The 115343-nt window shown below is 61.9% G+C and carries 81 protein-coding genes, 1 tRNA gene, 1 rRNA gene and 4 pseudogenes (1 of these 87 running past the window's edge); 61 read left to right on the forward strand and 26 right to left on the reverse strand.

Features of this window, described 5'->3' with window-relative positions; translation table 11 throughout:
• Positions 1–187: 187 nt before the first annotated feature.
• Positions 188–303, forward strand: a 5S ribosomal RNA gene (gene rrf / locus DXT77_RS17130).
• Positions 304–373: 70 nt separating this feature from the next.
• On the opposite strand, the gene DXT77_RS17135 is transcribed toward rrf, so the two are convergent.
• The 4 genes from DXT77_RS17135 to DXT77_RS17150 all read right to left on the reverse strand — a co-directional run bounded on the left by DXT77_RS17135 (position 374) and on the right by DXT77_RS17150 (position 5730).
• Entirely contained in the window at positions 374–1552 is a 1179-nt protein-coding gene (locus tag DXT77_RS17135; protein ID WP_119428517.1) for a PepSY domain-containing protein, read from the reverse strand.
• A gap of 75 nt (positions 1553–1627) precedes the next feature.
• Positions 1628–4129, reverse strand: coding sequence for a TonB-dependent siderophore receptor (locus tag DXT77_RS17140; RefSeq protein ID WP_119428518.1), 2502 nt, complete (start codon positions 4127–4129; stop codon positions 1628–1630).
• 87 nt (positions 4130–4216) lie between these two features.
• Complete coding sequence (locus DXT77_RS17145; protein ID WP_119428519.1) at positions 4217–5230, reverse strand: FecR domain-containing protein; 1014 nt, start codon at positions 5228–5230, stop codon at positions 4217–4219.
• Positions 5230–5730 (reverse strand): sigma-70 family RNA polymerase sigma factor, encoded by a 501-nt coding sequence (locus DXT77_RS17150; protein WP_119428520.1) that lies wholly within the window; start codon positions 5728–5730, stop codon positions 5230–5232. Before DXT77_RS17150 ends, DXT77_RS17145 begins: the two co-directional genes overlap by 1 nt.
• Before the next feature lie 311 nt (positions 5731–6041).
• Here DXT77_RS17150 and DXT77_RS17155 point away from each other — a divergent pair, with 311 nt between their 5' ends.
• The gene (locus tag DXT77_RS17155) at positions 6042–7922 is read left to right on the forward strand and encodes a methyl-accepting chemotaxis protein (RefSeq protein WP_085712595.1); all 1881 of its coding nucleotides are present in this window, start codon (positions 6042–6044) and stop codon (positions 7920–7922) included.
• 58 nt (positions 7923–7980) lie between these two features.
• On the opposite strand, the gene DXT77_RS17160 is transcribed toward DXT77_RS17155, so the two are convergent.
• From DXT77_RS17160 to DXT77_RS17180, 5 genes are all read right to left on the reverse strand, one after another.
• Positions 7981–8448 (reverse strand): SRPBCC family protein, encoded by a 468-nt coding sequence (locus tag DXT77_RS17160; protein ID WP_119428521.1) that lies wholly within the window; start codon positions 8446–8448, stop codon positions 7981–7983.
• A 23-nt stretch (positions 8449–8471) separates the two neighbouring features.
• Positions 8472–11861, reverse strand: a complete 3390-nt coding sequence (locus DXT77_RS17165) for a non-ribosomal peptide synthetase (protein WP_119428522.1) — start codon at positions 11859–11861, stop codon at positions 8472–8474.
• Positions 11862–11874: 13 nt separating this feature from the next.
• Entirely contained in the window at positions 11875–12804 is a 930-nt protein-coding gene (locus DXT77_RS17170) for a diiron oxygenase (protein ID WP_119428523.1), read from the reverse strand.
• The gene (locus DXT77_RS17175; protein WP_119428524.1) at positions 12801–13574 is read right to left on the reverse strand and encodes a DUF3050 domain-containing protein; all 774 of its coding nucleotides are present in this window, start codon (positions 13572–13574) and stop codon (positions 12801–12803) included. The genes DXT77_RS17170 and DXT77_RS17175 overlap by 4 nt, the downstream gene beginning before the upstream one ends.
• Before the next feature lie 757 nt (positions 13575–14331).
• Positions 14332–15042 (reverse strand): GntR family transcriptional regulator, encoded by a 711-nt coding sequence (locus DXT77_RS17180; protein WP_119428525.1) that lies wholly within the window; start codon positions 15040–15042, stop codon positions 14332–14334.
• Positions 15043–15237: 195 nt separating this feature from the next.
• Here DXT77_RS17180 and lapG point away from each other — a divergent pair, with 195 nt between their 5' ends.
• Positions 15238–15930 (forward strand): cysteine protease LapG, encoded by a 693-nt coding sequence (gene lapG, locus DXT77_RS17185; protein WP_119428526.1) that lies wholly within the window; start codon positions 15238–15240, stop codon positions 15928–15930.
• A 14-nt stretch (positions 15931–15944) separates the two neighbouring features.
• Entirely contained in the window at positions 15945–17888 is a 1944-nt protein-coding gene (lapD, locus tag DXT77_RS17190) for a cyclic di-GMP receptor LapD (RefSeq protein WP_119428527.1), read from the forward strand.
• Between the two features lie 50 nt (positions 17889–17938).
• Here lapD and DXT77_RS17195 read toward each other — a convergent pair whose 3' ends face one another.
• Together DXT77_RS17195 and DXT77_RS17200 are read right to left on the reverse strand one after the other, a co-directional pair.
• Positions 17939–18277 carry a tryptophan synthase subunit beta gene (locus DXT77_RS17195; RefSeq protein WP_085712603.1) on the reverse strand — a complete coding sequence of 113 codons (339 nt, stop codon included), beginning with the start codon at positions 18275–18277 and terminating at the stop codon, positions 17939–17941.
• Positions 18278–18425: 148 nt separating this feature from the next.
• Positions 18426–34658, reverse strand: a complete 16233-nt coding sequence (locus tag DXT77_RS17200) for a LapA family giant adhesin (protein WP_119428528.1) — start codon at positions 34656–34658, stop codon at positions 18426–18428.
• A 360-nt stretch (positions 34659–35018) separates the two neighbouring features.
• On the opposite strand from DXT77_RS17200, the gene DXT77_RS17205 reads away from it, so the two are divergent.
• The 15 genes and pseudogenes from DXT77_RS17205 (at position 35019) to DXT77_RS17275 (ending at position 54103) form a co-directional block, all read left to right on the forward strand.
• Positions 35019–36371: a TolC family outer membrane protein gene (locus tag DXT77_RS17205; RefSeq protein WP_119428529.1), complete on the forward strand. Its 1353-nt coding sequence runs from the start codon at positions 35019–35021 to the stop codon at positions 36369–36371.
• A 34-nt stretch (positions 36372–36405) separates the two neighbouring features.
• The gene (locus DXT77_RS17210; protein ID WP_114880934.1) at positions 36406–38562 is read left to right on the forward strand and encodes a type I secretion system permease/ATPase; all 2157 of its coding nucleotides are present in this window, start codon (positions 36406–36408) and stop codon (positions 38560–38562) included.
• Positions 38552–39919: an HlyD family type I secretion periplasmic adaptor subunit gene (locus DXT77_RS17215; protein ID WP_085712607.1), complete on the forward strand. Its 1368-nt coding sequence runs from the start codon at positions 38552–38554 to the stop codon at positions 39917–39919. Before DXT77_RS17210 ends, DXT77_RS17215 begins: the two co-directional genes overlap by 11 nt.
• Before the next feature lie 372 nt (positions 39920–40291).
• A complete protein-coding gene (locus DXT77_RS17220; RefSeq protein ID WP_119428530.1) occupies positions 40292–41188 on the forward strand; it encodes a TauD/TfdA family dioxygenase in 897 nt (298 codons plus the stop codon).
• Positions 41189–41206: 18 nt separating this feature from the next.
• Positions 41207–42232: an ABC transporter substrate-binding protein gene (locus DXT77_RS17225; RefSeq protein WP_096823034.1), complete on the forward strand. Its 1026-nt coding sequence runs from the start codon at positions 41207–41209 to the stop codon at positions 42230–42232.
• Between the two features lie 5 nt (positions 42233–42237).
• Positions 42238–43098, forward strand: a complete 861-nt coding sequence (locus DXT77_RS17230; RefSeq protein WP_007957720.1) for an ABC transporter ATP-binding protein — start codon at positions 42238–42240, stop codon at positions 43096–43098.
• 20 nt (positions 43099–43118) lie between these two features.
• Positions 43119–43984: pseudogene (locus DXT77_RS17235) on the forward strand (ABC transporter permease).
• A gap of 58 nt (positions 43985–44042) precedes the next feature.
• A complete protein-coding gene (locus tag DXT77_RS17240) occupies positions 44043–44960 on the forward strand; it encodes a LysR family transcriptional regulator (RefSeq protein ID WP_011331856.1) in 918 nt (305 codons plus the stop codon).
• Between the two features lie 102 nt (positions 44961–45062).
• Positions 45063–46598: an MFS transporter gene (locus DXT77_RS17245; RefSeq protein ID WP_119428531.1), complete on the forward strand. Its 1536-nt coding sequence runs from the start codon at positions 45063–45065 to the stop codon at positions 46596–46598.
• A 19-nt stretch (positions 46599–46617) separates the two neighbouring features.
• Positions 46618–47688, forward strand: a complete 1071-nt coding sequence (locus tag DXT77_RS17250; protein ID WP_085733425.1) for an HlyD family secretion protein — start codon at positions 46618–46620, stop codon at positions 47686–47688.
• Positions 47685–49136 (forward strand): efflux transporter outer membrane subunit, encoded by a 1452-nt coding sequence (locus DXT77_RS17255; RefSeq protein WP_119428532.1) that lies wholly within the window; start codon positions 47685–47687, stop codon positions 49134–49136. The genes DXT77_RS17250 and DXT77_RS17255 overlap by 4 nt, the downstream gene beginning before the upstream one ends.
• Positions 49137–49407: 271 nt before the next feature.
• On the forward strand, positions 49408–50187 hold the full coding sequence (locus DXT77_RS17260; protein ID WP_119428533.1) for an efflux RND transporter periplasmic adaptor subunit: 780 nt from the start codon (positions 49408–49410) through the stop codon (positions 50185–50187).
• Positions 50184–51503 (forward strand): efflux RND transporter periplasmic adaptor subunit, encoded by a 1320-nt coding sequence (locus tag DXT77_RS17265; protein ID WP_119428534.1) that lies wholly within the window; start codon positions 50184–50186, stop codon positions 51501–51503. The genes DXT77_RS17260 and DXT77_RS17265 overlap by 4 nt, the downstream gene beginning before the upstream one ends.
• Positions 51504–53600, forward strand: coding sequence for a biotin/lipoyl-binding protein (locus DXT77_RS17270; protein ID WP_119428535.1), 2097 nt, complete (start codon positions 51504–51506; stop codon positions 53598–53600). It abuts the gene before it with no gap.
• A gap of 11 nt (positions 53601–53611) precedes the next feature.
• Positions 53612–54103: a GNAT family N-acetyltransferase gene (locus DXT77_RS17275; RefSeq protein WP_178083473.1), complete on the forward strand. Its 492-nt coding sequence runs from the start codon at positions 53612–53614 to the stop codon at positions 54101–54103.
• A gap of 1 nt (position 54104) precedes the next feature.
• On the opposite strand, the pseudogene DXT77_RS17280 reads toward DXT77_RS17275, so the two are convergent.
• Positions 54105–55650 (reverse strand): annotated as a pseudogene (locus tag DXT77_RS17280) (lipase family protein).
• A 204-nt stretch (positions 55651–55854) separates the two neighbouring features.
• Here DXT77_RS17280 and DXT77_RS30125 point away from each other — a divergent pair.
• A complete protein-coding gene (locus DXT77_RS30125; RefSeq protein WP_256662978.1) occupies positions 55855–56022 on the forward strand; it encodes a hypothetical protein in 168 nt (55 codons plus the stop codon).
• A 282-nt stretch (positions 56023–56304) separates the two neighbouring features.
• On the opposite strand, the gene DXT77_RS17285 is transcribed toward DXT77_RS30125, so the two are convergent.
• The 6 genes from DXT77_RS17285 to DXT77_RS17310 all read right to left on the reverse strand — a co-directional run bounded on the left by DXT77_RS17285 (position 56305) and on the right by DXT77_RS17310 (position 61952).
• Positions 56305–57129 (reverse strand): hypothetical protein, encoded by an 825-nt coding sequence (locus tag DXT77_RS17285; RefSeq protein ID WP_119428537.1) that lies wholly within the window; start codon positions 57127–57129, stop codon positions 56305–56307.
• 12 nt (positions 57130–57141) lie between these two features.
• The gene (locus DXT77_RS17290) at positions 57142–57915 is read right to left on the reverse strand and encodes a hypothetical protein (protein ID WP_119428538.1); all 774 of its coding nucleotides are present in this window, start codon (positions 57913–57915) and stop codon (positions 57142–57144) included.
• Positions 57912–58760: a DUF4123 domain-containing protein gene (locus DXT77_RS17295; protein WP_119428539.1), complete on the reverse strand. Its 849-nt coding sequence runs from the start codon at positions 58758–58760 to the stop codon at positions 57912–57914. The genes DXT77_RS17290 and DXT77_RS17295 overlap by 4 nt, the downstream gene beginning before the upstream one ends.
• The gene (locus DXT77_RS17300; protein ID WP_119428540.1) at positions 58757–60826 is read right to left on the reverse strand and encodes a type VI secretion system tip protein VgrG; all 2070 of its coding nucleotides are present in this window, start codon (positions 60824–60826) and stop codon (positions 58757–58759) included. Before DXT77_RS17300 ends, DXT77_RS17295 begins: the two co-directional genes overlap by 4 nt.
• A gap of 168 nt (positions 60827–60994) precedes the next feature.
• The gene (locus tag DXT77_RS17305; RefSeq protein ID WP_085733414.1) at positions 60995–61306 is read right to left on the reverse strand and encodes a hypothetical protein; all 312 of its coding nucleotides are present in this window, start codon (positions 61304–61306) and stop codon (positions 60995–60997) included.
• Between the two features lie 58 nt (positions 61307–61364).
• Positions 61365–61952: a phage tail protein gene (locus DXT77_RS17310; RefSeq protein WP_119428541.1), complete on the reverse strand. Its 588-nt coding sequence runs from the start codon at positions 61950–61952 to the stop codon at positions 61365–61367.
• 241 nt (positions 61953–62193) lie between these two features.
• Here DXT77_RS17310 and DXT77_RS17315 point away from each other — a divergent pair, with 241 nt between their 5' ends.
• The 7 genes from DXT77_RS17315 to DXT77_RS17345 all read left to right on the forward strand — a co-directional run bounded on the left by DXT77_RS17315 (position 62194) and on the right by DXT77_RS17345 (position 75105).
• A complete protein-coding gene (locus tag DXT77_RS17315) occupies positions 62194–63789 on the forward strand; it encodes a glycosyltransferase family 39 protein (protein ID WP_119428542.1) in 1596 nt (531 codons plus the stop codon).
• A gap of 138 nt (positions 63790–63927) precedes the next feature.
• Positions 63928–64773: a sulfotransferase gene (locus DXT77_RS17320; protein ID WP_085712623.1), complete on the forward strand. Its 846-nt coding sequence runs from the start codon at positions 63928–63930 to the stop codon at positions 64771–64773.
• A 53-nt stretch (positions 64774–64826) separates the two neighbouring features.
• Positions 64827–71210, forward strand: coding sequence for an Ig-like domain-containing protein (locus DXT77_RS17325; RefSeq protein WP_119428543.1), 6384 nt, complete (start codon positions 64827–64829; stop codon positions 71208–71210).
• 47 nt (positions 71211–71257) lie between these two features.
• A complete protein-coding gene (locus tag DXT77_RS17330; RefSeq protein ID WP_119428544.1) occupies positions 71258–72772 on the forward strand; it encodes a TolC family protein in 1515 nt (504 codons plus the stop codon).
• Positions 72756–73361 (forward strand): adenylyl-sulfate kinase, encoded by a 606-nt coding sequence (cysC, locus tag DXT77_RS17335; RefSeq protein ID WP_119428545.1) that lies wholly within the window; start codon positions 72756–72758, stop codon positions 73359–73361. The genes DXT77_RS17330 and cysC overlap by 17 nt, the downstream gene beginning before the upstream one ends.
• Positions 73358–74143: an aspartyl/asparaginyl beta-hydroxylase domain-containing protein gene (locus DXT77_RS17340; protein ID WP_119428546.1), complete on the forward strand. Its 786-nt coding sequence runs from the start codon at positions 73358–73360 to the stop codon at positions 74141–74143. Before cysC ends, DXT77_RS17340 begins: the two co-directional genes overlap by 4 nt.
• Positions 74131–75105, forward strand: coding sequence for a sulfotransferase family protein (locus tag DXT77_RS17345; RefSeq protein ID WP_119428547.1), 975 nt, complete (start codon positions 74131–74133; stop codon positions 75103–75105). Before DXT77_RS17340 ends, DXT77_RS17345 begins: the two co-directional genes overlap by 13 nt.
• On the opposite strand, the gene DXT77_RS17350 is transcribed toward DXT77_RS17345, so the two are convergent.
• Both DXT77_RS17350 and DXT77_RS17355 read right to left on the reverse strand, forming a co-directional pair.
• Complete coding sequence (locus DXT77_RS17350; RefSeq protein ID WP_114880952.1) at positions 75071–75829, reverse strand: slipin family protein; 759 nt, start codon at positions 75827–75829, stop codon at positions 75071–75073. The genes DXT77_RS17345 and DXT77_RS17350 overlap by 35 nt on opposite strands.
• A 2-nt stretch (positions 75830–75831) precedes the next feature.
• Positions 75832–76382: pseudogene (locus DXT77_RS17355) on the reverse strand (NfeD family protein).
• Between the two features lie 174 nt (positions 76383–76556).
• Between DXT77_RS17355 and DXT77_RS17360 the strand changes: the two are divergent.
• The 20 genes and pseudogenes from DXT77_RS17360 (at position 76557) to DXT77_RS17455 (ending at position 96172) form a co-directional block, all read left to right on the forward strand.
• Positions 76557–77018: an aminoacyl-tRNA deacylase gene (locus DXT77_RS17360; RefSeq protein ID WP_085712631.1), complete on the forward strand. Its 462-nt coding sequence runs from the start codon at positions 76557–76559 to the stop codon at positions 77016–77018.
• A gap of 129 nt (positions 77019–77147) precedes the next feature.
• The gene (locus DXT77_RS17365; RefSeq protein ID WP_119428548.1) at positions 77148–77393 is read left to right on the forward strand and encodes a DUF2789 domain-containing protein; all 246 of its coding nucleotides are present in this window, start codon (positions 77148–77150) and stop codon (positions 77391–77393) included.
• A gap of 95 nt (positions 77394–77488) precedes the next feature.
• Positions 77489–77734, forward strand: coding sequence for a type II toxin-antitoxin system Phd/YefM family antitoxin (locus DXT77_RS17370; protein WP_119428549.1), 246 nt, complete (start codon positions 77489–77491; stop codon positions 77732–77734).
• Positions 77724–78003, forward strand: a pseudogene (locus tag DXT77_RS17375) (type II toxin-antitoxin system RelE/ParE family toxin). The gene DXT77_RS17370 and the pseudogene DXT77_RS17375 overlap by 11 nt, the downstream one beginning before the upstream one ends.
• A gap of 124 nt (positions 78004–78127) precedes the next feature.
• Complete coding sequence (locus DXT77_RS17380; RefSeq protein ID WP_085733406.1) at positions 78128–78556, forward strand: MarR family winged helix-turn-helix transcriptional regulator; 429 nt, start codon at positions 78128–78130, stop codon at positions 78554–78556.
• Positions 78553–80616 carry an FUSC family protein gene (locus tag DXT77_RS17385; RefSeq protein WP_119428550.1) on the forward strand — a complete coding sequence of 688 codons (2064 nt, stop codon included), beginning with the start codon at positions 78553–78555 and terminating at the stop codon, positions 80614–80616. The genes DXT77_RS17380 and DXT77_RS17385 overlap by 4 nt, the downstream gene beginning before the upstream one ends.
• Entirely contained in the window at positions 80613–80822 is a 210-nt protein-coding gene (locus tag DXT77_RS17390) for a DUF1656 domain-containing protein (protein ID WP_007957657.1), read from the forward strand. Before DXT77_RS17385 ends, DXT77_RS17390 begins: the two co-directional genes overlap by 4 nt.
• Positions 80819–81703 (forward strand): HlyD family secretion protein, encoded by an 885-nt coding sequence (locus DXT77_RS17395; protein ID WP_085712635.1) that lies wholly within the window; start codon positions 80819–80821, stop codon positions 81701–81703. Before DXT77_RS17390 ends, DXT77_RS17395 begins: the two co-directional genes overlap by 4 nt.
• The gene (locus DXT77_RS17400; RefSeq protein WP_119428551.1) at positions 81700–83142 is read left to right on the forward strand and encodes an efflux transporter outer membrane subunit; all 1443 of its coding nucleotides are present in this window, start codon (positions 81700–81702) and stop codon (positions 83140–83142) included. Before DXT77_RS17395 ends, DXT77_RS17400 begins: the two co-directional genes overlap by 4 nt.
• A 93-nt stretch (positions 83143–83235) precedes the next feature.
• Complete coding sequence (locus DXT77_RS17405; protein ID WP_085733402.1) at positions 83236–83871, forward strand: NADH:ubiquinone oxidoreductase subunit N; 636 nt, start codon at positions 83236–83238, stop codon at positions 83869–83871.
• A gap of 199 nt (positions 83872–84070) precedes the next feature.
• Positions 84071–85582, forward strand: a complete 1512-nt coding sequence (locus DXT77_RS17410; RefSeq protein WP_119428552.1) for a YdgA family protein — start codon at positions 84071–84073, stop codon at positions 85580–85582.
• A 259-nt stretch (positions 85583–85841) separates the two neighbouring features.
• Positions 85842–88325: a poly-beta-1,6 N-acetyl-D-glucosamine export porin PgaA gene (gene pgaA, locus DXT77_RS17415; RefSeq protein WP_119428553.1), complete on the forward strand. Its 2484-nt coding sequence runs from the start codon at positions 85842–85844 to the stop codon at positions 88323–88325.
• A 12-nt stretch (positions 88326–88337) separates the two neighbouring features.
• Entirely contained in the window at positions 88338–90335 is a 1998-nt protein-coding gene (gene pgaB / locus DXT77_RS17420; protein WP_119428554.1) for a poly-beta-1,6-N-acetyl-D-glucosamine N-deacetylase PgaB, read from the forward strand.
• A gap of 1 nt (position 90336) precedes the next feature.
• Positions 90337–91692 carry a poly-beta-1,6-N-acetyl-D-glucosamine synthase gene (gene pgaC / locus DXT77_RS17425; RefSeq protein WP_119428555.1) on the forward strand — a complete coding sequence of 452 codons (1356 nt, stop codon included), beginning with the start codon at positions 90337–90339 and terminating at the stop codon, positions 91690–91692.
• Positions 91689–92219, forward strand: a complete 531-nt coding sequence (gene pgaD, locus DXT77_RS17430) for a poly-beta-1,6-N-acetyl-D-glucosamine biosynthesis protein PgaD (RefSeq protein WP_119428556.1) — start codon at positions 91689–91691, stop codon at positions 92217–92219. The genes pgaC and pgaD overlap by 4 nt, the downstream gene beginning before the upstream one ends.
• Before the next feature lie 103 nt (positions 92220–92322).
• Positions 92323–92883, forward strand: a complete 561-nt coding sequence (locus DXT77_RS17435) for a YbhB/YbcL family Raf kinase inhibitor-like protein (RefSeq protein ID WP_085712643.1) — start codon at positions 92323–92325, stop codon at positions 92881–92883.
• A gap of 88 nt (positions 92884–92971) precedes the next feature.
• Positions 92972–94663 carry a VWA domain-containing protein gene (locus DXT77_RS17440; protein WP_119428557.1) on the forward strand — a complete coding sequence of 564 codons (1692 nt, stop codon included), beginning with the start codon at positions 92972–92974 and terminating at the stop codon, positions 94661–94663.
• A 29-nt stretch (positions 94664–94692) separates the two neighbouring features.
• A complete protein-coding gene (locus DXT77_RS17445; protein ID WP_256662976.1) occupies positions 94693–95274 on the forward strand; it encodes an RNA polymerase sigma factor in 582 nt (193 codons plus the stop codon).
• Positions 95271–95882, forward strand: coding sequence for a hypothetical protein (locus DXT77_RS17450; RefSeq protein ID WP_119428559.1), 612 nt, complete (start codon positions 95271–95273; stop codon positions 95880–95882). The genes DXT77_RS17445 and DXT77_RS17450 overlap by 4 nt, the downstream gene beginning before the upstream one ends.
• A gap of 20 nt (positions 95883–95902) precedes the next feature.
• Positions 95903–96172, forward strand: a complete 270-nt coding sequence (locus DXT77_RS17455) for a hypothetical protein (RefSeq protein WP_256662972.1) — start codon at positions 95903–95905, stop codon at positions 96170–96172.
• A gap of 66 nt (positions 96173–96238) precedes the next feature.
• Here DXT77_RS17455 and DXT77_RS17460 read toward each other — a convergent pair.
• Positions 96239–96315, reverse strand: a tRNA-Arg gene (locus DXT77_RS17460).
• Positions 96316–96758: 443 nt separating this feature from the next.
• Here DXT77_RS17460 and gabD point away from each other — a divergent pair.
• From gabD to DXT77_RS17475, 3 genes are all read left to right on the forward strand, one after another.
• Positions 96759–98201, forward strand: a complete 1443-nt coding sequence (gene gabD, locus DXT77_RS17465; RefSeq protein WP_085712649.1) for an NADP-dependent succinate-semialdehyde dehydrogenase — start codon at positions 96759–96761, stop codon at positions 98199–98201.
• 186 nt (positions 98202–98387) lie between these two features.
• Positions 98388–99665: a 4-aminobutyrate--2-oxoglutarate transaminase gene (gabT, locus tag DXT77_RS17470; RefSeq protein ID WP_119428561.1), complete on the forward strand. Its 1278-nt coding sequence runs from the start codon at positions 98388–98390 to the stop codon at positions 99663–99665.
• Positions 99666–99806: 141 nt separating this feature from the next.
• Complete coding sequence (locus tag DXT77_RS17475) at positions 99807–101018, forward strand: response regulator (protein WP_114880967.1); 1212 nt, start codon at positions 99807–99809, stop codon at positions 101016–101018.
• A 25-nt stretch (positions 101019–101043) separates the two neighbouring features.
• On the opposite strand, the gene DXT77_RS17480 is transcribed toward DXT77_RS17475, so the two are convergent.
• Positions 101044–102033 carry a sensor domain-containing diguanylate cyclase gene (locus tag DXT77_RS17480; RefSeq protein WP_119428562.1) on the reverse strand — a complete coding sequence of 330 codons (990 nt, stop codon included), beginning with the start codon at positions 102031–102033 and terminating at the stop codon, positions 101044–101046.
• A 144-nt stretch (positions 102034–102177) separates the two neighbouring features.
• On the reverse strand, positions 102178–103362 hold the full coding sequence (gene desA, locus DXT77_RS17485; RefSeq protein WP_119428563.1) for a delta-9 fatty acid desaturase DesA: 1185 nt from the start codon (positions 103360–103362) through the stop codon (positions 102178–102180).
• Positions 103363–103508: 146 nt separating this feature from the next.
• On the opposite strand from desA, the gene dibA reads away from it, so the two are divergent.
• The 6 genes from dibA (at position 103509) to DXT77_RS17515 (ending at position 109800) form a co-directional block, all read left to right on the forward strand.
• A complete protein-coding gene (gene dibA, locus DXT77_RS17490; RefSeq protein WP_119428564.1) occupies positions 103509–105428 on the forward strand; it encodes a phosphodiesterase DibA in 1920 nt (639 codons plus the stop codon).
• 190 nt (positions 105429–105618) lie between these two features.
• Positions 105619–105801 carry a sulfur starvation response protein OscA gene (oscA, locus tag DXT77_RS17495; RefSeq protein WP_085733386.1) on the forward strand — a complete coding sequence of 61 codons (183 nt, stop codon included), beginning with the start codon at positions 105619–105621 and terminating at the stop codon, positions 105799–105801.
• Positions 105802–105933: 132 nt separating this feature from the next.
• Positions 105934–106947 (forward strand): sulfate ABC transporter substrate-binding protein, encoded by a 1014-nt coding sequence (locus DXT77_RS17500; protein WP_065257482.1) that lies wholly within the window; start codon positions 105934–105936, stop codon positions 106945–106947.
• A gap of 155 nt (positions 106948–107102) precedes the next feature.
• Positions 107103–107921: a sulfate ABC transporter permease subunit CysT gene (gene cysT, locus DXT77_RS17505; RefSeq protein WP_007952818.1), complete on the forward strand. Its 819-nt coding sequence runs from the start codon at positions 107103–107105 to the stop codon at positions 107919–107921.
• Between the two features lie 13 nt (positions 107922–107934).
• Positions 107935–108807 carry a sulfate ABC transporter permease subunit CysW gene (cysW, locus tag DXT77_RS17510; RefSeq protein WP_011331905.1) on the forward strand — a complete coding sequence of 291 codons (873 nt, stop codon included), beginning with the start codon at positions 107935–107937 and terminating at the stop codon, positions 108805–108807.
• A gap of 3 nt (positions 108808–108810) precedes the next feature.
• Complete coding sequence (locus tag DXT77_RS17515; RefSeq protein ID WP_119428565.1) at positions 108811–109800, forward strand: sulfate/molybdate ABC transporter ATP-binding protein; 990 nt, start codon at positions 108811–108813, stop codon at positions 109798–109800.
• Between the two features lie 84 nt (positions 109801–109884).
• On the opposite strand, the gene DXT77_RS17520 is transcribed toward DXT77_RS17515, so the two are convergent.
• Positions 109885–110409 carry a DUF962 domain-containing protein gene (locus DXT77_RS17520; RefSeq protein WP_119428566.1) on the reverse strand — a complete coding sequence of 175 codons (525 nt, stop codon included), beginning with the start codon at positions 110407–110409 and terminating at the stop codon, positions 109885–109887.
• A gap of 85 nt (positions 110410–110494) precedes the next feature.
• On the opposite strand from DXT77_RS17520, the gene DXT77_RS17525 reads away from it, so the two are divergent.
• A complete protein-coding gene (locus DXT77_RS17525; protein ID WP_119428567.1) occupies positions 110495–111178 on the forward strand; it encodes a Crp/Fnr family transcriptional regulator in 684 nt (227 codons plus the stop codon).
• A gap of 124 nt (positions 111179–111302) precedes the next feature.
• On the opposite strand, the gene uraH is transcribed toward DXT77_RS17525, so the two are convergent.
• On the reverse strand, positions 111303–111713 hold the full coding sequence (gene uraH / locus DXT77_RS17530; protein WP_119428568.1) for a hydroxyisourate hydrolase: 411 nt from the start codon (positions 111711–111713) through the stop codon (positions 111303–111305).
• A 16-nt stretch (positions 111714–111729) separates the two neighbouring features.
• Positions 111730–112212: a heme-binding protein gene (locus DXT77_RS17535; protein ID WP_119428569.1), complete on the reverse strand. Its 483-nt coding sequence runs from the start codon at positions 112210–112212 to the stop codon at positions 111730–111732.
• 136 nt (positions 112213–112348) lie between these two features.
• On the opposite strand from DXT77_RS17535, the gene DXT77_RS17540 reads away from it, so the two are divergent.
• The 4 genes from DXT77_RS17540 to DXT77_RS17555 all read left to right on the forward strand — a co-directional run.
• Positions 112349–113029, forward strand: coding sequence for a heavy metal response regulator transcription factor (locus DXT77_RS17540; protein WP_119428570.1), 681 nt, complete (start codon positions 112349–112351; stop codon positions 113027–113029).
• Complete coding sequence (locus tag DXT77_RS17545) at positions 113019–114407, forward strand: heavy metal sensor histidine kinase (protein WP_119428571.1); 1389 nt, start codon at positions 113019–113021, stop codon at positions 114405–114407. The genes DXT77_RS17540 and DXT77_RS17545 overlap by 11 nt, the downstream gene beginning before the upstream one ends.
• Before the next feature lie 114 nt (positions 114408–114521).
• Positions 114522–114770, forward strand: a complete 249-nt coding sequence (locus DXT77_RS17550) for a helix-turn-helix domain-containing protein (protein ID WP_119428572.1) — start codon at positions 114522–114524, stop codon at positions 114768–114770.
• Positions 114763–115343: the start of a type II toxin-antitoxin system HipA family toxin gene (locus DXT77_RS17555; protein ID WP_119428573.1), read on the forward strand. Its footprint extends 643 nt past the window's final position; 581 of the gene's 1224 nt are visible here — the first part of the coding sequence; the start codon lies at positions 114763–114765; the stop codon falls past the right edge of the window. Before DXT77_RS17550 ends, DXT77_RS17555 begins: the two co-directional genes overlap by 8 nt.

Here is a 115343-nt window from a genome sequence, read left to right on the forward strand (position 1 = left end):
CATCCCGAACTCAGAAGTGAAACGATGCATCGCCGATGGTAGTGTGGGGTTTCCCCATGTGAGAGTAGGTCATCGTCAAGATTAAATTCCGAAACCCCAATTGCGAAAGCAGTTGGGGTTTTGTTTTAGTAGAAGTCACCAGTTTTTGCCGGTACGTTACTGCGGTAACGGGCTGGTCACAGAATTTCTTGACGACCATAGAGCGTTGGAACCACCTGATCCCATCCCGAACTCAGAAGTGAAACGATGCATCGCCGATGGTAGTGTGGGGTTTCCCCATGTGAGAGTAGGTCATCGTCAAGATTAAATTCCGAAACCCCAACTGCGAAAGCAGTTGGGGTTTTGTCGTTTCAGAGCCTGCAAAAGCCCATCTTCAAACCGCTCTGCGTGCCTTACTGCTTCGACGAGCCTGCCATTTACGCCACCAGATATAGACGCCAGTCCCGGACAACCCCGCAATCAGAACACCCAATACCGCGATCATCACTTGCCCGGTAAAGCCAATGATCCGTCCCCCGTGTATCGGCAGCTGCAACCGATACAACCGCTCTCCCAACGTCCCTTCTCCTGCAATCTCCTGCCCCAGTAATCGTCCGTCGGTACCGTGGAAAAACAACCAGGATTTGCCGTGGGCGTCGGTGTCATGCTGTCCAAACCCTGCTCCGTAGAAGTTGTACTCAAAGCTGTAATAAAACTCACCGATCGCCGCAGTCAGTCCCAGCCTTTTTCCCTCCTGCTGGGCCCTTTCGTAGGCCTGTTGATAACTCAAGCGAGTGATCCCTAACTCATCGACAGGCATTCGATCTCGGGCCTCGTATACGCTCGGTTCAATCGGAGAAAACAGCGACACCGCCGGTTTGAAGACCTGGCTCGGCAAGTTCATGGCCACGCTGCTGACGGCAATCGGCAGCAATAACAACCATAGCCACAAGCCCCCCGCCCGATGCAGATCGAAGTTGAGCCGATAGGCATGCCCACCCTTGATCTTCCAGGCGCTCGACCACTTCCTCCAAAAGGGTTTGCCTCGCGGTAACGTCAACCAGAGAGCGATGAAGCAATCGATCACCCAGGCGATGGCCACCAATCCCATCAACAGCAAACCCCAGTTCCCGGGCAGCGTCAGGTTGTAGTGGAACTCAAGAATGAAAGGAATGAAGTTCTCTCGCTGAAAACAGCACTCGCCCCAATAGCGCTGGCCCTTTTGTTCGCCACTGACCGGATCGAGGTAGAACACCTGATTACGCTCATCGAACGGTTTGCCCGTCGCCGGATCATTACGTGGAACCGCCGCCAACAAGGCTGTGTGGCCTGCCTCATTCGGATACTCCATGTACCAGACCTGCAGCTTCGGATGTGCAGATTGCACCGCATCGACCAGATAACCCGGTGGTAGGCGTTGCCCCTTGGCCGAAGTCGCATAAAACTCCGGGTTCAGCCACTCATCCAACTCATGGTTGAACGCGAGAATGCTCCCCGTGATTCCCGCCAGCAGCAGAAACACAGCCGTGGCCAACCCGATATACCGGTGCAGTAAAACCAGAAACGAACGCATGAAAATTTCCCCACGAATACGACAAAGCCAGTCCCTGAAATCAGGGACTGGCTTTTTTATGCCCAAGACAAAGGCTTAGAACTGGTAGCTGACCGTGGCGGCGACGTTGCGCTCTTCGCCCATGTAGCAGAAATTCAGACTGGCACAGGAAGCCACGTAGGATTCGTTGGTCAGGTTGTTCGCATTCAAGCGTACATCGACGCCCTTCAAACCAACCTTGCCCAGGTCATAACCGATCGACGCGTCGAACAATGTGTAGGACGGCACCTTCATGGTGTTCTCAGCATCCGCCCAGCTATAGCCGACGTAACGCACGCCGCCGCCCACTCGTACGCCATCAAGCGCCGCACTGTCGAACTTGTAGTCCGCCCATAGCGAAGCCATGTGTCGCGGTGCCTGGGTTGGCGAGTTGCCTTTGTTCTCGATCACGTTGGTCGGGGTGCTCAGGGTGCTGACCATCGACTTCGAGTACTCGATGTCAGTGAAGGTGTGGCTCCCGAGCACTTTCAGGTTGTCGGTGAGCTGCATATGCGCTTCCAGTTCCAGACCCTGGGAGCGAACAGCGCCTACAGCGCGATAGAAGTTTTCCTGCGGCAGCTTGGTCGCCAGGTTTTCCTGATCGATGCGAAACAGCGAGGCCGTGAACAGATTGTCGGTGCCAGGTGGCTGATACTTCAGACCCGCTTCCCACTGCGTGCCATCCGTTGGGGCCAGCGGATTACCGGCGCTGTCGGCATAGGAGTTCGGGTTGAACGACTCCGAGTAGCTGATGTACGGCGCCAGGCCGTTATCGAACAGGTACAGCGCGCCAACACGGCCAGTCAGTTTGGTGCGCTTGTCGCTGATCTCGGTGCCGACCGGGCGGCCCGCTTCGGCAATCCGGTTCTCCTCGGACGTCTCTACCCAGTCCTGACGCAAACCGAGGGAGAAACGCCATTTGTCCATTTCAATCAGGTCTTGCAGGTAAACCCCGGTCTGCTCCAGACGACGCAGGTAACTGGTTTCACCATACCTATCGATGGCGGAATTGCCGTACACCGGATTGAACGCATTGATCGGCGCCAGACCACCGCTGGTCCAGTCGACCACGGTTTTGCGCCGCTGATAGTCCGCCCCCATCAGCACCGTGTGCTTGGTCGCACCGGTGAAGAATTCGGCCTGGAGCATGTTGTCGACGATGAACGCGTGCAGGCGTTCGTCACCGCCGGTGTAGTAGCGATTCAGCTCATTGCTGGTCGGCGACGTCCAGCCATAGGCGTACACCTGATCCATGTTCACTTTGGAGTCGAGGTAACGGAAGTTTTGCCGCGCGGTGAAGACGTCGTTGAAGCGATGCTCGAACTGATAGCCGAACGACTGCTGATCGCGGGAATAGCCATCGACCCCCGGTTCGCCTTCGAAGAAATGCGGCGAGATGCGATTGCCGTTGCGCTGATGAATCGTGCCGTCGGCCGGCACGCCACCGTGATAGCCGCCATCCGGGTCATGCTGCAGATATGCCTGCAGGGTCAGCGAAGTGTCTTCGTTGAAATCGATGCTGACCGTCGGCGCGAGAGCGAAGCGTTTTTCCTTGTTGTGGTCGAATTGCGTGTCGGACTGATCCGTCAAACCGATCAGACGATAGGCGATGCGCTTGTCGTCATCGACCGGGCCGCTGAAGTCAAAACCGACACCACGCTGGCCCTGAGTGCCAACGGTGGCCTGAACCTGGTGATAGGCCTCGTACAACGGTTTCTTGCTGGTCAGTGCCACCAGACCGCCCGGGGAGCTACGGCCGTAGAGCACCGACGACGGGCCCTTCAGAATATCGACACGCTCGAGGAAATACGGATCGACCTGCATAGTACTGTAGGTGCCGCTGTCGCCCATGGACTTGAGGCCGTCGAGGTAGATGTTATCCACCGAGCCATCGTTGAAGCCGCGCATCGCCACGTAGTCGTAACGGTGCGTGGCGCCATAGGGGTTGGTCAGCACGCCGGGGGTGTAGCGCATGGCCTGGGACACGGTTTGCGAGCCCTGATCGTCCATTTGCTCGCGGGTGACCACGGACACGCTTTGCGATGTTTCCAGCAGCGCGGTACTGGTTTTGGTGGCGATCTGACTGTGCGTCGCGTTGTAGCCGTCCATGCTGCCCAGTGCGTTGCCGAGGGCGAAGCCTTTGATGTCAGTGGTTGGCAGGGCCAGCGCTTCGGTTTCAGCAACGGAGCGCAAGACGTAGCTGCTGCCGTCCTGGCTAACGGCTTCCAGACCCGAGCCGCCGAGCAGATGACTCAACGCCTGATCGGTCGAATACTCGCCCTGCACGCCGGGTGATTGTCGGCCTTGAGTCTGCTGCGGGGTCATCGACAAGGTGATGCCGGCCTGGCGCGCGAACTGATTCAGCGCCTCACCCAATGGGCCAGCGGCGATGTTGTAGCGGTGGCTGCTGACCTCACTGCCGCCCGCCGCGACACTCAAGTTTGGCAGCAGGCCGACGCCCAGTGCCGTGGAGAATAGCGCGGCCCGAACGGCGTGGCGCAGAAGGCTCGATTCGGTAGTGAAATTCAGAGGGTTCTTACAGGTAACGCGCGCAGTCATTGTTGGTTTCCGTTGCTAGTCGCGAAGGCTGAATTGAAGTGCTTACTGACTAAGCCGGACTTGCCACGAAAACCCGCCAAAAAAATTTCAGACGGCTCGTTCCAGCGTTACCCACCAGCGGGTGCGATAGCGCAACTGCACCGGCAGGGTCTGCGGCAGGATCGCCAGCAGCTTGTCGGTGTCATCGAGGCGGAACACGCCGGATAAACGCAGATCCGCGACTTGTGCAGTACAACTCAAGAAGCCTGGACGATATCGACCAACCTCTTTGAGGAAGTCGCCCAGGCGCATGTTACGGGTCACGATGAGCCCGTCGATCCAGGCGCCGGCATCCATGTCCAGCGGCGGAGCAGGGCGCGCCTGATGGTGGTCGATCAAGTAACTCTGACCGGCAAGCACCTCGGTGGAAGCGCCAGCACTCGTCCGCGGCGAAAGAATCGCGACCCGGCCACTGGTGACGCTCAGGCGCGTGCAATCGGCTTCCTGACGCAGGATGAACCGCGCGTTGAACGGCTCATAAATGCCATGGCGGCTTTGTACCCGCAGCGGTCGATCATTTGACGAACCTTCATCGACCCCGCCGCAGGTCACGATGATCTCGCCCCGAGTCAGTTTGATCAGCCGCTGTTGCGCCGTGTAATCGAGGTCCGCGGCGCTGGCCGTGTTCAGTTCGATCCGCGTGCCGTCAGGCAACTGGAATCCACGGCGTTCGCCGGTGGCGGTGGCGTAATCGGCGCTCCATTGCTGCCAGGCCGACGTATCTCTGGCCAGCCATGCGGCGGAGCCCATCAACAACGCACCGGACAGCAGCTTCAACGCCTGGCGGCGACCGAGGCCCTGCGCACTGTTTTCCAATGTATTGAATGCCACTTGTGCGCCTGGCACGGCACGCAGGTTGTGGGTCAATTCGTTTTGCAGCGACTGCACCCGTTGCCAGGCCAGTTCGTGATCGTGGTGCTCGGCGCGCCATTGTTCACATTGGTGGTTCAGCCACGGATTGCCGTGGTTATTGCGCAGGCGCAGCAGCCAGTGGATCGCCTGTTTGACCACTTTCTGCTGTGGCTCGGGGTTTCGGGCGACTGACAGGTTATCCACCGGCATCAGCCTTCGTACCGCAACACGTAGCAGTGATACAGCGCATCGGCGACGTAGCGCTCCACCGAGCGCAAGGACAGGCCCATCTGCTCGGCGATCTGCTTGTGGGTCAAACCTTCGCACTGCGCCAGCAGAAACGCCTGACGCACTTTGGGCTTCAGTCCCTCGAGCATGCGGGCAACGCTTTCCAGCAGTTCGATCACCAGTGCGCGGGCTTCGGCGCCGGGTGTCTCGGCTTCGGGCAAATGGGCGATGGTTTCCAGATACGCGCGTTCGATTTCTTCGCGACGCCAATGGTCGATGACCAGACCGCGAGCGATGGTGCGCAGAAACGCGCGGGGCGCCTTGAGTTCGAGACGTTCGGTGCGTTGCAGCAGGCGAACGAAGGTGTCCTGCGCCAGATCCGCCGCATCGGCCGCATTGCCCAGTCGTGTGCGCAACCAGCCGTTGAGCCAACCGTGATGACGACTGTAAAGCGCCTGTACCGCAAACTCAGATGAGGACATGAACGCGACAGCCCGAACGTCACAAATGATAATTAGTCGCATTGTCATCAAGGGTTACAGAATTTGCAACCGGTGCTGCAAAACAGTCATCAAAAAATGACAGGCGAACGCTCTGGCACGCCGTTCGGCGGGAAGCTGGCAGAAATGCCGTCCATTTCCTACAAAACGCTAAGTTTTCTCCGAATCGTGCCGACAGACTGGTGAGACATGCGTGCACCAAAGTAGAGCAGCCATCAGAACGCTGCCTGCGTTGTACATGGAATGTTGCATCCGGAACGCATCCCCACTTTTGGCATAAGAAGTCCCATGAAATGAATCTCAAGTTCAGCCATAAAATCCTGTTGGCCGCCTCGGGCGTCGTGGTCCTGGCGTTCGCGCTGTTCACGTTGTACAACGACTATCTGCAGCGAAACACCATTCGCCAGAACCTGCAGTCCTCCGTCCAGCAGGCCGGCGACCTGACCGCCAGCAGTGTGCAGAACTGGATGAGCGGGCGGATTCTGGTGCTGGAAAACCTCGCACAGAACGTCGCTCATCAGGGCAAGAACGCCGACTTCCCGGGGCTGGTCGATCAACCGGCCTTCACCTCGAACTTCCAGTTCACCTACGTCGGCCAGGCCAACGGTGTGTTCACCCAGCGCCCTGACGCGAAGATGCCGGACGGCTACGACCCGCGTCAGCGTCCTTGGTACAAGCAGGCCGTGGCCGCTGACCAGACCATGCTGACCCCGCCATACATGGCTGCCGTTGGCGGTCTGGTGGTGACCATCGCCATGCCGGTGAAAAAGAACGGCGAGCTGCTCGGTGTGGTGGGCGGTGACCTGAGTCTGGAAACCCTGGTGAAGATCATCAACTCGGTGGATTTCGGTGGCCTGGGCCACGCATTCCTGGTCAGCGGTGACGGTCAGGTGATCGTCAGCCCGGATAAAGACCAAGTGATGAAGAACCTCAAGGACATCTATCCGAACGCCGATGTGCGCATCCAGAAGGGCAACCAGAACGTGGTGCTCAACGGCCAGGAACGCATCCTGTCGTTCACCCCGGTCACCGGTCTGCCGAATGCCGAGTGGTACATCGGTCTGTCGATCGATCGCGACAAGGCCTACGCAGCACTCAGCCAGTTCCGTACTTCGGCACTGATCGCGATGTTCGTCGCAGTGGGTGCGATTGCGGTGTTCCTGAGCCTGTTGATCACTGTGCTGATGCGTCCGCTGATCACCATGGGCCGCGCGATGCAGGACATCGCCCAGGGCGAAGGTGACCTGACCCGTCGTCTGGTCGTGGAAAGCAAAGACGAGTTCGGCGAGCTGGGCAGTTCGTTCAACCAGTTCGTGGAGCGGATTCACGCCTCCATTTCCGAGGTGTCCTCCGCGACTCGCCACGTACACGACCTGTCGCAACGGGTGATGGCATCGTCCAACGCCTCGATCATCGGCTCCGATGAGCAAAGCGCACGCACCAACAGCGTGGCTGCCGCGATCAATCAGTTGGGCGCCGCCACCCAGGAAATCGCCCGCAACGCCGCCGATGCTTCGCAACACGCCAGCGGCGCGAGCGAGCAGGCCGATGACGGTCGTCAGGTGGTCGAGCAGACGATTCAGGCGATGACCGAGCTGTCGCAGAAGATCAGCCTGTCGTGCACCCAGATCGAAACCCTGAATGCGAGCACCGACAACATCGGCCATATTCTCGACGTGATCAAAGGCATCTCCCAGCAGACCAACCTGCTGGCGCTCAACGCGGCCATCGAAGCGGCCCGTGCCGGTGAAGCCGGACGCGGTTTTGCGGTGGTGGCAGACGAGGTGCGCAACCTCGCTCACCGTACCCAGGAATCGGCGGAAGAAATCCACAAGATGATCACCTCGCTGCAGGTCGGTTCCCGTGAAGCGGTGACCACCATGAACGCCAGTCAGGCGTCCAGCGAAGAGAGCGTTGAAGTGGCGAACCAGGCCGGTCTGCGTCTGGTCAGCGTGACCCAGCGCATCGGCGAAATCGACGGCATGAACCAGTCGGTGGCAGCGGCGACCGAAGAGCAGACCGCCGTGGTGGAAACCCTCAACGTCGACGTCAACCAGATCAACCTGCTGAACCAGCAGAGCGTGGCCAACCTCAATGAAACGTTGAAGGATTGCGATGCGTTGTCGCAGCAGGCCAACCGTTTGAAACAACTGGTCGACAGCTTCAAGATCTGATCGCTTGCGGTCAAAAAAAGCCCGCTGCGGAGTGATCTGCAGCGGGCTTTTTCATGCCTTACACAAACAGCTTCAGCACATTGCCCATCGCGTCATCGGCGAACCCCTGGACGAAATCCTTGAACCCCGGCAGCGCCTCGGGCCCACCGCTGGCCGGTTCGGCGATGATCGTCCAGGTCGCCCGCGACTTGCCCGCGCCCAGCGATTCCACATTCATCGCCGCCCACAGATTGGCCACGCCCAGGGTGTTGTAGATCGTGGTCCAGGTCATGCTCAGCACCTGGTCGTCCCGGGAGTTGAGTTGCTCGACCACCACGTTGCCGTCCTTGAAGAACTTCTTGCGCAGCGAAGACACGCCTTCGCCGGTCATCTCGATGTGCGACAGTGCCGGAATGAAGCGATCAAAGCCGTCGAATTTTCCGACCACCGCCCACGCCTGTCTGGCGTCCACCGGCACTTCCACCGAAGACACGACGTGGCAGCCGTGAGGGTTTTTGATCAGGGTGTCGGGTTGCAGATTGCTCATGGTGTTGCTCCTTGGTGGTTGATTCAGATGAAGTTGATTTCTTTCAGGTAGTCGCAGCCGCGGCGCAGCAGCGCCGGGGATTTTTTCGGGTAATGCGCGCCCATCTGCTGCACGCCGGCCTGGGCGTTGGCGTGGCCGATCAGGGAGATGTCGCCGATGTCTTCCTCGAAGCCGTTGAGGTAGAAACCGAGCACGCCGAACAGCGCGTTGTCGGCATCGACCCGGCCCAGTTGCTGTTGCCAGTCGGCGACGCTGACCAGCGCAAACTCGCTGCCGGTTTCGCGGAACGACGCGACGTAGGCATCCCAGCTCAGGGGCTCCGGGTTGTGCAGGTTGAACACCGCACGTTCGGCCGAGTAACGGCTGGCGTGGAAGGCGATGAAGCGGGCGAGAAAGTCCACCGGCATCAGGTCGAAATTTAGCGCGAAGGCCGGCACCTGACCGAGCTGTATCGAGCCCTTGAGCATCAGCATCAAACGGTTCTTGTGCGGCTGGCAGACGCCGCTGAGGCTGTTGAAACTGATGTTGCCGGGTCGATATAGATTGACCCGCACCCCGCGTTCCCGCGCCCGTTCGAGGATGCGTTCGCCGACCCATTTCGACAGGTTGTAGCCGTTGCGGATGTAGATCGGCGGCGTCGGTGCAGCGGGCAGTTCCAGCACCCGGCCTGCGTCGTCCACGGTGCTGGAGGCCGACAGCGTCGAGACGAAGTTGAACACCTTCTTGCTGCGCCCTTCGCAAAGCCGCAGCAGTTCGAAAACCGGCTCGACGTTGTCCGCCGCCAGCGACTCGTAATCGAGGACGTGATTGACGTTCGCCGCGTTGTGCACCAGCGCGCCGAACTCCCGATCCAGTCGCTCGAAATCGCTATCGGACAGGCCCAGTTGCGGCCGGGTGATGTCCGCCGAATAGACCCGCACCCGACTCAGGTCCAGATGCTCCAGCCGGTTCTCTCGCAACGATTGGGCAAAGCGTTGCGCCGCCGTTTGCCCGCCGCCGTCGCGCACCAGGCACGCCACCTCGCTGGCGCCCCAACCCAACAACGCCTCGATGATGTGCACGCCGACAAAACTGTTGGCGCCGGTGACGACCACCTTGTGCACATCGCCCATGCGGCTGATCGGCAACGGCTCGATGTCCAGCGGGCGCTCGGCGTCGGCCATGGCCTGGGCGCTGAGCACCGCGCTGTCATCGGTGCCGCGCACCAGCGTGGCGAGCTTGGTGATGGTCGGCAGTTCGATGAAGCGGTTGATCGAAATGCTGCGACCGAACTCCTCCCGCAGACGCAGGAGCATGCGCGACAGCAGAATCGAGTGACCGCCGAGATTGAAGAAGCTTTCATCGGTGGAAATGTCGCTGGTCGGCAGCTCCAGCAGTTCGCCCCAGATCTCCAGCAGCAACGCTTCATCGGCGTTGGCCGGCAGGCATTTCGGGCCGCTGTCCTGCACGCTGACAGGCAGCTCCAGCAAGGCCTTGCGATCGACTTTGCCGTTGGCGGCGAACGGCATGTTCGGCAGTTCTGTCCATGCCACCGGTTGCATGTAGTCGGGTAAAAACTGCTGAGCATGTGCCTTCAGCGCATCGCGGGCGGCGTCCGATTGCGGCTGGGCGAGGAACGCCAGAATCCGCCGCTGACTGTCGATCACCACGGCGATCTGCCGATACAGCTGGCTCTCGCGCAGGCACCGTTCGATCTCTTCCGGCTCGACCCGGAAGCCGCGGATCTTCACCTGATTGTCGCGGCGTCCGCACAGCTCGATGCCGTCCGCGCCCCACTTGGCCATGTCGCCGCTGCGGTAGGCGCGCAGACGCTGGCCGTCCGGCAACGCCAGGTCCAGATAGCGCTCGGCGGTCTGCTGCAGATTGTTCAGGTAACCCAGGCACACACCGGGGCCGATGATGAACAGTTCGCCGACGGTTTGCTCCGGCACCGGTTGCAAATCGTCGTCGAGGATCAGCACCTGACTGTTGGCAATCGGTCCGCCAAGGGTGCGATTGCTGTCGCCCGGTTGCAGCTGCCGCGCGGTGATCAACACCGTGGCTTCGGTGGGACCGTAGAGGTTGTGCAGCTTGCCCTGGCGCGTCAGTTGCTCGATCACGAACGGCTCGCAGACATCGCCGCCGGTCATGATCTGCCCGACGCTTTGCAGTTGCTCCAGCGGCAGGATGCTCAACAGCGCCGGCGGCAGGAACGCGTGGGTCAGTTGTCGGCGACGGATCAAGGCCACCAGTTGCAGCGGATCGCGGCGCTGGTTGTCGTCGGGCACCACCAGTTCTGCGCCTTCGAGCAGGGTCGGGAAGATGTCGATCAGCGACGAATCAAAACTCAGCGACGAGAACTGCAGCACCCGGCTCTCGGCGTGCAACTGCACGTAATCGGCGTACCACGCGGTGAAGTGCGCCAGGTTCGCCTGACTCAGCAGCACACCCTTCGGATGCCCGGTGGTGCCCGAGGTATAGAGCGCCATGCACGGTGCATCGAGCTCGGGCCGGCGAAGCATCAGTGGTAGCGTCAGATCGACTTCAGTGCGGTCGATGCGGCAGACATCCAGCCCCGGCATCGAATCGCTCAGCGGATGTTCGCCATCGTGCAGCAACAACACTGCACCGGCGTTTTCCAGAATGTACTGCTGGCGCTGAAGCGGATGGCTTGGCTCCAGCGGCAGGAACACCGCGCCGCTGCCGAGAACCGCCAGAATCGAAGCGAACAGCGCATCGCATTTCGGCAGGCAAATCCCCACCACCCACGGTTGCGGTTGTGTCTCCAGCATCGTCAGCAACCGCTGCTGGATCGCACGGCTGTGATCGTGCAACTGGCGATAGCTGATCGACCGCTCGGCGAAGTGCAGCGCCGGGCGCTCGGCGTGCTCGATCAGACTCTGTTGCAGGCGCTCGATGACCGGAATCTGCGCCTGTTGCAGCAACGCCGGATTGGCCGTGGCATTGAAGCGATGCACATAGGCCAGATGATCAAGGAACACCAGGTTTTCCACCTGCTCGAAGTCCGTTGCACGGGCCGTCGTCGCGTGCTGGAAATATTCGGCATCGCGGGAGAATCGGCTGACCAGCAGTGCCACTTCGTCCACCACCAGCGCGAGTGTTCGCTGGCGCAGGGCCTGACCGTTGCCGGAGGGTTCGTCGGCGATGGGCACTCGGCTCAGCAATGTCGAGTTGCGGAGGCACAGCAGATCGAGCACCGGCAAACCACCGACGCCCGTTGCACCGATGCCCAGACGCAAAGTCAGGTGCGGTGTCGTGCCGTAGTTCTGCGGCGCAAGACTGCCGTCGTCGATCACCAGATCCATCGACGGAGCCGCTTCCGGCAGCAATGAATGACCGTGTTGTTCGAGCTCCAGCGCCAGGTCGGTCAAGGCCTGGCTGCGACCCTTCAGCAAAATGTCGAGACGTCTCATGTCAGCCTCCGTGTCAAACCAGGTAGTCGCGCAGGGCGTGCTGTACGCACGGTGTGTCGAGCAGTGAGCTGTTGTGGAAAAAGCGCACGATGTTGCCCACCAGCGGGTGGTGGCGATTGATCGGGAAGGCCAGCCCGGCCATCTCGTTCTTCAGTGCGAGGCGGGTCGCATCGTTGACCGGCAAGGCATCGATCAGGCGCAGGTCGAAAGATTTCTGGATGTCGTTGGTCAGGTAGTGGCCGATGAACACCGGCAGGATCTGCGCGATGCATTCGCGATCCGTATCGCTCGCGGTGTGCCAGTAGATGCGCACCATCCGCGCCCAGAAACTCGAGTGTCGACCCTCGTCGAGCAAGTGATCGGCCATCAGGCCCTTGATCGACGGCTTGACCGTGTCGTCCCGGGCGAACGCCGCGACATCGCCGGTCACGGTGTTCTCGGCGATGGCCACGCAGATCAGCTCCACGGCGCTGCGCAGGTGCTCCGGGGCCAATTCGACGGCGGCCGGAATCGCCCGGCTCAGTTCGATTTCATTCGGCAACTCGATGGGCTCGATGCCGGTCATGGCCACGGTCTGCTGCATGAAATCCATCGCCACCAGCGCGTGGTAATCCTCGTCCACCACCACGGTCATGGCGTCGTAGCGACAGGCGAACGGGAACGCCACGGCGAAGCGGTTCTTGGCGATGCTGCGGGCGGTCTTGTCGACGATCTCGGTCTCGAAAATCACCACGTCGTTGATGAACTTGTACAGCGTCTGCACCAGGGCAAAATCACGCTGATCCGGGCATTCGCGCAGGAAGGTTTCGCTGAGCACCAACGGCTGGCGGCTGAGCGGATAGATCAGCCGCGCGTCGTCCTCCAGTACACGGCGCGGCCGGGTGCGGATGGTGGCGCGGCTTTCCCAGGCGTCGGCGAAAGATTGGTAGTCGGCGGCGTTCATTCGGCCACCTCCGCCAGCGGCTCGCGCATGCTCAGGCGCAGGCCGTCCCACAGGGCGATGCGGCTTTCCACGGCGGCGATGGCGCTGGCATAGACCTCGGCTTCGCGCTGCGGATCGCCATCGACCAGGCGCTCCAGCAGTTGCTCGGCGGCCGGGCCGTGGTCTTCGGAGTCGACTTCGATGTGTCGCTCCAGGTAGTAACGGAAGGTTGGCGCCTGCTCCACGCCGATGCCCCAGGCGTCGAGCATGCGCTGGAACATCGTCGGGATCACGCTCTCGCGGCCATGCAGGAAGGCGGCAGCGACACTGTGCCCCGGCGCATGCAGCGCGGTGTGCAGGGTGTCGCGGACGAACTGCGCGGCGGCCGGGTCGACCTCGACACTTTGCAGCGCGACGTCATAGCTCACGCCCTCCTGTTGCAGCGCGACAAAGCGCTCCACCGCCGAGGTACTCGCACCGACTTCGCGCATCGCATCCAGGTACAACTCGAAATGACTGTAATGCCCGTGGGACAGCCGATCGTCCGACTCTTCGCCCAGCACGATTTCATTGATCAGTCGTGCGGCATGGGGATCGCGCGGCGGCAGCCATGGCAAGCGGGTGCAGGTCAGTTCCTGCTGCAGGCGTTTGGTCAGCGACATGAAATCCCATACGGCAAAGACATGGGATTCCATGAAGCGTCGCAACACCGACAGCGAATCGATTTCGGAGAAGATCGGATGAACGCTGAGTTCGGCTTTCTTTTGGGCGAGTTGTTCTTTAGTTGGCATTATTGCGAGCCTCTGGCTTATAGGGATATAGGGACTGCTCAATCAATGGCTAACAACGTTGGATATGGTTTCCAGGCGAGCGATAGCCTCATTCGTTTCGATGAAAGTTGAAGTTGTATGGAGAGGCCTGGTACATCGGAACGCCAGTAAAGACTGACGTGCAGCGGGCCATATTGTTGGAGCTTGCCGGTTTTCTGGTTGGGCGCAAAACCCGGCGAAGAAAAACTAATACATCGCAAAACAACTTAACAAGTATATTTTCAATTAATTTAAGTTTGCTGTTTTTTCAAGTGTGAGTGGGGCTGATAAAACTTTTTATTTAAGTTTTATTTGGGCGTAGTTGCTCCTTTCGGCATTTAAAGGCCAAAATTGAATAACAAGAGTGAATGCCTCACTCAAAGCAACTTTCGAAGTAAGTAATTGAAATGATCTGAGGGGATGAAGTTGGCCTGATACGGCGGCGAATCTTCCTTTTCCCGTGACAAGGCTCCTTCCGTAGGTTCCTGGTGCGGAGACTGCTGCCGGGGCGGCGCGTCCCCGTTCTATTTGGGTTGGCAATTCAAGGGTGCGCGTAAATCGGCGCCGCGGCTATCGTCGAAAATGACTTCCTTGCGGTGCAATTTCCGGGCTGCCCAAAGCAGGGGAGGAGGTTAGAGCGCAGGCGCCGAAGTGCCACGGCAATTGAGCGTGACCGGCGTGGGGATTTGTAAGCGGGTTATTCGCCGGGTGAGCGGGAGCTCACCCGGAAGGGGGGGAATCAGCGGGCCGTCTTGCGGTTTTGTGCGGCGGGGCTGGCGAGGTAACGGGTGATGACCTCTACACCGCGGTTTAGGTGCTGTTCCAGCAATGCCACTGCGAGCGGGGTGTCCCGTTGCTGCACGGCTTGCAGCAGAGCGCGGTGATCGTCCTGGGAGATCTTGCCCAGGCCCATGGCCTCGAGGTTAAAGCGCAGGAAGCGTTCCTCTTCATTCAAACCGTCCTCGACCAGCCGCAGCAGACGGCCGTTCGGGGATTTGCAGTAAAGCGTCATGTGGAACAGGCGGTTGAGCCGGCCGATTTCGGTGTAGTCGTGCTCGGTTTCCAGCTCTTCGATGTAGCCGGCGGCGCGCTCGTGATCGGCGCTGGTCAGCAGCGGGATCGACTGACGCAGGGCTTCGGATTCCAGCAGGATGCGCAGTTCGTAGGTTTCGGTCGCGTCGCCCTGGATCAGCGGCGCTACCACGGCGCCTTTGTGGGCAACCACGCTCAACAGGCCCTGGGCTTCCAGTTGACGCAACGCTTCGCGTACCGGCATGCGGCTGACGCCGAACAGGTCCGCCAGGTCTTGCTGGCGCACGGCGGTACCGCAGGGCAGGCGCCCGTCGAGAATTGCCGAGCGCAGGGTCTCTTCGATGACCGAGCGCGCCAGATGCGCGGGAATCGGGCCTTCGACTTTGATGCTGTGGAGTGGCTTGGGCTTCTGGGTCACAACTGCACACCCTGTTGACTGCTGAATTTGGATCCAAAGGACACTAGTGATTGCTCTACAGGTTGTCAAACCGTGTAGAAGAACCCTGTCATATCTGAAGTTTAGCGCGCACGCGATGATCTCAGGGTGCCATTGTTTTTTGCTCGGCTAACCTTCACCATCAAACGCCTTTCCTCCTGCCCTGGATGCCTTGAATTGGCGGTACGTTTCGCGATTCCCCGGATTGCGCGCTGGCTTGCCTGCGCGCTGCTGCTGGCCGGCGTCATGCTGGGCGGCCTGCATGCCGATTGGGATTTTTCCGCGATCAGCCGCAAGGCCACGGCATTGTACGGACCGCTGGGCGCCGGGCAACAACGGATCGATGCCTGGCAGAATCTGCTGGCCACCCAGAAGCAGGTCAGCGAGATGGAAAAACTCAAAGTGGTGAACCTGTTTTTCAATAAACAGATGCGCTACGTCGAGGACATTGATCTGTGGGGCCAGGTCGATTATTGGGAGACCCCCATCGAAGCCTTGTGGAAGGGCGCCGGCGACTGCGAAGACTACGCGATCGCCAAGTATTTCAGCCTGCGCCATCTCGGCGTGGCCAGTGACAAGTTACGCATCACCTACGTCAAGGCCCTGCGCCAGAACCGCGCGCACATGGTGTTGACCTACTATTCCAGTCCCGACGCCATGCCGCTGGTGCTCGACAGCCTGATCGACCCGATCAAGCCGGCCTCCGAGCGAACCGATTTGCTGCCGGTCTACTCTTTCAATGCCGAAGGGCTGTACCTGCCGGGGGCCAAGGGCAACAAAAAGGTCGGCGACACCAAACGCCTGTCACGCTGGCAGGATGTGTTGAAGAAAATGCAGGCCGAAGGATTCCCGGTCGAGACGACTAACTAGGAGCACGCGCTCAGATGTCCTTGTTCAAACAGCTGTTGATCGCTATCTGTCTGTTCCTCGTGGTCGCCTTCACCGGCAGCTTCATGGTCAGTCTGGAGAGCTCGCGCACCCAGTACGTCAACCAGTTGCGTTCCCACGCCCAGGACGCCGCCACGGCGCTGGCGTTGTCGCTGACCCCGAACATCGACGACCCGGCCATGGTCGAGCTGCTGGTCAGTTCGATCTTCGACAGCGGCTATTACGCGAGCATCCGCGTGGTCGATCTGAAGACCGACCAGACCATCGTCGAGCGCAGCGGCATTCCCGCCGTCACCAACGTGCCGGACTGGTTCGTCAAACTGATCGGCCTTGAGCCGGCCGGCGGCGATGCACTGGTCAGCCGTGGCTGGGAACAGGCGGCGCGGGTCGAAGTGGTCAGCCATCCGATGTTCGCCCTGGCCAAACTCTGGCAGAGCGCACTCGGCAGCCTGGGCTGGTTGCTGGTTTGCGGTGCCGTCAGTGCCGTGCTGGGTGCGCTGTTGCTGCGTCGGCAATTGCGGCCGCTGGATTACATGGTCAAGCAGTCCCACGCCATCGCCCGTCGCGAATTCCTCAGCCTGCCGGACCTGCCGCGCACACCTGAACTGCGTCGCGTGGTTCTGGCCATGAACCAGATGGTCGAGAAGCTCAAGGCACTGTTCCAGGAGCAGGCTGAACGCAGCGAAAAACTGCGCACCGAGTCCTATCAGGACAACCTCACCGGGCTGGCCAACCGGCGCTACTTCGAGATGCAACTGAACGCCCGGGTGAGCAACCCGGAGCAGGCCAGTTCCGGTTATCTGTTGCTGCTGCGGGTCAAGGACCTGGCCGGGCTGAACCAGCGTCTCGGCGGTCAGCGTACCGATGAATTGTTGAAAGCGGTCGGCCAGCAACTCTCTCGCGAGTGCGCCAAATACCCGGAAACCCAGAACCTCGTAACCCGCATTCGTGGCGGTGAATTCGCCGTGCTGGCGCCGGGGCTGACTCGCGAAGAAGCGCTGCAACTGGCGCAGAACCTCGACAGCGCCCTGGGCAGCCTGCACGCGACGGGCGCCACTGACGTGCCTGCTGTGGCGTCCATCGGCCTGGCACCGTTCGCCCACGGCGATTCACCGCAAGCGGTACTCAGCCTCGGCGATCAGGCCCTGGCTCAGGCCGAGGGTCAGGGCGATCAGAACTGGGCGTGCCTCGACCAGAGCCTGGTGGCGGATGTCGGCGACGATCACCACGCCTGGCATCGCCTGCTCGATCAGGCCCTGAATCAGCGGCGCTTCGAGCTGTTCTTCCAGCCGGTGGTGGCCGCACAGGACACGCAACTGGTGCTGCATTACAAAGTGCTGTCGCGCCTGCTCGACGAACAGGGCCAGACGATTCCCGCCGGGCGCTTCCTGCCGTGGCTGGAGCGCTTTGGCTGGACTGCACGCCTGGACCGGCTGATGCTCGAGCGAGTGCTGGAGCAAATGGCCGGCCATGAAGAGTCCCTGGCGCTGAACCTGTCTTCGGCAACCCTGGCCGATCCGCAGGCGCTGAACAAAGTCTTCGAGATTCTGCGCTCGCATTCCAATCTGGGGCCGCGCCTGACCCTGGAAATCGGCGAGGAACAATTGCCGGAACAAGCGGTGCTGGAACAGTTGACCCGCCGTCTACGCGAACTCGGTTTCTCCCTGAGCCTGCAACGCTTCGGCGGGCGCTTCAGCATGATCGGCAACCTGGCGCGGCTGGGGCTGGCGTACCTGAAGATCGATGGCAGCTACATTCGCGCGATTGACCAGGAGAGCGACAAGCGCCTGTTCATTGAGGCGATCCAGCGCGCGGCGCACAGCATCGATCTGCCGCTGATTGCCGAACGGGTCGAGACGGAAGGGGAGTTGTCGGTGATTCGCGAGATGGGGTTGTATGGGGTTCAGGGACAGCTCTTCGGCGAGCCGAAACCCTGGTGATGAATTGCCCGCTCCCACGCGCAGCGCGGGAACGGGCAAGACAAAAGAGATCAGATCAACCCTGTCTCTTCATCATCAATCAACTGACTCAACCCGCCCAACGCCTCCCGGGCCTGGGTCCGGTCCATCAGCTTGGCCTGGGCCGCCGGCGGCAGGTCGGTGACGCGGATCACGCCTTTCTGGGTCAGGACCTGAATCAGGTCGTCGAGTACCCGGATCATTTCCAGGTCGCTCTGCTTGAGCTGCTTGAGGCTGTTTTCCACGGCCGCGTTGGCAAACCAGGCCTGGATTTCATGGTGGTCGGCGGGCAGCGTTTCCGTGGCCTCGGCCCAGGCCGCAGCTTCCACGCGAACCAACTGACCCTGTGCATCGCGTTGCACGTAAAACATTGAGCATCCCTCGGAAATGGACCAGCGTCATGCTGTCAGCAGCATAGCCAACTGCACGGGAGTATGCGGTGCGGCGACGCAATCGTCACCGGGAAGAAAGACGCAAACGTGACGGCCGCCCCATCGGGGCGGCCGTTTTGTTCACGCATCAGCTGTTGTTGTGGTCGACCTTGATGGTCGGATCGCTGCCGGCAATCAGGTTGTGAATATTGGCAGTGGACCAGTTGTTGCCTTCCAGTTTGATCGTCACGTCCGGTGTCGCGGCAGCCGCATCGGCGGAGTTGAACTTGCCCGCCGAGCTGACTTGCAGCGACGACACGCCGTCGACCGTGGTGATCTTCAGGAAGTTGTCGATGGTGCTGCCGGACTCGCCCTGCAGCAGGTCGCGCAGGTCGATACGGTCACCTTCGCTGGCGTTGAAGTCCTTGATCACATCGTTGCCGGTGTCGCCTGCTTTCCAGACGAAGGTGTCGGCACCGGAACCGCCGATCAGGATGTCGTTGCCCTGGCCGCCGATCAGCGTGTCGTTGCCGGAGCCGCCGAGCAGGATGTCATTGCCCTTGCCGCCATCGAGCACGTCATTGCCGCCGCCTCCGAACAGGATGTCATTGCCCGCGCCACCCAGCAGCGTGTCGTTGCCGTCGTGGGCACCGGACACATCGAACGCCTGATAGTGCTCGGTGATGTACTGGTGCACGTTGCTGGTGGTGACTTTGCTGACATCGACGCCGGTCTGCTGCGCAACAAACGCCTGCATCGCCTGGTAACCCTCGCCGGCAATGCCGTTGAAGCTCACCAGATCGCCGAACAGGATGTCGTTGCCGTCGCCACCGTTGACGGTGTCGTTGCCCGGCATCGTCGCTTCGGTGTGGCCGATGATCGAGTTGGCCAGGTCCTTCGGATCGATGTTGGTCTGCGGGTTGTGATCGGTGTCGTACGGTTTCAGGTCGTTGAGGCTGACACCGCTGTTGATCCCGATGGCTTCCACATTGGACAGGTTGCCCAGCAGTGCGAAGGCGCTGTTGGCGTTGTCGGTGGTGGCCTGGCTGGTGCTGCTGCCGGAGCCTGCCAGGCTCGACAGCTCGTAGGTGCCGTCGCCCTGGGCGTGGATGGTGCCCAGGCTGTTCCAGTTCCAGCTGCCGTTCTTGTACGTCTGCAGCACCACGGCACCCGCCGTACTGATGGTCAGGTAGTGCGTGCTGTCGATGTAGGTGCTGAAGCTGTCGCCCAGTTTGTAGTTGCTGGTCTTCACCACGTCGTCGAGCTTTACGTTGCCGTACAGCGTCGGGTTGGTCTGTTCGCCGCTCTGGTAGTAGGTCGGCTGGCCGTCGGTGATGAAGTACGTGAGGTTCTTCGCCCCGGTGTTGGCCACGGCTTCGGCGCTCTGGAAGAAGTTGGCCGTAGCCTTGAACACGTCTTCGTAGTTGGTGCCGCCGCCGGAGGTCATCGAGTCCAGCACAGCCTTGAGCTTGGTCAGCGCGTTCGGGTCGTTGAGGTTCACCGACACCGACTTGTTGACCTGGGTATCGAAGTCCACCAGGAAGATGTTCACCGTACCCGAGTTGTTGCCCATGCTCTGCTTGAGGGTGTTGAACACCGATGTCAGCGAGTCTTTGGCGGCGTTGATCGACGAGGTGCTCATGCTGCCCGAGCTGTCGACCATGAACGCGATGTTGTAGTTGGTGCCCGGCACCACGGTCAGGCCGCCGATGTCGGCGACGATGATGTCGTTGCCGTCGGTGCCGGTGACGGTGTCGTCGGCCGAAGTAGCGACAATCGAGTTGTAGACCGCCGGCACCACGGAAACCGGAATGGTCGCGGTGGTGCTGGCCGAGCCGCCCAGCGCCTCGGTGGAGGTCGAGGTCACGGTCAGGTTGAACTGACCGTTGTAGTAGGCCGGCGGGGTCACGGTCAGGCTGCCGAGGTTCCAGCCAGTGACGTTGGCGTCGCCGCTGGTGGCGGTCACGGTGAAGCTGTGGCCCGCGCCGTCGCTGAGCACCGAACCGACCGGTGCGCCGCTGATCTTGATGCTCAGGGTTTCCGAGCCGTCGGTGTCGGTCAGCGCGGTGCTGATCGACGACAGTTTCACGGTGGTACCTTCGGCGCCGGTGTTGAGCTTGTAGCCGTCGTAATAGCCTTCGCCGTTGGTGCCGTGCAGGTCGGAGACGGTCACGCCGGAGTTCACCAGGTCCTGTACGCCGGTGTAGATCGGCACGCCGGCACTGCTCAGGTCGATCGCCGTACCGCCGTTGACCGACAGGTTGACGTCGTAGCTGCCCGGGCCGCTCTGGTTGTGGTGGTAGATCTCCAGGGTGTAGTAACCGCTGGTGGTCGGGGTGAACGAACCGTTGAGGTTGCCGCCCGCGCCCCAGGTCGTGGCCGCCACGTTCTTGCCACCGATGTTCACCAGCAGGCTGTCATCGCCGGTGCCGGTGAAGGTGTAGGTCTTGCCGGCTTCGAGGTAGATCAGGCCGGAGGTCTTCGACGCGGTGCCCGCCGCGACGTTGCCGTCGGACTGCACGTTGGTCACGTTGCCTTTGGAGTTCGCGGTGCCGGCGCCGTCGATCACGTTTTTCAGGGTGGTCGAGTTGGCGCCGCTGCCGTCGGTGCCCAGGCCCGACAGGCCGGTCCAGACTTCCTTGATCAAGCCAGTGGACTTCACGCTGTTGTCGGCCACCGACAGGGTCGGCGCATCCGCCACCGGCGTGATGTCGATCTTGATCGTGCCGGTGTTGCCCAACAGCTGGCCGTCGGTTGGCTGGAACTTGATCTGTGCGTAGTCAGCCTGGTTGTTGCCCACACCGGTGCCGCCATAGCCGTTCGCGCCCGATTCATTGGCGTCCGGCAGGAAGCGCAGCTTGCCGGCATCGATGTCGGCCTTGCTGAAGGTCTGGTTGGTGGCGACGTCTTTCCAGGTCGAACCGTCCAGGTACTGCAGTTTGCCTTCGCCCGGCAGCTGGGTAATTTTCACGCCCAGGCTTGAGGCCGGGCTGTCGACGTCGGTGACGCCGAAGGTCGACCAGCCGAGGATCAGCGGGGTGTCTTCGGTGCCGGTGACGTTGACCGGTGCGGCGACCGGCGCGTCGTTGACGGCCACCACGTTGACCGTGGTGGTGGCGACGTTGGAGTAGTTGCCGCCATCGGTCACCGTCACGGTGATGATGCGCGGCACGGTGCTCGGATCTTCACTGCTGTTGGTGAAGGTGATGTTCTTGATCGCCTGCATGTAGTCGGCGAGCGTCGCGTTGCCCGACAGGGTCAGCGTGATGGTGCCGTTTGTGCTGTTGGCGTTGATGGTAATGCCGTTGACGCTGTTGCCCAGGTTCAGCGCATCGCCGTCCTGACGGTTGGTCAGCACGATGGTCGCGCCGGTCAGCATGGTGCTGTCCGGATCGGTGATGCTGATGTCGGTATCGGCGATCGACACACCCGCGCCCGGGGTGTTTTCGGTGAAGGTCACCTTGTAGTCGGCCCCGGTGGCGCCGCTGGAGTTGTTGGCGTCGAGGTCGAGAACCGGAGGCGCATCGTTGTCGATGATCGAGGTGCTGACGCTGCCGTTGGTGCTGCTGACCGCCAGGTTTTCGAAGTTGCCGCCGGTGGCCGAGTCGATCTTGACCACGAAGTTCTCGGTGCCTTCAGTGATCTTGTCATCGATGGTCGCAACATTGAACTGCGCGCTGCTGGCGCCCGCCGGGATCTTCACGGTGTACACGCCGGTGAAGTCCGAACCGTCAGCGGCGGTGCCGCTGTAGACGATCTTCAGGGTCACTTCGGTTTGCGCCGGGTGGGTCAGGCTCACGGTATAGGTGGCGGTCTGGCCTTCGGTCACCGAGGTGCTGCCGGTGATGCTGACGGTGGTGGTGTCGATGGTGTCGGTGACGTTGGTCACCGCTGGCGTGTTGCTGGTCACCAGGTTTTCGAAGTTGCCACCGGTGGCGTTGGTGATGGTTGCCTGCACGGTGCCGGCGTCTTTGTAGACGTCGTCGGCCGGTGCCGGAACGGTCACGGTACCGGTGGTTTTGCCGGCCTCGATGGTAATCACCGAGCCGTTGCTCAGGGTCACGGTCACCGGAGTGCCTGCCGCGTTGGTCAGGGTCGCGGTGTAGGTGATCGAGCCACCTTCGGCCACGGTGCCGGTCGCGGTCAGCGACAGGTTGGTGGTGTCGATGGTGTCGGTCACGGTGGTGCTGACCGGTGTCTTGTCGGCCACGAGGTTTTCGTAGTTGCCGCCGCTGACGTTGGTGATCGAATTGGTCAGCGGTGCATGACCATTCAACACGTCGTTCGGCGCAGTCGTGGTGACGGTGCCGGTGGTTTTGCCGATGTCGATGGTGATGGTCTGGCCGTTGGACAGGGTCACCGTCACTGGCGAGCCGGTCACCGGTGCGCCGACAGTCGCGGTGTAGACAACGTTGCCACCCTCGGCCGCTGTTGCGGTCGCGGTGAGCTTCACGGTGGTGGTGTCGATGGTGTCGGTGACGTTGGTCACCGCTGGCGTGTTGCTGGTCACCAGGTTTTCGAAGTTGCCACCGGTAGCCGACTTGATGGTTGCCTGAACGGTGCCGGCGTCTTTGTAAACGTCATCGGCTGGCGCAGGAACAGTCACGGTGCCAGTAGTTTTGCCGGCATCGATTGTGATCACGGCGCCGTTGCTCAGGGTTACGGTCACCGGAGTGCCGGCGGCATTGGTCAACGTTGCGGTGTAGACGATCGAACCGCCTTCGGCCACGGTGCCGGTCGCAGTCAGCGACAGGTTGGTGGTGTCGATGGTGTCGGTGACCGTGGTCGATACTGGCGTCTTGTCGGCCACGAGGTTTTCGTAGTTGCCGCCGCTGACATTGGTGATGGCGTTGGTCAGCGGTGCGTGACCGTTCAACGCATCGTTCGGTGCGGTGGTGGTCACGGTGCCGGTGGTCTTGCCCACTTCGATGGTGATGGTCTGGCCGTTGGACAGGGTCACGGTCACTGGCGAACCGGTCACCGGTGCACCAACAGTCGCGGTGTAGACGACGTTGCCGCCCTCGGCCGCTGTTGCGGTCGCGGTCAGCTTCACGGTGGTGGTGTCGATGGTGTCGGTGACGTTGGTCACCGCTGGCGTGTTGCTGGTCACCAGGTTTTCGAAGTTGCCACCGGTGGCGTTGGTGATGGTTGCCTGAACAGTGCCGGCGTCCTTGTAGACGTCATCGGCTGGAGCCGGAACGGTCACGGTGCCGGTGGTTTTGCCGGCGTCGATGGTGATCACGGCGCCGTTGCTCAGGGTCACGGTCACCGGGGTGCCCGCAGCGTTGGTCAGGGTGGCGGTGTAGATGATCGAACCGCCTTCGGCGACCGAGTTGGTGGCGCTCAAGGACAGGTTGGTGGTGTCGATGGTGTCGGTCACGGTGGTGCTGACCGGGGTTTTGTCGGCGACCAGATTTTCGTAGTTGCCACCGCTCACGTTGGTGATGGCGTTGGTCAGTGGCGCATGACCATTCAGCACGTCGTTCGGCGCGGTGGTGGTGACGGTGCCGGTGGTCTTGCCGACTTCGATGGTGATTTGCTGACCGTTCGACAGGGTCACGGTCACTGGCGAGCCGGTGACAGGTGCACCCACGGTGGCGGTGTAGGTGACGGTGCCACCCTCGGCCGCTGTCGTGGTCGCCGTCAGCTTCACGGTAGTGGTGTCGATGGTGTCGGTGACGCTGGTCACCGCTGGCGTGGTGCTGGTCACCAGGTTTTCGAAGTTGCCACCGGTGGCCGACTTGATCGTGGCCTGTACGTTGCCGGCGTCCTTGTAGACGTCATCGGCCGGTGCAGGAACGGTCACGGTGCCGGTGGTCTTGCCCGCGTCGATGGTGATGACAGCACCGTTCGACAAGGTCACGGTGACTGGCGAGCCAGCGGCGTTGGTCAGGGTTGCGGTGTAGGTGATCTGGCCACCTTCAGCCACGGTGCCGGTCGCGGTCAGCGACAGGTTGGTGGTGTCGATGGTGTCGGTGACGGTGGTGCTGACCGGGGTTTTGTCGGCGACCAGGTTTTCGTAGTTGCCACCGCTCACGTTGGTGATGGCGTTGGTCAGCGGCGCATGACCGGTCAGCGCATCGTTCGGTGCGGTAGTGGTTACGGTGCCAGTGGTTTTACCCACTTCGATGGTGATGGTCTGGCCGTTCGACAGGGTCACGGTCACTGGCGAGCCGGTGACAGGTGCACCCACGGTAGCGGTGTAGGTGACGGTGCCACCTTCGGCAGCGGTGTCGGTCGCGGTCAGTTTGACCGTGGTGGTGTCGATGGTGTCGGTGACGTTGGTCACGGCTGGTGTATTGCTGGTCACCAGGTTTTCGAAGTTGCCACCGGTGGCGGATTTGATCGTGGCCTGGACGGTGCCGGCGTCTTTATAGACGTCATCGGCTGGCGCAGGAACGGTTACGGTGCCGGTGGTTTTGCCCGCTTCGATGGTGATCACGGCGCCGTTGCTCAGCGTTACGGTCACAGGAGTGCCCGCTGCGTTGGTCAGGGTCGCGGTGTAGGTGATCTGGCCACCCTCGGCCACAGTGCCGGTCGCGGTCAACGACAGGTTGGTGGTATCGATGGTGTCGGTCACGGTGGTGCTGACCGGGGTTTTGTCGGCGACCAGATTTTCGTAGTTGCCGCCGGAAACGTTGGTGATCGCGTTGGTCAGCGGCGCGTGGCCAGTCAGCGCATCGTTCGGCGCGGTGGTGGTCACGGTACCGGTGGTTTTGCCCACTTCGATGGTGATGGTCTGGCCGTTGGACAGGGTCACAGTGACTGGCGAACCGGTCACCGGCGCGCCGACAGTCGCGGTGTAAGTAACGGTCCCGCCTTCAGCCGCCGACTCATTCGCAGTGAGTTTCACCGTGGTGGTGTCGATGGTATCGGTAACCTGGGTCACCGCAGGAACCGTGCTGGTCACCAGATTTTCGAAGTTGCCACCCGTGGCGGACTTGATCGTCGCTTCCACGGTGCCGGCGTCCTTGTAGACGTCATCGGCAGGGGCTGGAACCGTCACGGTGCCGGTGGTTTTACCGGCCTCGATGGTGATCACGGCGCCGTTGCTCAAAGTCACGGTCACCGGGGTGCCCGCAGCGTTGGTCAGTGTGGCGGTGTAAATGATCGAACCGCCCTCGGCGACCGAGTTGGTGGCGCTGAGGGTCAGGTTGGTGGTGTCGACGGTGTCGGTGACCGTGGTCGAAACCGGGGTCTTGTCGGCAACGAGGTTCTCGTAATTACCGCCGGTTACGCCGGTGATCGCATTGGTCAGCGGCGCGTGGCCGGTCAACGCATCGTTCGGCGCGGTGGTGGTCACGGTGCCAGTGGTTTTACCCACTTCGATGGTGATCGACTGACCGTTGGACAGGGTTACGGTCACCGGGGAACCGGTTACCGGAGCGCCAACAGTCGCGGTGTAAGTAACGGTCCCGCCTTCAGCCGCCGACTCGGTCGCGGTCAGTTTGACCGTGGTGGTGTCGATGGTGTCGGTGACATTGGTTACGGCTGGCGTAGTGCTGGTCACCAGGTTTTCGAAGTTGCCACCGGTGGCGGACTTGATCGTCGCTTCCACGGTGCCGGCGTCCTTGTAGACGTCATCGGCCGGTGCAGGAACAGTCACTGTACCGGTGGTTTTGCCGGCCTCGATGGTGATGACGGAGCCGTTGCTCAACGTCACGGTGACCGGAGTGCCGGCCGGGTTGGTCAGGGTCGCGGTGTAAACAATCGAACCGCCCTCGGCCACGGTGCCGGTCGCACTGAGCGACAGGTTGGTGGTGTCGATGGTGTCGGTGACGGTAGTGCTGACCGGGGTTTTGTCGGCCACGAGGTTTTCGTAGTTGCCGCCGGAAACGTTGGTGATCGCGTTGGTCAGCGGCGCGTGGCCGTTCAGCACATCGTTCGGCGCGGTGGTGGTCACGGTGCCGGTGGTCTTGCCGACTTCGATGGTGATTTGCTGACCGTTGGACAGGGTCACGGTCACTGGCGAGCCAGTCACCGGTGCGCCCACGGTCGCGGTGTAAGTGACTGTGCCACCTTCGGCGGCGGTTTCGGAAGCAGTGAGCTTCACGGTCGTCGTGTCGATGGTGTCGGTGACTTCGGTGACGGCTGGAACGGTACTCGGAACGAGGTTCTCGAAGTTGCCACCGGTTGCATCCTTGATGGTGACTTCGACCTTGCCGGCATCCTTGTAGACGTCATCGGCCGGAGCCGGAACGGTCACGGTGCCGGTGGTTTTACCTGCTTCGATGGTGATGACGGCGCCGTTGCTCAAGGTCACGGTCAGCGGCGTGCCGGCCGGGTTGGTCAGGGTCGCGGTGTAAACAATCGAACCACCTTCGGCCACGGTCCCGGTCGCAGTCAGCGACAGGTTGGTGGTGTCGATGGTGTCGGTAACAGTGGTAGACACCGGAGTCTTGTCGGCCACGAGGTTTTCGTAGTTGCCGCCGCTCACGTTGCTGATCGCGTTGGTCAGCGGCGCGTGGCCGTTCAGCACATCGTTCGGTGCGGTGGTGGTCACGGTGCCGGTGGTCTTGCCCACTTCGATGGTGATCGACTGACCGTTGGACAGGGTCACGGTCACTGGGGAACCGGTTACCGGAGCGCCAACAGTCGCGGTGTAGGTGACGGTGCCGCCTTCAGCCGCCGACTCGGTTGCGGTCAGTTTGACCGTGGTGGTGTCGATGGTGTCGGTGACCTGAGTCACGGCCGGAACGGTGCTTGGCACCAGGTTCTCGAAGTTGCCGCCAGTGGCCGTCGAAATGGTCGCTTCGACTTTGCCCGCATCCTTGTAAACGTCATCGGCCGGAGCCGGAACGGTTACGGTGCCGGTGGTTTTACCAGCGTCGATGGTGATCACGGCGCCGTTGGACAGGGTCACGGTCACCGGAGTGCCGGCGGCGTTGGTCAGGGTCGCGGTGTAGGTGATCTGGCCACCTTCGTTGACTTCCGGAGTCGCGCTCAACGTCAGGTTGGTGGTGTCGACGGTGTCGGTCACGGTGGTGCTGACCGGAGTCTTGTCGGCCACCAGATTCTCGTAGTTGCCACCGCTCACGCCGGTGATCGAGTTGGTCAGCGGCTCGTGACCGTTCAGCGCGTCATTTGGCGCGGTGGTGGTCACGGTGCCGGTGGTTTTGCCGACCTCGATGGTGATCTGCTGACCATTGGCCAGGGTCACGGTAACCGGAGAACCCGTCACCGGAGCGCCAACAGTCGCGGTGTAGGTGACAGTGCCAGCTTCAGCAGCGGTTTCGGTCGCGGTGAGTTTCACCGTTGTGGTGTCGATGGTATCGGTGACGTTGGTCACGGCCGGAACGGTGCTCGGTACCAGGTTCTCGAAACCGCCGCCGGTGACGGTCGAAATGGTCGCTTCGACTTTGCCGGCATCCTTGTAAACGTCATCGGCTGGCGCCGGAACGGTCACGGTGCCAGTGGTCTTGCCGGCTTCGATGGTGATGACGGCGCCGTTCGACAGGGTCACGGTCACCGGGGTGCCGGCCGGGTTGGTCAGGGTCGCGGTGTAGACAATCGAGCCACCCTCGGCCACTGAATCGGTGGCGGTCAGGTTCAGGTTGGTGGTGTCGACCGTGTCCGAAACCGAAGTGTTGGCCGGTTTGCTGTCGACCGCCAGGTTCTCGTAGTTGCCACCGGTGGCCTTGTCGATGGTCACGCTCAGCGAGCTGCCGCCCGCCAGCGGGCTGTTCGGCGCGACGAAGTTCACGGTGCCGGTGGTCTCGCCCACGGCGATGGTGATGGTCTGGCCGTTGGACAGGGTCACCACGACCGGCGAACCGGTCACTGGCGCCGTCACGGTCGCGGTGTAGACCACGGTTTCGCCTTCGGCGACGTTGGCGGTGGCGGTCAGCGACACGGTGGACGTGTCGATGGTGTCGTGGACGGTGGTGACCGCCGGGGCAGTGCTGGTGACCAGGTTTTCAAAGTTGCCGCCGGTCGCGGACTTGATCGTCGCTTCCACGGTGCCGGCGTCCTTGTAGACGTCATCGGCTGGCGCCGGGACGGTCACGGTGCCGGTGGTTTTGCCGGCCTCGATGGTGATCACGGCGCCGTTGCTCAGGGTCACGGTCACCGGGGTGCCGGCGGCGTTGGTCAGGGTGGCGGTGTAGGTGATCTGGCCGCCTTCGTTGACTTCCGGCGTCGCGCTCAGGGTCAGGTTGGTGGTGTCGACGGTGTCGGTCACGGTGGTGCTGACCGGAGTCTTGTCAGCCACGAGGTTTTCGTAGTTGCCGCCGCTCACGCCGGTGATCGAGTTGGTCAGCGGTTCGTGACCGTTCAACGCATCGTTCGGCGCGGTGGTGGTCACGGTGCCGGTGGTTTTGCCGACTTCGATGGTGATTTGCTGCCCGTTGGACAGGGTCACGGTCACCGGGGAACCGGTTACTGGAGCGCCAACAGTCGCGGTGTAGGTGACGGTGCCACCTTCAGCTGCGGATTCGGTCGCGGTCAGTTTGACCGTGGTGGTGTCGATGGTGTCGGTGACTTCGGTAATCGCTGGAACAGTGCTTGGCACCAGGTTCTCGAAGTTGCCGCCGGACGCATCCTTGATGGTGACTTCAACCTTGCCGGCGTCTTTGTAGACGTCATCGGCCGGAGCTGGAACGCTCACGGTGCCGGTGGTCTTGCCAGCTTCGATGGTGATCACCGCGCCGTTGGACAGGGTCACGGTTACCGGGGTGCCGGCCGGGTTGGTCAGGGTGGCGGTGTAAACGATCGAGCCGCCCTCGGCCACGGTGCCGGTCGCGGTCAGCGACAGGTTGGTGGTGTCGATGGTGTCGGTGACGGTGGTGCTGACCGGTGTCTTGTCGGCGACCAGGTTCTCGTAGTTGCCGCCGCTTACGTCGGTAATCGCGTTGGTCAGCGGTGCATGGCCGTTCAGCGCATCGTTAGGTGCGGTGGTGGTCACGGTGCCGGTGGTCTTGCCGACTTCGATGGTGATTTGCTGACCGTTGGACAGGGTTACGGTGACTGGCGAGCCGGTCACAGGTGCGCCCACAGTCGCGGTGTAGGTGACGGTGCCACCTTCAGCTGCGGATTCGGTCGCGGTCAGTTTGACCGTGGTGGTGTCGATGGTGTCAGTGACTTCGGTCACGGCGGGAACGGTGCTCGGCACCAGGTTCTCGAAGTTGCCGCCGGACGCGTCCTTGATCGTGACTTCAACCTTGCCGGCGTCTTTGTAGACGTCATCGGCCGGTGCAGGAACAGTCACTGTACCGGTGGTTTTGCCGGCCTCGATGGTGATGACCGAGCCGTTGCTCAACGTCACGGTGACCGGAGTGCCGGCCGGGTTGGTCAGGGTGGCGGTGTAGACGATCGAACCACCCTCGGCCACGGAGCCAGTGGCGCTCAGAGTCAGATTGGTGGTGTCGACGGTGTCGGTAACCGTGGTCGAAACCGGGGTCTTGTCGGCAACGAGATTCTCGTAGTTGCCACCGCTCACGCCGGTGATCGAGTTGGTCAGCGGTTCGTGACCGTTCAGCGCGTCGTTCGGTGCAGTGGTGGTCACGGTGCCGGTGGTCTTGCCGACCTCGATGGTGATTTGCTGACCATTGGCCAGGGTCACGGTAACCGGAGAACCCGTCACCGGTGCGCCAACAGTGGCGGTGTAAGTGACGGTGCCGCCTTCAGCCGCCGACTCGGTCGCAGTCAGTTTGACCGTGGTGGTGTCGATGGTGTCGGTGACTTCGGTAACCGCTGGAACAGTGCTCGGTACCAGGTTTTCGAAGTTGCCACCGGTTGCATCCTTGATGGTCACTTCGACTTTGCCCGCGTCCTTGTAGACGTCGTCCGCAGGAGCCGGAACAGTCACGGTGCCGGTGGTTTTGCCTGCTTCAATGGTGATGACGGAGCCGTTGCTCAAGGTCACGGTCACCGGGGTGCCGGCAGGGTTGGTCAGCGTGGCGGTGTAAACAATCGAACCGCCCTCGGCCACGGTACCGGTAGCGCTCAAAGTCAAATTGGTGGTGTCGACGGTGTCGGTCACGGTGGTGCTGACCGGCGTTTTATCGGCGACGAGGTTTTCGTAGTTGCCGCCACTCACGCTGGTGATCGAGTTGTTCAACGGTTCATGACCGTTCAGTGCATCGTTCGGTGCGGTGGTGGTCACGGTGCCGGTGGTCTTGCCGACTTCGATGGTGATGGTCTGGCCGTTGGCCAAAGTGACAGTCACTGGCGAACCGGTTACAGGCGCACTGACCGTCGCGGTGTAGGTGACAGTGCCGCCCTCGGCCACCGATGTATCAGCGCTCAGCTTCACCGTCGAGGTATCGATGGTGTCAGTCACTTCAGTGACAGCCGGGACGGTGCTTGGAACAAGGTTTTCGAAGTTGCCGCCGGACGCGTCCTTGATGGTGACTTCGACCTTGCCGGCGTCTTTGTAGACGTCATCGGCCGGTGCAGGAACAGTCACGGTGCCAGTGGTTTTGCCGGCCTCGATGGTGATGACCGAGCCGTTGCTCAAAGTCACGGTCACCGGGGTGCCCGCAGGGTTGGTCAGAGTCGCGGTGTAGACAATCGAACCGCCCTCGGCCACGGAGCCAGTGGCGCTCAGGGTCAGGTTGGTGGTGTCGACGGTGTCAGTCACGGTGGTGCTGACCGGGGTTTTGTCGGCCACGAGGTTTTCGTAATTACCGCCGCTTACGTCAGTAATCGCGTTGGTCAGCGGTTCATGACCGTTCAACGCATCGTTCGGTGCGGTGGTGGTGACGGTGCCGGTGGTCTTGCCGACTTCGATGGTGATTTGCTGACCATTGGCCAGGGTCACGGTCACCGGCGATCCGGTCACTGGCGCACCAACGGTAGCGGTATAAGTGACAGTGCCGCCTTCTGCTGCCGACTCCGTCGCGGTGAGCTTCACCGTGGTGGTGTCGATGGTGTCAGTGACTTCGGTGACGGCTGGAACGGTGCTCGGCACCAGATTCTCGAAGTTGCCGCCGGACGCATCCTTGATGGTCACTTCGACCTTGCCGGCGTCCTTGTAGACGTCATCGGCCGGAGCAGGAACAGTCACGGTGCCAGTGGTTTTGCCGGCCTCGATGGTGATGACCGAGCCGTTGCTCAACGTCACGGTGACCGGAGTGCCGGCCGGGTTGGTCAGGGTGGCGGTGTAGACGATCGAACCACCCTCGGCCACGGAGCCAGTGGCGCTCAGAGTCAGATTGGTGGTGTCGACGGTGTCGGTAACCGTGGTCGAAACCGGTGTCTTGTCGGCCACGAGGTTTTCGTAGTTGCCGCCGCTCACGTCAGTGATCGAATTGCTCAACGGTTCGTGGCCGTTCAGCGCGTCATTCGGCGCAGTGGTAGTGACGGTACCGGTGGTCTTGCCGACTTCGATGGTGATTTGCTGACCATTGGCCAGGGTCACGGTTACCGGCGATCCGGTCACCGGGGCACCGACGGTAGCGGTATAAGTGACAGTGCCACCTTCAGCTGCCGACTCGGTCGCAGTCAGTTTGACCGTGGTGGTGTCGATGGTGTCAGTGACTTCGGTCACGGCCGGAACGGTGCTCGGCACCAGGTTTTCGAAGTTGCCGCCAGCGGTATTGGTGATAGTGACTTCAACCTTGCCGGCGTCTTTGTAGACGTCATCAGCCGGAGCCGGAACGGTCACGGTACCAGTGGTTTTGCCAGCTTCGATGGTGATGACCGAGCCATTGCTCAAGGTCACGGTCACCGGCGTGCCAGCCGGGTTGGTCAGAGTCGCGGTGTAAACAATCGAACCGCCCTCGGCCACGGTACCGGTCGCGGTCAGCGACAGGTTGGTGGTGTCGACGGTATCGGTGACCGTGGTCGAAACCGGGGTCTTGTCGGCGACCAGGTTCTCGTAATTGCCGCCGCTCACGTCAGTGATCGAGTTGGTCAGCGGTGCATGGCCGTTCAGCGCATCGTTAGGTGCGGTGGTGGTCACGGTGCCGGTGGTCTTGCCGACTTCGATGGTGATGGTCTGACCGTTGGCCAGGGTCACGGTGACCGGGGAGCCGGTCACCGGTGCGCCAACGGTGGCGGTGTAAGTAACGGTGCCGCCTTCAGCGACCGAGGTGTCAGCGGTCAGCTTCACGGTCGAAGTGTCGATGGTATCGGTCACTTCGGTAACCGCCGGGACAGTGCTCGGAACGAGGTTCTCGAAGTTGCCGCCGGATGCATCCTTGATAGTGACTTCGACCTTGCCGGCATCCTTGTAGACGTCATCGGCCGGTGCCGGAACGGTCACGGTGCCGGTGGTCTTGCCGGCTTCGATGGTGATCACCGCGCCATTGGACAGGGTCACGGTGACTGGCGAGCCAGCGGCATTGGTCAGGGTCGCGGTGTAGACGATCGAACCGCCCTCGGCCACGGAGCCAGTGGCGCTCAGGGTCAGGTCGGTGGTGTCGACGGTGTCGGTGACCGTGGTCGAAACCGGGGTCTTGTCGGCTACGAGGTTTTCGTAGTTGCCGCCGGTCACGCCAGTGATCGAGTTGGTCAGGGGCGGATTGCCGGTCAGTGCGTCATTCGGCGCGGTGGTGGTTACGGTGCCGGTAGTCTTGCCGACTTCGATGGTGATCTGCTGACCGTTGGCCAGGGTCACGGTCACTGGCGAACCGGTCACCGGCGCGCCAACGGTGGCGGTGTAGGTAACGGTGCCGCCTTCGGCTGCGGTTTCGGTCGCGGTGAGTTTCACCGTGGTGGTGTCGATGGTGTCAGTGACTTCGGTCACGGCCGGAACGGTGCTCGGCACCAGGTTCTCGAAATTGCCGCCGGTGGTGCCGGTAATGCTGACTTCGACTTTGCCTGCGTCCTTATAAACGTCATCGGCTGGTGCCGGAACGGTCACGGTACCGGTGGTCTTGCCCGCTTCAATGGTGATGACGGCGCCGTTGCTCAACGTCACGGTCACCGGCGTGCCGGCCGGGTTGGTCAGGGTCGCGGTGTAGACGATCGAACCGCCTTCAGCCACGGAACCGGTGGCGCTCAGCGACAGGTTGGTGGTGTCGATGGAGTCGGTGACCGTGGTGGTCGCCGGCGTCGTGTTCGGCACCAGATTCTCGAAGTTGCCGCCGGTAGCGCCAGTAATCGTGGTGCTGACGGTGCCACCGTTGTTGTAGACGTCATTCGGCGCGGTCGGAACGTTGACGCTGCCGCTGGTCTTGCCGGCTTCGATGGTGATGGTCGAGCCGTTCGACAGAGTGACGGTCACCGGCGTCTGGGCCGGGTTGGTCAACGTCGCGGTATAGATGATCTGGCCACCCTCGACCACAGTGCCGGTCGCAGTCAGGGTCAGGTTGGTGGTGTCGACCGAATCGACGATATTGGTGACGGCCGGCGTCGGGTTCGGCACCAGATTCTCGAAGTTGCCGCCCGTGGCACCGGTGATGGTGGTGGTGACGGTGCTGCCGTTGTTATAGACGTCATTCGGCGCGGTTGGCACGTTGACGGTGCCGGTGGTCTGGCCGGCGCCGATGGTGATGGTCGAGCCGTTCGACAGGGTGACGGTGACCGGCGTCTGGGCCGGGTTGGTCAGGGTCGCGGTGTAGGTGATCTGGCCACCTTCGGTGACGCTGCTGCCCGCCGTCAGGGTGACGGTGGTGGTGTCGATGGTGTCGGTGACCTGGGTCACGGCCGGCGTGGTCGGCACGGTGACGGTAATGCCGTTGCCGCCGGTGGTACCGGTGACGGTCACGTTGATCTGGGTCGGGTCGTTGTAGACCGTGTCATTCGGGGCCAGCGGCACGTTGACCGTACCGGTGGTGGAACCTGCCGGAATCACGATCACCGCGCCATTGGACAGGGTGATAGTCAGGTCGGTCAGCGGCGCCTGGGTCAGGGTCGCGGTGTACACCAGCACGCCGCCCGCTTCGGTGATGGTCGGCGTGGCGCTGAGGCTCAGGGTCGAGTCGCGCAGGGCGTTGGCGTTAGTGTCGGTGTTCTGGCCTCCGGTGATGTTCTGTGCGGCTTGACCGCCGGAGTTGATGCCCGCAGTCGGGAAGCCGATGGTCGGATCGACGCGGCCAGCGGTCGCATCGAGCATCACGAAGCTGTGACCGCCCCCGGCGGCACCGCCTGTACCAGCGGCGGTCGGGCCGGCGGCTGCTGCCTCAAGGGCGGTGGTCGGGTCGACGCCGGCGGCAATGGCTTGCTGCAGTTCTTCAACGGACGGTGCAGCTTGTGCAGTGGCCTCGGCAAGGTCGGTGACGGAGTCCGGAGTGTCGGCGCTCCATTGAGTGTCACGACCCAGATCGAGGGTGCGGCCATCAGCCAGTTCCAGGGATACCGCGCCAGAGACGCCGGTATCGACCTGATCGCCGGCGAACAGACGGTCGCCTTCAACGAGTACGCGACGGACGCCCTCTGGGGACACCACGAAAACCTGACCGACAATGCTTTTGACGATGGCCACAACACTGCTCATTGAAGACTCTCCGGGTGTCACGTTCAGTTGACTTCCATAGACCTGATGGCTTTTCTGCGCCGATTCAGTCTGGACGTACTTTTTAAAAAATGTGAATCAAGTTTGACGCTGATCTTCGTCAATATTTTGGCTAGAATCTTTCGCTATTAACTTTATGCCAAACTATTGACCTTATGGATGCCATCCTAAACAATCGCCCCACTAATGTCACATTGATATTTACGCGGCGACTTGCCCTTGAGCATGTGATCCAGTTCCGGTTTTAAACTTTCCGACATACGGTCATTCCGGTTGCCATCATCCGACGCAGCACCCTTATTTGCTGTGATTCACGACAAGAAGTTTTGGGAATTCCTTACCATGCGTTCGCCCCTGTTCAAGGCTCTACCTTTCGCTCTCGCCGCGTCTTTTGCTCAAGCACAATCCTTACCGGAAGCCATGCAACAGGCACTGGATGTCCATCCGGAAATCCAGGCAGGGGTCAACAGTCGATTGGCTGCGGATTATCAGTTAAAGGCTGCCAAAGGTGGATACCTGCCCAAGGTCGATCTGCTCGGCGGTTATGGCCGTGAAGGCACAGACAGCGTCACCACCCGTGCCAACGGCGGCGGCAATCACTGGGAAACCCTGAACCGTGGCGAGTCGAGTGTGCGACTGTCGCAAATGGTTTTTGACGGTTTTGCGACGTCCAGCGAAGTCGGGCGTCAACAAGCCACCGTCAACTCTCGCGCCTATGCCTTGCTTGGCACCTCCGAGCGCACCGCGCTGACCGTGGCCCAGGTTTATCTGGATGTGCTGACCCGCCGCGAATTCGTGCGCCTGGCCGAGGAAAACCTCAAGAGCCACCAGCGCATCTACGATCAGATCCAGTTGCGCACCCAGCGTGGCGTCGGCAGCGGTGCCGACCTTGACCAGGCCGAAGCGCGGATGGCCCAGGCCCGCAACAACCTGATCACTGAGCAGACCAACCTGGCCGACTCGGAAACCAACTTCCTCAGCGCCGTCGGCCAGATGCCCGATCAACTGGAGCGTCCGGCGCCGTTCATGGCGATGATGCCGGCCAACCTCAATGAGGCCCGCGCGCAGATGCTGGAAAACAGCCCGATCCTGCGTTCGGCCGAGTCCGACATCGCCGCTGCCGAGAAGCAGTACGAAACCGCCAAGTCGACCTTCTATCCGCGCTTCGACGCCGAGCTGGGCCGCACCGCCGACAACGACCTCGACGGCCAGAACGGTCACAGCAATGAATGGCAGGCCATGCTGCGCATGCGCTTCAACCTGTATTCCGGTGGCAGCAACAAAGCGGATCTGGAATCCAAGTCCTACCTGTCGAACCAGGCGCTGGACATCCGCAACAACGCCCTGCGCCAGTTGAACGAAGAACTGGGCCTGGCCTGGAACGCCTTGAACAACGCCAATGCCCAGGTGCCGATCGCTCAGCAGTACGTTGACCACAGCACCGCAGTGCGTACCGCGTACCAGCGTCAGTTCAGCCTTGGCGAACGAACCCTGCTGGATTTGCTCGACAGTGAAAACGAACTGTTCACCGCTTCGCGCCGTCTGGCCGAGATCAAGAACATTCAGTTATTTACTCAATACCGAATCAAGGCGACCATGGGCGAGTTGCTCAAGAGCCAGGGAGTGGTCGCACCGATGGCATCCGTTGTGCAGAACGACGTGAAGCCCAAGGTTCAACTGCCCGGGATGAATTGAGTTGTCCCTTTTCAACTGTTAAAGAGTGTCGAGCGTGGAATCAGAAGTCAGTCGAGTTCATCTCAGTCATGATCCACGCGCGTTGCACGACGATCCGTTACTGGATGGTCTGCTCGCCCTTTGCATGCTGCACCAGAAACCCGCCAGCGCGGCGATGCTGACCACCGGTCTGCCGCTGCCCAAGCAACGCCTGAGTGTCGAACTGCTGCCCCGTGCGGCGGCGCGCGCCGGGCTGCAGGGGCGGGTGCTGCAACGCAAGCTGGAAGAGATTCCGGCCATCGCCATGCCGGCGCTGTTGCTGCTCAAGGATGGCCGCAGTGCCGTCCTGCTCGGCTGGCAGGGAGAGAACGAAGCTCGGGTGCTGCTCAGCGAAAGCGATGGCGGCGAGTCTCTCGTCAACCGTGAGCTGCTGGCCGACGACTACCTCGGCAAAGTGTTCTTCGCCCAGCCCCAGCACAAATTCGACGTCAACCACGGCACGTTGATCCCGCGTGCACGCTCGTGGTTCCGCGACACCCTCAAGCGTTCGCGCTGGCTATATGCCGACGCCATCGCCGCCAGTTTCCTGATCAATATCATCGCCATGGCAGCCCCGCTGTTCGTGATGAACGTCTACGACCGCGTGGTGCCGAACCAGGCCGAGGCGACCCTGTGGGTGCTTGCACTGGGCATCACCGGCGCCTACCTGTTCGACCTGATCCTCAAGAGCCTGCGCAGCCTGTGCCTGGATCTGGCCGGCAAGAAAACCGACCTGATCATCTCCGCCACGCTGTTCGAGCGCATCGTCGGCATGGCCATGAAGTACCGCCCGGCGCGGGTCGGCAGCTTTGCCCAGAACATCCACGAGTTCCAGAGCCTGCGCGACTTCCTCGCCTCGCTGACCCTGACCAGTCTGATCGATTTGCCGTTCACCATTCTGATCTTCATCGTCATCGCCATTCTTGGCGGGCATCTGGTGTGGATTCCGGTGCTGGCCTTCCCGATTGCCCTGCTGATCGGCTATGCGTTGCAGAAGCCGCTGGTGGCCACCATGGAGCGCACCATGGCGCTGGGTGCCGAGCGTCAGTCGAGCCTGATCGAAACCCTCGCCGGCCTCGACGCGGTGAAGGTCAACAACGCCGAAAGTGAACGCCAGTACCAGTGGGAGCAGACCATCGGCACCCTCAGCCGCCTAGAGCTGCGGGTGAAAATGCTTTCTGGTCTGGCGATGAATATCACCCTGCTGATCCAGCAACTGGCCGGGGTGATCATGATCGTCTTCGGCGTGTACCAGATCATCGCCGGCAACCTGAGCATGGGCGGCCTGATCGCCTGCTACATGCTCAGTGGCCGCGCACTGAGCCCGCTGGCGTCGTTGTCCGGTCTGCTGACCCGTTACCAGCAGGCGCGGGTGACCATGACTTCGGTCGACCAGATGATGGAGCTGCCACAGGAGCGCAATTTCGAAGAACGCCCGCTGAGCCGCAAGGTGCTGCAAGGTGCGATCGAATGCCGTCAGCTCAACTTCACCTACCCCGATCAACAGAACCCGGCGCTGAAGAACATCAACCTGGTGATCCGTCCCGGCGAGAAGATCGGCATCATCGGCCGCAGCGGCTCGGGCAAGAGTTCGCTGGCCAAACTGCTGGTGGGTCTGTATCAACCGGACGACGGCGCGTTGCTGGTGGACGGCGTCGACATCCGCCAGATCGACGTCAGCGAGCTGCGCTACAACATCGGCTACGTGCCGCAGGACATCCAGCTGCTGGCCGGCACCCTGCGCGACAACCTGATTTCCGGCGCCCGGTACGTCGAGGACGAGCTGGTGCTGCAAGCCGCCGAACTGGCCGGCGTGCATGAATTCGCCCGCCTGCACCCGCAGGGTTATGAACTGCAAGTCGGCGAGCGCGGGCAGAACCTGTCCGGCGGCCAGCGGCAGAACGTCGCCCTGGCCCGGGCGCTGCTGCTCAATCCGCCGATCCTGCTGCTCGACGAACCGACCAGCGCCATGGACAACACCGGCGAAGAACGCCTCAAGCAACGCCTGGCTGCAGTCGTTGAAAACAAGACCGTGGTGCTTGTGACGCACCGGGCATCACTGCTGTCGCTGGTGGATCGCCTGCTGGTGGTCGACCGTGGACAGATTCTCGCCGATGGCCCGAAAGCCGCCGTGATGGAAGCGTTGAAGAAGGGGCAGATCAGTGTTGCTTAAGTCGGGTTTCAAGGATTCGATCCGTCGCTACTTCAAGGGCTCTGCCTCTTTGCAGGGCCAGCCGCTGCCGGAGGTCAACAAGGCCTTGATCGAGGACGCGCCACGCGTGGTGCGGCTGACGATCTGGGCGATCATCGGTTTCTTCGTGTTCCTGATGCTGTGGGCCAACTTCGCGGTGATCGACGAAGTGACCAAGGGCGACGGCAAGGCGATTCCATCGTCGAAGATCCAGAAAATCCAGAACCTCGAGGGCGGTATCGTCTCCGAGCTGTTCGTCAAGGAAGGCCAGATCGTCGAGGCCGGCGCACCGCTGGTTCGTCTGGACGACACGCGTTTCGCCTCCAACGTCGGCGAAACCGAAGCCGATCGCCTGTCGATGCTGCTGCGGGTCGAGCGCTTGAGCGCCGAGGTCGATGACCGGCCGCTGAATTTCCCCGAGGATGTGCTTAAAGCCGTGCCGGGTCAGGCAAAAAGCGAAGAGTCGCTGTACGTCAGCCGTCGTCAGCAACTGCACGACGAAGTCGGTGGCTTGCAAGAGCAGTTGATCCAGCGCCAGCAAGAACTGCGCGAATTTACCTCGAAGCAGGCGCAGTACCGCCAGCAATTGGGCCTGCAACGCCAGGAAATCAACATGTCCGAGCCGCTGGTGGCCCAGGGGGCGGTGTCGCCGGTGGAAGTGCTGCGACTCAAGCGTGCCGAAGTGGAAACCCGTGGCCAGCTCGACGCCACCACCCTGGCGATCCCCCGTGCCGAATCGGCGATCAAGGAAGTACAGCGCAAGATCGACGAGACTCGTGGCAAGTTCCGCAGCGACGCCCTGACCCAGCTCAACGAGGCGCGCACCGACCTGAACAAGGCCCAGGCCACCGGCAAGGCGCTGGAAGACCGGGTCAGCCGTACGCTCGTCACCTCGCCGGTACGGGGCATCGTCAACAAGATGCTGGTCAACACCATCGGCGGCGTGATCCAGCCGGGCAGCGACCTGCTGGAAATCGTGCCGCTGGACGACACCTTGCTGGTCGAAGCGAAGATCCGCCCGCAGGACATCGCGTTCCTGCATCCTGGGCAGGATGCGACGGTGAAATTCACCGCCTATGACTACACCATTTACGGTGGTCTCAAGGCCAAACTCGAACAGATCGGTGCCGACACCATCACCGACGAAGACAAGAAAACCACCTACTACATCATCAAGCTGCGCACCGAGCGCAGCCATCTCGGCACTGACGAGAAGCCGTTGCTGATCATCCCTGGGATGGTGGCGTCGGTGGACATCATCACCGGCAAGAAGACCGTGCTGAGCTACCTGCTCAAGCCGATCATCCGGGCGCGGGCCGAGGCGCTGCACGAACGTTGATTCTATTTCGAGGCTGATGACCTCATCGCGAGCAGGCTCGCTCCCACATTTGATCTTCAGTGAACGCAAAATTTGTGTTCGACTCAGGTCCATCGTGGGAGCGAGCCTGCTCGCGAAGGCGTCTGTCGGAACAACATATTCCGTCCAGAAGTGACACAAATGGTCACTCACCGTCCAGTCCATTCCTAAGCAATCGCCATATCGTTATTCGCTAACGGTATTTAAATTAAGCTTCTTATAGCTATAAAGTCAGCCTTCTGCGTACCTGCCGACCAATCGGCGCGCCGCACGACACGAACCCACACGCAATCCAGCGTGAGTTTCTGATCGACGCGCGCGCCCTTGAGCGCGCCGTGCGTGGGAGATTGATTGATGTCCGCAGCTACTGCTACCCCAAGCGCCGCGACTGCCGCGCCGCAAACCTTCGAAATCCGCCCGTTCAGCGGTGCCGTCGGTGCCGAAATCATCGGCCTCGACCTGACCCGTCCGGTCAACGACGAGGACTTCGCCCGCATTCACCGCGCGCACCTCGATTACCATGTCGTGGTGTTCCGCGACCAGCGCATCACCCCGCAACAGCAGATCGACTTCAGCCGCCGCTTCGGCGTGTTGCAGATCCACGTGCTCAAGCAGTTCCTGCTGGCCAATCACCCGGAAATCCTGATCGTTTCCAACATCGTCGAGAACGGCCAGAACATCGGCCTCGGCGACGCCGGCAAGTTCTGGCACTCGGACCTCTCCTATAAAGAGCTGCCGAGCCTCGGCTCGATGCTGCACGCCCAGGAGCTGCCGTCCGAAGGCGGCGACACCCTGTTCGCCGACATGCACAAAGCCTGGGACAGCCTGCCCGACGCGCTGCGCAAAGCCGTCGAAGGCCGCTCGGCGGCGCATTCCTACACCGCGCGCTACAGCGAAACCAAATTCGAAGGCAACTGGCGCCCGACCCTGACCCCGGAGCAACTGGCTCAAGTCGCCGAGGTCGTGCACCCGGTAGTCCGCACCCACCCGGAAAACGGCCGCAAGGCGTTGTTCGTCAGCGAAGGCTTCACCACCCGCATCGTCGGCCTGCCGGAAGACGAGAGCAAACAACTGCTCGACGAGCTCTACGCCCACAGCGTGCTGCCGCAGAACATCTATCGCCATCAATGGCAGCCCCACGACTTGGTGTTCTGGGACAACCGTTCGCTGATCCACCTTGCCGCCGGCTGCCCTGCGCACCTGCGCCGCAAGTTGTATCGCACCACCATCCAGGGCGACGCGCCTTTCTGATTTGCCGGAGATCCGATCATGTCAAAACGTCTTCCATTTGCGCCGCTGGCGGCGGCCATCGGCCTCGGTTTCAGCCTGATCGCCGGCAGCCTGGTGGCGCCGACCGTGGCGCACGCCGAAGGTGAAATCCGCATCGCCGAACAGTTCGGCATTGTCTATTTATTGCTCAATGTGGTGCGCGATCAGGGACTGATCGAGAAGTACGGCAAGCAGGAAGGCCTCGACATCAAGGTCGACTGGACTCAATTGTCCGGCGGCGCGGCGGTCAACGATGCGCTACTTTCAGGCTCCATCGATATTGCCGGCGCCGGCGTCGGGCCGCTGCTGACCATCTGGGACCGCACCCACGGCAAGCAGAACGTCAAGGCCGTGGCCTCGCTGGGCAACTTCCCGTACTACCTCGTCAGCAACAACCCCAAGGTCAAAACCATCGCCGACTTCACCGAGAAGGACCGCATTGCGGTGCCGGCAGTTGGCGTCTCCGTACAGTCGCGCTTCCTGCAATACGCGGCGGCCAAGCAGTGGGGCGACAAGGAATTCAATCGCCTCGACAAGTACACCATCGCCGTTCCGCATCCGGACGCCACCGCCGCGTTGATCGCCGGCGGCACCGAGCTGACCGGGCATTTCTCCAACCCGCCGTTCCAGGATCAGGCGCTGCAGAACCCGAACGTGCACGTGGTGCTCAACTCCTATGACGTGCTCGGGCCGAACTCGCCGACCGTGCTGTTCGCCACCGAGAAATTCCGCAACGACAACCCGAAGACCTACAAGGCGTTCGTTGAAGCGCTGACCGAAGCCGCGCAATTTGCGCAGAACGATAAAGGCGCGGCGGCGGACACCTATATCCGCGTGACCAAGGCCAAGATCGACCGTGCCGAGCTGCTGAAAATCATCGACAACCCGCAGTTCGAATTCAGCGTCACGCCGAAAAACACTTACCCGCTCGCCGAATTCCTCTACCGCGTCGGTGCGATCAAGAACAAGCCTGAATCGTGGAAGGACTACTTCTTCCAGGACGCCAAACCGCTGCAAGGGAGCTGATCGACATGAACGCCCCTTTGCAAGGCCACGCGGCCAGCAACCCGATCGCCACGGCGCAGGCGCTGCTGGCGGTCGACCAGGTCAGCCTCGAATACCGCACCCCGCAGCGCGTCGTGCGCGCCACCCATCAGGTCAGTTTCGAAGTCGATCAACAGGATCGCTTCGTGCTGCTCGGCCCGTCCGGCTGCGGCAAGTCGACCTTGCTCAAAGCCGTCGCCGGGTTTATTGCGCCGTGCGAGGGCGAGATCCGTCTGCAGGGCCAGCGCGTCGACGCGCCGGGGCCGGACCGGATCGTGGTGTTTCAGGAGTTCGATCAGCTGCCACCTTGGAAAACCGTCAAACAGAACGTGATGTTTCCGCTGCTGGCTTCGCGCACGCTGAAGAAAAAGGAAGCCGAAGAGCGTGCGCTGCATTACCTGGAAAAGGTCGGTCTGGCGGCGTTCGCCGATGCTTATCCGCACACCTTGTCCGGCGGCATGAAAGCGCGGGTGGCGATTGCCCGGGCGCTGGCGATGCAGCCGAAAATCCTGCTGATGGACGAACCGTTCGCCGCGCTGGACGCCCTGACCCGGCGCAAGATGCAGGAGGAATTGCTGCTGCTCTGGGAGGAGGTGCGTTTCACCTTGCTGTTCGTCACTCACTCGATTGAAGAAGCGCTGGTGGTGGGCAATCGGATCCTGCTGCTGTCGCCGCATCCGGGGCGGGTGAGGGCGGAAGTGCACAGCCATCAATACGATCTGCACAGCCTTGGCGGCGTGGCGTTTCAGGAATCGGCGCGGCGCATTCACCGTTTGCTGTTCGATGAGGGCCAGTCGCCGGAAACCGAGCGCGAACTGGATTTCACTGATATCCGCATCGCTTATTGAGCCGCTTGGAGGATTGCCCGATGAGCCATTCATCATCCGTACGTCAAGAATTCGAAAACCATCTGCGACCGCTGACCAGCGTCCCGGTGGAGCGCGAATTGCCGCTGGGCCAGCGCCTGTGGCAACAAGGCTGGCTGCGTAAAAGCCTGATCCTGATTTTGCTCGCGGTGCTCTGGGAGGTGGTCGCCCGGGTGCAGAACAACGATCTGCTGCTACCGAGCTTTTTGCAGACCAGCCACGCACTGTATGACGGCCTGCTCAGCGGCGAACTGCTGGGCAAGGTGTGGATTCGCTGGTGGTGTTGCTCAAGGGTTACCTGATCGGCATCGTCCTGGCCTTCGCCTTGACCACGCTGGCGGTCTCGACTCAGTTTGGTCGGGACTTGTTGAGTACGCTGACCTCGATGTTCAACCCGCTGCCGGCGATTGCGCTGTTGCCGCTGGCGTTGCTGTGGTTCGGCCTGGGCCAGAACAGTCTGATTTTCGTGCTGGTGCATTCGGTGCTCTGGGCACTGGCGCTGAACACGTATGCCGGGTTTCTCGGCGTCTCGGAGACCCTGCGCATGGCCGGGCGTAATTACGGTCTGAAGGGCATGCGCTTTGTGCTGTTCATCCTGATTCCGGCAGCGCTGCCGTCGATCCTCGCCGGGCTGAAAATCGGCTGGGCCTTTGCCTGGCGCACCCTGATTGCCGCCGAGCTGGTATTCGGCGCCACCAGCGGCAAGGGTGGTCTGGGCTGGTACATCTTCCAGAACCGCAACGAGCTGTACACCGACAAGGTGTTTGCCGGTCTGGCCGTGGTGATTCTTATCGGTCTACTGGTGGAGAACCTGGTGTTCGACACGCTGGAGCGGGTGACGGTGAAGCGCTGGGGCATGCAGCGCTGATTTTCTGATCTGCTAGCATTGCGTGCGAATCAATCCTGATCGGTCACGAGTGCTCAGCATGCAACTCCCGGACATGAACCTGTTGGTCGCCCTCGACGCCTTGCTCGACGAGGGCAGCGTGGTCGGCGCCGCGCGGCGGATGAACCTCAGCCCGGCGGCCATGAGCCGCACGCTGACACGGATCCGCGAAGCCATCGGCGATCCGATTCTGGTACGTGCCGGCCGGGGACTGGTGCCGACGCCCAAGGCGCTGGAATTGCGCGAGCAGGTGCGCGATGTGGTCGAGCAGGCGGCGTTGCTGTTTCGCTCGGCGGATGCAGTGGAACTGGGCACTCTGCGCCGACGCTTCAGCATTCGCGCCAACGACTTTTTCGTTGGCGTGTACGGCGGCAAGCTGTTCGACACCCTCGATCAACTGGCACCGCACTGTGAGTTGCGCTTCGTCCCCGAAGGTGACGGTGACGATGAAGCCTTGCGCGAAGGGCGCATCGACCTGAGTGTCAGCAACACGCGTCCGGTGACCCCGGAAGTCAAAGTGCAGAACCTGTTTTCCACCCACTTCGTCGGTCTGGTGCGCGAGGACCATCCGCTGTTGGATGGCGAGATAACAGCCGAACGCTATGCCGGGTTTTCCCATATCAGCATGTCTCGCCGGGGCATCGCCCGGGGGCCTATCGACACTGCGCTGAATGCTCTGGGCCTGGAGCGGCGAGTCGCGGTGATCGCACCGAGTTTCCACGCGGCAATGTTCGCCCTGCCGGACTCCGACCTGATCCTGCCGGTGCCCAAGGAAGCGCTGCTCAGTGTGCGACGGCTGGGTTTGAAACTGCGCTCGTTCGATCTGCCGATCCCGCTGCCGACGCTGATGCTGACCCAGGCCTGGCACCCGCGTTTCGACAAGGATCCGGCCCACCGCTGGCTGCGGGAAACCCTCAAGACCTGCTGCGACGAAACCTGGCTGGCGGCACAGCCCTGAGAGTTGCGTCTGATGCACTTATAAACTGCCGAGAAGTCAATTTTCGTCAGCACTAAACCCTACTACCATGCTCCGGTATTTTTCCCTCCGGAGTTTGCCTGCATGACATCCCTGACGGTCACGGCGCCGATTGCCGCTGCCGCCCCGATGGCCGCCGCGCCCCCGGTGTTCGGGGCGCGCATCATCATCGGTCTGGTCGGCGTGCTGCTGGCGGTGCTGGTGTCGGGTCTCAACGAAATGGTGACCAAGGTCGCCCTGGCCGACATTCGCGGCGCCCTGAGCATCGGCTACGACGAAGGCACCTGGCTGGTCGCCAGCTACACCGCGACCTCGGTGGCGGCCATGGCGTTTGCGCCGTGGTGCTCGGTGACCTTTTCCCTGCGCCGCTTCACTCTGTGTGCAATCGGTCTATTCACTCTGCTCGGGGTGCTCTGCCCGTTCGCCCCGAACTACGAAAGCCTGCTGCTGATGCGCATCCTGCAAGGCCTGGCCGGCGGTGCGCTGCCGCCGATGCTGATGACCGTTGCGCTGCGGTTTCTGCCAGCCAACTTCAAGCTTTACGGCCTCGCCGGTTACGCCCTGACCGCCACATTTGGCCCAGGCCTCGGTACACCGCTGGCCGGGTTGTGGACCGAATACGTCGGCTGGCAATGGACGTTCTGGCAAATCATCGTGCCGTGCCTGATCGCCATGGCGATGGTGGCGTACGGCATCCCTCAGGATCCGCTGCGGCTGGAGCGTCTCAAGACCTTCAACTGGAAAGGCCTGCTGCTGGGATTTCCGGCGATCTGCATGCTGGTGATCGGTCTGTTGCAGGGCAATCGTCTGGACTGGTTCGAGTCGAATCTGATTTGCGCGCTGCTGGGTGCCGGTTCGCTGCTGCTGGTGGCGTTTATGATCCATGAATGGTCGCAGCCGATTCCGTTTTTCAAGTTGCAGATGCTCGGCATCCGCAACCTGTCGTTCGCGTTGATGACGTTGGCCGGGGTGCTGGTGGTGTTGCTGGCGGTGGTGCTGATTCCATCGAGTTATCTGGCTCAGGTACAGGGTTACCGGCCGGTACAGACCGCGCCGATCATGCTGCTGGCGGCGTTGCCGCAACTGATCGCGCTACCGCTGGTGGCGGCGCTGTGCAATCTGCGCTGGGTCGATTGCCGCTGGGTGCTCGGGATCGGGCTGAGCATGTTGGTGCTGTCCTGCCTGGGCGGGTCGCAGCTGACTTCGGTGTGGATTCGCGACAATTTCTACGTCCTGCAATGGCTGCAGATTTTCGGTCAGCCAATGGCGGTGCTGCCGTTGCTGATGCTGTCGACCGGCAGCATCCAGCCCCAGGACGGCCCGTTCGCTTCGGCCTGGTTCAACACCGTGAAAGGCCTGGCGGCGGTGGTCGCCACCGGGGTCATCGAGGCGTTGACCACCGCACGCCTGCATTTTCACTCGACGATGCTGGTCGATCGCCTCGGCAACTCGCCGCTGGCCGCAAGCAACGACCCCGGCCTCGCCCATCGCCTGCACGAACAGGCGGTGGTGCTGACCTCTTCGGATCTTTATCTGTGCATGGCCGGCGTCGCGGTGGCGCTGATCCTGCTGATTTTCTGGCTGCCGACGCGGATCTATCCGCCACGCGCGCCAACCTGACTGGAACAGAAGGTTTTTTATGACGACTCAAGCAAAGCAAAAACTCGCGGTGGCCGTGGCGGCCGCGCTGGCTGTCGGCGTGCTGGTGTATCTGGCGATGCCCGGCCTGTTCGGCAAGCGTACCCAGCAGAACACCAACGACGCGTTCGTCTCCGCCGACTTCACCTTGGTAGTACCGCGTGTGGCAGGGTTCATCAAAGAAGTGCTGGTGGAAGACAACCAGCAGGTCAAGGCCGGGCAATTGCTGGCGCTGATCGATGACCGCGACCTGCGCGCCGCCGCCGAAGCCGCCGATGCGCACACCGTGGTTGCCCGGGCTCAATTGCAAAACGCCAAGGCCACCCTGGAGCGGCAGACCTCGGTGATCGCTCAGGCGCAGGCGTCGGTGGTCTCGGCCAAGGCTGAAATGGCCTTCGCCCAGCAGGAATTGAACCGCTACAACCATCTGGCCGGCGTCGGTGCCGGCACCGTGCAGAACGCGCAACAGGCACGTACCCGCATCGATCAGGCGACTGCGCGGCTTGACACCGCCACGGCAAAACTGGCGGCGGAACGCAAACAGGTCGAGATTCTGACGGCGCAGCGCGATGCCGCCGAAGGCAGCCTGAAACAGGCGCAGGCGGCACTGGAAATCGCCAGTTTCGAGCTGTCCTACACGCGCATCACTGCGCCTCAGGACGGCATGATCGGCGAGCGTGCCGTGCGGGTCGGCGCCTATGTGACGCCGGGCAGCAAGCTGCTGGCGGTGGTGCCGTTGAAGCAGGCCTATGTAGTCGCCAATTTTCAGGAAACTCAACTCACCGATGTGCAACCGGGACAGGATGTTGTCGTTCGGGTCGACAGTCTCGGCGGCGAAGCCCTGAGCGGTCGCGTCGAAAGCATCGCCCCGGCCACCGGCGTTACCTTTGCCGCCGTCAAACCGGACAACGCCACCGGCAACTTCACCAAAGTCGTGCAACGGATTCCGGTGAAGATCCTGCTGGAACCGGGCCAGCCACTGGCCGAACGCCTGCGTGTGGGCATGTCGGTGGAAGCGAGCATTGATACCAAAAGCTCGGCGACATCGGTGCGTGAGGTGACGCAGCGATGAATCGTGTCCAGTCCATGACGATTGTCCTGAGCCTTTCGGCGCTGGCGGCCTGCACCGTCGGCCCGGACTTCCAGAAGCCCGAAGCCACGCAGATTGCCGAGTGGGCCAAACCCGGCAAATCCGCACCCAGCCAGGCTGTCAGCGAACCCCTGAACGAGCGCTGGTGGGAAGTCTTCCACGACGCGCAGCTTTCAGCCCTGACCCAGCGCGCCGTGAGCAGCAACCTCGACCTGAAACTGGCCAGCAGCCGCCTGCAACAAAGTCGCGCTGCACGTCAGGTGATCACTGCCGACCGTTATCCGACAACTGCTGCCACCGGCAGTTATGCCCGCAAACGCAACAGCGGTGAAGGTTTGAACGACCCGTCCGGGCACAACGGCGATTCCGCCTTCAACCTGTGGGATGCCGGTTTCTCTGCTTCCTGGGAGCTGGACTTCTGGGGCCGTGTGCGCCGGGAAACCGAAGCCGCCGATGCCAATCTCGAAGTGGCGGAAAACGACCGTCGCGGTGTCTTGCTGGCGGTACTCGCGGACACCGCGCAGAACTACATCCAGTTGCGCGGCGTGCAGAACACCCGCGCGGTCACCGAGCAGAACCTTGATGTCGCGCGGCACAGCCTGAAACTCTCGCAACTGCGCCTCAACGACGGCGTGGCCACCGATCTCGACGTGGCCGAAGCGGCCGCGCAAGTGGCGGCTATCGAATCGAGGCTGCCGGCGCTGGAGCAACGTCAGGCGCAACTGATCAACGCCATCAGCCTGTTGATGGGCGAGCCGCCGCAGGCGTTGGCCAAAGCGTTATCCACAGACGCGCCAGTGCCACAATCGCCACCGCAAGTCGCCATCGGCCTGCCGTCGCAACTGGCCGAGCGCCGTCCGGACATCCGCCAGGCCGAAGCCCGGTTGCATGCCGCCACTGCCAACATTGGCGTGGCCAAGGGCGATTTCTATCCGCGCATCACCCTGTCCGGCAACCTCGGCTCGCAAGCCATGCAGCTCAGTGATTTCGGTTCCTGGGGTTCGCGCGCCTTCGGCATCGGCCCGCAATTCAGCCTGCCGCTGTTCGACGGCGGCCGCCTGCGCGGCGTGCTGCAACTGCGCGAAGCCCAGCAGCAGGAAGCGGCCATTGGTTATCAACAGACCGTGCTGCGCGCCTGGCACGAGATCGACGACCAGTTGACCGCCTACAACGCCAGCCAGCGCCGCCGCGACAGCCTCGCCGAAGCCGTGCGCCAGAACCAGATCGCCCTGCGCACCGCGCAACAGCAATATGTCGAAGGCGTGGCCGACTTCGTCAACGTCCTGACCGTACAAGGCGCATTGCTCGCCACCCAGGAACAATGGGTGGAAAGCTCCACCGGCGTTTCACTGGCGATGGTCGGGCTGTACCGGGCGTTGGGTGGGGGATGGGAGTCGGTGTATCCGGTGGGGGAGATGGCGCAGCGTTGAGTGGATGAGCGCAAAAAATAAAAAAACCGGCCGAGGCCGGTTTCTTTACCCCAACTGCCAGCGAACTGAATCGCTACGTACGGGGTTGAGTGCGGTGAGAGTAAGCAACGAACGATAAATCGGCAATAACGGCCCTTTGGAAAGATGCGTAGGAAACTTCCCTAAAATTTGTAAGTGACGAAAGCGCCCGCCTCGAGACGAATGATGGCCTTTCGCTTGACGCTAAACCCCGCTGTCGTAGACTCCGCTCATCCGTCAGGGAGTAACGGTTATGCGGCGTTTTCGTGGTTGGGTTGTCGGATTGACCTTTGTAACGTGTGCAGTTCAGGCGCAAACGCCTGTGCCAGACGATCCGCTGCAGGATAACGCTGGGGCCGCCAATGCCTCGGCCAGCAGCGAAGCACGGGGTGTGTTGCGGGCGCGTGATCAGGCGACGCTGGCCAGCGAGTTGTCCGGGCGGATTGTCGAGTTGCCGTTCAGCGAGGGCGAGTCGTTCAAGAAGGGCGATACCCTGGCGAAGTTCGACTGTTCGGCCTATCAGGCCCAGTTGAACGCCGCGGAAGCCGCCAGCCGTGGCGCCGGCGAAGAGCTGGCGCACAACCGGCAACTGGCGGCGCTCAATTCCGTCGGGCGTTTCGAAGTGGCCCGGGCCGAGGCCAAGGTCAGCGAGACCCAGGCGCAATCTCAGGTTTATCAAGTCCAGGTCAAACGCTGCAGCGTGGTCGCGCCGTTCGACGGGCAAGTGGTCGAGCGCAAGGTGCAACGCTACGAAAGCGTGTCGGCCGGGGCGCCGCTGCTCGATGTGGTCGACAACCGTACCCTGGAAATCCATCTGCTGGTGCCGTCGCGCTGGATGGCCAAGCTCAAGCCCGGCCAGACCTTCAGTTTCGTTCCCGATGAAACCGGCCAGCCCATCGACGCCACGGTCAAACGCCTTGGCGCGCGGATCGATGAGGGCAGCCAGACGCTGTTGCTGGTCGCCACACTCCCTGAAGCCAAAGGCCTGCTCGCCGGCATGAGCGGCACCGCGCGTTTTCCGGAGCTTAAATGAACGCCCCGGTCAGCGGCGCCGCCGAGCAGGTGTTCGCGCGGTTTCTCGATCTGGAACGGCAGACCCGCGCCGCCCGCGATGCATCGCAACTGGCCTACAGCCTGGTCAATGACGGGCAGCCGCTGTTCGGCTATCGCCATGCGGCGCTACTGATCGCCGGCAAGGTGCAGGCCGTGACCGGTGTCAGCGCGGTGGAGCCGAATGCGCCGTTCGTGGCGTTCGTCGAGCAGGCCGTGGCGCAACTGTTCAAGCAGGATGTGCTGAAGGTGGCGCGGGTAATTTCGCCGGAGATGGTCGGCGAATCGATCCAGAGCGACTGGCGCAGCCTGTCGGCACTGCAGGTGTTCTGGCTGCCGCTGATCGACCGCGAAGGTCAGGTGTTTGGCGGCTTGTGGCTGGCCCGTGACGTGCCGTGGAACCCTTCCGAACAGGTGCTGTTGTCTCAATTGGGCGACACCTACAGCCACGCCTGGCTGGCCCTGCAACCGCGCAAGCCGTGGCGGCTGCGCTGGACCCGCAAACGCCAGGTGGCGCTGGTCGCTGTGCTGCTGCTCGGTTTGTTGATTCCGGTGCGCCAGTCGGTGCTGGCTCCGGCCGAAGTGGTGCCCTTGGGTGGACGTGTGGTGGCGGCGCCGCTGGACGGGGTGATCGCCGAGTTTCTGGTCAAACCCAATCAGAACGTGAAGTCCGGCGATCTGCTGCTGCGTTTCGAAAGCACCACCCTCAAAGCCCAGGCCGATGTCGCCGAGCGTGCGCTCGGTGTGGCCGAAGCCGAACTCAAAGCCAACTCCCAACGTGCATTCGCCGACGCCGAATCCAGCTCACGGGTGGATCTGCTGGCCGCCCGCGTCGAGCAGAAACGCGCCGAGCGGGATTACGCCCGGGAACTGCTCAACCGCAGCGAAGTGCGCGCCGAGCGCGACGGCATTGCGGTGTTCGCCGACGCCGAGCGCTGGACCGGCAAACCGGTGCAGACCGGTGAACGGCTGATGGAAATCGCCGACCCGAACCAGGCCGAATTGCGCATTGAACTGGCGGTGGGCGATGCGATTTCGCTGGAGCCGGGCGCCGATATTGCGCTGTTCCTCGACAGCGATCCGCTGCAACGCCACGTCGCCCGACTCGAGCGTTCGGCCTATGAAGCGCAGCCCACCGCCGGCGGCCAACTGGCCTATCGGCTGGATGCGAATTTTACCGATGCACCGCCGCGTATCGGCCTGCGCGGCACGGCGAAGATTTTCGGTGATCGCGCGCCGCTGGCGCTGTATCTGCTGCGCCGCCCATTGGCCGGTCTGCGTCAGAGCGTGGGCCTGTAAATGAACCTGCCGAGCCTGCGTGCCGACCTGCAATTGTCGCCCGCGGCGCCGGCGCTGGACGGTTCGCCACGCTGGACCCTGGCCGACCCTGTGCGCGGGCGCTATTTCAAACTCGGCACGGCGGCGATGCGCCTGTTGCGTCACTGGTCGCTGGGCGATCCCGAGCAAGTGCTGCGCGCCGCCAACCGCGAACCGGGCTTGCCACTGGACGGCGTCGAGCTGGAACAACTGCTGACGTTTCTGCGTGGGCATGACCTGATCAGCGCCCTCGACGATCAGCAACGCGCCAGCTATCAGCTCAAGGCCCTCGCGCAACGCCAGAGCCTGTGGAAAATCCTGCTCCATCAATATCTGTTTTTCCGCATTCCATTGTGGCGCCCGGATGCTTTTCTCAATCGGGCGTGGCCGTGGCTGCAGCGCTTCGGGCCAAGGATTCTGCGCTACGGTTTTCCGGCGACCCTGGGGCTCGGGGTGTTTCTGGTCTCGCGGGACTGGCAGCGCTTCGTCGGCACCTTCCCGCACCTGTTCAGCCTCGGCGGGGCGATTTCGTTCGGTGTGGCGCTGTTCTTCGCCAAGCTCTGCCACGAGTTCGGCCACGCGTTCATGGCCAAGCGCGCCGGGTGTCGGGTGCAGAGCATGGGCGTGGCGTTCATGGTCTTGCTGCCGATGTTCTACACCGATGTCAGCGATGCCTGGCGGGTCAATGACCGACGTGCGCGGCTGCTGATCGGAGCCGGCGGGGTGCTGGCGGAATTACTGCTGGCCTGCATCGCGTTGTTGGTCTGGTCACTGCTGCCTGACGGTCCGGCGCGCACGGCGGCGTTCATGCTCGCCAGTGCGACCTGGATCACCACACTGGTGGTCAATCTCAACCCGTTCATGCGTTTCGATGGCTACTTTCTGCTCAGCGATCTGTGGGAGGTCGACAACCTTCAGGGTCGGGCCTTTGCCTTTTGCCGCTGGCGCCTGCGTGAGTTCTTGTTCGGCTATGGCGCACCGGCGCCGGAGCCTTGGTCGCCGGCGATGCAGCGGCGTTTGCTGATCTGGGGGTATGGCTCGTGGTTATGGCGTGCGGCGTTGTTTTTCGGGATCGCGCTGGCGGTCTATCACCTGTTCTTCAAGGTTTTGGGGATCTTCCTGATGCTGGTGGAGCTGGTGTGGTTCATTTTTTTGCCGATCATGAGTGAGTGGCGCCAGTGGTGGAGCCGCCGCGAACAGGCCCACGGCCCCCGGGTGTTGCTCAGCAGCCTGGCGGTGCTCGGTCTGCTGCTGGTGCTGATCGTGCCGTGGCGCAGCGCGGTCGAGCTGCCGACGATGCTTGAGGGCGGTCGGGCCAGCGCGCTGCATGCGCCGGTGGCGGCGCGGGTCAAAACGGTGAAAGTCACGGACGGCCAGAAAGTTGCGCAGGGCGACGTGTTGATCGAACTGGAATCGCCGGACCTCGATTCGCGGCAGGCCATCGTCCGCCGGGAAATCCAGATTCAACAATTGCTGATGCGCCGTCAGGCCGGTCGCAGCGAAACCGCCGCCGACGCCGGCATCGTCGAACAGCGCCTCGCCGAAGCCGTGGCGGAGTACCGAGGCCTGAGCGCCCGACGCGAACGCCTGCTGCTGCGGGCGCCCCACGCCGGGACTGTGCGCGACTTGTTGCCGAACCTGACGCCGGGTCGCTGGCTATCGACCAAGGATGCGCTGGCGCGAGTGGTCGAGGATGGCTCGCGACTGCGTGGTTATGTGGCCGAAGCCGAACTGTGGCGGGTCAAACCGGGGGCCACCGGGCGGTTTATCGCCGATGACCCGATGCACCCGGCGATCACCGTGAAACTCGATGAAATCGATACCAATGGCGTGGCCTATGTCGATCAGGAAGCCCTGACGTCCGACCATCACGGGCCGATTGCCGTGCGCCGCGATCAACAGCAACGAGCGGAACCGGTGCAGGCGCAATACGGCGCGCGATTGACTACGCTGGATCAGCCACCGACGCCGGTACAGCCGTTGCGTGGCGTGGTGGTTCTGCAGGGCAGCGGCGAATCGGTGCTCGGCGTGGCCTGGCGTCGGCTGGCGGCGCTGGGGGTCAGGGAAAGCGGTTTCTAGGGAGCGTGGAGATGACGGAAAACCTGGCAGCGGACGGATTGGTGGTGCGGCCTTCGCGGGCGACTGACGGCCCCTTTCTGCAAAGCCTGTATCAATCGGCGCGGCCGGATCTGCAATGGATCGACGGCGAGCAGGAACAGGTGCAGCAAATCGTTGCCCAGCAGTTTCAGGTGCAGGAGCAGGGCATGGGTGAAAACCATCCCAATGCCATGCACTACGTCGTGGAGAAACTCGGCACGGCCATTGGCGCGCTGAGCACCGATTTCGGCCCCAATGAAATCCGTGTGTTGTACATCGCCTTCATCCCGCAGGCCCGGGGCAAGGGCTATGGACGAACCGTGCTGCAAGGCGTACAAAAAGCCGCGCAGCAAGTGCGTTGCCCGGTGGCGACGGTGGTCTGGGCCAACAATCCCCACGCACGCCAGCATTACCTGGCGCTGGGGTTTGCCGTGGAAGAGCGCAATCCGGCGGCGGAGCGTCTGGTGTGGTATCCACAGGGTTGAGTCAGATGATCGAGTTGATATCGAAAGTGTGCGGCGCGCCGATCTTGTGGCCGTAGAGCGTCGCCAGCAGCGGGTCATCTTCGGCGGTGTCCGGCGCCATGGCGAGCTGTTCGGCTGCAGTGTTTTCCGGGTGCAGCTGCCAGCGCGAGAGGCTTTCGGCCAGTCGTTCCGGTTGTTCTGCCAGTTGTCCGTAAACGTCCTGAGTCGTGATGCGTCGATGGTGAAGGATTGCCAGGCGCTCTCGTGTTACGCGGATTTTCTCGACTTCACGATTAAGCGCCTCAAGGGTGCTGGACTGAGTGCGCACGTAACTGTCCGGGCGCCCCGGCAGGTTGTTGCGCCGGGTGCGCAATTGGTGGGTGATGCGCTCCAGGGCCGACTCCACCACAGCAAACTCCCGTTCGGTGACCAGCGAACGGTTTGTTTCCTGGGCCTCCTGCCAACGCCGCAACACCGCCCAGCACGCCGGAATGTACGCGCCGGTCATCGAGTGGTGCCCGGCGTCGAAAATCTGTTTGAGCAACGTCGGGCGATCCGGCAAACCGTGCCGCTGCCGGATCGCCACGTCGCACGCGGCGTGCTGGGTGATGGTGTCGCAACCCGGCTCCCACAGGATCGAAGACACCTGCTGACGCCCGAACTCCACCGGCATGGCGTGCCGCAGGTTGCCGTGGTGGTCGTAGGCTTCCCCGGTCCAGTTGGTGATGCCGGCGACGAACACCGACAGCCCCACCGGCACATTGACGAACGTCAGCGCCGCCCCGGTGCCGTAGATGTCGGCCTTGGTGTTCATCCAGCTGCCGGGCACGCTGGGCACCGGGTCGTTGTGGTTGACCATGCGGTGATGCACGAGATCGGCTGCGCCCTTCACGAAATCCGCGTCGCCGGCGCGGGGGGGCGCCGTAGGTGTAGAGCTGGATGTTGTAGTTGAACCCGGCTCTTCGGCGCAGCATTTCCGAGAGCAGTAATGTGATCGCACCTCCCAGGCTGTGGCCGCAGATCAGGAGGTTTTGGCCGGTGTAGAACTTTTCTAGGTATTTGACGGTGAAGTCATAGGCTTTCTGCGCTGCTTCATAAAATCCTCGATGTACCTGGCCGTCGCCTTCCTCAAACGGCACTTGAAGGGCGTCGGCATCACGTAGGCCGTCGGCGATTATCTCGGCAGTGCCGCGCACAGCGATCAGGATCAGTTCGTCGTTGTGGGTGATGAAGGCTTGGGTGTCGGTGCTGTCTCTATTACCGATGTCATCAAGGAAGTGGACGCTGGCTGGGTGTTCCGGATCCCGTTCAGGCGTGTACCTGTTGACTGCATAGAGGTTCGGGTCAAACGGGATGATCTCTAGCCTTCTTGAGTACGAAACATCCTCGTAGAGCGGGTAATAGGCTTTGGTCTGAGCGTTGTCGACTTTCCACAGTTCCTCCCCTTTGGCCAGTGCATCGCCGAACCAGTTGCCGACGCTGGGTTGCAGTGGAAATTCAACGGATCTGGTATCGGCGGAAGGGACTTTGGGTTCCTGGCCGAAAGGGCAGTAGCTCAGGGTCGCCATCAATGCGAGCTGGTACAGGTTGAGTGCACAGAATGCCGGAGCTGTGGATAACATCGGCCGCAACGCGCGTAGCGGGCGCACTTCAAGAACCGTGTGACGTTGCGGCATCAGCGCTACGCCAAGTTTTCCATGTTCGCGCATGATTGCAGCGCACCCGGAATCGAGGGGGTAATCGCGATAAACCTCGGGCGGCAGGTGCGAGGCATGCCTGACAAGATGACGGACTTCGACTTGAAAGTAGTCCGCACCGTCTGCGATTTCCGGACGTTCGCGCCTGCGGGTGGCATTTGGGTTCAGGTAGCGGGTTGCCTCGGCTCGGACCTGAAGTTCGGTGATTTTCAGGGGGTAATTTGGTCTGCTTTGCAAATATGAGTAGAGCTTTTCCTTTCCTTCGTACGCTTGATCAAACAGCAGCGAAATTGGCCCTGCAAAGTGGTTGTCTACTCTGCCCTTGCCCGCAGCGTCCAAGCGGCCCTTGTATTTATGGCCTTCCGAGTCGGTGACGATATAAGCCAACCCTGCGTAGGGCTCACCCGAGCAGAACTCGTCGATGAGTTGGAAACTAGTCCATTTTCCACTTGCAGGACATGTCAGCTTGCGACTGCCCAACGGAGATTGAAGATCCTTTTCCAATGATGTCATGGTGAAATCTCCTTATTCCATGCAACCCGGATAAATGGTGCAGACTTGGCCATCCGGCATGGTGAAAGTGCTGAAGTCGGTGTAGTTGCCGTAACAAAAGGCGTACTGATCCTCAAAGTTGTCACCCATGCATCGTTTCCAGCCGTTTGGAGTTTTTACCCAGGTATCCCTGATGGCTGGTTGCTCATCCGCCGCCAATTTGATCTTCATCTTTATGGTTTTGCCCGGCAGTTGGTCGAGGCCGAAAGCAGAATAAGTCTTTCCTTTCCCACGCTCTCCTTGGGCATCAGTTGTTTTGCAATCAAGAATCTTGACGATGCGGCGTTGTGCGCCAGCTGTCCGGAACCACCATTCACATTGTCCGTAAAAAGTACTTTCACCTGCGTCATTGAAAGTGCCTTTGTACTGCTCCTCTATATCGTTTCCCAAAAAGACCATGCCTTCGTCACCCCCAAAATCTCCCCGTGCTTTGTAGTAACTCGCGTTGATCTCCAGCGCGATCCTGCTGATTACCAACGGACACCCTTTAACCGTCTTGCGAATCGTGATTTCGGCATCCGGCTTGTAGTCCGTGCGCCACTTGCTGTTGAACACCGGGGCAAGGTTGTCGCGTCTGTCGACGGTGCAGGTCTGGCCTTTCTCGGGTACGTAGTAAACCGCTGCCACATAGGCAAATCCCGGTGGCAGATCGGCTGTGAATTTGAAGGTGTTGGGCGGCTCGCTCTTACAGCCTGCGATGAAGACGAGGCAGCAGCCCAAAGTTGCTCCACGTCGCGCGAGTCTGTTTTTCAGGGAGGTCAGCGCGGGTGAGTACAGATCCTTTTCCAAAGACGTCATGGCGAAATCTCCTTATTCCGTGCAACCCGGATAAATAGTGCAGACCTGGCCATCCGGCATGGTGAAAGTGCTGAAGTCGGTGTAGTTGCCGTAACAAAAGGCGTACTGATCCTCGAAGTTGTCGCCCAAGCATCGTTTCCAGCCATTTGGAAACTTGACCCATGTGTCTCTGACGTAAGGTTGTTCTTCCCTTGCTAACTTGATCTTCATCCTCACGGTTTTGCCCGGAAGTTGATCGTGGGTGTATGCCGCAAACGGGCGCCCCGGCTCTGGCGTACCCAGAGCATCGGTTTCCTTGCAGTCGAGTATTTTTCGCAGGATTCTCGGCTTGCCCGAGGTGCGAAATAGCCACTGGCATTGGCCATGGAAGGTGCTTTCGCCCCGGCTGTCGAAGCTGTTTTTGTAGCGTTCCTCGATATCAGGAAGTACGGCGACTACGGCACTGTCTGCACTGAAGTCGCCGCGAGATTTTCCATAGACCGAATTGATATCGAGGCTGATTCTGCGTATCGCCATCTGGCAGCCACTGATCGTCCGGCGAATAGGGATTTCAAAGGTTGGTTCATACCGTTCACGCCACTTCTGATTGTGTGCTGAGACTGTCTTTCTGCGGTCCGGCACGCTGCACGTTTCGCCCTTGGCGGGTGTGTACTCGACGATAGCCTTATAGGTAAAACCTGGTGGCAATTCAGCTGTGAAGGTGAATGCATTCGGCAGTTCGGTCCTGCAGCCTCCCAGTGCCGCGAAACATCCGATCAGACCGAGGCTTTTTAGATGAGCCTTCATGAGGGCGTCTCCCCGTTCCAGTGCTTCGATAGCTGGTAAACCCGATCAAAGTGGTCATCCGGCGTTTCGTCCGGTCGGGCTTGCCAATGGGGCGCGGGATTCGGTGTTTGCAGGTTGTGGATCAGCAGAAACTCCAGCCGCTCCGGTGCCAGCCAGCCCCAGGCTTGGGCCTGGGTCAGTCGTTCACGGAGCCAGATTTGCGGATCCTGAACACACGCCAGCGCGGAGTAAGCCTGCACATGCCCGGCCAGCAGAAAGCGGTGGGCATTGGCCAGGCGAATCTCCATGGCTTGTTCGTCAGGCATCGGCAGTTGCAGCCACGGCGGCGTGTCCGGCACGGGGTAGCTGCCCGGTGCGGGGTTGTCGGTTATCTGCCAGTGCGAGCCCTGCCAATGGCAAACGCTGATCGCCGGCCCGAGATACGCCGGCAAAGCCTCGACCGGCAGATGCTCCAGCGCCCGGGTCAGCACCCGGTTGTCGTGAAAGCGGTACAGCGCCTGATGCGGACGGACGCCGACGATCAGCCGCTCCTGCAAGTGCCGGACCCAGGTCTTCAGTTGATCTTTGCCCAGACTGGCCAACCACCCCCAATGGCTGTCCGGCCTGTCGAGCAGGGCGTCGAGACGGCGGTCATCGGGCTGGTCGAAGGTGAAGAGGAACGGGCCGGTGTCGGCCAGTTCGGCGACTGCGGTTTCGCTGTAGAGGCTGGCGTATTGCTCGTAACGGCTGCTCTTCAGCCAGCGCTGGCGCATGTCGCGCTCGTTCTGCGGGTCGAGGACCAGGCACAGGAGGCAACCGGCGCGGTGTTGTTCGATCAGCCAGCGTCGTACAAGGGCGTCGGTCATGCGGCAGCCTCCGGGATCGGGCACAGACCCGCACGGCAGGCTTCGCAGATCGGGCAGAAATCCGCGCCCAGGTTTTTGCTGGCGGCCATCAGTGCCTGTTGTGAGGGCGCTACCAATGGCGGCAAAGGCGCGGGCGCCGACAGGTCTTCAATACCGTCGGGCTGCAACAGCGGGGCGCGCAGGAAGGGCGCGGGCACGCCGCCAATCAGCAAGTCGCTGCTGCCGAAAAGGCCGCTGTGATCGAGGACAAAATGCTCGCCACCGACTTTCAGACTGATGCTTTTTCCGGCCTCCAGCACCAGATGTTCGCCCGCGCTGAAGCACAGCTGCCCGGCGGCTTCGGTCGTCAGTGATTGACCGACCCGTGTGTGGCTGCTTTCGCCGACGTGCAGGTAGTCGCTGGCCTTGAGATGGGTCTTGCGATGACCGGTGACGAGGCGGTGTTCTTCCGCGTGCAGCGCGCTGAAGCTGTTGCCCCTGATGGTTTCCCGGCGTTGGTTGCCGATGTCCAGATGACTGTCGTGCTCGACCTTCTGTAGCAGGTCGCGCTGGGCGCGCAGGTAAATCTGCTCCTGGCCCGCGCGGTCTTCGATCATCAACTCGTTGAAGCCCGTGCTGCCCGGCGAACTGCGGGAGCGAAACACGCTGCGGGTCTTGTGCGTCGGCAACTCGTAGGGCACCGGGTTGGCGCTGTTCGCCAGGCAACCGCTGATCACCGGACGGTCGGGATCGCCGTGGAGAAAAGTCACCAGTACTTCCATGCCCACCCGCGGGACGATCACGCTGCCGTGGGCATTGCCGGCCCAGCCCGAAGCTACCCGCAGCCAGCAACTGCTCTTGTCGTTGTGGCGGCCTTCGCGATCCCAGAAGAACTGCACCTTGACCCGGCCGTATGGGTCGCAATGGATGTCTTCGCCTTCCGGGCCGGTGACCACCGCTGTCTGGGTCGAACCGATGTGGGGTTTGCGAAAGCGCAACGGCGGTCGATGGATAGCCTCCCAGGGCGTTGCCGTGAAGTGGTTGCGGTAGCCCTGGATGAAGTCCTTCTCGGGATCGGCTGACGCATGATCAGCGGTTTCCTCCAGCACTTGCGGTTGTTTGCCTTCATGGCGGATTTCGGTCAGCAGCCACAAGTCGTTGAATGCCGGATCGGGATGTTCGGTCAGTGACAGAAAATGCCCCGACACCAGCGCCGGTTCGTTGCTGTCGCCTTCTCCCAGGCAACCATCGGCGCGGTGACCTTCCAGGGCTCGCCGGGCCAGTTGCTTGCCGTGCTCGCGATCGAGGTAGCGTCCCGGGTATTCGTAAACCCCGGGATCGGGCTGGAGGTGCCGATCTGGATTGTGGGCATCCGCTTCCAGCGTCATTCGCGCCTTTTTAAAGTCGTAGGCGCGGCTGGAGGCGTGGTTGGGCCGGGTTTCGAGCCGATAGTCGAATCGCTGGATCACCGGCCTGTCGGCCACCATGGCGTTGTGCGGTTTAAAGCGTGTTGGCCAAGAGAGACGGGGAAACACGGTCTGGTCGTCGCCAAAGACCAGCAGGTGCCGGTCGCGGCTGTGCCGGAAGTGGTAATGCAAGCCGTCTTCCTGGCACAGACGCTGGATGAAGTGCAGGTCGGACTCGTTGTACTGCACGCAATATTCGCGATCCGGCAACGGGTGGCCGAGCTGGAACCGGTAGCGATCGGCGTGGATGCCATGCTCTTCGAGAATCTGCGCGATGATTCGCGCAACGCTCAGGTTCTGGAAAATCCGCTGATTGACGCGATGGCGCAGATTGGCCAGGCAAGGGGCGAGGGTCAGGCTGTATCGCGTCAACCGTTCGCCGATATTGCCGCGGCCGATGTGCTGGATCTGTCCGTGTATGCCGTGGCCGTGGTCATCGAAGGCAAGAAAGGCCTGTTGATGCATCAGGCCTGGAAGATCGGCATCCGGTCTGGTGCCCACCAGCTCGACCTTGAAGGCAAACGGTTCGCTGATGGCTTCGCTGCCGCTGAAGGACAGCACTTGAAAATCGTGTTTAAAGTCGTCGGTCGTAAGGCGAAAGCGTGCGTTGGCATTGAACATCCGTTGTTCCTCGTCCTGTGACGGATTCGGAACAACGCTAACAAGGTGAGCCGGGAAATGATGTCGGACGTTTCCCAATAAAATCGGTTGAAGAGCCCGCCCTACAAGGCCTTGGCTTTAGTCCTACATCTTTTGCCTACAAGGTTTCGCGAAGATTCTGCAGGGGTATCAGTTGAAGGAAATGCAGAAATAGCCCAACTGCGGATCCCGCCCCATCGCAGGTACCCGTGACACGAAAATATCTTCCACCCGGCCGAACTCCGGAAGTTCCAGTGCGCACAGACCGTCGACAAATTCCGTCGGCTCCAGGCTGTTGAATTCGAGGCAGAAGGGCATGCGTTCGCTGTGGCGCATTTTCGCCGACGGGATTTCTTCAAGATGAGCGAGTTGAATCGGCAGTGCTGTGCCATCCGGCAGGTGCAGCGTGCGTTGTTGCCCCAGCAATGGCTGGAGGTGTTCGATCTGAACCGATTGCAGCATGGTCTGACTCCAGAGAAAAAACGAAACGTCCGGGGGCTCGGGGCCCCCGGACGATTGCTCAGTTGCGCGACGGAAAGAGACCGTTCAGGGCAACGCTGAAGTTGAGGACCAGGAAGGGGTTCATGATGCCCAGCGGCTGGCTGCCGCCGGTGGAGGAAATGTCGCCGGTGACGGTGGTGGTCACCCCTTTGAGTGGCACCGGCGTGGCGCCCTGGGCATCGGAATAGATGTTCGCCGAGCCGGGGCCGCCGCCGGAAGCACCGATGTAGGAGTTGGTGGCAGTCGGTACGGTCGCCGGATTGCTGGCAGGTACCGCCAGCGACAAGGCCGTGTTGGCGGTGAGGCCGGTCATTGCGTGGGTGTGGTTGGGCATGTTGGCAATGGTGGCGGTGACGCTTTCCGTACCGGCCACCTGACCGATGATGCGCGGCGTCAGGCCCAGACCGTTGCCCTGGGCCATTGGCACACGGCCCTGCAGGTTGGGCAACTGAAAGTTGGTCGTGCCGTTGCCGCCGTAGTAAGTGCCCAGCAACGCAAACAACGCGTTGTATTGCGCAATGGAAAGGATCTGTCCATTACACAGGGCCCAGCCACTGGGAGCGAAGTTGAAGGCGAACGGTTGAATCGTACCCATAAAGACTTCCATGGTTCCTCATCCTTCTGTTATGTGGTTGGCGCGCCGCGCGTTAGCCTGTGTTGCCGGGCAGGTCGAAACGTTTTACTGACGCCTTCCATTTGCGCGGGCAGGTCACGCCAAGCCGTAGCGTAGACCCGGATCGGCGGACTTGCCGGACGTCGTCGCGGCCGCGCGTCGGCTTCGGCTCTGGCCTACAGTGTGCGCAATGAATGGCGCTGTTTTTTACTCGGAATACCGTAAGGGAAGGTTGATGGAAGCGCGTCGAGAGACTCCGCTGGGGGATACCCAGGACCCGTTTGCCGCACCGAATGCCGGTGTCCGGCGTCTGCTGCGCTGGGTTCGCCAGCAGTGGCTGATACCGATTTTGCTGTTGGCGACCGTCGTGCGGTTTTATGACCTGACCGCCGCTGCGATCTGGGGCGACGAAGGTTCCAGCCTGCTGCTGGCGCGCTATACGCTGGGCGGTATCTGGGAACACGCAGCGTTCGATGTGCATCCGCCGTTGTACTTCATGCTGCTGCACGGCTGGATCGGACTGTTTGGCGAAGGGATCCTGTCGATCCGCAGCCTCAGTGCCCTGGCCGGCATCGCCACGGTCGGCCTCGGCATGTGCCTGGTCGATCGTCTGGCGACCCGCCGCGCCGCGATCATCGCCGGGGTGCTGCTGGCGCTGTTGCCGACGGCGGTGCGCTACAGCCAGGAAGTGCGCATGTACTCGCTGCTCGGCCTGCTGCTGGTCGGCACCACCCTGGCGTTGATCTGCTGGGTCAGACGCCCGCAGCGCCGACGGTATCTGGTGATCTATGCGCTGCTGATGAGCGCCGCGTTGTACACCCACTATTTCGCGGTGCTGGCGGCGCTGAGCCATTGGCTTTACCTGGGGCTGATCCGCCTGTTGCCGGGTTATCGCCTGCGGCATATCCAGCGCAAGGACTGGTGGCTGGCCAATCTGGCGATTGTCGCGCTCTACCTGCCGTGGCTGCCGAACCTGCTCGATCTGACGCAACACATGGAAGAGCTCAAGGTCGGTGGCGATGTGGGCTGGGAAGACCCGGTGACCCTGTCCTCGCTGCCGTCGATGATCTGGCTGTGGCTGATCCAGAACGAGGGCGATCACCTTCCGCTGCTGCTGTTCTGCGGCATGCCGCTGGCCATGCTGGCGCTGGCGGGCGTGGCCGTCGCCCGTGACCGCAGCGTGAACCATGGCAGCGTGTTGCTGGCGCTCTATACCGGTGTGCCGTTGTTTCTGGTGTTCGCGGTGTCGTTCATCAGCCCGGTGTTCATCGAGCGCTATCTGACGGCTTATGCATTGGGTTTGCCGATGCTGGCGGCGATGGCCATCGACCGCCTGTACAGCCGTGTTCGCGTATTGGCGCTGGCGGTGCTGGTGGCGTTTGTCGGAATCGAAATGGTCGGGGTGAACACCAACGCCACGGTCGATCCGAATGACCAGTTCAACGTGATGGTCGATCACGTCAACCACCACTTCGTCAGCGGCGACCGGATCGTCACCAGCGACATGCTCTGGTACCTGAGCTACGTCTACTACAACCGCACGGATGCGCAAATCCGGCTGTATACGCCGCCTGCCGCCGACGGGCGCTCGACGCGTCCGAACCATTACGGTTTCGGCACACTGGTGTCCGATGAGGTTTATCTGGATCGTCTCGCCGATCTGCCGAAGGACAGTTCCCGGGTCTGGCTGATCGGTGATCTGGACCCGGAAGTCGCGGACCCGTTCCTGCCTCTGCCCAAGACCTGGCAGTTGCGTGAGCAGTCCAATGCTGGCGGGGCGAAAGCGCGACTTTTCGTTCTGGAAAAGGACGATCGTACCAACGGGGATTGACTTAAACGCTTCACCTTACTGTTCGCGATAAAAAATGGTCTAACAAGTCCGTTTTGCTCTATGTTGATGTCAAAACACTACTAGTCGAAAGGGTATTGTTGGACTACGCTCGTCGGACAAAAGGACTTACAAAGTAAGGTGAAGGGATTGCAGCAGTTCCACTTTATCTCCGGCTTGCCGCGCTCGGGCTCGACCCTCCTTTCTGCGATCCTTTTGCAGAATCCGCGCTTCCATGCCGGCATGACCAGCCCGGTCGGCGCGCTGTTTTCCGGTGTCCTTGAACAATGCAGCGCCGGCAGCGAATTCGGCGCGGTGATCGACACCGACATGCGCCGTCGCCTGCTGCGCGGCCTGTTCGATTCCTACTACGCCGACAAGGCCGACAAACCGGTGGTGTTCGACACCAACCGGCAGTGGAGCTCGCGCCTGCCGGCCATCAGCGATCTGTTCCCCAAAGCCAAGGTCATCGCCTGCGTGCGCAACGTCGCCTGGGTGATGGACAGCCTGGAGCGGCTATACCGCGCCAACCCCTACGAAAACACCAAGCTGTTCGGCGATGCCGTCGAGCGCAACACCGTCTACAGCCGCTGCGAAACCCTGGCCCAGCGCAACCGCCTGGTGGGGTTCGCCTGGGCGGCGCTCAAGGAAGCCTATTACGGCGAGCACGCCGATTCGCTGCTGATCGTCGATTACGACTTGCTGACCCAGGCCCCGGAGCGCGTGCTGCGGCTGGTCTACGACTTCATCGGCGAGCCGTGGTTCGAGCACGATTTCGAGCACCTGGCCTATGACGCGCCGGAGTTCGACCAGGCCCTGGGTGTGGCCGGCCTGCACAAGGTCAAACCCAAGGTCGCCCTGCAGTCCCGGCGCACGATTCTGCCGCCGGACCTGTTCAAGCAATACGCCGATCTGTCCTTTTGGCTCGATGGCTCAGCCAGCGCTGCCAATGTGATTCGTATGAAGTCCGACGCCGCGATCAGTTGATCGCGGCGTTTTTCATTGATGCGTTTACAACTGTTCGAGTCCGGGTGAGCAACATGTGGTGGAGCAAGCAAAAGTCGCGGGTAACCGAGGGCCAACGGACGCTGGCTGCGCCGCTGATCATGTCGCTGGAACCGCGCATGCTGTTCGACGGCGCTGTCGCGGCCACCGTGGCCGATACCGCTGCGGCCCAGCCCGACAGCCATCCCACTGCCGATGCCGCCAAGGCGCCGACCGCCGATCATCCGGTGGCGAGCAAGGACACCCACGGCCAGGCCGATGCCACGCCGGCTGCCAGCCCCGTCGCCGTGCCGGGCCAGACCGTGGTGTTTGTCGATGCCCGGGTCAAGGATGCCGACAGCCTGCTCAAAGGCATCGCCCCCGGCACGCAAGTGGTCAAGCTCGACGCGAGCAAGGACGGCTTGCAGCAGATCGCCGAGTATCTCGACCAGCATTCGGGTGTCAGCTCGGTGCAGATCATCGCCCACGGCAACGCGGGTGACCTGTGGCTCGGCAACAGCTATCTGTCGGCGGACAACGTCGCACAACGCAGCGCGGTGCTGGCGGAAATCGGCAAGGACATGAACGTCGGTGGCGACATCCTCATTTACGGCTGCTACACCGCCGAGGGTGACCGTGGCCTGAGCTTCGTCGACTCGCTGGCGCAACTGACCGGCCGCGACGTGGCGGCGTCGAACAACCGCACCGGTGTGGGCGGCGACTGGGATCTGGAGATCGCCACCGGCAAGATCGAGAGCGCCAATGTGCTGTCGGCCCTGTCGATGAGTGAATACCAATGGGGCTTGGCCACCTGGACCGCCACCAACAACGCGAACACCGGGGTCGGCTCGCTGCGGGCAGCGCTGGCGTCGGCGCAGAACGGCGACATCGTGACCTTCAGCACCGGCATGACGGTGCAGCTCACCTCGGAACTGTTGATCAACAAGAACATCACCGTCGATGGCGACCTGAACAATGACGGCGTCGCCGATGTCACCCTCGACGGCCAGTACAAGACCCGGGTGGTGGAAATCACTTCCGGCAGCACCGTGACCCTCGACGGTCTGGTGATTACCCGGGGCCTGGTTTCGGGCAACGGCGGCAATGGCGGCTACGGCGCGACCGGGGCCATGGGCGGCGGGATTTTCAACGCCGGCATCCTCACGCTGAACAACGTTTCGGTCACCGGCAACGCGGCAGCGGGCGGTGGCGGCGGCGGTGGTGTCACGGGCGCCAACTACGGCGGCGGTGGTGGCGGTGGCGGTGGCCTCGGCGGTCAGGGTGGCGGTCATGGCGGTACGGCCGGGCCGGGCACCGGTACGCTGGGCGGCCAGGCCGGCAGCGGCGGTGTCGGTGGTTACGGCGGTGGCTACGATGCGACGCACATGGGCGGGCGCGGCGGTTCCACCATCGGCGGCGCCGGTGGTGTCGGCGTGTCCTATTACAGTAACGGCGGCAATGGCGGCACCGCGAACAATGGCACGATTTCCATTGGCGGCGGCGGTGGCGGTTCCGGCTGGGACAAGGTCGGCGGCGTCGGCGGCAACGCGGCCGGCGGCATTTACAACGCCTCCACCGGCACCCTGAAAATCGTCGGTACCTCGGTCATCAGCAACAACATTGGCGCGGGCGGCGGTGGTGGCGGCGGCAGTGGCCAGGGCAGCAACAACCTGAACGGCGGCGACGGCGGACGAGGTGTCGGCGCGATCTGGAACCAGGGCGGCACGGTACTGATCACGGCCTCCAACTTCAGCGCCATCAGCGGTAACGCGGCCGGCAGCGGCTCCGGGGGCTCAGAGCTGGGTGGTGGCGTGACGGGCTCCGTGCCGTTGGCTTTTGCAGCGATCTACAACAACGGCGGCACCCTCAATACGGCTTATGTAGAGCCGCCGACTGCGACCATTGTGATGTCGGACACTGCGCTGAAAATCGGCGAAACCTCGCTGGTGACCATCACCTTCAGCCGCGCGGTAACCGGCTTCACCAACGCCGACCTGACCATTGCCAACGGCACGCTGACAGCCGTGAGCAGCAGCGACGGCGGTATCACCTGGACCGCGACCTTCACCCCGACCAACAACATCACCGACGCCACCAACCTGATCACCCTCGACAACACCGGGGTGACCGCGATCAGCGATGGTGTAGCAGGCGTCGGCACGACCAGTTCCGTCAACTACGCGATCGACACCGCGCGGCCAACCGTGACCATCGTGATGTCCGACACGGCGTTGAAGATCGGCGATACCTCGCTGGTGACCTTCACGTTCAGCGAAGCGGTGACCGGTTTCACCAACGCCGACCTGACCATCGCCAACGGCACGCTCAGCGCGGTGAGCAGTAGCGACGGTGGCATCACCTGGACCGGGACGTTCACCCCGACTGCGAGCATCACCGACACCACCAACCTGATCTCCCTGGACAACACGGGTATCGCCGACCTGGCGGGCAACGCCGGCAGCGGCACCACGGATTCGCCCAACTACGTGATCGATACCGTGCGGCCGACCGCGACCATTGTCGTGGCCGACAGCAATCTGGCGGCGGGCGAAACCTCGCTGGTGACCATCACCTTCAGCGAAGCAGTCAGCGGTTTCACCACCGCCGACCTGACAGTGGCCAACGGCACCCTGACCGGCCTGAGCAGCAGCGACGGCGGCATCACCTGGACCGCCACGCTCACGCCGACCAACAACATTACCGACACCACCAACCTGGTCACCCTGGACAACACCGGGGTCGTCGATCTGGCCGGCAACGCCGGCAGCGGCACCACCAACTCCAACAACTACGCGATCGACACCGCGCGGCCGACCGCGACCATCGTGGTGGCCGACAACAACCTGAAAATCGGCGAAACCTCGCTGGTGACCATCACCTTCAGCGAAGCGGTGACCGGTTTCACCAATGCCGACCTGACCATTGTCAATGGCACACTGACAGCGGTCAGCAGCAGCGACGGCGGCATCACCTGGACGGCCACGTTTACGCCGACCGCCAGCATCACTGACGCGACCAACCTGATCACCCTGAACAATACCGGCATCGCTGACCTCAACGGCAATGCCGGTACCGGCACCACCGATTCGAACAATTACGCGATCGACACTCAGCGTCCGACCGCGACCGTTGTCTTGTCCGATAACGCGCTGAAAATCGGCGAAACCTCGGTTGTGACCATCACCTTCAGCGAGGCGGTGACCGGTTTCACCAACGCCGACCTGACCATTGCCAACGGCACGCTGAGCGCGGTGAGCAGCAGCGACGGCGGTATCACCTGGACGGCGACGTTCACACCGACCAGCAACATCACCGACGCCACCAACGTCATTACCCTGGACCAGACCGGCGTCACCGACCTGGCCGGCAACGCCGGCAACGGCACCGTCGATTCCGGCAACTACGCCATCGATACCCAGCGTCCGACCGCCACCATCGTGGTTGCCGACAGCACCCTCACGGCCGGCGAAACGACACTGGTGACCTTCACCTTCAGTGAAGCGGTGACCGGTTTCAGCAACGCCGACATCGTGGTTGCCAACGGCACCCTGACGGCAGTCAGCAGCAGCGACGGCGGCATCACCTGGACCGCGACCTTCACGCCGAACGTGGGCGTCAACGACGCCACCAACCTGATCACCTTGGCCAACACCGGCATCACTGACCTGGCGGGCAACGCCGGCAGTGGCACGACCAACTCCAACAACTACACCATCGACACCGTGGTGCCGACCGCGACCATCATCGTGTCCGACCCCAGCCTGAAGATCGGCGAAACGTCGCTGGTGACCATCACCTTCAGCGAAGCGGTCACCGGCTTCACCAACGCCGACCTGACCATCGCCAACGGCACGCTGAGCGCGGTCAGCAGCAGCGACGGCGGTATCACCTGGACGGCAACGTTCACGCCGACCAGCAACATTACCGACGCGACCAACCTGATCACCCTGGACAATTCCGGGGTTCAAAACCTCTCGGGCAACGCCGGCATCGGCACCACCGATTCGAACAATTATTCGATCGACACTCAGCGTCCGACCGCCACCATCGTGGTCGCCGACACGGCACTCGGCGTCGGCCAGACCAGTCTGGTGACCATCACCTTCAGCGAAGCGGTGACCGGTTTCACCAACGCCGACCTTACCATCGCCAACGGTACGCTGAGCGCAGTGAGCAGCAGCGATGGCGGTATCACCTGGACCGCGACGTTTACTCCGGCGGCAGGAATTACCGACACCACCAACGTCATTACCCTGGACAACACCGGCATTGCCGACCTGGCGGGTAACGCCGGCAGCGGCACCACCGATTCCAACAACTACGCAGTCGACAGTCAGCGGCCGACGGCGACCATTGTCATGACCGACAGTGACCTGCGCCCAGGCGAAACTTCGCTGGTGACCATCACCTTCAGCGAAGCGGTGACCGGATTCGACAATTCCGACCTGAGCGTTGCCAACGGCACTTTGAGCAATGTCTCGTCGAGCGACGGCGGCATCACCTGGACGGCCACGTTCACGCCGAACATCGGCATCACCGACCTCACCAACCTGATTGTCCTGAACAACACCGGCATCACCGACCTGGCCGGCAACACCGGCACCGGCACCACCAGTTCGGCCAACTATCAGATCCATACCCAGGTGCCGACCGCCACCATCGTGGTTGCCGATACTTCACTCAGGGCCGGGGAAACCTCGCTGGTGACCATCACCTTCAGCGAAGCGGTGAGCGGTTTCGACAACAGTGACCTGACCATCGCCAACGGCACGCTGACCAACGTCAGCAGCAGCGACGGCGGTATCACCTGGACCGCGACCTTCACGCCGACGGCCAATGTCACCGACGCCACCAACCTGATCACCCTGAACAACGCCGGGGTGGCCAACCTGTCGGGCAACAGCGGCGTGGGTACGACCGACTCAAACAACTTCGCCATCGACACCGCGCTGCCGACCGCCACCATCGTGGTCGCCGACAATCGCCTGGGCATCGGTGAAACCACCACCGTGACCATTACCTTCAGCGAGGCGGTGAGCGGGTTCGATCTGTCGGACATCAGTGTCGCCAACGGTGCGCTGTCGAACCTGACCAGCAGCGACGGCGGCGTGACCTGGACGGCGACCTTCACGCCAACAGCCGGCGTCAACGACGCGACCAACCTGATTCTGATCGACACCGCCGGTGTCCAGGATCTGGCCGGCAACGCCGGGGCGAGCATTGCCATCTCCAACAACTACATCCTCGACGCGACCCGGCCGACGGTGAACATCGTGGTCGCCAACCCGCACCTGGGCATCGGCCAGACCACCACGGTGACTTTCACCTTCAGCGAGGCAGTGAGCAATTTCGACCTGTCGGACCTGAGCGTGACCAACGGTGACCTGAGCAACCTGAGCAGCAGCGATGGCGGCAAGACCTGGACCGCCACATTCACGCCGACCGCGAATGTCACCGACCCGAGCAACTTCATTGCCCTGGATACCAGCAACGTAACCGACCTGGCGGGCAACGCCGGCAGTACGGTGGCGGTGTCGAACAACTACGCCCTCGACAGTGAGCGTCCGACCGCCACGGTGGTGGTCGCCAATCCGAATCTGGGCGTCGGTCAGACCTCGCAGGTGATCATCACCTTCAATGAAGCGGTGACCGGTTTCGACCTGTCGGACCTCAGCGTGGCCAACGGCACCCTGTCCAACCTGAGCAGCAGCGACGGCGGCAAGACCTGGACCGCAACCCTGACCCCGAATGCCAACGTCAACAGCGCCAGCAATGCGATCAGCGTCAACAGTGCCGGGGTCAGCGATCTGTCGGGCAACAGCGGCAGCGGAATCAGTCAGTCGGGCAATTATGTGATCAACACGGTGCCTGCCATTTCGCCGACTTCGCCGCTCGTCGTAGTGCCTCCGGATCCGGAGTTCCGCAGCAGCGATCCGGTCGTGCAGCCACCGCTGCCGAACCTGCCGTTGCAACCGATCGTCTTCGCACCTCCCACCGGGGATCTCGGTTCCCCGCTGACCTTTGCACCGCTGTTCGAGCAGCGAGTGATCGGCAACGGCCTTCGTCCGCTGGGTGACATCTTCATCAATCACGGTGCCTTGAGCCCAAGCTTCATTGCTCAGGTATTCACCAGCAGCGACAGCGGCGGTGACGGTTCCGGCCATGGCTTCCTTGGATTCGGTGGTGGTGATGGCGGGGTGTTCGGGATCAGCACGCTGTCGAGCCTGTTCAATCAGGACAGCGCCGCCGAGCGGGACTCACTGAACGCTTTCGACAGCCACTCGATCCGGGGCGGCGACGTGTCCCAAGGCCTGCGCGGTGTGTTCGGCGCACCGACCCTGGGCCAGCAACTGCAAGAGATCAAGGAAAGCGAGCAGCACCGGGTGGACAACCTGGCGGCGGCTCTGCAACAGGTCGGCATCAGCGAAATGCCGGCCTGACAACACACAACAACTCAATATGTGCGGGACCTAGGGGCGATCCAGGGATGAAGAAAAGTCAGAAACTGTTCGGCGCCAGCCTGCTGGCGCTGGCGATCAGCGGATGTGCAGTCACCAGTGAACCGATCGAACGCAGTGTCAGCGAACAACGGGCCAAATCTGACCTGCAAACCATGTACAAGGGCCAGGAACCGCTGCGCGGTCCGCTGACCCTGCACCAGGCCATGGCCCGCGCGGTGAAATACAACCTCGAAGGGCGCTTGAAGATCATGGAGGAAGCGCTGGCCAAGCGGCAGCTCGACCTCGCCAGTTTCGACATGCTGCCGCGCATGGCGCTGGACGCCGGTTACGTCGGGCGCAACAACGTTAGCGCCTCCAGCAGTCAGAGCGTGCGCACCGGCACCCAGTCCCTGGAACCGTCGACCTCCCAGGACCGCGACCGCAACGTCGCCGACCTGACCATGGTCTGGAACGTCCTCGATTTCGGTGTCAGCTACATCAACGCCAAGCAGCAGGGCGACCAGCGTCTGATCGTTCAGGAACGCCGGCGCAAGGTGATCAACACCATCGTTCAGGACGTGCGCTCCGCCTATTGGCGGGCGATGGCGGCCGAACGTCTGCTCAAGCAGATCGACAGCCTGATGGCGCGGGTCGATGCGGCCCGGCGCAACAGCGAAAGCATGAGCGAGCAGCGCATCGGCGATCCGGTGCAGTCCCTCGGCTACCAGCGTTCGCTGATCGAAGCCACCCGGCAACTGGAAGAGCAGCGCCGCGCGCTGTCACTGGCGAAGACCGAGCTGGCGACCCTGATCAACCTGCCGATGGGCACCAACCTGACCTTGGCCACCGACGACGGTTATCAGATCCCGGAACTCAAGGTCGATATCGCCAAACTGGAGCAGGAAGCCCTGACCAGCCGCCCGGAACTGCGCGAGCAGGATTACCAGACCCGGATCAGCGCCGCCGAAACCCGCAAGGCCATGTTGCGCATGCTGCCGGGCCTGGAGTTTTCCGCCGGCGGGCACTACGACAGCAACTCGTTCCTGGTGAATGACCGCTGGGCCGACTACGGCGTGAAAGTGACCTGGAACCTGTTCAACGTGATCTCCGCCCCGGCGGCCATCGATGTGGCCAAGGCCGGCGAAGAAGTCGCCACCGCGCGCCGTCAGGCCATGTCGATTGCGGTGCTGGCGCAGCTGTACGTGGCCAACGCCAACTATCAGGAGGCGCTGCGTCAGTTCAAGACCAACCAGCAGCTGTCGGACATCGACGGGCAAATCGTCGGTCAGTTGCGCAACCGCCATCAGGCAGCGGGCATCGGCGAACTGGATCTGATCCAGGGCGAACTGAACAACCTGCAGGCGGACTTGCGCCGTGACCTGTCCTACGCCGATCTACGCAATGCCTATGGCCAGATCTTCGCCAGTGCGGGGCTCGATCCGCTGCCGGATCAAGTGCAGTCGACCGAGGTGCAGTCGATCGCCACGGCGCTGGCCAACCGCGAAGCGGCGTGGGCGTCGGGGGATATTTCGGTGCCGGTGGCCCATGCCGCTGCGAAGTGATGTGCTGGCGCCGACCGCCAGTATCAGCCGTGCGCAACGCGAGGCCCGCAATGGCCATCGCGGCACGGCGATGTTGCTGACCGGGTTGCCGGCGGCGGGCAAATCGACGCTTGCTCAGGCGTTGCATGCCGAGTTGTTCAGTCGTGGTCAGCAAAGTGTGGTGCTCGACGGCGATGGTTTGCGCGTAGGGCTCAACCGCGACCTGGGATTCACCGATGCCGACCGGCTGGAAAACATCCGCCGCGCCAGTGAACTGGCGGCGTTGCTGGTGGAAAACGGGCAGATCGTGATTCTGGCGATGATCGCGCCGCTGGTGGAGTTGCGCGAGGTGTTCGCTCAACGCCTGGGCGATGACTATCGCGAAGTCTGGTGCAGCGCCGCGCTGGCGGTGTGCGAACAGCGCGATCCGAAAGGGCATTACGCCCGGGCGCGACGGGGTGAACTGGCCGGGTTTACCGGCGTGTCGGCACCTTACGAGCCACCGGCCCAGGCGTCGCTGGTACTCGATACCGGATTGCTGACGGTCGAGGCCTGCCTTGACCGCTTGCTGACCTGGCTCGGCGAATCCGCGGTGTTGCCCAGGACATGAGCCGGCCGGCGTTTTCGCGGCTGCCGGTGACGGTGGATCTGCCGTTGCTGTTGCAGGCGCTGGCGGCGATTGAAAACGATGCCTGGCGCGGGCATTTCAACACGGCCTATTTCGCGGGTGACTGGAGCGGCGTGGCGCTGATTTCTGCAGCCGATGCGCTGACCGAATTGTCCCCCGGCACCGCCGAACCGGTACAGCGAGCCCTTTGGTTGAATGACCGCCGCTGGCAGCAGGCGTTGCAGGATCTGCCTCTTGAGATCGTCAGCGCGCGACTGTTGCGACTCGGGCCTGGCGGACAGATTCATGAGCATCGTGATTACGATCTCGACGGGCCGGACGCCGACCTGCGGTTGCACATTCCATTGCTCAGCCCGCCCGCCGTGGATTTCTGGCTCGATGGATTGCGCATGCCAATGGCGGCGGGCGAGTGCTGGTTTCTCGATCTTTCGCGACCGCATCGGGTCGACAATCGCGACAGCGCGGCACGCATTCATCTGGTCCTCGACTGTCGCCCCGGCGCCTGGCTGGAGCAGATGATTGCCGACGGTTTGCCGAGTACGCCGCGGCCTGATGCCGAAGATTCGGCATTGCAGCGTTTTCAGCGTCTGCTGGTCGCGGATCCCGCGTTGTCGGCGACCCTGCAGGCGTTGCGCGATCCCGAAGCGTTCATCAGCCAGACTCTGGCGCTGGCCACCGAGCGTGGCTTGCCATTCTCCCGGGAAGAACTGCACGCGGCGATGCGCAACGGACGCCGGTCATGGAACGAGCAATGGCGAGCCTGAATCTGCACGGCTGGTTGCCGATCCGCATCTGGAAAAGTGCCGGTCAATGGCAAGTGGACTGGTGCTGGTTTGGCGACACGCCGCTGCACCAGCCGTTTTTTCGCGAAGCGGTGGAGCAGGCGCTGCAGTTGCCGTTCAATCAGGCGTTCCGAAGACAAACTCCGTTGTCGGCGCTCATGGATTGGCAGGCGCTCAGCCCCGGCCTGGCGCCGAGCGCCTTCATCCTGCATGCCTCGCGCTGTGGTTCGACGCTGATCAGCCAGATGCTCGCCCGCCTCGACGATCACATCGTGATCTCGGAACCGCCGCCTCTCGATGCCTTGCTGCGCAGCGATCTGCCGGCCGCCGAACGCCGTGCGGCCATCGCCGGGTTGCTCTCGGCCTACGGCCAGCGCCGGCGCGGGATGGAGCAGCGGCTGGTGATCAAGCTCGACGCCTGGAACATCGGTGAATGGCCGTTGCTCCAAGAATGCTTCCCCGATACGCCTTGGTTGTTTGTCTATCGCGATCCGCTGGAAATCGCCGTTTCACATCTGCGTCGCCCGGGTATGCACATGGTGCCCGGCCTGCTTGGCGAGTGCGTGCTGGACGACGACCTGCCATTCGAGGGGCGTGAAGATTTCATCGCCCGCAGGCTAGGACGTCTGCTGGAGGCGGCGCGCTTGCACTGCGCTGATTTCGGCGGGTTGCCGGTCAATTACAGTGAGTTGCCCGAGGCGATGGCAGGACAGCTGGCGAGGTTTTTTCAGCTGAATGCCGAACAGTGTGAACAGGCGCTGAGCGCTTCGGCACAGCATGCGAAGCAGCCGTCACAGGCGTTTGTCGCCGATGGCGAAAGCAAACGCCGCGAAGCCTCTCCACTGTTGCAGGCGCGGGTAGAACGGTGCGCGGGAGCACCTTACGAAGCGCTGGAGCGTTTGCGCGCGATCACGACTTGGCCGACAGATCCGCCATCCCCTTGAGCAATTCGATCGGCAACGGGAAGACGATGGTCGAGCTCTTGTCGCCGGCAATCGAACTCAGGGTCTGCATGTAGCGCAATTGCATGGCGCCAGGCTGGCGGCCGAGCATTTCGGCGGCCTGCATGAGTTTTTCCGAAGCCTGCAATTCGCCTTCGGCGTGGATCACCTTGGCTCGCCGTTCCCGCTCGGCTTCGGCCTGTCTGGCGATGGCGCGGACCATCGATTCGTTGAGGTCGACGTGTTTGATCTCGACGTTCGCGACTTTGATGCCCCAGGCATCGGTCTGGGCATCGAGCACTTGCTGGATATCGATGTTCAACTGTTCGCGCTCGGCCAGCAGTTCGTCCAGTTCATGCTTGCCGAGTACCGCGCGCAGGGTGGTCTGGGCCAGTTGGCTGGTGGCCACCAGGAAGTCTTCGACCTGGATGATCGCTTTCTGCGGATCGAGCACCCGGAAATACAGCACCGCGTTGACCTTGACCGAGACGTTGTCGCGGGTGATCACATCCTGCGGCGGCACGTCGAGAACAATGGTGCGCAGATCGACCCGGACCATTTGCTGCACCACCGGAATCAACAGGATCAGCCCCGGCCCCTTGACCTGCCAGAAGCGCCCGAGCTGGAACACCACGCCGCGTTCGTATTCACGCAGGATGCGGAACGTCGAGCCCGCGAGGGCGATGAGCAACAGCAGCAGCGCGACAAAACCGATTTGCAGACCCATGATCACTCTCCGAGCGGTGCCGCGTCAGCCGCGGCCACTTGCAGCAACAAGCCCTTGCGCCCGACTACCCGCACCGGTTGCCCGGCGTGCAGCGGTGTGGCACTCGACACTTGCCAGCGTTCTCCTTGCAATTGCACCCAGCCATTGCGGGTGTCCGGCGACTCTACGACGGTCACGGCCGTCACGCTGCCAACCAGGCCGGCGTCGCCGCTGACCGGGTGTCGCGGCCGGGTCTTCAGGGCTCGAACCAGCAACGCGATCAGCAGCAGTGCGCTGACCAGCCCGAGGCCGATCATCATCGGCACCGGCAGCTCGGCGTTGCTCAGGATCAGCGCGCCGATCACGAACATGACGATGCCGCCCAGACCGATCACGCCGTAATTGGGCAGCGCGGCTTCGGCGATCAGGAACGCGATGCCCAGGGTGATCAGCCACAGGCCGATGGGGTCGATGGCGTGCAACGGGATGTCCGTGGCCAGGCCGATCCGCTCAGCAGCATCAACAGGACAAACGCACAGCGACGGATGTTCACGTGACCCTCCGGGAGAGTCATGGGGTTCTCTTATCAGTCTAGTTGAGCCTGCGGTCGGAGGAATTCTGATCATTTCCAGCGTCGCCAGTGGGCGGATTTACCTTCATTCGCGGCTTGCCCGACTAGACTTTCCAGAACAGGAACAACGTTCATCATCGCTCGCCGAGCAGCGTCCGGCGGGCACCGAGGTGCATCATGCGTATGGCAAGAAAAGTGCAAAGCAGCCTGACCCGGGCGCAATGCCAATACGACGTCGTCTCCCATCCGCACTCGAGCAGCAGCCTGGAAACGGCGCGGGTTTCGGGGATTCCGGCGGAACGGGTGGCCAAATCGGTGATCCTCGACGACCACCACGGGCATTACCTGATGGCCGTGCTGCCCGCCAGCCGCCATCTGGACCTGAGCAAAGTGCGCACCAGCGGCGAGTGGCAGATCACCCGCGAAAGCACCCTGGCGCACCTGTTCGATGACTGCGAGCGCGGCGCGGTGCCGCCGCTGGGCGATTCCTATGGCCTGGACATGGTCATCGACCCGCTGGTGACCCGGCAGAAAGATATTTACCTGGAGGCCGGCAACCACAACAACCTGCTGCACATGAGCATGCCCGAGTTCCTGAAAATGGTGCCGCATGCGCAGGTGCGGGAGTTGAGTCAGTAGGTTTTTTCAGCGTCTGTGCCGACGCCCATCGCGAGCAGGCTCGCTCCCACAGGTTCTGCAATGAATCTGTGGGAATGTGGTTTGCTCGCGAAATGTTTTTATCCACTGAGTCTTCGAAGGAGTAGAACAATGGAAAACCCGACCCACAGTCTCCCGTCCCTGTTCAAACAACTCGGCCTGCCCAACGACCCGGTCAGCATCGACCAGTTCATCGCCGCCCATTCCCCGCTCAGGCCCGAACTGCACCTGTGCGACGCGTTTTTCTGGACCAAGAGCCAGGCGGATTTTTTGCGGGACGAGATTCTCGATGATGCGGATTGGGCGGAGGTGGTGGATCAGCTGGATGTGATGTTGAGGAAGGGGCGGGCGGGGTAACTGTCAGTCTGCCGTTCGTAAGCTGGGTCAACTCATCCGGTTGCCTGTGATGATTATTTAGACCAGAATCACGACCTCAATTGAGGTCTTTTATTATGCAAAGTGTGCTGGCCGATCTGGCCGTCAGTGTTTCTGAACTGAAGAAGAATCCTTCTGCGGTGCTCAACGGCGCGCACGGAGGAGCGGTAGCTGTCCTGAATCACAACCGGGTCATGGGCTACATGGTGCCGGCTGACGTTTACGAAGCGATGATGGAGCGGCTCGATGATCTCGAGTTGGCAGAAATCGTTCGTTCTCGCAGTCATGAGACTCCCATACCGGTAAGCCTGGATGACCTATAAGCTCGAATTCCTGCCTTCCGCTCACAAAGAGTGGAACAAATTGGGTCATACGCTGCGCGATCAATTCAAAAAGAAACTGGCTGAGCGCCTGGAGCGTCCTCGCAATCCAGCTGATTCCCTGCATGGGATGCCTGACTGTTACAAGATCAAACTCAAGGCATCCGGTTATCGTCTGGTTTACCAAGTGATCGAAGAGCGGGTGGTTGTCGGTAGTTGCGGTCGGTAAGCGTGAGCGTGGAGATGTTTACGAGAGCGCCAAGCGACGTTGAGTTAACGCGTGACTGCCAATGTGTTTCAAAACTTGACTGAATTTCCCCACCAATGCGATATTGATAGTTAGCAAACTAACAGTGTGTGCATTCCTTCGTGCCGAATACCCTCGACGCTCTCCAGATGAACATCAGCAGTGCCATGGTGGTGGCCGCCAGGCATTGGCGGAAGATCTGCCAGACCACGCTGGTCAACTATGGAATTTCCGAAGCCTGCGCGGTCCCGCTCTTGATGATCGGGCGGCTCGGGGAGCGTGTGCATCAGGTGCAGGTGGCGCAGGCGGCGGGGATCGAGAGCCCCTCGCTGGTGCGGCTGCTCGATCAGTTGTGCCACGCCGGCTACGTCTGCCGCACTGAAGACCCGCAGGATCGCCGCGCCAAATGCCTGAGCCTGACCGACACCGGCCGCGAACTGGTGCAGGCGGTGGAAGGCGAGCTGGTGCGTCTGCGCAATGAGGTGCTCGAAGGCATCGACCAGAGTGATCTGGAAGCTACGCTTCGAGTATTGAGGGCTTTCGAAGCGGCCAGTCCGCCAGCGGTGACCCATCCGTGAACGGTTTTTTTTCCGGCATTCCTCCGGCCCGGGACTGGTTCTACGGGATCCGTACTTTCGCGGCCTCGATGATCGCGTTGTATATCGCCTTGCTGATGCAGATGCCGCGTCCGTACTGGGCGATGGCCACGGTGTACATCGTTTCCAGTCCGTTCCTCGGGCCGACCAGTTCCAAGGCGCTGTATCGGGCGATCGGTACGTTCCTCGGCGCCGCTGCGGCAGTGCTGTTCGTGCCGATGTTCGTCCAGAGTCCGTATGTGCTGGTGGTGGTCATCGCGCTGTGGACCGGGATTCTGCTGTTCCTGTCCCTGCATCTGCGCACCGCCAATAACTACGCGCTGATGCTCGCCGGCTACACCTTGCCGCTGATCGCCCTGCCGGTGGTGGATAACCCGCTGGCGGTGTGGGACGTGGCGGAAGCGCGGACTGAAGAGATCTTCCTCGGCATTGCGGTCGCTGCCGTGGTCGGCGCGATGTTCTGGCCACGGCGCCTGGCGCCGGTGTTCAACGATGCCGTGGGCAAGTGGTTCGCCGATGCGACCACCTACAGCCTGAAATTCCTCAGCCGCGACGTGAGTCCCGAAGAAGTCACCGCCCTGCGCATGGCCATGGTCGGCAGTTTCAACAGCCTGGAACTGATGATCGGCCAGTTGCCCCACGAAGGCGCGCGGCCGCAAACCGTGCGCAACACCAAGGAACTGCGCGGGCGGATGATTCATCTGTTGCCGGTGATCGATGCCCTGGAAGATTCGCTCTACGCCCTCGAACGGCGCACCCCGGAACTGGTGGAGAAGTTCGCGCCGCTGCTCACCGCCACCCGCGAATGGCTTGGCTACAAAGACGCCGATCTCGACCGCTGGCAAGCCCTGCGGGATCAGCTCGAAGCCCTGCAACCGAGCGCCGAAGCCCTGGAAGATCGCAAACAGTTGCTGTTTTCCAACGCGCTGTACCGCCTCGGCGAATTCATCGATCTGTGGCAGGACTGCCGCAGTCTGCAGGACGCGATCCTGTGCGAGCGTCAGGACAGCTGGCGCGCGGTTTACCGCCACTGGCGCCTCGGTCGTCTGACGCCGTTCCTCGACCGTGGGCTGATGCTTTACTCGGTGGCGTCGACCATTCTGGCGATCATCGTCGCCTCGACGCTGTGGATTCTGCTGGGCTGGACCGACGGCGGCAGCGCGGTGATTCTGGCGGCGGTGTCGTGCAGTTTCTTTGCCTCGATGGACGACCCGGCGCCGCAGATCTACCGGTTCTTTTTCTGGACCGGGATGTCGGTGCTGTTCGCCAGTCTGTACCTGTTTCTGGTGCTGCCGAACCTGCATGACTTCCCGATGCTGGTGCTGGCGTTTGCCATCCCGTTCATCTGCGTCGGCACCCTGACGGTGCAACCACGGTTTTACCTCGGCATGCTGCTGACACTGGTCAACACCTCGTCGTTCATCAGTATCCAGGGCGCCTACGACGCTGACTTTTTTGCGTTCGCCAACTCCAACCTGGCGGGTCCGCTGGGGCTGTTGTTCGCGTTTATCTGGACCCTGATCGCCCGGCCTTTCGGTGCCGAACTGGCGGCCAAGCGCCTGACCCGTTTCAGCTGGAAAGACATCGTCAGTATGACCGAGCCGGCGAACCTCGCCGAGCACCGGCAACTGGGCGTGCAGTTGCTCGACCGCTTGATGCAGCACCTGCCGCGTCTGGCGCTGACCGGTCAGGACACCGGCATCGCCATGCGCGAAGTGCGGGTGGGGCTGAACCTGCTCGACCTGCTGGCCTACACCCCGCGCGTGACCGGTGCGCCGAACGCGTTGTTGCAGCAAGTGGTGGCCGAGGTCGGCGAGTATTTCCGCGCCTGCCTCAAGGCCGGCGAACGCCTGCCGGCGCCAAGCGCCTTGCTGATGACCATGGACCGTACCCGTCGTGCGCTCAACGGCCACGGCGATGAAGAAACCCGACTACACCTGTTGCACGCCTTGAGCGGTTTGCGTCTGGCGCTGTTGCCCGGCGTTGAATTCGTCTCCAGCGCCGAGCCCGAAGAACCGCTGCCCGAAGGAGCGCCCCTATGATCGGTGACCTGGACATCAGCGGCATCTTCCTGCCGACCCTGCTGGTGCTGATGGGCATCACTTACGTGCTGTTCGTGCTGGTTCACGGCGTGCTCACACGCCTGCATTTCTACCGTCTGGTCTGGCACCGGGCATTGTTCAACGTGGCCCTCTACGCCGTGATGCTGTACGGCGTGGACTCACTCAGTCGATACCTGATGACATGAAAAAACCGTTTTTGACTATCGGTCGCGTGATGCTGACCTTGCTGATCGTGGCTTTCGCCGTCGTCGTGGTCTGGCGCATGGTGATGTATTACATGTTCGCGCCCTGGACCCGCGACGGCCACATCCGTGCCGACATCGTGCAGATCGCCCCGGACGTGTCCGGGCTGATCCAGCAGGTCGAGGTCAAGGACAACCAGTTGGTGAAACGTGGCCAGGTGCTCTTCAGCATCGATCAGGACCGTTTCAAACTGGCGTTGCGTCAGGCCAAGGCAGCCGTTGCCGACCGCGAAGAAACCCTCGCTCAGGCCCAGCGTGAGGCCAAGCGTAATCGTGGCCTGGGCAATCTGGTGCCGGCCGAACAGCTGGAAGAGAGCCAGTCGAAAGTAGCCCGTGCGCAATCGGCACTGGCCGAAGCGCTGGTGACGGTGGACAGCGCCCAGCTCAACCTCGACCGCTCGGTGATCCGCAGCCCGGTGGACGGCTACGTCAACGACCGGGCGCCGCGCGCGCAAGAGTTCGTCACCGCCGGGCGTCCGGTGTTGTCGGTGGTGGACAGCAATTCGTTCCACATCGACGGCTATTTCGAAGAGACCAAACTCGACGGCATCCACATCGGTCAGTCGGTGGATATCCGCGTGATCGGCGACCGCGCCCGTTTGCGCGGGCATGTCGAAAGCATCGTCGCCGGCATCGAAGACCGTGACCGCTCGAGCGGCAGCAACCTGTTGCCCAACGTCAACCCGGCCTTCAGCTGGGTGCGTCTGGCGCAGCGGATTCCGGTGCGCATCGCCTTCGACGACGTGCCGGAAGACTTCCGCATGATCGCCGGGCGTACCGCCACGGTGTCGATCATCGATGATCAGCAGGAGCCCGCGAAATGAGCAGGGCCCTGATGATCGCCGGTCTGGGCGTGATGCTGTCGGCCTGTTCCATGGTCGGGCCGGACTATCACCTGCCGGGTGATGCGGCGATTCAGCGCAAGGATTTTCAGGGCGATCTGGCGGTGGCCGGCAAGCCTGTGGTTTCTACTCCGGTGCCGGCGGACTGGTGGCGGTTGTATCGCGATCCGCGTCTGGACCAACTGGTGCAGCAAGCCATGGCCTCCAACACCGATCTGCGGGTGGCGGCGGCGAACCTGTCGCGGGCTCGCGCGCAGGTCGATGAGGCCGAGGCGGCCGGTGGCTGGAGCGGCGGCGTGAAGATGGGCGCCCAGCGCTTGCAAGAATCCGGTCAGGCGTTCCTGCTGCCGGAGAAAGTCCCGGTGGCCAATGTCGCCGACATCGGCATCAGCGCGTCCTACCAGTTCGACCTGTGGGGCGTCCTGCAGCGCGGGATCGAAGCGGCGAAAGCCAACGCCGATGCGACCCAGGCCGCCGCCGACACTGCGCGCATCACCCTGGTCGCCGATGTGGTCCGGGCTTACACCCAGGTCTGCGCGGCCAACGAAGAACGGGAAATCGCCCAGCACTCCCTCGACCTGCAATCCCAGAGCACCACGCTGATCCAGCGTCTGCGCGATGCCGGGCGCGGCGATGAAACCCAGGTCACCCGTTCGCAGACCCAATTCAAATCCCTGCGCGCCGACCTGCCGCGCTATGAAGCGGCGCGTCAGGCCGGGTTGTTCCGTCTGTCGATGCTGCTGGCCAAACCGGTCGATCAATTGCCGGCCGGCACCGCGACCTGCGCCGAACTGCCGAAAATCGCCCAACTGGTGCCGGTCGGCGATGGCGCTGCGCTGCTCAAGCGTCGGCCTGACATCCGCCAGGCCGAGCGTCGACTGGCCGCCGCGACCGCCGGCATCGGCATCGCCACCGGCGAGCTGTACCCGGACATCAGCATCGGCGCGACCATCGGCACCGTCGGCATTGTCTCCGACCTTGGCGACCCGTCGACCAACCGCTGGGGCTTTGGCCCGTCGCTGAGCTGGAAGGTGCCGACCAACGGCGCCCGGGCACGTATCCGCGAAGCCGAAGCCTCGACCCAGGGCGCGCTGGCGCATTTCGACGGGGTGGTGCTCAACGCCATCCGTGAAACCCAGACCGGTCTGGCTCAGTACACCGCGCTGCTGCAACGCCGCGATGCGCTGGCCGATGCCGAGCAGTCGGCGAAGCTGGCGGCTGACCAGACTCACCGCTTCTTCCAGGCGGGCCGCGAGTCGTTCCTCGCCGATCTGCAAGCCACCCGCACCTACACCGATGTCACCGCGCAACTGGCCGCTGCCAACACTCAGGTTGCCATGAGCCAGATCGATTTGTTCCTCGCCCTCGGCGGCGGTTGGGAAAGCGGACGAACGCAAGCCTCGAGCGCCAGCAAACCCTGAGGCCGTTGCTATGCTTTGAAGTGTTGGAGGGGCGCCCTGAGCAAGGCGCCTTTTCAGTGCACATTGCTAGCGCAGGTCTAGGGGAAACCAATAATGAAAAACCCTTACGCTCTCGGCTTCTGGTGCGCGCTGGTCGCACTGGTGCTGCTGTCTGCCACCTATTTCTACGGCATTATGCTGGCCCATCAGATCGACAAGGCGATGGTCTTCCTCGACAGCGCGACCGCGTTGATCGCCGTGATGGCGATCGTGGTGGTGGCCTGGTCGTTGGTGCAAGTGCAAAAGCTCAAGAAACGACAGCTTGAACAAAGCAAGACCCTGCTGCTGATCTGGGACACCAAAGTCGCCTTGCGCAAAGTCGAAACCGTGTTCGACCGCTACTTCTGGGGCAGCTACTGGCAACCGGGCCGCACCTTCGCCGAGGTCATGGGCGAACTCACCGGCACCCCGCTGGAAAAAAGCCTCGAAGCCCTGAAAAAACAATGCCTGGAACTCGACAGGCAAGTCGCCGATGACGGCTGGCACTGGTTGAACAATGCCCGTGAGCTGTCCGACGTGGCCACGGCCATGGCCCGCGAGCGCTATCAACTGGATTTCTGTGACCCGCGCAACGACGGCCCGGGCGGGGCGGTGATCGACCGGGATTTCGAGGTGCTCGTGTACACCTGGACCGCGAGGCTGAAAAGCTTCGATCATCAGCTCGACGAGATCGAGGTCCAATATTCCTGATCCCGAAAAGATCGCCGAACCCGGCGATCTTTTTGTCTGTCCACATCCCGTGGACACTCTTTAACCTTTAAACATTGGGCCGCCCCGCGCGGCCAGTGCTAATCTCCACCGCTAAATTCAGCGGAGTCGAGCCACGGCCCGGTCACGGGTTCACGGAAGACGACCACACTTTCAGCCACGGAAATCGATCAGGTCATTCATGAATAAATCAGCAGGCGTGCTTCTCGGAATCGTTGTTGCCATCGGCGCCATCAGCGTCGGCGGGGCCTGGTATACGGGCACCAAGATTGAAGGCGTGCTCAACAACGCCGTCGTCGACGCCAACAAAGAGCTGCAGACCGCCATGGCCGGTTCCAACGGCAGCGCGTCGCTGGAGCTGGTATCGCTGGAGCGTCACACCTTCAGCAGCACCGCGCATTACCGCCTCAAGGGCGAGGGCGAGATGTTCGGTGAAGCGCCGGTCGAGCTGCTGTTCGTCGACCACATCGAACACGGCCCGCTGCCGTTCTCGCGTCTGGTCTCGCTGAAATGGCTGCCGGTCATGGCCACCAGTCACTACGAGCTGGAAAAGACCCCGGTCACTGAAAAATGGTTCGCCGCCACCAAGGGCGCTGCGCCACTCAAGGGTGTGGTCAACATTGGTTATGACCAGTCCACCACTGGCAACATTGAACTGCTGCCGCTGGAAACCGCGCTGGACGACAAGTCGAGCCTGAAGTTTTCCGGTCTGAACATGGACATTTCCGCCAGCGCCCAGGCACAGAAAGTCAAAGCCAACGGCTACATGGACAGCCTGCACCTGACCACGGTGGCTGAAGATCAGGCGCCGGTGCAGATAGAACTCAACGGCCTGACCCTGGCCAGCAACCTGAACAAGAGCAGCTACGGCTACTACACCGGCGAGAACACCCTCGAGCTGACCGGCAGCAAGACCACTTTCGGTGCCAAACAGTCGGTGCTGGGCGTGAAGAACTTCGAGATGAAGAACCTCACCGAAGAGAACGGCAGCAACGCCTCCGGTCGTGCCGACTACAAAATCGGCGAAGTGACCCTCAACGACAAGAAAATCGGCTCGGCCAACCTGGCCATGAGCCTGAAAAACCTCGACATTCCGTCGGCCCTGTCGCTGATGCAGATCTACCAGACCAAGCTGCAGCCGTACGAAAAAGCTGCCGCCGAAGCCACCGCCGCCGGCCTGCCGGCGCCCGAGCTGAACCTGACCGAAGCCGAGTCCGCCCAGGTCAAGGCTGACATGCAGAAACTGCTGGCCGCCGGCCCGCAACTGGCGCTGGAAGACCTTTCGCTGAAAACCGCCAACGGTGAAAGCCGCGCCAACCTGGTGCTCGACCTGACCAAACCGGCCTCGATGGACCTGCCACCGGATCAACTGGGCAAACAGCTGATCGCCCTGCTTGACCTCAATGTACAGGTGTCCAAGCCGATGCTGGTGGATCTGCTCAGCGTACAGGCCCAGATCGACGGTCAGACCGACGCCAAAGCCATCGTTGACCAGGCCAGCGCCGCCGCCGACATGTTCTCCGGCATGGCCGTGGGTTCGCAGCTGGCAACGCTGGATGGCACCAATGTGACGACCAAGTTGCACTACGCCGCCAATCAGGTGGAGTTCAATGGCCAGAAGATGACCGTGGAGCAATTCGTCGGTTTCCTGATGAGCAAATTTGCCGGCGTCAGCGTCAGCCAGGAACAGTAAAACTCCCGCGCAACACCTCAGCGCCCGGCCTTTGCCTCCCGCAGATGCCGGGCGTTTTGCTGTCTGGAGTCCGCGTTTGCAGCGAGCCCCCGGGTTTCCGGTCATGAATCTGAACAAATATTGTGTTCTGAATATTGGTCTACGCTTGCGTGCAAGACTGCTTGGATTAGCTTGGCCGAGTGATTGCGACTTGGCCTCCGTTACGAATCAGGCAAGGGGGGGCATTGCAACCCGGCTGGCCATGTAAGGATGCTGACGAATGCCGCGTACTGATGTTCCCGTATTACATCGTGGTTTACGCCCTTTGTTTCGAGTCGCGCTGTGCAGCCAGTTGCTCTGGCCGACGCTCGCGCTGGCCGATACGGCCTACGATCAAATGGTGCTCGATGCCCGGGCAGGGCATTACACGCCTGCGCTGACCGCTTTGCGTCAGGTGCCGCCGGCCCAAGCCTCCACCGGGCAGATCAGCGATCACCTGCAAATCGCCAGTTGGGCCGGACTCGACGCCGAAGTGGTGCAGGTCTACGAGACTCAGGGGCGCGGTCGCGGATTGCCGATCCAGGCCCTGACCGCCACCGCCCGGGCCTATCGCAATCTCAAGCGCTGGGATCAGGCCTCCGAGGTCTACAACAAGGCCCTGGCGCTGGAGCCGAACAATGCCGACCTGCAACTGGGTCTGGCGCTCACTCAGGCTGATTCCGGCAAACCTGATGAAGCCGTGGCCCGCGCCAAAGTGTTGGTTGCCGCCAAGCCTGACGATCCTTCCCGCCGTCTCGCACTGGGCTATGCCCTGACCCGTGCCGGCAAACAATACGACGCACTGTTCGAATACGATCAGGCCTTCGTTCGCGCCGGCAGCAAACCGGAAGTGGCCCGTGAATACGTGGTCGCCCTGCAAAAGGCCCGCCTGCCCGAGCCTGCACTGCGCCTGGCCAACCAGCGTCCGGGATTGATCGATCCGGTGATCCTGCGCCGTCTCGAAGGCGACCTGGCTGCCGAACGCGTGCGCCTCGCCGAATTCGCCACCCGCAGCGAAAAAGAACGTTATGTGATCGCCGACCGTGCGTTGGCCGACTACGACAAACTGCTCGCCACCTGGACCCCCGACGCCAGCGCCCACGATGACGTGACCCGCTGGCGCATCGACCGCATGGGCGCCCTCAAGGCCCGGGCGCGCACGGCTGACGTGATTACCGAATACCAGAAGCTGCAAGCCGAAGGCGTGAAGATTCCGACCTACGCCCTGCGCTGGGTGGCTGCGTCCTATCTGGATCAGCGTCAACCGGAAGTCTCCACCGACCTGTATCGCCAGGTGCTCTCGGCACCGGACGCCGATGCCGGTGATCGCCTCGAAGACACCACCGCGCTGTACTACTCGCTGCTGGAAAGCGACCGTGCCGAGGACGCACGCAAGGTTGCCGAAGACCTGGCCAAAAACGAGAAACCGCGCGTCGAACTCAAAGGCCTGCCCATCGGCAACCCCAGCGACGACTGGATGGATGCTCAACTGTTGTCGGCCCAGGCCGCCGGCACCTACGGCGCGGACCTGCCTCATGGCGAGGATCGCTTGCAGACGCTGGTCGATCAGGCGCCGGGCAACGTCGGCTTGCGCCTGTCCCAGGCCGATCTGTATCTGGCCCGCCAATGGCCGCGTCGCGCCGAAAGTCAGCTCAAGGAAGTCGAGAGCATGGTGCCCCGGGACATGGGCCTGGAAGTCGCTCAGGCCCGCACCGCCATGACCCTTCAGGAGTGGCGGCAGATGGATGCGCTGACCGACGACGTCGTCGAGCGTTTCCCGGACAACCGTCAGGTGCAGCGTGCCGCCCGCGAGCGCGAAGTGCATGACATGTCCGAGCTGCGCGTCGAAGCCTACGGCGGCAAGGCCAATGGCGGCAGCGGCGGCAATGCCGGCGCGGTCAGCGGCAGCCGGGACTTCGGCATCCAGAGCACGTTGTACAGCCCGCCGATCGATGAAGACTGGCGCGTGTTCGCGGGGATCGGTTATGCCACTGGCGACTTCGCTGAAGGCACCGGCAATCACCGCTTCCAGCGTGTCGGTCTGGAGCGCCGTACCCGCGACATGACCCTCGAAGCGGAAGTCTCCAACCATTCCTACGGTTATGGCGACAAGCAGGGCGCGCGTCTGGCGATTGCCCGGGACATCAACGACAACTGGCAGTACGGCGGCAGCCTTGAATACCTGTCGACGGATACCCCGCTGCGCGCATTGAACAGCAACATCAAGGCCAACGGCGGCAGCGGTTTCATCCGCTGGCGCGCCAATGAAAGCCGCGAGTGGAAACTGTCGGTCAGCCCGTCGCACTTCAGCGACGGCAACAACCGCGTCGAAGCCTTGCTGACCGGACGCGAGGGCGTCTACAGCACGACTCATGTGCAGGTCGATGCCGGTCTGGAGGTCAGCACCAGCCACAACTCGAATTCCGAAGACGTGCCTTACTACAACCCGAAGGCGGACTTCAGCGTGATGCCTACGGTCAACGTCAACCACGTGCTCTACCACCGCTACGAAACCTCCTGGAGCCAGCAGTTCCAGGCCGGTGCGGGTACGTACAGCCAGCGTGACCACGGCACCGGCGGCATGGCGATGCTCGGCTACGGCCAGCGTTATGCCTGGAACGACGTATTCGAGGTGGGCGGTTTGTTCAGTGTGATCAACCGGCCCTACGACGGTGATCGGGAAACCGATCTGCGTCTGCTCGTCGACCTCACTTTCCGCTTCTAGAAGAGTTTGAAGATGCCTTTGATTTCGCGTTTCATCCTTCTGCTGGGAGTGCTGCTGGTCAGCGCCTGCGCCCAGCAAGCCCCGGCCTTCGCGCCGCCGTCCGAGCGTCCGCTGGCGGCCAATGAAAAGCCATGGCCGAAAAACCATGTGCTGGGCATTGCCTATCACGACGTCGAGGATCGTGATCCCGATCAGGCCGTGGTGGCGGTGCGCACCGAACGCATGATCGAGCAACTGGCGTGGCTGCGGGAAAACAACTACAAGCCGGTGACGGTCGATCAGATCATGGCCGCGCGCAAGGGCGGGCCGGAACTGCCGCCCAAAGCCATTCTGCTCAGCTTCGATGACGGCTACGCGAGTTTCTACACCCGTGTGATGCCGGTGCTGCGCGCCTATAACTGGCATGCGCTGCTGGCACCGGTGGGCGTCTGGATCGATACACCGCTGAATCAGCCGGTGGATTTTGCCGGCGCCATGCGCCCGCGTTCCGACTTCCTGACCTGGGATCAGGTGCGCGAAATCTCGCAGTCCGGCCTGGTGGAAATCGCCGCCCACACCGACGCCAGCCACAAAGGCATCCTCGCCAACCCGCAAGGCAACATGCAGCCGGCGGCCGCGACCCGGCGTTACGATCCGGTGACCAAGCGCTATGAGTCCGAGGCGGATTTCCAGGCGCGTATCCGCACCGACGTGGCCACCATCTCGGAAAAAATCCGCAAGGCCACCGGCAAGAAGCCACGGGTCTGGGTCTGGCCTTACGGCACGGCGGACGGCACTTCGCTGACGGTGGTGAGCGAGCAGGGCTACGAAATGGCCCTGACCCTCGACGACGGTCTCGATGCCCTCGACAACCTGATGAGCAGCCCACGATTCCTCGTCGCGTCCGACCCGGATGGCGAACATTTCGCCAACAGCATCGTCGCGGTGCAGTCGGACTTCGCCATGCGTGTGGTGCACGTGGATCTGGACAACGTCTATGACCCGGATCCGGCGCAGCAGGAAGTGAACCTCGGCAAGCTGATCCAGCGCATGGCCGACATGGGCGCCAACACCGTGTTCCTGCAAGCCTTCGCCGATCCGAAAGGCGATGGCCTGGTGCATTCGCTGTATTTCCCCAACCGTCATCTGCCGGTGCGTGCCGACATTTTCGACCGTGTCGCCTGGCAGCTGCGTACCCGGGCCCACGTGAAAGTGTTCGCCTGGATGCCGGTGCTGAGTTTTGCACTGGATTCGAAACTGCCGCGAGTCACGCGCTGGGATCCGAAGACCGGCACTACTGCTGTCGATCCGGATCAGTACAAGCGACTGTCGCCGTTCGACCCCGAGGTGCGGCGGATCATCGGTGAGATCTACGAAGACGTGGCGCGCCTGACCTCGGTCGACGGCATTCTCTACCACGACGACGCCGTGCTGTCGGATTTCGAAGACGCCAGCCCCGAAGCGTTGAAGGCCTATGTTGCCCACGGTCTGCCGGGCTCGATTGCCGCCCTGCGTGACGATCCGGCGGCCATGCAGCGCTGGACCCGGTTCAAGAGCCGTTACCTGATCGACTTCACCAACGAACTGACCGCCAAGGTCCGGGCGATCCGTGGCCCTCAAGTGCTCACCGCACGCAACATCTTCGCCGAGCCGGTTCTCAACCCCGAGAGCGAAGCGTGGTTCGCACAGAACCTCGACGACTTCCTCGTGAGCTACGACTGGACGGCGCCGATGGCCATGCCGCTCATGGAAAAACAGACCCATGCGCAATCCGGCCCGTGGCTGGAAGAACTGGTGGCGAAGATCAAGCAGCGCCCCGGTGCGCTGGATCGCACGGTATTCGAATTGCAGGCCCGGGACTGGACGAAAAAGGACCAGGCCGACATCGACGGTGCACAACTGGCCGACTGGATGGGCCGCCTCAAGCGTCAGGGCGCGACGAGTTTCGGCTACTACCCGGACAATTTCCTCGAGAACCTGCCGGACCTGAAAACCGTGCGGCCTGCGCTCTCCAACAAATGGAACCCATGACATGCTGGATAGACTGCTGGCCCTGCTTGTTCTGGCGATCGTCCTCGGCGTCCCGCTGGGGCTGATCTTCCTGGTCACCGGGCAATTCCTGATGGACTTCGTGTTCTTCTACCCGCTGTTCATGTCCGGGTTGTGGATTTCCGGCGGCCTGTATTTCTGGCTGCACTGGGAGCGGCACTGGCCCTGGAAGGACGACACGCTGCCGCCACCGCTGGAAGGCGAACCGCTGATTTCGATCCTGATCCCTTGCTACAACGAGGGCGACAACGCCGCCGACACCATTCACGCGGCTCTGGCCCAGCATTACCCGAACATCGAAGTCATCGCGATCAACGACGGTTCCAAGGACAACACCGCGCAAGTGCTGGATGCGCTGGCCAAGGAAGACCCACGGCTGCGGGTGCTGCACCTGGCGGAAAACCAGGGCAAGGCCGTGGCCCTGCGCATGGGCGCCATTGCGGCGCGCAGTGAATATCTGGTGTGCATCGACGGTGACGCGCTGCTGGCGCCGAACACCGCTGCTTACCTCGTGGCACCGATGCTCGACAACGCACGGCTTGGCGCGGTGACCGGCAACCCGCGGATCCGTACGCGTTCGACCCTGGTCGGGCGAGTTCAGGTCGGCGAGTTCTCGTCGATCATCGGCCTGATCAAACGTACCCAGCGGGTGTTCGGGCGGATCTTCACCGTGTCCGGTGTGATCGTCGCGTTCCGTCGCACCGCGCTGAACCGGGTCGGCTACTGGAGCCCGGACATGATCACCGAAGACATCGACATCAGCTGGAAACTGCAACTGGACCACTGGAGCATCTTCTACGAGCCCCGCGCCCTGTGCTGGATCCTGATGCCGGAAACCCTGCGCGGCCTGTGGAAGCAGCGCCTGCGCTGGGCCCAGGGCGGTGCCGAAGTGCTGTTCAAGAACATTCGCGGGATCTGGCAGTACCGTCACCGTTATCTGTGGCCGCTGCTGTTCGAATATTGCCTGTCGACCGGTTGGGCCTTCACCTTTCTGTTGTCGGTGATCTTCTGGGCCGTCGGCAAGTTCGTGGTTCTGCCCGATGCGATTGCAGTCCATCACCTGATGCCGCCGGCCTTTACCGGGCTGCTGCTGGCGTTTGTCTGCCTGGTGCAGTTCGCGGTCAGCATCATCATCGACAGACGCTATGAGCCGGGTCTGGGCAGAACCATGTTCTGGGTGGTCTGGTATCCGTTGGTGTTCTGGTTCATCAGTCTGCTGACCACGCTGGTCAGCTTTCCGAAGGTGCTGTTCGGCCAGCATCAGAAGCGTGCGCGCTGGGTCAGTCCTGACCGGGGCATCAAACCGGCGGGCGACGACGAAGAGGAGGTCATCAAATGAAAATCATCCGGACCCGCCAGCGGCCATTCCTGGTGGTGATCGACGTGATCCTCACGGTGCTGGCCTGGGTTGGCCTGCTGTATCTGCTGGTGCGTGGGCTGTGGCCGCTGATCGAAACCCATGCCGGCGGGCCGCGCATCGACAACTCGGCGTTCGAAGCGCTGGGCACCTTGCAGGTTTATCTGTGGGTGGCGCTGGTCAACGCCGTGATCCTGATTTCCTGGGCCCGTTATCAACAGCGCAAGAGCCGCAGTTTCGCCCAGCGTCGCCTGGCTGCCCCGGTGGTCGACGATGACGGCCTGAGCAAAAGCTTCAAGCTGTGCGATGACCGCCTGCAGAAGCTGCGCAGCCCGGGTGTCATCACCATCCACAACAATCAGGACGGTGACGTCAGTCACGTGGTGCCTCACCTGTGGCCGGTGGAGCCGGCGGAACTGCCGCCACCCTTGGCGCCGCTGGAGCATCCGCGGGTGATCTTTCTGCACGCCGAGGACGACGATAACCGTGAGCCGACGAACCGTCTGTAAGCGCGGTGATACCAATGGGCGTCATTTGCCACTGCCACGGCACGAACGGTACAGCTATAGTCTGCAGGCCGAAGACGGCCCAACTGCACAAGGTGCTCCCGGAATGACCCGATTGACCTCTCTCAACCCTTGGCTGGCGGCCGTTGCCGTCGCCCTTTGCGTGCAGTTTCCGGCGCAGGCCCAAGAGCGTTTCACCCTCAGCATTCCCGGTGTTTCGGACAACCGTCTGTTCACCGCGGCGGCGGCCAGTGACGCCGCGGGTTGTGGCGGCAAGAACCTGTCCCCGGCGCTGAGCTGGAACGCCGGCCCGGCCGCGACCCAGAGCTATGCCATCGTGATGCATGATCCGGACGGCCAGAAAGGCCTGGGCGTCGATCACTGGGTTCACTACGGCATCAAGGCCACGACCCGGCAGATCCCGGCCGGCAGTGGCACCAAGCCGACTTTCGAAGGCCTGGGCGGCACCAACAGCAAAGGCACGACCACCTATGTCGGCCCATGCCCGCCGACCGGCGACAGCGCGCATCACTACATCATCCAGATCTACGCCCTGGACCTGGCCCCCGACGCCTTGCCGGCCGGCCTGACCCGTGCCCAGTTGCTGGAAAAAATCAAAGGCCATGTGCTGCGCAACAGCAGTGCAGTGCGGCGTTATCACCGCTGAAAAAAATGTCGGCGGCGTTTAACCCGAACTGAAAGGGCTGTCCGTCTCAGAGGTTGAATGGATCAATTCTTCCTCGAGGTCAGCCCCCATGTCTCTTCCTTCGATGCTTCTGCGACCCCTGGCTGCCGGTGTGCTGTTGGTCGTCGCCGGTTGCGGTGTTTCTTCCAGCCCGGAATCCGCCGCCGTGCCGCCACCGGCACAGCTCCCCTCGAAACCCGTGGTGCAGCAAGAAGCGGTCATGGCCGATCACTCTTTGGCCAAGCGCAGTGCATTGGCGGCGCCGACGGCCAGTTTTGCACCGATGCCCGCCGGGGAAAGTTATCCACAGGACTATCGCGCCGAGCCGCGCGAGCAATACGAAACCCTGGCCGATAACCCGATCCACAGCGTTGCCGAAACGCCCGTCTCGACCTTCAGTGCCGATGTGGATACCGGCGCCTACGCCAACGTCCGCCGTCTGTTGAATCAGGGACGCCTGCCGCCGGAAGGCGCGGTACGGCTGGAGGAGATGGTCAATTATTTTCCCTACGACTATGCGTTGCCCACTGATGGCTCACCTTTTGGTGTAACCACGGAGCTGGCGGCCACTCCGTGGAATCCGCACACCCGTTTGCTACGCATCGGCATCAAGGCGTCCGATCGCGCCGTGGCGGAGCTGGCCCCGGCCAATCTGGTGTTTCTGGTGGATGTGTCCGGCTCGATGGACCGTCGCGAAGGTCTGCCTCTGGTCAAAAGCACCCTGAAGCTGCTGGTCGATCAACTGCGCGAGCAGGATCGCGTTTCACTGGTGGTGTATGCCGGCGAATCCAGAGTGGTGCTGGAGCCGACGTCCGGACGGGAAAAAGCGAAAATTCGCACAGCCATCGAGCAGTTGACGGCGGGAGGCTCGACCGCGGGTGCTTCCGGCATCGAACTGGCCTACCAAATGGCGCAACAAGCGTTCATCCCCAACGGCATCAACCGCATCCTGCTGGCCACCGACGGAGACTTCAACGTCGGCGTCAGCGACTTCGACAGCCTCAAGCAAATGGCTGTGGATAAACGCAAGACAGGGATTTCCCTGACCACCCTGGGATTCAGTGTGGATAACTACAATGAACACCTGATGGAGCAACTGGCGGATGCCGGTGACGGTAACTACGCCTACATCGACAATCTGCGTGAAGCGCGGAAGGTGTTGGTGGATCAGCTCGGTTCGACCCTCGCCGTGGTGGCGAAAAACGTCAAGTTGCAGGTGGAGTTCAACCCGGCGCAGGTCAGTGAATACCGGCTGCTCGGCTACGAAAACCGCGCACTCAAGCGTGAGGATTTCAGCAATGACAAGGTCGATGCCGGTGAAATCGGTGCAGGCCATACGGTGACCGCGCTGTATGAAATTGTCCCGACAGGCGAGAAGGGCTGGCTGGAGCCGCTGCGTTACGGTAAGTCGGAGCCGGCTATTTCCGGGAAGAACGGAGAATTGGCGATGCTGCGTGTGCGATATCAAAAGCCCGAAGGTGGGAAAAGTCTGCTGATCGAGCGGCCGATTGCCAATGAAGTCGCGCCGGCCAGCGAGGATCTGCGATTTGCCGCCGCCGTCGCCGCGTTTTCCCAGCAACTCAAGGACGGCCGCTACACCGGTGATTTCAGCTTCAAGGACACCGAAGTACTGGCCCGAGGCGCCCGTGGTGATGATCGCTTCGGCCTGCGCAACGAGTTCGTGCAACTGGTGGAACTGGCGCAGAGCTTGCGGACTTCGACTGCGTCCAACGCGATGCCGACCGAGCGACGGATTGAATAGTGAGCCGCCTGAAGGGGTTTATCAGCCAGCTGTTTGCCAGCGCAGACAGCCTTGATGCCAGCAGCGACGAATCGCTGCTTGCTCGTTATCGCGAGGGCGACGGCAAGGCGTTCGAGATCTTGTACGCCCGCCACCGTCAGGGCCTGTACCGGTTTCTGCTCGGTTTGAGCGGCAAGCCGGAGCTGGCCGAAGAGGTGTATCAGGAAACCTGGCTGAGCCTGATCCGCAGCGCCAGTCAGCCACAAGGTCGGGCGACTTTTCGTACCTGGTTGTTTCAGATTGCCCGCAATCGTCTGATCGATCACTGGCGCAAGCACGGCACCCATCAGTCGTTGCATGACAGCTACGACGAACAGACCCATGCGGTCAGTGACGACGCGAGCGACCCCGAACAACTGCTGAGTCTCAGCCGCGACAGCCTGCGCCTGGACAGCGCGCTGCAAACCCTACCTGCCGACCAGCGCGAAGTGTTCCTGCTGCGCGCCCACGGCGACCTCGACCTGGCGCAAATCGCCAGCCTCACCGAAACACCGCTGGAAACCGTCAAGAGCCGCTTGCGCTATGCCCAGCAAAAACTGCGTCGGCTGCTGGCCGAGGAGGTACTGACATGACGGACACCCGCCAGACACCCGAAGAGCAACTGCTCAAGCATTATCGCGAGCAACAGCACGGCGAGCCGCCGGCGAAGCTCGACGCATTGATTATCAGCGCCGCACATCGCCAGGTCCCGGTACCGAAACCGAGCTTGTGGCAGCGTTGGCTCAAGGTTTGCCAGACCCCGCGTTATCAGGTGGCTTTCGCCAGTCTGGTCGGTATCGCGCTGATGCTGTCGCTGGTGCAGCGCGCCCCGGAACCTGTGGCTCATTACGATTTTGCCCCCGCTGCCAAACCTGCTGCGCCACTGGCCCGCAAGGAGTCCATCGAATCCCGGACCTTGTCAGCCCCTGCTGGCGCGCTGTCCGCGCCTGCGCCTGCACCGATGGCGGAAATGGCCGCACCGATGCAAAGCGAATCGATCAGCGCCGACAGGGCGGACGAAGCCAAAGTCAGCAAACGCGCTGCTGCCCCGGCCAATGGCCTCGATGAGCAACTGCGCGAAGTCCTTCGCCTGCGCGAATCCGGTCAATCTCAGGCTGCCGATACCCTGTACAACAATCTGCACAAGCGTTACCCGAGCGTGAATCTGGACCTGCGCCTCGAACAAATCCGCCAGAACTGACCGGTTGATCGACCAGCCATTTGGCATTGCCCCGCAAAAACGCGCACTATCGGTTCATTGCCGATGCGCAGGAGGATGCCGTGGCCCAAAAAATCGACCGCATCGCCCAAATGCTCAACTGCCCGGTCAAGGGTGAGGAACTGCGGCGAGCTGTGACGGAGAGTCGCAAGGAGTTTCTTCTGGCCAAGCAGGCAGAAGAGGATTCGGAGGAAGACGTTCTTGATGACGAGTGGATCGAGGACGACGAAGACGATGATGAATATGACGAGTTTGACTGGACGACGGAGTGAGTCGCCAACCAGCAGGCACAAAAAAGCCTCAGACCTTTCGGCCTGAGGCTTTTTCGTTTCTGTTCATGGCGCACCAGGCGGGATTCGAACCCACGACCCCTGCCTTCGGAGGGCAGTACTCTATCCAGCTGAGCTACTGGTGCAGCGGGCGACATCATACCTAGGTCGGCTCGGGGCGTCCATGCCGGGTTTTGGCGCTGATTGTCAGTGCGCGTGTCGGTCGAAAGCGCTGCATTCCATAAAGCTGTAACGTCTTGCAAAAGGCTCGCTTGGCGCTTTGGCGGGACTGAACTAAGGTTTCGTTGCGGCGCAGGCTTGTTGCTCGTTGATCTGAAAAGTCCGGCAAAAGCGGCGTTTTTGTTCTTTTTTTCGAACGACCTATTGTCCTTTACCCCCTTTGATCCTAGGATCCGTTTGAGATTTCAAACGCTCTTTGATCGGGTGCCGAGCCGCACGTGTTTGCAACCGTGCACTATTCAGGTGCTTGAGCCCGGTGAATGATTTCCCTGACGGCAGCCTTGCGAGGCGCCTTTCTACAATCATAATTTTGCTCCGCGCTGGCCGCGGTGCTGTTAAGGAAGCCGACATGCAGCTTAAAGACACCCAGTTGTTCCGCCAGCAAGCCTTCATCGATGGCGCTTGGGTCGACGCGGACAACGGTCAGACGATCAAGGTCAACAACCCGGCCACCGGCGAAATCCTCGGCACCGTGCCGAAGATGGGTGCTGCCGAAACCCGCCGCGCGATTGAAGCCGCCGACAAAGCGCTGCCGGCCTGGCGTGCACTGACCGCCAAGGAGCGTGCAGGCAAACTGCGTCGCTGGTTCGAGCTGATCATCGAGAACCAGGAAGACCTGGCTCGCCTGATGACCCTGGAGCAGGGCAAGCCACTGGCCGAAGCCAAGGGCGAAATCGTCTACGCCGCTTCGTTCATCGAGTGGTTCGCCGAAGAAGCCAAGCGCATCTACGGCGACGTGATTCCGGGCCACCAGCCGGACAAGCGCCTGATCGTGATCAAGCAGCCGATCGGCGTGACCGCCGCCATCACCCCGTGGAACTTCCCGGCGGCGATGATTACCCGTAAAGCGGGCCCGGCCCTGGCCGCCGGTTGCACCATGGTGCTCAAGCCTGCTTCGCAAACCCCGTTCTCCGCTTTCGCCCTGGCCGAACTGGCCCAGCGCGCCGGTATCCCTAAAGGTGTGTTCAGCGTGGTCTCCGGCAGCGCCGGCGACATCGGCAGCGAGCTGACCAGCAACCCGATCGTGCGCAAACTGTCCTTCACCGGCTCAACCGAAATCGGCCGTCAGCTGATGTCGGAATGCGCCAAGGACATCAAGAAAGTTTCCCTGGAACTGGGCGGCAACGCGCCGTTCATCGTGTTCGACGACGCGGACCTGGATAAGGCCGTCGAAGGCGCGATCATTTCCAAGTACCGCAACAACGGCCAGACCTGCGTCTGCGCCAACCGTCTGTACATTCAGGATTCGGTCTACGACGCGTTCGCCGAGAAGCTGAAAGCGGCCGTGGCCAAACTGAAGATCGGCAACGGTCTGGAAGATGGCACCACCACTGGCCCGCTGATCGACGAGAAAGCCGTGGCCAAGGTGCAAGAACACATCGCCGACGCCGTGGCCAAAGGCGCCACCGTGCTGGCCGGTGGCAAGCAGATGGAAGGCAACTTCTTCGAGCCGACCATCCTGACCAACGTGCCGAAAAATGCTGCAGTGGCCAAGGAAGAAACCTTCGGCCCGCTGGCGCCGCTGTTCCGCTTCAAAGACGAAGCCGAAGTGATTGCGATGTCGAACGACACCGAGTTCGGTCTGGCTTCGTACTTCTACGCTCGTGACCTGGGCCGTGTGTTCCGTGTGGCGGAAGCCCTGGAATACGGCATGGTCGGCGTCAACACCGGGCTGATCTCCAACGAAGTCGCGCCATTCGGCGGCATCAAGGCTTCGGGCCTGGGCCGTGAAGGCTCCAAGTACGGCATTGAAGATTACCTGGAAATCAAATACCTCTGCCTGGGCATCTAAGCCTCGGTAGAAGATCGCTGTAAACGCAAAGGGCACGAGAGCGCTGTCCCTTTGCGTCGTTTCAAACCGGAATTTTCTCTGCGGCCGGGAACGCCGTGGCAGTCGATCATCGCATGCTGCCACCGCCGATTCCTCCCGCTTAATCCTTGAACCACGCCGCCCGATGAGCGGTGAATGAGGACTGTAATGAGCAAGACTAACGCTGACTTGATGGCCCGCCGTATCGCCGCTGTTCCACGTGGTGTTGGCCAGATTCACCCGATCTTCGCCGAGTCCGCGAAGAACGCGACCGTGACCGACGTTGAAGGTCGCGAGTTCATCGACTTCGCCGGCGGTATCGCCGTGCTGAACACCGGCCACGTGCACCCGAAAATCATCGCCGCCGTGACCGAACAGCTGAACAAGCTGACCCACACCTGCTTCCAGGTTCTGGCTTACGAGCCGTACGTTGAGCTGTGCGAGAAAATCAACGCTCGCGTACCGGGCGACTTCGCCAAGAAAACCCTGCTGGTGACCACCGGTTCCGAAGCCGTTGAAAACGCCGTGAAAATCGCTCGTGCCGCCACTGGCCGCGCTGGCGTGATCGCCTTCACCGGCGCTTACCACGGTCGCACCATGATGACCCTGGGTCTGACCGGTAAAGTCGTGCCTTACTCGGCCGGCATGGGCCTGATGCCAGGCGGCATCTTCCGCGCGCTGTACCCGAACGAACTGCACGGCGTGAGCATCGACGACTCGATCGCTTCCATCGAGCGCATCTTCAAGAACGACGCCGAGCCGAAAGACATCGCCGCGATCATCATCGAGCCTGTTCAGGGTGAAGGTGGCTTCTACGTCGCGCCGAAAGAGTTCATGAAGCGTCTGCGTGCCCTGTGCGACCAGCACGGCATCCTGCTGATCGCTGACGAAGTGCAGACCGGCGCAGGCCGTACCGGCACTTTCTTCGCCATGGAACAGATGGGCGTTGCTGCCGACCTGACCACCTTCGCCAAATCCATCGCTGGCGGCTTCCCGCTGGCCGGTGTCTGCGGCAAGGCCGAATACATGGACGCCATCGCTCCAGGCGGCCTGGGCGGCACCTACGCCGGTAGCCCGATCGCTTGCGCCGCTGCTCTGGCCGTGATGGAAGTGTTCGAAGAAGAAAAACTGCTGGATCGCTGCAAGGCTGTCGGCGAGCGTCTGGTCACCGGCCTGAAGGCCATCCAGGCCAAGTACCCGGTGATCGGCGAAGTCCGTGCCCTGGGCGCCATGATCGCTGTCGAGCTGTTCGAAAACGGCGACAGCCACAAGCCAAACCCGACTGCAGTTGCTGCTGTCGTGGCCAAGGCACGTGACAAGGGCCTGATCCTGCTGTCCTGCGGCACCTACGGTAACGTACTGCGCGTACTGGTTCCGCTGACCTCGCCGGACGAGCAACTGGACAAAGGTCTGGCGATCATCGAAGAGTGCTTCTCGGAGCTGTAATGCCGGGCACTGTGTGATCGGATCGACAAAAAACCCGCTTCGGCGGGTTTTTTTACGCTTGCTGAAACACATACCCCGCATTCGAGCTGTATCGAATCGCCAGCATTGGCTAAGGTTCAAGCATTGCTAGGGAGGGCGAGCATGACTGCCGTCGAATTACCCGCTGTACCCCGAGTCCTGATTGCCGAGGCCGACCCCTGGTCTCGTGACCTGCTCAAACAGGTTTTGCTCAACGTGCGCTGCGATGCGCGGCTGGATCTGTGCGCCGATGGCCAGGAGGCGATGTCTCTGCTCGGCGAAGTGCCCTATGACCTGGCGATCGTCGACTGGGAATTGCCTGGCGTCGATGGCTTGAATGTGTTGCGCAGTGTCCGCCAGCGCAAACGCAATCCGCCGTTGCCGTTCATTCTGATGAGCAGCCGCAACGACAGCGCCAGCGTCCGTGAAGCCCTGCCGCTGGCCCCCACGGCCTATCTGGCCAAACCCCTGAACATGGAAAGCCTGACCGAGCGTTTGCAGGGGCTGCTGCTCAATGCCGGTCAGGAAGTATTCTGCGAAGTGCCCGCACTGGCGCCGGGCATGACCCTGTCGGTGTTCCTCGAGCGTCGTCGCGAGCAGGCCGACGGCGCGCCGTTGATGACCGACGTGCAAGTGGCAGTCAAACGCAGCCTCCACCCCAACGGGCTGGATCTGAAGCTGCTGGAAGAGGAAATCCGCACCGACCCGCAGATCACTGCGGTGTTGATCGCAGCGGCCAACAGCGCCGCTCAGCACCACGGCGCGGCGGTACAGACCCTGGCCCAGGCGCTGCATCGCCTGGGCACCGGGCAAAGCATGAATCTGATTCTTGGCCTGGCGCTCAAGCGCAGCGCCAGACTCAGCGATCCGTGTCTGGCGGACTACGCGGAGCGCTATTGGGGCCTGTCGCTGCACACCGCTGAATACGCGCGCACCCTGGCGCGTCTGCTCGACCTGGATCAGGAGCGCTGTTACTGCGCCGGTATGCTCCATCGTCTCGGCGATCTGGCACTGCTGCGTTGTTTGCAGGAGTGGAAGCAGGCCGGCGGCGAGCTGGATGAACTGGAAGAAGTCGGCGATGCGCTGGCGGAGTTCGGTGCGGCCTACGGCTCGGCGTTGCGTACCCGCTGGCGCCTGCCACTGGAGCTGCGCGAGCTGATTGCCTCGGTCTACCAGCTCGGTGGCGGGGTGTATTCCCGTGAGGCGCTGGTGATGAACATGGCGGCGCAGATGGCGCGGCTGACCGAGCACGAGGGCGTCGAGGAGCTGGCGAAGAGCCGTACGGCGCGCTTGCTCAAGATCGGCTTGCCGGAGCTGATGCGGATGCGCAAATAGCGCTTGTCCTGCATCAGCGCGGTGTTCAGGCCGAGATGATCCGGTTCTTGCCCTGACGCTTGGCCTCGTACATCGCTGCATCGGCCCGGGCGAACAGGGCGTCGAGGCTTTCGTCTTCCGGGGTGAGGCTGGTCAGGCCCTGGCTGACGGTGATGCCGAACGTCTGTTCGCCGTGGCTGAAGCTCAATCGCTGGATTTCCTGTTGCAGCCGCTCGGCCACCTGCATCGCCATGTCCGGCGCACAGCCCGGAAAAACCGCAGCAAACTCTTCACCGCCAATCCGTCCGAACAGGTCTCCCCGGCGCAGCGAGGCACGCCCGCATTCGGCGATCCGTTGCAGTACGTTGTCGCCTTCCGGGTGACCGTAGGTGTCGTTGATCACCTTGAAGTCATCGATGTCCAGCAGCAGAAATGCCAGTGGCGCCCCCTGCAGGCGGGCCTCTTCAAACTCGCGATTGGCGCATTCGAAGAAGTGTCGACGGTTGCTGCTTTGGGTCAGCACATCGGTGGTGGCCAGACGCTGCAGCTCGGTTTCCATTTGCTTTTTTTCGGTGATGTCCTCGGCGATGCCGACGATGATCACCGGTTGCCCCGGTTCTTCCTGGCGGTTGATGAAGCATTTGTCGCTGATCCAGCGCACCTGGCCGTTGGCGTCGATGATCCGGTATTCGCGGTCTTCCACGGCGCCCTTGTGCAGCACTTCGGCGAGGCTACGCTCGGCGTACTCAAGGTCGTCGGGGTAGATGCTGTCGCGCCACTGGTTGTAGTCGGCGAGCAGCAGGGCTGCCGAGCGGCCAAAAATCCGTTCATAGGCGGGGCTGACGTACAACACCTGACGGGTTTCCCAGTTGAAGGCCCAAAGCACGGCGTTGACACTGACCAGCAGCGAGCTGAACAACTGTTCGCGTTCGCTCAGGCGCGCGACTTCGCCCTGGGCGTGCATCAATGCCATCAGGGTTTGTGCGGCCTCGGGCCACTGGGGAAGGGATGAGTCTTTTTGATTGTTGTTGACCATCGACACGGATCTCAAAGGGCGTGCCGGGAAGTCGACAACGGCCACGGGACAGCCCGCCGGGGTGGCGAAGTGTCTTTGAGATAAGGGATCGGGGGTGAAGTTCCGAAGGGTGCGCCCGGGAGCCGGGCGCACCGATCAACGGCATCAGACGGCGGCAGGGCGCAGCGAGTAGGTTTTCAGCTGGTCGGCGAATTCGCGCAGGGACTGGATGCCACTGGCCTCGGCTTCGTGGACCCATTCCTTGATGGCCGCAAGCATGTCGTGGCCATTTGCGCTGGTCTTGACCCAGATCTGCTGCAGGGCCAGGCGTTTCTCGTAGATTACCTTCAGCGCCTGGCTGTGCTCGAGCATGTTCTGGATGCGCGCGTGGTGGCGGTCCTCCAGCAGGCTGGTTTCACGGGAAAGCAGACGCTTGGCGCGGTGGAACTGGTGGCGTACCGAATGATCGACCTTGGCCAGTTCCTGCTTGACCAGCGGCCCGATCACCAGCTTGCGGTACTGGGCCATGATCTGGAAGCGGTTGTTGAGGATCGCCATGGCGGTGTCCATGTCCAGGCTGCCCTTGCCTTCGACGCGGTGGGCGATCGGCGCAACGCGCTGCACCTTGGCCAGACGCAGGAAGCTGAAGACCTGGATCCAGGCCCAGCCGAGGTCGAACTCCCACTTCTTGACCGACAGCTTGGCCGAGTTGGGATAGGTGTGATGGTTGTTGTGCAGCTCTTCGCCGCCGATCAGGATGCCCCACGGCACCAGATTGGTCGCGGCATCACGGCATTCGAAGTTGCGGTAGCCAATGGCATGGCCGAGACCGTTGACCACGCCGGCGGCCCAGACCGGGATCCACATCATCTGGATCGCCCAGATAGTGATACCGATGGTGCCGAACAGCATCAGGTCGACGACCGCCATGATTGCGATGCCCAGCAGGCGATAGCGGCTGTAGAGGTTGCGCTCGATCCAGTCTTCCGGGCAGTTCTTGCCGTAGATGCGCAGGGTCTCGGGGTTCTGTGCTTCTTCGCGGTACAGCTCGGCACCTTTGCGCAGGACGGTGGACAGGCCTTTGACGACCGGGCTGTGCGGGTCATCCTCGGTTTCGCATTTGGCGTGGTGTTTGCGGTGGATGGCGGTCCACTCGCGGGTGTTCTGCGCCGTGGTCAGCCACAGCCAGAAGCGGAAGAAATGCTTAAGCCCGGCATTCAGCTCCAGGGAGCGATGGGCCGAGTAGCGGTGCAAGTAGACCGTGACGGCAACAATCGTCACGTGGGTCATCAGCAGGGTCACGGCGACCAGTGACCAGGCCGACAAGCCAAGAAAACCTTCGTACCACATAGGCTATAGGGCCCTCGATAGAGAAAAAACAGCCGTTGCATTATCACCAAGCACACAGATAAAACCAGTCGCCCTTTCAGATAAGAGATGGCTGGATGTTTCTTGACCTATAATCCCGACATTTTTGTAGGGACATGGACGGCCGAATGTCTGCCACATACCGCGATGCCTTGCGTGCAGCGCTGCTTTACCTGGTTCTTGCCGTTGTCTGGCTGCAAGGCATTGGCTATTTATTGAACAGTTTCTTCGATAGCTCTGATCAGTTGCTGCGTTGGCAACTGATCAACGGCTATGCCTTTGTGGTGTTCAGCGCCGGTTTGATCTTTCTTGCCCGGGCCCGCCTGTTCGAATGCCTGGGCATCGGTGCCCGGTTGCGTGAGCGTCAGGCCGATCGCGAACGCCTGCGTCAGGCCGCGGCGGTGTTCGATTGCACCCGCGAAGGCGTGCTGGTCACGGACCGCCAGGGGCTGATCGTGCACGTCAATCGCGCCTTCATGGAAATCACCGGCTACCAGCGTGAAGAAGTCATTGGCCAGCAGCCCAGCCTGTTCAAGTCCGGGCACCATCCTCCGGGTTTCTATCAGGCGATGTTCGCCACGCTGCAGGCGAAGGATGAATGGAGCGGCGAAATCTGGAACCGGCGCAAGAGCGGTGAAATTTATCCACAGTGGCAAACCATCCGGGTGATTCGCGACGAGGACGGTCGGCTCAGTCATTATGTCGCGGTGTTTTCCGACATCAGCGCGATCAAGGACTCCGAGCACGAGCTCAAGCACCTGGCCCACCACGACCCGCTGACCGACCTGCCCAACCGCCTGCTGTTCAGCGACCGCGCCGAGCAGGCACTGGCTTCGGCGCAGACCCACAAGCGCGGCTGCGCGCTGCTGATGATCGATCTGGACCACTTCAAACTGATCAACGACAGCCTCGGCCACAACATCGGAGATCGCCTGCTCAAGTCGGTCGCCGTGCGTTTGCAGGCGCTGTTCGGGTCGGGCATCACCCTGGCGCGCCTCGGTGGCGATGAATTCGCGGTACTGATGGAAAGTTGTCCACAGCCAGCGCAGGCCGCAGCGCTGGCCCAACGGATTCTCGATGCGCTCAAGGAACCGTTCTGCCTCGACGGCCATGAACTGTTCATCAACGCCAGCCTCGGCATCAGCCTGTTTCCCAGCGATGCGCTGAGCGCCGAACAACTGCTGCGCAACGCCGACGCCGCATTGTTCAAGGCCAAGAGCAGCGGCCGCAACGGCTACGCCTTGTACACCGAAGAACTCACGGCGCACGCCCAGCAACGGGTCGAGATCGCCTTCGAACTGCGTCGCGCACTGGAGCAGCAGGAGCTGCGGGTCTACTACCAGCCCGTCCACGACTTGCAGACCAGCCGCCTGATCGGTGTCGAGGCCTTGGTGCGATGGGAGCACCCACAGCGTGGCCTGGTGTCACCCGCGGAGTTCATCCCGATTGCCGAGCGTACCGGGATGATCTCGGAAATCGACGCCTGGGTCATGCAGCAAGCTTGTCGGCAGATGTGCCAGTGGCAACAGGCCGGCGTGGTGCTGTCGTTTGTCGCGGTGAACGTTTCGTCGCGACTGTTCGCCCGCCGCGAGTTGTATCAACAGGTGGCGCAGGTGCTGCACGATACCGGCCTCGATCCGGCCTATCTGGAGCTGGAAGTCACCGAAAGTGCAGTCATGGACGACCCGGAAGTGGCGCTGGAGCAGATGCATCGCCTGCGCGAACTGGGGATTCGTCTGGCCATCGATGACTTTGGCACCGGTTATTCGTCGCTGCTGCGGCTCAAGCGCCTGCCGGTGCAGAAGCTCAAGATCGATCAGGGTTTTGTCGCCGGCCTGCCGTGGGACGAGGACGATGCCGCCATTGTCCGGGTGATCATCGCCCTGGCTCGCAGCATGGGCATGCAGGTACACGCCGAAGGTATCGAGCAGGCCGAGCAAGCTTCGTTTCTGCTGGAGCAGGCGTGCGATCTGGGGCAGGGCTACTGGTTCGGGCGGCCGGTGCCTGAAACGCAGATCGACTGGGTCAGAGCGCCGGCAATCGGCTGAAGGCTGTGCGCAGCGGGTTTGCGAACGGGCAAATCCGCCGCAAACCCTTGCTGCATCACATAATGTTTTCCAGTTATATAAACATTCTTAAATAGTCTTTTTAAGAATATCTGCGCCTCTCTTATATTGCTTCCACGCCGAACGCAGTGCCGCCCACTGCCAGGCATATCCCATACAAAGGAGCAGCACCATGAGCGCATCCCTGCGTAGCGTTGACGGTCAGGACGAAACCACCATCTTGCGTGAAATCCAGAGCGCCCTGCGCGACCTGCGTTTCGGCGCGGTGGAAATCACTGTGCACAACGCCCAAGTGGTCCAGATCGAACGCAAAGAGAAATTCCGTCTGCAGCAACCGGGTAACAAGCCGGCCTGATTCGTAGTCTGCGGCAGCTCCTGCGGGGAGCTGTTGGCAGAAGCTGCCACAGGCTGCGGTCGTTGAATGAGCAACCCGATTCCAGCAATACATAAGAAAAAGCCACCACCAAGAATTCCAGGAGCTTTCACCATGTCGTCGATTCGCCGTTACGCTCTGGCCGCCCTGGCCAGCGCCGTGTTTGCCGGTTCCGCGGTTGCCAAGGATTACGAACTGCTCAACGTTTCGTATGATCCGACCCGCGAGCTGTATCAGGATTACAACGCCGAATTCGTGAAGTACTGGCAGGCAGAGCACGCCGGCGACACCGTGAAAATCCAGCAATCCCACGGCGGTTCGGGCAAGCAGGGCCGTGCAGTGATCGATGGTCTTCGCGCCGACGTCGTGACCCTGGCCCTGGCCGGCGACATCGACGAAATCGCCAAGCTCGGCAAAACCCTGCCGGCCGACTGGCAGAAACGTCTGCCGGATGCCAGCACCCCGTACACCTCGACCATCGTGTTCCTGGTGCGCAAGGGCAACCCGAAAGGCATCAAGGACTGGGGCGACCTGATCAAGAACGACGTCTCGGTGATCACGCCGAACCCGAAAACCTCCGGCGGTGCGCGCTGGAACTTCCTCGCGGCGTGGGCCTACGGCCTGAAAGCCAACGGCGGTAACGAGGCGAAAGCCAAGGAATACGTACAGACCCTGTTCAAGCACGTTCCGGTCCTGGACACCGGCGCCCGTGGCTCGACCATCACCTTCGTCAACAACGGTCAGGGTGACGTGTTGCTGGCCTGGGAAAACGAAGCCTTCCTGGCGCTGAAAGAAGACGGCGGCAAGGACAAGTTCGACATCGTCGTGCCTTCCTTGTCGATCCTCGCCGAACCACCGGTGGCCGTGGTCGACAAGAACGCCGAGAAGAAGGGCAACGAGCAGATCGCCGAAGCCTACCTCAAGCACCTGTACAGCCCGGCCGGCCAGGAAATCGCGGCGAAGAACTTCTACCGCCCGCGTGACAAGGACGTGGCCGCCAAGTACGCCCAGCAGTTCCCGAAACTGGAGCTGGTGACCATCGACAAGGACTTCGGCGGCTGGAAAACCGCACAGCCGAAATTCTTCAACGACGGTGGCGTGTTCGACCAGATCTATCAGGCGCAGTAATCTCGATTGAAACAAGCCTGATGCCCAGGCACTAGACATGTGGGAGCGAGCCTGCTCGCGAAGGCGGTATTTCAGGCGACAGGGATGTTGACTGATACTCCCTCTTCGCGAGCAGGCTCGCTCCCACACTGATGCGTTTTTAACCAAGGACTTTTATGTCGCGTCGTATCTCCCCCGTCATACCCGGCTTCGGGCTGACGCTGGGCTACACCTTGGTGTACCTCAGCCTGATTGTGCTAATCCCGCTGGCGGCGATGTTCGTCCACGCCGCCCAACTCACCTGGGATCAGTTCTGGACGATCATCTCCGCGCCCCGTGTTCTCGCCGCATTGAAGCTGAGCTTCGGCACCGCGCTGTGCGCCGCGATCATCAACGGCATCATCGGCACGTTGCTGGCCTGGGTGCTGGTGCGCTACACGTTCCCGGGGCGCAAGGTGATCGATGCGATGATCGATCTGCCGTTCGCCCTGCCGACCGCGGTGGCCGGTATTGCGCTCACTGCGCTGTACACGCCGACCGGGCTGGTCGGGCAATTTGCCGCCGACCTCGGTTTCAAGATTGCCTACACCCCGCTCGGGATTACTTTGGCGCTGACCTTCGTGACGCTGCCGTTCGTGGTGCGCACGGTACAGCCGGTGCTGGCCGACATCCCGCGTGAAGTCGAAGAAGCGGCGGCGTGCCTCGGTGCCAAACCGTTGCAGGTGTTCCGCCACATCCTGCTGCCGGCGCTGTTGCCGGCCTGGCTGACCGGTTTTGCCCTGGCGTTTGCCCGGGGCGTTGGCGAGTACGGTTCGGTGATATTCATCGCCGGCAACATGCCGATGAAAACCGAGATCCTGCCGCTGCTGATCATGGTCAAGCTCGACCAGTACGATTACACCGGCGCTACCTCCATCGGCGTGTTGATGCTGGTGGTTTCCTTCGTCCTGTTGCTGCTGATCAACTTGCTGCAGCGGCGCATCGAAACCCCATAAGGAGGCGCGAACCATGTCCCAATCGTCTATTGCGGCCGCGTCCTCGGCCAACGCCGCCCGCCGTGGCAGCGCCACTTCGCGCAGAATCCTGATCGGCCTCGGCTGGCTGATTTTCTTCCTGTTTCTGCTGCTGCCGCTGTTCATCGTGGTGTCGCAGGGATTGAAGAACGGCCTCGGCGCATTCTTCACTGCGATCTTTGAACCGGATGCCTTGTCGGCGCTGAAACTCACCGTGATCGCGGTGCTGGTGTCGGTGCCGCTGAACCTGGTGTTCGGTGTCAGCGCCGCGTGGTGCGTGAGCAAATACTCGTTCCGTGGCAAGAGCATGCTGGTGACGCTGATCGACCTGCCGTTCTCGGTGTCGCCGGTGATCGCCGGTCTGGTCTACGTGCTGATGTTCGGCGCCCAGGGCCTGTTCGGGCCGTGGCTGCAGGATCACGACATCCAGATCGTCTTCGCCCTGCCGGGCATCGTGCTGGCGACGATCTTCGTCACCGTGCCGTTTGTGGCCCGTGAGCTGATCCCGCTGATGCAGGAACAAGGCACTCAGGAAGAGGAAGCCGCGCGCCTGCTCGGCGCCAATGGCTGGCAGATGTTCTGGCACGTAACCGTCCCCAACATCAAATGGGGCCTGATCTATGGCGTGGTGCTGTGTACTGCGCGGGCCATGGGTGAGTTCGGTGCGGTGTCGGTGGTTTCCGGGCACATTCGCGGGGTGACTAACACCTTGCCGCTGCACGTCGAGATCCTCTACAACGAATACAACCACGTGGCCGCGTTCGCCGTGGCGAGCCTGTTGCTGATCCTGGCGCTCTTCATCCTGCTGCTCAAGCAGTGGAGCGAAAACCGTATCAACCGCCTGCGCGCCAGCGCCGCGGAGGAATAATTCATGTCGATCGAAGTGCGTAACGTCAGCAAGAATTTCAATGCGTTCAAGGCGCTGGACAACATCAGCCTGGACATCCACAGCGGTGAACTGGTGGCGCTGCTCGGCCCGTCCGGCTGCGGCAAGACCACCCTGCTGCGCATCATTGCCGGTCTGGAAACCCCGGATAACGGCAACATCGTGTTCCACGGCGAGGACGTGTCCGGCCACGACGTGCGGGATCGCAACGTCGGTTTCGTGTTCCAGCACTACGCCCTGTTCCGCCATATGACCGTGTTCGACAACGTCGCGTTCGGCCTGCGCATGAAACCGAAAAACCAGCGCCCGACTGAAAGCCAGATCGCGACCAAGGTCCACGAGCTGCTGAACATGGTGCAACTGGACTGGCTGTCGGATCGTTATCCGGAGCAACTGTCCGGCGGCCAGCGTCAGCGTATCGCCCTGGCCCGCGCCCTGGCGGTAGAGCCGAAAGTGCTGCTGCTCGATGAGCCGTTCGGCGCCCTCGACGCCAAGGTGCGTAAAGAGCTGCGCCGCTGGCTGGCGCGCCTGCACGAAGACATCAACCTGACCTCGGTGTTCGTGACCCACGACCAGGAAGAGGCGATGGAAGTGGCTGACCGCATCGTGGTGATGAACAAGGGTGTGATCGAGCAGATCGGCTCACCGGGCGACGTCTACGAAAACCCGGCCAGCGATTTCGTCTATCACTTCCTCGGCGATTCGAACCGTCTGCATCTGGGCGATGACAATCACGTGCTGTTCCGCCCGCACGAAGTGTCGCTGTCGCGGCATGAGCTGGAGGATCACCACGCCGCTGAAGTCCGCGATATCCGGCCGCTGGGTGCGACCACGCGGGTGACGTTGAAGGTTGAGGGGCAGGCTGATCTGATCGAGGCGGAAGTGGTGAAAGACCACGACAGCCTGACCGGGTTGGCCAAGGGTGAGACGTTGTTCTTCAAACCGAAGGTCTGGCAGAAAGTCGCCAGCCTTTAAAGTAAAAGCATCGTCGGATCGCCGCCCGCAGCAGGCTGGCTCCCACAGAAGATTTGTGGGAGCCAGCCTGCTGGCGATCACGGTCTAGACAGCCGCGCGATTCGGATTGACCCGCACCACACCCGCCCGCGCCTCGATCTGCTCTTTCAGCTCATGCCGCATCCCGAGCATGAACGCCAGTTCGGCCACCACAAACAGCGGCCCGACAATCAGCCCGCTCAAGTCATCCACAAACGCCGGTTTGCGCCCCTCATAGTGGTGCCCGACAAACTGGATCGCCCAGCCAATCACAAACATCGCCAGACCTGCGCTCAGCCAGACCAGGGTGCTCTGCTGTGCCAATACATGCCCGGCCCAGACCGACAACCCCATCAACAAGGTCATCAGAACCCCGAGCTTCAGTTCCAGGCGCAGGTAAAACCATGCCGAAGCGAGGGCCGCAATAACCGCCGGGGAAATCCACAATCCGCCTACCGACCATTCCGGCCGCGACAACAGCACGGCCACCGCCACCACAATCAGCGGAATCCCGATAAAGTGGCTGGCGATGTTGCGCGGGTCACGGTGGTAAGCGGCGTATTGACTCAAATGATCGACGAGGCTTTTCATTGTTGTTCCTCCTGTAGGGTGATCGAATCATGCCCCGGGTTCACGGCTTGCTCTGTCAGGCAGGCGACAATCTTTAGGAGAACGCATGGAAAAGGTCTGGCGCGAGCGCCTGCTGACCGGGCAATGGTTCAGTCATCTGCCTTCGTCCTTTCAGGATAGTCTGCTGGCGGCGGCAAAGGAGCGGCGGCTGGCGGCGGGGCAGCGGCTGTTCCAGCGCGGCGATGCGCCGTGCGGGCTGTACGCGGTGCTCGACGGCGCGGTACGTATCGGCGCGGTCAGCGAGCAGGGCAAGGAGGCGTTGCTGAGCCTGGTGGAAGCGCCGCACTGGTTCGGCGAAATCTGCCTGTTCGACGGCCAGCCCCGCACCCACGATGCCTACGCGGTCGGGCCTTGCACCTTGCTGAACATTCCCCAGGCCACGCTGCTGAAACTGCTCGACGAACATCCCGTCTACTGGCGACATCTGGCCCTGTTGATGAGCCACAAACTGCGCCTGACGTTCATCAATCTCGAACAATTGAGTCTGCTGCCGGCCCCTGCGCGTCTGGCCCATCGCTTGCTGATGATCGCCGAAGGCTACGGCGAACTCGCCCCGCCACGCCGGGTGTTGCAACTGCCTCAGGAACAGTTGGCGTCGATGCTGTCGCTGTCGCGGCAGACGACCAATCAGATCCTCAAGGAGCTGCAGGGGCAGGGGATTATCGGGTTGAGTTATGGCGAGATCGAAATCCTCGACGCCGCGCGATTACGCGCACTGGCGATCCTATAAAAGACACCGACAATTTCCTGTGGGAGCTAGCCTGCTAGCGATAGCGGTCGATTAGCCAACGTCGAGGTGGCTCACAGATCTAATCGCTAGCAGGCTAGCTCCCACAAGGGGTCTTGCGATCTTCTTACGAACCGCGATAAGTGGAGAAGCCATAAGGGCTGAGCAGCAACGGAATGTGATAGTGCTGATCCGTCTGCTTCACTTTGAAGATCACCGGAATCTCCGGGAAAAACGTCTCGTGCTTCGCCTTCTCGAAGTACTCGCCAGTTTTGAACACCACTCGATATTCACCCGTCTCGAACGGTTTGTTCGCCGGGAACAGTTCGGCGATCCGTCCCTGTTCATTGGTGGTGCCCTGCGCCAGCGGCTGCCAGTCCTGGCCCACGTGTTTCTCCAATGTCACGTTGATGCCTGGCGAAGGCAGGCCGTTTTCCAGATTGAGCACGTGCACGCTCAACGGGTTGCCGGCGGCCAGCGCCAGGCTTGAAAAAGCGCACAGGCCGAGCGCGGCGAAAGTGATTCGTAGTGGGGACATGGTGATGCTCCTGGGTTCAAGTACGGTTGAGGGACAAGCCGAGAGTTTCGGCAGCCTTGATCGCGCAGTTTTCGTCCTGCTCGCCGCCGCCGGAACCGGCCACGCCCATGGCGCCGACCAGTTCTTTTCCGGCAAACAAAGGGATGCCGCCGCCGAGCAACAGCAATTCATCGAGGGTGTTGAGGTTGGTGGCTTCCGGATTGTTTCGGGCGCGTTCGGCGAACAGCCGGGTCGGGGTTTTCGTCGATAGCGCGGTATAGGCCTTGCGTTGGCTGGCGGCGGTGTTGTGCGGGCCGATACCGTCGCCGCGCAAGGTCACCAGCAGGTTGCCGCCACGGTCGAGCACCGACACCGTGGCGGTGCAGTGTTCCAGCGCCGTGTCGGCCAGCAGCCGTGCAGTTTTCAGATCTAGATCAGCGTGGCGTGGCAGCTCAGGCGCAGCGAACGCGGCGGTGCCGAGGCCGATTGCCAGGCTGGCAATCAAGTAATTGACGGTCATGGGCAGGCTCCAAAAGCGAAGGCCGCCACCTTATCCGCCAGTCCCCGTCGAAACCTCGTCAGCCGGATTACAAGTTTGTAATGGGCAACGCCGCCGAAGGCGCCTAGCCTGTGTCTCTGATCAATCGAGGTGTGCCATGCGTTTGCTGGTCGTAGAAGATGAAGCCAAAACCGCGAATTTCCTCGCCAAAGGGCTGGGCGAGTCGGGTTTCGCCGTGGACGTGGCACTGAATGGCCTCGACGGGCGCTACTTCATCGAGCAGCAGGCATATGACCTGATCATCCTCGACGTGATGCTGCCGGGCCTCAACGGCTGGCAATTGCTCCAGCTGATCCGTCAGCGTGGCGCCACACCGGTGCTGTTCCTGACAGCGAAAGATGCAATCGAAGACCGTGTGCGTGGCCTCGAACTGGGGGCCGATGACTATTTGCTCAAGCCGTTCGCCTTCGCTGAATTGCTCGCGCGGGTACGGACGTTGTTACGGCGCGGGCCGATGCGCGAAGCCGAGTCGTACAGCATCGCCGATCTGGAAATCGACGTGCTGCGCCGCCGGGTCAGCCGTGGCGGCCAGCGCATCGCCCTGACCAACAAGGAATTCGCCCTGCTGCATTTGCTCGCCAGCCGACAGGGTGAAGTGCTGTCGCGCACGCTGATTGCCTCGCAGGTGTGGAACCTGAATTTCGACAGCGACACCAACATGGTCGAAGTCGCGGTGCGCCGCCTGCGTTCGAAGGTCGATGATCCGTATATGCCCAAACTGATCCACACCGTGCGTGGGGTCGGTTATCAACTGGAAGCGCCTGACGATGCGCTCTAGATCCATTGCCTGGCGCCTGGCCCTGGCATTCGCTGCAGTCTGCGCCTTGGTACTCAGCGCGATTGGCGTGTTCCTGTATCGCTCGCTGGCCTCGGAAATCGCCTGGCGCGACGACATGGCGTTGCGTGGTCGTCTGGAACAGGTGCGCGCGCTGCTCGCCGACAGCGACAGCCTCGACGCCTTGCAGGCGCGGCCACGGCTGTACCAGAACATGCTCGGCAACCTCGACAGTCTGCTGCTGGTGCAACGCGCGGACGGCTCGAATGTGATCACGATCAACCCTCGCCAACGCGCACTGCCGTCCGTGCAGGCCATCCCCAGGGATCAACCGCCGCAACGCCGCGATGTGCTGACCTGGAAGGCGCCCGACGGTGTCGAGCTGGCCCTGTTATCAGGTCAGGCCCAAGGGCCGAACGGCGAAGCATTGACCGTGATCGCCGGCAAGGTCTTGAGCGAGCGCGAGCAGATGCTCGGCAGCTATCGCCTGCGCTTGTATCTGGCCGTCGGCCTGGGTGCCGTGCTCGCTTTCACGCTGGGCCTGGTGCTGTTGCGCCGTGGTTTGCAGCCTCTGCGCAAGCTGAGTGAAGCGCTGCGCGGCATCGACCTGCGCAGCCTCGACCAACGGGTGCCCACCGCCGGCACGCCATCGGAATTGCTGGAGCCGGTGCACGCGCTGAACGGCATGCTCGTGCGGCTGGACGACGGCTTCCAGCGTCTCTCACAGTTTTCCGCCGACCTTGCCCATGAAATCCGCACGCCTCTGCACACCCTGCTCGCCAGCAACGGCCAGGCACTGAACTATCCGCGCAGCAGCGCGGAATATCAGGAAGTGTTGGCGTCAAACATGGAAGAATTCGAACGGCTTAAGCGCATGGCCGAAAACCTGATGTTTCTCGCTCGCGCAGAGCAGGCCGAGCGGGCGCTCGATCTGCGCACGCTGAAGCTGCACGAAATCGGCGATCAGTTGTGCGACTACTTCGAAGCCCTGGCCGATGACCGGGGAATCCGCCTGGAAAACACGTTCAGCGGAGAATTGCTGGCAGATCAGCAACTGCTGCAACGCGCCTTGGGTAATCTGTTGGCCAACGCCGTACGCCATGCTGACGCCGGCTCGGTCATCAGCCTGCGCCGGCGCGGTGAGCCAGGCGTGTTCTGGCTGCAAGTGCACAACCTCGGCCCGGCCATTGCGGATGAGCATCTGGGTAAACTGTTCGACCGCTTCTACCGCGTCGATCCGTCCCGCGCGGAGCCGGGAGATTCCGGCGGATTGGGATTGGCGATCGTGCAGTCGATCATGCAATTGCATGGAGGGCAGGTGCGGGTCAGCAGTGATGCAACGGGTACGGTTTTTGAGCTTGGATTTGTAACCAGTCGCTGATCGACCTGCACATGCCGTTTCATCTGAGCTAGACTCGCCTTAAATTGGCATCAAATACGATGCATATATATTTAAACTCGGTTTATTGCACTGCATACAGTGCATTGGTGTGTCATGGAACAGTTGGGCGAACTGATCAGAAGTCTGCGCAAAGCGCAAAAGCTCTCGCAACAGGCGCTGGCACAGCGATACGGCATGAGCCGCGCCACTATTTCGGGGATCGAAAACAACACGATTTCTGAAATTGGTCTGCGCAAAGTCGAGGCCATCCTCAATGGCTTCGGCTATGAGCTGACTGCGGTTCCAGTGAGAGCGCAACGCCCTACACTCGACGCGTTGCAGAAGGTCAATTTCCATGACTGAGCCTGCAGATCGCTTGCATATCACCGTCGCTGATAGCCCGGTCGGAACCCTCGGTCGAGGGCAGCCGGGCATGGACAGTGTGTTCAGCTATCGCGAGGACGCCATCGACGAAAATGCGGTGTCGCTGACAATGCCGACCCGGCTGGAGAGCTACGTCTGGGAGCGGGGCATTCATCCTGTCTTCGAAATGAATCTGCCAGAAGGCGCGCTGCGCGATGAGCTGGTTCGACGCTTCAGTAAGGCTGTGCGCGGTTTTGATGATTTCGCCTTGCTCGCTATTGTCGGACCGCATCAGTTGGGACGGCTGGCGATTACCAGCGGGTCGACGTCCGAGCGTCAGCCCGAAACTTCACTGGCTGAGCTTCTGGTGCATGACGGTGCCCAGGGACTGTTCGATGATTTGCTACAGAAGTACGGCCAATACTCCGGGGTTTCGGGTGTGCAGCCCAAAGTGCTGGTGCGCGATAGTGCGGCAGCAGTTGATCGCTTGACCCACCGAGGCTCCACACATCTGGTCAAAGCCTTCCGTCCCGAAGAGTTTCCCGAGCTGGCGACCAACGAGTACTTCTGTAT

The sequence above is a fragment of the Pseudomonas sp. 91RF genome (assembly GCF_003576265.1).
Taxonomy (GTDB): Bacteria; Pseudomonadota; Gammaproteobacteria; order Pseudomonadales; family Pseudomonadaceae; genus Aquipseudomonas; species Aquipseudomonas kribbensis.

Excerpts from the sequence above, each read along its gene's own strand:
- DXT77_RS17135 (WP_119428517.1), bottom strand. The coding sequence starts at position 1,552 with ATGCGTTCGTTTCTGGTTTTACTGCACCGGTATATCGGGTTGGCCACG.
- DXT77_RS17140 (WP_119428518.1), bottom strand. The coding sequence starts at position 4,129 with ATGACTGCGCGCGTTACCTGTAAGAACCCTCTGAATTTCACTACCGAA.
- DXT77_RS17145 (WP_119428519.1), bottom strand. The coding sequence starts at position 5,230 with ATGCCGGTGGATAACCTGTCAGTCGCCCGAAACCCCGAGCCACAGCAG.
- DXT77_RS17150 (WP_119428520.1), bottom strand. The coding sequence starts at position 5,730 with ATGTCCTCATCTGAGTTTGCGGTACAGGCGCTTTACAGTCGTCATCAC.
- DXT77_RS17155 (WP_085712595.1), top strand. The coding sequence starts at position 6,042 with ATGAATCTCAAGTTCAGCCATAAAATCCTGTTGGCCGCCTCGGGCGTC.
- DXT77_RS17160 (WP_119428521.1), bottom strand. The coding sequence starts at position 8,448 with ATGAGCAATCTGCAACCCGACACCCTGATCAAAAACCCTCACGGCTGC.
- DXT77_RS17165 (WP_119428522.1), bottom strand. The coding sequence starts at position 11,861 with ATGAGACGTCTCGACATTTTGCTGAAGGGTCGCAGCCAGGCCTTGACC.
- DXT77_RS17170 (WP_119428523.1), bottom strand. The coding sequence starts at position 12,804 with ATGAACGCCGCCGACTACCAATCTTTCGCCGACGCCTGGGAAAGCCGC.
- DXT77_RS17175 (WP_119428524.1), bottom strand. The coding sequence starts at position 13,574 with ATGCCAACTAAAGAACAACTCGCCCAAAAGAAAGCCGAACTCAGCGTT.
- lapD (WP_119428527.1), top strand. The coding sequence starts at position 15,945 with ATGTCCTTGTTCAAACAGCTGTTGATCGCTATCTGTCTGTTCCTCGTG.
- DXT77_RS17195 (WP_085712603.1), bottom strand. The coding sequence starts at position 18,277 with ATGTTTTACGTGCAACGCGATGCACAGGGTCAGTTGGTTCGCGTGGAA.
- DXT77_RS17200 (WP_119428528.1), bottom strand. The coding sequence starts at position 34,658 with ATGAGCAGTGTTGTGGCCATCGTCAAAAGCATTGTCGGTCAGGTTTTC.
- DXT77_RS17205 (WP_119428529.1), top strand. The coding sequence starts at position 35,019 with ATGCGTTCGCCCCTGTTCAAGGCTCTACCTTTCGCTCTCGCCGCGTCT.
- DXT77_RS17220 (WP_119428530.1), top strand. The coding sequence starts at position 40,292 with ATGTCCGCAGCTACTGCTACCCCAAGCGCCGCGACTGCCGCGCCGCAA.
- DXT77_RS17225 (WP_096823034.1), top strand. The coding sequence starts at position 41,207 with ATGTCAAAACGTCTTCCATTTGCGCCGCTGGCGGCGGCCATCGGCCTC.
- DXT77_RS17230 (WP_007957720.1), top strand. The coding sequence starts at position 42,238 with ATGAACGCCCCTTTGCAAGGCCACGCGGCCAGCAACCCGATCGCCACG.
- DXT77_RS17240 (WP_011331856.1), top strand. The coding sequence starts at position 44,043 with ATGCAACTCCCGGACATGAACCTGTTGGTCGCCCTCGACGCCTTGCTC.
- DXT77_RS17245 (WP_119428531.1), top strand. The coding sequence starts at position 45,063 with ATGACATCCCTGACGGTCACGGCGCCGATTGCCGCTGCCGCCCCGATG.
- DXT77_RS17250 (WP_085733425.1), top strand. The coding sequence starts at position 46,618 with ATGACGACTCAAGCAAAGCAAAAACTCGCGGTGGCCGTGGCGGCCGCG.
- DXT77_RS17255 (WP_119428532.1), top strand. The coding sequence starts at position 47,685 with ATGAATCGTGTCCAGTCCATGACGATTGTCCTGAGCCTTTCGGCGCTG.
- DXT77_RS17260 (WP_119428533.1), top strand. The coding sequence starts at position 49,408 with ATGCGGCGTTTTCGTGGTTGGGTTGTCGGATTGACCTTTGTAACGTGT.
- DXT77_RS17265 (WP_119428534.1), top strand. The coding sequence starts at position 50,184 with ATGAACGCCCCGGTCAGCGGCGCCGCCGAGCAGGTGTTCGCGCGGTTT.
- DXT77_RS17270 (WP_119428535.1), top strand. The coding sequence starts at position 51,504 with ATGAACCTGCCGAGCCTGCGTGCCGACCTGCAATTGTCGCCCGCGGCG.
- DXT77_RS17275 (WP_178083473.1), top strand. The coding sequence starts at position 53,612 with ATGACGGAAAACCTGGCAGCGGACGGATTGGTGGTGCGGCCTTCGCGG.
- DXT77_RS30125 (WP_256662978.1), top strand. The coding sequence starts at position 55,855 with ATGCCTGACAAGATGACGGACTTCGACTTGAAAGTAGTCCGCACCGTC.
- DXT77_RS17285 (WP_119428537.1), bottom strand. The coding sequence starts at position 57,129 with ATGACGTCTTTGGAAAAGGATCTGTACTCACCCGCGCTGACCTCCCTG.
- DXT77_RS17290 (WP_119428538.1), bottom strand. The coding sequence starts at position 57,915 with ATGAAGGCTCATCTAAAAAGCCTCGGTCTGATCGGATGTTTCGCGGCA.
- DXT77_RS17295 (WP_119428539.1), bottom strand. The coding sequence starts at position 58,760 with ATGACCGACGCCCTTGTACGACGCTGGCTGATCGAACAACACCGCGCC.
- DXT77_RS17300 (WP_119428540.1), bottom strand. The coding sequence starts at position 60,826 with ATGTTCAATGCCAACGCACGCTTTCGCCTTACGACCGACGACTTTAAA.
- DXT77_RS17305 (WP_085733414.1), bottom strand. The coding sequence starts at position 61,306 with ATGCTGCAATCGGTTCAGATCGAACACCTCCAGCCATTGCTGGGGCAA.
- DXT77_RS17310 (WP_119428541.1), bottom strand. The coding sequence starts at position 61,952 with ATGGAAGTCTTTATGGGTACGATTCAACCGTTCGCCTTCAACTTCGCT.
- DXT77_RS17315 (WP_119428542.1), top strand. The coding sequence starts at position 62,194 with ATGGAAGCGCGTCGAGAGACTCCGCTGGGGGATACCCAGGACCCGTTT.
- DXT77_RS17325 (WP_119428543.1), top strand. The coding sequence starts at position 64,827 with ATGTGGTGGAGCAAGCAAAAGTCGCGGGTAACCGAGGGCCAACGGACG.
- DXT77_RS17330 (WP_119428544.1), top strand. The coding sequence starts at position 71,258 with ATGAAGAAAAGTCAGAAACTGTTCGGCGCCAGCCTGCTGGCGCTGGCG.
- cysC (WP_119428545.1), top strand. The coding sequence starts at position 72,756 with ATGCCGCTGCGAAGTGATGTGCTGGCGCCGACCGCCAGTATCAGCCGT.
- DXT77_RS17340 (WP_119428546.1), top strand. The coding sequence starts at position 73,358 with ATGAGCCGGCCGGCGTTTTCGCGGCTGCCGGTGACGGTGGATCTGCCG.
- DXT77_RS17345 (WP_119428547.1), top strand. The coding sequence starts at position 74,131 with ATGGCGAGCCTGAATCTGCACGGCTGGTTGCCGATCCGCATCTGGAAA.
- DXT77_RS17350 (WP_114880952.1), bottom strand. The coding sequence starts at position 75,829 with ATGGGTCTGCAAATCGGTTTTGTCGCGCTGCTGCTGTTGCTCATCGCC.
- DXT77_RS17360 (WP_085712631.1), top strand. The coding sequence starts at position 76,557 with ATGCGTATGGCAAGAAAAGTGCAAAGCAGCCTGACCCGGGCGCAATGC.
- DXT77_RS17365 (WP_119428548.1), top strand. The coding sequence starts at position 77,148 with ATGGAAAACCCGACCCACAGTCTCCCGTCCCTGTTCAAACAACTCGGC.
- DXT77_RS17370 (WP_119428549.1), top strand. The coding sequence starts at position 77,489 with ATGCAAAGTGTGCTGGCCGATCTGGCCGTCAGTGTTTCTGAACTGAAG.
- DXT77_RS17380 (WP_085733406.1), top strand. The coding sequence starts at position 78,128 with ATGAACATCAGCAGTGCCATGGTGGTGGCCGCCAGGCATTGGCGGAAG.
- DXT77_RS17390 (WP_007957657.1), top strand. The coding sequence starts at position 80,613 with ATGATCGGTGACCTGGACATCAGCGGCATCTTCCTGCCGACCCTGCTG.
- DXT77_RS17395 (WP_085712635.1), top strand. The coding sequence starts at position 80,819 with ATGAAAAAACCGTTTTTGACTATCGGTCGCGTGATGCTGACCTTGCTG.
- DXT77_RS17400 (WP_119428551.1), top strand. The coding sequence starts at position 81,700 with ATGAGCAGGGCCCTGATGATCGCCGGTCTGGGCGTGATGCTGTCGGCC.
- DXT77_RS17405 (WP_085733402.1), top strand. The coding sequence starts at position 83,236 with ATGAAAAACCCTTACGCTCTCGGCTTCTGGTGCGCGCTGGTCGCACTG.
- DXT77_RS17410 (WP_119428552.1), top strand. The coding sequence starts at position 84,071 with ATGAATAAATCAGCAGGCGTGCTTCTCGGAATCGTTGTTGCCATCGGC.
- pgaA (WP_119428553.1), top strand. The coding sequence starts at position 85,842 with ATGCCGCGTACTGATGTTCCCGTATTACATCGTGGTTTACGCCCTTTG.
- pgaB (WP_119428554.1), top strand. The coding sequence starts at position 88,338 with ATGCCTTTGATTTCGCGTTTCATCCTTCTGCTGGGAGTGCTGCTGGTC.
- pgaC (WP_119428555.1), top strand. The coding sequence starts at position 90,337 with ATGCTGGATAGACTGCTGGCCCTGCTTGTTCTGGCGATCGTCCTCGGC.
- pgaD (WP_119428556.1), top strand. The coding sequence starts at position 91,689 with ATGAAAATCATCCGGACCCGCCAGCGGCCATTCCTGGTGGTGATCGAC.
- DXT77_RS17435 (WP_085712643.1), top strand. The coding sequence starts at position 92,323 with ATGACCCGATTGACCTCTCTCAACCCTTGGCTGGCGGCCGTTGCCGTC.
- DXT77_RS17440 (WP_119428557.1), top strand. The coding sequence starts at position 92,972 with ATGTCTCTTCCTTCGATGCTTCTGCGACCCCTGGCTGCCGGTGTGCTG.
- DXT77_RS17450 (WP_119428559.1), top strand. The coding sequence starts at position 95,271 with ATGACGGACACCCGCCAGACACCCGAAGAGCAACTGCTCAAGCATTAT.
- gabD (WP_085712649.1), top strand. The coding sequence starts at position 96,759 with ATGCAGCTTAAAGACACCCAGTTGTTCCGCCAGCAAGCCTTCATCGAT.
- gabT (WP_119428561.1), top strand. The coding sequence starts at position 98,388 with ATGAGCAAGACTAACGCTGACTTGATGGCCCGCCGTATCGCCGCTGTT.
- DXT77_RS17475 (WP_114880967.1), top strand. The coding sequence starts at position 99,807 with ATGACTGCCGTCGAATTACCCGCTGTACCCCGAGTCCTGATTGCCGAG.
- DXT77_RS17480 (WP_119428562.1), bottom strand. The coding sequence starts at position 102,033 with ATGGTCAACAACAATCAAAAAGACTCATCCCTTCCCCAGTGGCCCGAG.
- desA (WP_119428563.1), bottom strand. The coding sequence starts at position 103,362 with ATGTGGTACGAAGGTTTTCTTGGCTTGTCGGCCTGGTCACTGGTCGCC.
- dibA (WP_119428564.1), top strand. The coding sequence starts at position 103,509 with ATGTCTGCCACATACCGCGATGCCTTGCGTGCAGCGCTGCTTTACCTG.
- oscA (WP_085733386.1), top strand. The coding sequence starts at position 105,619 with ATGAGCGCATCCCTGCGTAGCGTTGACGGTCAGGACGAAACCACCATC.
- DXT77_RS17500 (WP_065257482.1), top strand. The coding sequence starts at position 105,934 with ATGTCGTCGATTCGCCGTTACGCTCTGGCCGCCCTGGCCAGCGCCGTG.
- cysT (WP_007952818.1), top strand. The coding sequence starts at position 107,103 with ATGTCGCGTCGTATCTCCCCCGTCATACCCGGCTTCGGGCTGACGCTG.
- cysW (WP_011331905.1), top strand. The coding sequence starts at position 107,935 with ATGTCCCAATCGTCTATTGCGGCCGCGTCCTCGGCCAACGCCGCCCGC.
- DXT77_RS17515 (WP_119428565.1), top strand. The coding sequence starts at position 108,811 with ATGTCGATCGAAGTGCGTAACGTCAGCAAGAATTTCAATGCGTTCAAG.
- DXT77_RS17520 (WP_119428566.1), bottom strand. The coding sequence starts at position 110,409 with ATGAAAAGCCTCGTCGATCATTTGAGTCAATACGCCGCTTACCACCGT.
- DXT77_RS17525 (WP_119428567.1), top strand. The coding sequence starts at position 110,495 with ATGGAAAAGGTCTGGCGCGAGCGCCTGCTGACCGGGCAATGGTTCAGT.
- uraH (WP_119428568.1), bottom strand. The coding sequence starts at position 111,713 with ATGTCCCCACTACGAATCACTTTCGCCGCGCTCGGCCTGTGCGCTTTT.
- DXT77_RS17535 (WP_119428569.1), bottom strand. The coding sequence starts at position 112,212 with ATGACCGTCAATTACTTGATTGCCAGCCTGGCAATCGGCCTCGGCACC.
- DXT77_RS17540 (WP_119428570.1), top strand. The coding sequence starts at position 112,349 with ATGCGTTTGCTGGTCGTAGAAGATGAAGCCAAAACCGCGAATTTCCTC.
- DXT77_RS17545 (WP_119428571.1), top strand. The coding sequence starts at position 113,019 with ATGCGCTCTAGATCCATTGCCTGGCGCCTGGCCCTGGCATTCGCTGCA.
- DXT77_RS17550 (WP_119428572.1), top strand. The coding sequence starts at position 114,522 with ATGGAACAGTTGGGCGAACTGATCAGAAGTCTGCGCAAAGCGCAAAAG.